The organism is Chryseobacterium electrogenes (genome assembly GCF_053553015.1).
This window is the reverse complement of sequence record NZ_JBNPPB010000002.1, coordinates 1,322,982-1,438,324: the sequence shown is the minus strand read 5'-3', so window position 1 is coordinate 1,438,324 and position 115,343 is coordinate 1,322,982. Positions and strand designations below refer to the sequence as shown.

General features: G+C 34.0%; 102 protein-coding genes, 2 tRNA genes, 4 pseudogenes and 1 riboswitch (1 of these 109 only partly in view). Of the genes and pseudogenes, 70 read left to right on the top strand and 38 right to left on the bottom strand.

Translation table 11 applies throughout. The annotated features are described in order from the left end of the window. From ACQQ6V_RS06640 to ACQQ6V_RS06630, 3 genes are all read left to right on the top strand, one after another. Positions 1-865 carry the 3' portion of an EamA family transporter gene (locus ACQQ6V_RS06640; protein ID WP_448844765.1) on the top strand. It extends 116 nt beyond the left edge of the window, so the window shows 865 of its 981 coding nt (coding positions 117-981); its start codon lies beyond the left edge, outside the window; the stop codon is at positions 863-865. A gap of 87 nt (positions 866-952) precedes the next feature. Next, positions 953-1,729 carry a T9SS type A sorting domain-containing protein gene (locus ACQQ6V_RS06635; RefSeq protein WP_448844764.1) on the top strand — a complete coding sequence of 259 codons (777 nt, stop codon included), beginning with the start codon at positions 953-955 and terminating at the stop codon, positions 1,727-1,729. An 8-nt stretch (positions 1,730-1,737) separates the two neighbouring features. After that, positions 1,738-2,502: a T9SS type A sorting domain-containing protein gene (locus ACQQ6V_RS06630; RefSeq protein WP_448844763.1), complete on the top strand. Its 765-nt coding sequence runs from the start codon at positions 1,738-1,740 to the stop codon at positions 2,500-2,502. Positions 2,503-2,590: 88 nt separating this feature from the next. On the opposite strand, the gene ACQQ6V_RS06625 is transcribed toward ACQQ6V_RS06630, so the two are convergent. Then, a complete protein-coding gene (locus tag ACQQ6V_RS06625; RefSeq protein WP_448844762.1) occupies positions 2,591-3,220 on the bottom strand; it encodes a porin family protein in 630 nt (209 codons plus the stop codon). A gap of 215 nt (positions 3,221-3,435) precedes the next feature. Further along, positions 3,436-4,482 (bottom strand): 3-dehydroquinate synthase, encoded by a 1,047-nt coding sequence (aroB, locus tag ACQQ6V_RS06620; protein WP_448844761.1) that lies wholly within the window; start codon positions 4,480-4,482, stop codon positions 3,436-3,438. A gap of 304 nt (positions 4,483-4,786) precedes the next feature. Here aroB and ACQQ6V_RS06615 point away from each other — a divergent pair, with 304 nt between their 5' ends. Both ACQQ6V_RS06615 and ACQQ6V_RS06610 read left to right on the top strand, forming a co-directional pair. Then, positions 4,787-5,956 carry a proline dehydrogenase family protein gene (locus ACQQ6V_RS06615; protein ID WP_448844760.1) on the top strand — a complete coding sequence of 390 codons (1,170 nt, stop codon included), beginning with the start codon at positions 4,787-4,789 and terminating at the stop codon, positions 5,954-5,956. Between the two features lie 308 nt (positions 5,957-6,264). Next, entirely contained in the window at positions 6,265-6,762 is a 498-nt protein-coding gene (locus ACQQ6V_RS06610) for a cupin domain-containing protein (protein ID WP_448844759.1), read from the top strand. Positions 6,763-6,909: 147 nt separating this feature from the next. On the opposite strand, the gene ACQQ6V_RS06605 is transcribed toward ACQQ6V_RS06610, so the two are convergent. Together ACQQ6V_RS06605 and ACQQ6V_RS06600 are read right to left on the bottom strand one after the other, a co-directional pair. Beyond that, positions 6,910-7,677, bottom strand: a complete 768-nt coding sequence (locus tag ACQQ6V_RS06605; protein WP_448844758.1) for an NAD(P)-binding domain-containing protein — start codon at positions 7,675-7,677, stop codon at positions 6,910-6,912. Positions 7,678-7,842: 165 nt separating this feature from the next. Next, positions 7,843-8,541, bottom strand: coding sequence for a DUF6261 family protein (locus ACQQ6V_RS06600; RefSeq protein WP_448844757.1), 699 nt, complete (start codon positions 8,539-8,541; stop codon positions 7,843-7,845). Between the two features lie 601 nt (positions 8,542-9,142). Between ACQQ6V_RS06600 and ACQQ6V_RS06595 the strand changes: the two genes are divergently transcribed. The 3 genes from ACQQ6V_RS06595 to ACQQ6V_RS06585 all read left to right on the top strand — a co-directional run bounded on the left by ACQQ6V_RS06595 (position 9,143) and on the right by ACQQ6V_RS06585 (position 10,368). Further along, the gene (locus tag ACQQ6V_RS06595; RefSeq protein ID WP_448844756.1) at positions 9,143-9,331 is read left to right on the top strand and encodes a hypothetical protein; all 189 of its coding nucleotides are present in this window, start codon (positions 9,143-9,145) and stop codon (positions 9,329-9,331) included. 26 nt (positions 9,332-9,357) lie between these two features. After that, entirely contained in the window at positions 9,358-9,636 is a 279-nt protein-coding gene (locus ACQQ6V_RS06590; RefSeq protein ID WP_448844755.1) for a hypothetical protein, read from the top strand. Positions 9,637-9,945: 309 nt separating this feature from the next. Then, complete coding sequence (locus ACQQ6V_RS06585; RefSeq protein ID WP_448844754.1) at positions 9,946-10,368, top strand: endonuclease domain-containing protein; 423 nt, start codon at positions 9,946-9,948, stop codon at positions 10,366-10,368. A gap of 144 nt (positions 10,369-10,512) precedes the next feature. Here ACQQ6V_RS06585 and hutU read toward each other — a convergent pair whose 3' ends face one another. Continuing rightward, positions 10,513-12,498: a urocanate hydratase gene (gene hutU, locus ACQQ6V_RS06580; protein WP_448844753.1), complete on the bottom strand. Its 1,986-nt coding sequence runs from the start codon at positions 12,496-12,498 to the stop codon at positions 10,513-10,515. A 382-nt stretch (positions 12,499-12,880) separates the two neighbouring features. Next, positions 12,881-12,970: riboswitch (adenosylcobalamin-variant (AdoCbl-variant) riboswitch) on the top strand. Positions 12,971-13,046: 76 nt separating this feature from the next. Between hutU and ACQQ6V_RS06575 the strand changes: the two genes are divergently transcribed. Further along, positions 13,047-13,436: an acyl-CoA thioesterase gene (locus ACQQ6V_RS06575; RefSeq protein ID WP_448844752.1), complete on the top strand. Its 390-nt coding sequence runs from the start codon at positions 13,047-13,049 to the stop codon at positions 13,434-13,436. 132 nt (positions 13,437-13,568) lie between these two features. Here ACQQ6V_RS06575 and ACQQ6V_RS06570 read toward each other — a convergent pair whose 3' ends face one another. Then, positions 13,569-14,729, bottom strand: a complete 1,161-nt coding sequence (locus tag ACQQ6V_RS06570; RefSeq protein ID WP_448844751.1) for an MFS transporter — start codon at positions 14,727-14,729, stop codon at positions 13,569-13,571. A gap of 537 nt (positions 14,730-15,266) precedes the next feature. On the opposite strand from ACQQ6V_RS06570, the gene ACQQ6V_RS06565 reads away from it, so the two are divergent. Further along, the gene (locus ACQQ6V_RS06565) at positions 15,267-16,133 is read left to right on the top strand and encodes a DUF808 domain-containing protein (RefSeq protein WP_448844750.1); all 867 of its coding nucleotides are present in this window, start codon (positions 15,267-15,269) and stop codon (positions 16,131-16,133) included. 169 nt (positions 16,134-16,302) lie between these two features. Here the strand turns inward: ACQQ6V_RS06565 and ACQQ6V_RS06560 are convergent, their stop codons facing one another. From ACQQ6V_RS06560 to ACQQ6V_RS06540, 5 genes are all read right to left on the bottom strand, one after another. Next, positions 16,303-17,847, bottom strand: a complete 1,545-nt coding sequence (locus ACQQ6V_RS06560) for a serine hydrolase (RefSeq protein ID WP_448844749.1) — start codon at positions 17,845-17,847, stop codon at positions 16,303-16,305. Between the two features lie 91 nt (positions 17,848-17,938). After that, positions 17,939-18,853: a ribonuclease Z gene (locus ACQQ6V_RS06555; RefSeq protein ID WP_448844748.1), complete on the bottom strand. Its 915-nt coding sequence runs from the start codon at positions 18,851-18,853 to the stop codon at positions 17,939-17,941. 18 nt (positions 18,854-18,871) lie between these two features. Continuing rightward, positions 18,872-19,450, bottom strand: coding sequence for an RdgB/HAM1 family non-canonical purine NTP pyrophosphatase (rdgB, locus tag ACQQ6V_RS06550; RefSeq protein ID WP_448844747.1), 579 nt, complete (start codon positions 19,448-19,450; stop codon positions 18,872-18,874). A 16-nt stretch (positions 19,451-19,466) separates the two neighbouring features. Beyond that, the gene (locus ACQQ6V_RS06545) at positions 19,467-20,288 is read right to left on the bottom strand and encodes a CPBP family intramembrane glutamic endopeptidase (protein ID WP_448844746.1); all 822 of its coding nucleotides are present in this window, start codon (positions 20,286-20,288) and stop codon (positions 19,467-19,469) included. After that, positions 20,288-21,334: an ABC transporter substrate-binding protein gene (locus tag ACQQ6V_RS06540; RefSeq protein ID WP_448844745.1), complete on the bottom strand. Its 1,047-nt coding sequence runs from the start codon at positions 21,332-21,334 to the stop codon at positions 20,288-20,290. The genes ACQQ6V_RS06545 and ACQQ6V_RS06540 overlap by 1 nt, the downstream gene beginning before the upstream one ends. 60 nt (positions 21,335-21,394) lie before the next feature. Here ACQQ6V_RS06540 and ACQQ6V_RS06535 point away from each other — a divergent pair. From ACQQ6V_RS06535 to ACQQ6V_RS06525, 3 genes are all read left to right on the top strand, one after another. Then, positions 21,395-21,468, top strand: a tRNA-Arg gene (locus tag ACQQ6V_RS06535). A gap of 115 nt (positions 21,469-21,583) precedes the next feature. Then, positions 21,584-22,060 (top strand): SixA phosphatase family protein, encoded by a 477-nt coding sequence (locus ACQQ6V_RS06530; RefSeq protein ID WP_448844744.1) that lies wholly within the window; start codon positions 21,584-21,586, stop codon positions 22,058-22,060. 231 nt (positions 22,061-22,291) lie between these two features. Further along, positions 22,292-23,875 carry a Na+/H+ antiporter gene (locus ACQQ6V_RS06525; protein WP_448844743.1) on the top strand — a complete coding sequence of 528 codons (1,584 nt, stop codon included), beginning with the start codon at positions 22,292-22,294 and terminating at the stop codon, positions 23,873-23,875. Between the two features lie 139 nt (positions 23,876-24,014). Here ACQQ6V_RS06525 and metQ read toward each other — a convergent pair whose 3' ends face one another. The 5 genes from metQ to ACQQ6V_RS06500 form a co-directional block, all read right to left on the bottom strand. Continuing rightward, positions 24,015-24,827: a methionine ABC transporter substrate-binding lipoprotein MetQ gene (gene metQ, locus ACQQ6V_RS06520; protein ID WP_448844742.1), complete on the bottom strand. Its 813-nt coding sequence runs from the start codon at positions 24,825-24,827 to the stop codon at positions 24,015-24,017. A gap of 12 nt (positions 24,828-24,839) precedes the next feature. After that, on the bottom strand, positions 24,840-25,496 hold the full coding sequence (locus ACQQ6V_RS06515; protein ID WP_448844741.1) for a methionine ABC transporter permease MetI: 657 nt from the start codon (positions 25,494-25,496) through the stop codon (positions 24,840-24,842). Then, on the bottom strand, positions 25,489-26,517 hold the full coding sequence (locus ACQQ6V_RS06510) for a methionine ABC transporter ATP-binding protein (RefSeq protein ID WP_448844740.1): 1,029 nt from the start codon (positions 26,515-26,517) through the stop codon (positions 25,489-25,491). Before ACQQ6V_RS06510 ends, ACQQ6V_RS06515 begins: the two co-directional genes overlap by 8 nt. Beyond that, positions 26,514-26,969: a DUF4395 domain-containing protein gene (locus ACQQ6V_RS06505; RefSeq protein WP_448844739.1), complete on the bottom strand. Its 456-nt coding sequence runs from the start codon at positions 26,967-26,969 to the stop codon at positions 26,514-26,516. Before ACQQ6V_RS06505 ends, ACQQ6V_RS06510 begins: the two co-directional genes overlap by 4 nt. Before the next feature lie 336 nt (positions 26,970-27,305). After that, positions 27,306-27,887, bottom strand: coding sequence for a thermonuclease family protein (locus ACQQ6V_RS06500; protein ID WP_448844738.1), 582 nt, complete (start codon positions 27,885-27,887; stop codon positions 27,306-27,308). A gap of 201 nt (positions 27,888-28,088) precedes the next feature. Here ACQQ6V_RS06500 and ACQQ6V_RS06495 point away from each other — a divergent pair, with 201 nt between their 5' ends. Further along, on the top strand, positions 28,089-30,200 hold the full coding sequence (locus tag ACQQ6V_RS06495; RefSeq protein WP_448844737.1) for a type IA DNA topoisomerase: 2,112 nt from the start codon (positions 28,089-28,091) through the stop codon (positions 30,198-30,200). 19 nt (positions 30,201-30,219) lie between these two features. Here ACQQ6V_RS06495 and ACQQ6V_RS06490 read toward each other — a convergent pair whose 3' ends face one another. From ACQQ6V_RS06490 to ACQQ6V_RS06475, 4 genes are all read right to left on the bottom strand, one after another. Continuing rightward, positions 30,220-31,683: a serine hydrolase domain-containing protein gene (locus ACQQ6V_RS06490; protein ID WP_448844736.1), complete on the bottom strand. Its 1,464-nt coding sequence runs from the start codon at positions 31,681-31,683 to the stop codon at positions 30,220-30,222. 86 nt (positions 31,684-31,769) lie between these two features. Then, complete coding sequence (relB, locus tag ACQQ6V_RS06485; protein ID WP_448844735.1) at positions 31,770-32,354, bottom strand: type II toxin-antitoxin system RelB family anti-toxin; 585 nt, start codon at positions 32,352-32,354, stop codon at positions 31,770-31,772. 33 nt (positions 32,355-32,387) lie between these two features. Continuing rightward, entirely contained in the window at positions 32,388-32,942 is a 555-nt protein-coding gene (cobC, locus tag ACQQ6V_RS06480) for an alpha-ribazole phosphatase family protein (RefSeq protein WP_448844734.1), read from the bottom strand. Positions 32,943-33,041: 99 nt separating this feature from the next. Continuing rightward, entirely contained in the window at positions 33,042-33,416 is a 375-nt protein-coding gene (locus ACQQ6V_RS06475; protein WP_448844733.1) for a RidA family protein, read from the bottom strand. Positions 33,417-33,587: 171 nt separating this feature from the next. Here ACQQ6V_RS06475 and ACQQ6V_RS06470 point away from each other — a divergent pair, with 171 nt between their 5' ends. From ACQQ6V_RS06470 to ACQQ6V_RS06450, 5 genes are all read left to right on the top strand, one after another. Next, positions 33,588-34,142 (top strand): NADPH-dependent FMN reductase, encoded by a 555-nt coding sequence (locus tag ACQQ6V_RS06470; protein WP_448844732.1) that lies wholly within the window; start codon positions 33,588-33,590, stop codon positions 34,140-34,142. 229 nt (positions 34,143-34,371) lie between these two features. After that, entirely contained in the window at positions 34,372-35,361 is a 990-nt protein-coding gene (gene purM, locus ACQQ6V_RS06465) for a phosphoribosylformylglycinamidine cyclo-ligase (RefSeq protein ID WP_448844731.1), read from the top strand. 71 nt (positions 35,362-35,432) lie between these two features. Further along, entirely contained in the window at positions 35,433-35,996 is a 564-nt protein-coding gene (gene purN / locus ACQQ6V_RS06460) for a phosphoribosylglycinamide formyltransferase (protein WP_448844730.1), read from the top strand. Positions 35,997-36,190: 194 nt separating this feature from the next. Beyond that, entirely contained in the window at positions 36,191-37,708 is a 1,518-nt protein-coding gene (gene purH / locus ACQQ6V_RS06455) for a bifunctional phosphoribosylaminoimidazolecarboxamide formyltransferase/IMP cyclohydrolase (protein ID WP_448844729.1), read from the top strand. Between the two features lie 239 nt (positions 37,709-37,947). After that, positions 37,948-38,478 (top strand): glutathione peroxidase, encoded by a 531-nt coding sequence (locus ACQQ6V_RS06450; RefSeq protein ID WP_448844728.1) that lies wholly within the window; start codon positions 37,948-37,950, stop codon positions 38,476-38,478. Positions 38,479-38,542: 64 nt separating this feature from the next. On the opposite strand, the gene ACQQ6V_RS06445 is transcribed toward ACQQ6V_RS06450, so the two are convergent. Next, positions 38,543-40,225 (bottom strand): APC family permease, encoded by a 1,683-nt coding sequence (locus ACQQ6V_RS06445; protein WP_448844727.1) that lies wholly within the window; start codon positions 40,223-40,225, stop codon positions 38,543-38,545. Between the two features lie 397 nt (positions 40,226-40,622). Here ACQQ6V_RS06445 and ACQQ6V_RS06440 point away from each other — a divergent pair, with 397 nt between their 5' ends. The 6 genes from ACQQ6V_RS06440 (at position 40,623) to ACQQ6V_RS06415 (ending at position 48,164) form a co-directional block, all read left to right on the top strand. Beyond that, positions 40,623-43,598: a tetratricopeptide repeat protein gene (locus ACQQ6V_RS06440; protein WP_448844726.1), complete on the top strand. Its 2,976-nt coding sequence runs from the start codon at positions 40,623-40,625 to the stop codon at positions 43,596-43,598. 4 nt (positions 43,599-43,602) lie between these two features. Continuing rightward, complete coding sequence (gene bla, locus ACQQ6V_RS06435; protein WP_448844725.1) at positions 43,603-44,484, top strand: class A beta-lactamase, subclass A2; 882 nt, start codon at positions 43,603-43,605, stop codon at positions 44,482-44,484. A gap of 86 nt (positions 44,485-44,570) precedes the next feature. Continuing rightward, positions 44,571-46,343 carry a TonB-dependent receptor gene (locus ACQQ6V_RS06430; protein WP_448844724.1) on the top strand — a complete coding sequence of 591 codons (1,773 nt, stop codon included), beginning with the start codon at positions 44,571-44,573 and terminating at the stop codon, positions 46,341-46,343. A 12-nt stretch (positions 46,344-46,355) separates the two neighbouring features. After that, positions 46,356-46,429: transfer RNA gene (locus tag ACQQ6V_RS06425), tRNA-Arg, on the top strand. 209 nt (positions 46,430-46,638) lie between these two features. Further along, entirely contained in the window at positions 46,639-47,220 is a 582-nt protein-coding gene (locus tag ACQQ6V_RS06420; protein WP_448844723.1) for a hypothetical protein, read from the top strand. A 455-nt stretch (positions 47,221-47,675) separates the two neighbouring features. Further along, positions 47,676-48,164 (top strand): hypothetical protein, encoded by a 489-nt coding sequence (locus ACQQ6V_RS06415; RefSeq protein ID WP_448844722.1) that lies wholly within the window; start codon positions 47,676-47,678, stop codon positions 48,162-48,164. A 163-nt stretch (positions 48,165-48,327) separates the two neighbouring features. Here the strand turns inward: ACQQ6V_RS06415 and ACQQ6V_RS06410 are convergent, their stop codons facing one another. The 3 genes from ACQQ6V_RS06410 to rsmA all read right to left on the bottom strand — a co-directional run bounded on the left by ACQQ6V_RS06410 (position 48,328) and on the right by rsmA (position 50,774). After that, a complete protein-coding gene (locus tag ACQQ6V_RS06410) occupies positions 48,328-48,981 on the bottom strand; it encodes an NAD(P)H-binding protein (protein WP_448844721.1) in 654 nt (217 codons plus the stop codon). Positions 48,982-48,984: 3 nt separating this feature from the next. Continuing rightward, a complete protein-coding gene (idi, locus tag ACQQ6V_RS06405; protein WP_448844720.1) occupies positions 48,985-49,500 on the bottom strand; it encodes an isopentenyl-diphosphate Delta-isomerase in 516 nt (171 codons plus the stop codon). A gap of 491 nt (positions 49,501-49,991) precedes the next feature. After that, a complete protein-coding gene (rsmA, locus tag ACQQ6V_RS06400) occupies positions 49,992-50,774 on the bottom strand; it encodes a 16S rRNA (adenine(1518)-N(6)/adenine(1519)-N(6))-dimethyltransferase RsmA (RefSeq protein ID WP_448844719.1) in 783 nt (260 codons plus the stop codon). 194 nt (positions 50,775-50,968) lie between these two features. Between rsmA and ACQQ6V_RS06395 the strand changes: the two genes are divergently transcribed. The 8 genes from ACQQ6V_RS06395 (at position 50,969) to ACQQ6V_RS06360 (ending at position 60,233) form a co-directional block, all read left to right on the top strand. Continuing rightward, entirely contained in the window at positions 50,969-51,994 is a 1,026-nt protein-coding gene (locus ACQQ6V_RS06395; protein WP_448844718.1) for a WD40/YVTN/BNR-like repeat-containing protein, read from the top strand. Positions 51,995-52,100: 106 nt separating this feature from the next. Beyond that, positions 52,101-53,459 (top strand): oxygen-independent coproporphyrinogen III oxidase, encoded by a 1,359-nt coding sequence (gene hemN / locus ACQQ6V_RS06390; protein WP_448844717.1) that lies wholly within the window; start codon positions 52,101-52,103, stop codon positions 53,457-53,459. A gap of 224 nt (positions 53,460-53,683) precedes the next feature. Continuing rightward, positions 53,684-56,596: a protein translocase subunit SecD gene (gene secD, locus ACQQ6V_RS06385; RefSeq protein WP_448844716.1), complete on the top strand. Its 2,913-nt coding sequence runs from the start codon at positions 53,684-53,686 to the stop codon at positions 56,594-56,596. A 213-nt stretch (positions 56,597-56,809) separates the two neighbouring features. Beyond that, positions 56,810-58,048, top strand: coding sequence for a TCR/Tet family MFS transporter (locus tag ACQQ6V_RS06380; RefSeq protein ID WP_448844715.1), 1,239 nt, complete (start codon positions 56,810-56,812; stop codon positions 58,046-58,048). A gap of 70 nt (positions 58,049-58,118) precedes the next feature. After that, on the top strand, positions 58,119-58,442 hold the full coding sequence (locus ACQQ6V_RS06375) for a Sec-independent protein translocase subunit TatA/TatB (protein WP_448844714.1): 324 nt from the start codon (positions 58,119-58,121) through the stop codon (positions 58,440-58,442). Positions 58,443-58,445: 3 nt separating this feature from the next. Continuing rightward, complete coding sequence (locus tag ACQQ6V_RS06370; RefSeq protein WP_448844713.1) at positions 58,446-59,015, top strand: phosphatase PAP2 family protein; 570 nt, start codon at positions 58,446-58,448, stop codon at positions 59,013-59,015. Positions 59,016-59,190: 175 nt separating this feature from the next. After that, positions 59,191-59,517: a PadR family transcriptional regulator gene (locus ACQQ6V_RS06365; protein ID WP_448844712.1), complete on the top strand. Its 327-nt coding sequence runs from the start codon at positions 59,191-59,193 to the stop codon at positions 59,515-59,517. Next, positions 59,514-60,233 carry a hypothetical protein gene (locus ACQQ6V_RS06360; RefSeq protein ID WP_448844711.1) on the top strand — a complete coding sequence of 240 codons (720 nt, stop codon included), beginning with the start codon at positions 59,514-59,516 and terminating at the stop codon, positions 60,231-60,233. Before ACQQ6V_RS06365 ends, ACQQ6V_RS06360 begins: the two co-directional genes overlap by 4 nt. A 1-nt stretch (position 60,234) precedes the next feature. Here the strand turns inward: ACQQ6V_RS06360 and ACQQ6V_RS06355 are convergent, their stop codons facing one another. Beyond that, positions 60,235-60,708, bottom strand: a complete 474-nt coding sequence (locus ACQQ6V_RS06355) for a 23S rRNA (pseudouridine(1915)-N(3))-methyltransferase RlmH (RefSeq protein ID WP_448844710.1) — start codon at positions 60,706-60,708, stop codon at positions 60,235-60,237. 29 nt (positions 60,709-60,737) lie between these two features. On the opposite strand from ACQQ6V_RS06355, the gene ACQQ6V_RS06350 reads away from it, so the two are divergent. Next, the gene (locus tag ACQQ6V_RS06350) at positions 60,738-61,700 is read left to right on the top strand and encodes a YihY/virulence factor BrkB family protein (RefSeq protein ID WP_448844709.1); all 963 of its coding nucleotides are present in this window, start codon (positions 60,738-60,740) and stop codon (positions 61,698-61,700) included. Here ACQQ6V_RS06350 and nhaA read toward each other — a convergent pair. The 6 genes from nhaA to ACQQ6V_RS06320 all read right to left on the bottom strand — a co-directional run bounded on the left by nhaA (position 61,697) and on the right by ACQQ6V_RS06320 (position 69,220). Continuing rightward, positions 61,697-62,869, bottom strand: a complete 1,173-nt coding sequence (nhaA, locus tag ACQQ6V_RS06345; RefSeq protein ID WP_448844708.1) for a Na+/H+ antiporter NhaA — start codon at positions 62,867-62,869, stop codon at positions 61,697-61,699. The two genes, ACQQ6V_RS06350 and nhaA, sit on opposite strands and share 4 nt — an antisense overlap. A gap of 165 nt (positions 62,870-63,034) precedes the next feature. After that, on the bottom strand, positions 63,035-65,242 hold the full coding sequence (locus ACQQ6V_RS06340) for a RelA/SpoT family protein (RefSeq protein ID WP_448844707.1): 2,208 nt from the start codon (positions 65,240-65,242) through the stop codon (positions 63,035-63,037). Between the two features lie 120 nt (positions 65,243-65,362). Then, positions 65,363-67,018, bottom strand: coding sequence for a gliding motility-associated ABC transporter substrate-binding protein GldG (gene gldG / locus ACQQ6V_RS06335; RefSeq protein ID WP_448844706.1), 1,656 nt, complete (start codon positions 67,016-67,018; stop codon positions 65,363-65,365). Between the two features lie 31 nt (positions 67,019-67,049). Then, entirely contained in the window at positions 67,050-67,778 is a 729-nt protein-coding gene (locus ACQQ6V_RS06330; RefSeq protein WP_448844705.1) for an ABC transporter permease subunit, read from the bottom strand. A gap of 15 nt (positions 67,779-67,793) precedes the next feature. Continuing rightward, the gene (locus ACQQ6V_RS06325) at positions 67,794-68,339 is read right to left on the bottom strand and encodes a CopD family protein (protein WP_448844704.1); all 546 of its coding nucleotides are present in this window, start codon (positions 68,337-68,339) and stop codon (positions 67,794-67,796) included. 59 nt (positions 68,340-68,398) lie between these two features. Continuing rightward, a complete protein-coding gene (locus ACQQ6V_RS06320) occupies positions 68,399-69,220 on the bottom strand; it encodes an SAM hydrolase/SAM-dependent halogenase family protein (protein ID WP_448844703.1) in 822 nt (273 codons plus the stop codon). A 105-nt stretch (positions 69,221-69,325) separates the two neighbouring features. Here ACQQ6V_RS06320 and ACQQ6V_RS06315 point away from each other — a divergent pair, with 105 nt between their 5' ends. From ACQQ6V_RS06315 to ACQQ6V_RS06305, 3 genes are all read left to right on the top strand, one after another. Next, positions 69,326-70,285, top strand: a complete 960-nt coding sequence (locus tag ACQQ6V_RS06315) for a PhoH family protein (protein ID WP_448844702.1) — start codon at positions 69,326-69,328, stop codon at positions 70,283-70,285. Between the two features lie 129 nt (positions 70,286-70,414). Further along, entirely contained in the window at positions 70,415-70,942 is a 528-nt protein-coding gene (locus ACQQ6V_RS06310; RefSeq protein ID WP_448844701.1) for a hypothetical protein, read from the top strand. 346 nt (positions 70,943-71,288) lie between these two features. Continuing rightward, positions 71,289-71,882 carry an outer membrane protein gene (locus ACQQ6V_RS06305; RefSeq protein WP_448844700.1) on the top strand — a complete coding sequence of 198 codons (594 nt, stop codon included), beginning with the start codon at positions 71,289-71,291 and terminating at the stop codon, positions 71,880-71,882. A gap of 121 nt (positions 71,883-72,003) precedes the next feature. On the opposite strand, the gene ACQQ6V_RS06300 is transcribed toward ACQQ6V_RS06305, so the two are convergent. From ACQQ6V_RS06300 to ACQQ6V_RS06290, 3 genes are all read right to left on the bottom strand, one after another. Continuing rightward, a complete protein-coding gene (locus ACQQ6V_RS06300; RefSeq protein ID WP_448844699.1) occupies positions 72,004-72,276 on the bottom strand; it encodes a TM2 domain-containing protein in 273 nt (90 codons plus the stop codon). A 34-nt stretch (positions 72,277-72,310) separates the two neighbouring features. After that, positions 72,311-73,675 (bottom strand): signal recognition particle protein, encoded by a 1,365-nt coding sequence (gene ffh / locus ACQQ6V_RS06295; protein ID WP_448844698.1) that lies wholly within the window; start codon positions 73,673-73,675, stop codon positions 72,311-72,313. A gap of 592 nt (positions 73,676-74,267) precedes the next feature. Continuing rightward, positions 74,268-76,538 (bottom strand): AAA family ATPase, encoded by a 2,271-nt coding sequence (locus ACQQ6V_RS06290; RefSeq protein ID WP_448844697.1) that lies wholly within the window; start codon positions 76,536-76,538, stop codon positions 74,268-74,270. A gap of 503 nt (positions 76,539-77,041) precedes the next feature. Between ACQQ6V_RS06290 and ACQQ6V_RS06285 the strand changes: the two genes are divergently transcribed. From ACQQ6V_RS06285 to ACQQ6V_RS06275, 3 genes and pseudogenes are all read left to right on the top strand, one after another. Next, the gene (locus tag ACQQ6V_RS06285) at positions 77,042-77,377 is read left to right on the top strand and encodes a HopJ type III effector protein (RefSeq protein ID WP_448844696.1); all 336 of its coding nucleotides are present in this window, start codon (positions 77,042-77,044) and stop codon (positions 77,375-77,377) included. A 64-nt stretch (positions 77,378-77,441) separates the two neighbouring features. Beyond that, a pseudogene (locus ACQQ6V_RS06280) lies at positions 77,442-78,455 on the top strand (helix-turn-helix transcriptional regulator). Between the two features lie 49 nt (positions 78,456-78,504). Then, positions 78,505-78,633 (top strand): hypothetical protein, encoded by a 129-nt coding sequence (locus ACQQ6V_RS06275; RefSeq protein WP_448844695.1) that lies wholly within the window; start codon positions 78,505-78,507, stop codon positions 78,631-78,633. A 51-nt stretch (positions 78,634-78,684) separates the two neighbouring features. On the opposite strand, the gene ACQQ6V_RS06270 is transcribed toward ACQQ6V_RS06275, so the two are convergent. After that, entirely contained in the window at positions 78,685-80,133 is a 1,449-nt protein-coding gene (locus ACQQ6V_RS06270) for an OmpP1/FadL family transporter (protein WP_448844694.1), read from the bottom strand. A 42-nt stretch (positions 80,134-80,175) separates the two neighbouring features. Next, positions 80,176-81,228 (bottom strand): prolyl-tRNA synthetase, encoded by a 1,053-nt coding sequence (locus ACQQ6V_RS06265; protein WP_448844693.1) that lies wholly within the window; start codon positions 81,226-81,228, stop codon positions 80,176-80,178. 143 nt (positions 81,229-81,371) lie between these two features. Between ACQQ6V_RS06265 and proS the strand changes: the two genes are divergently transcribed. From proS to ACQQ6V_RS06115, 30 genes and pseudogenes are all read left to right on the top strand, one after another. Next, a complete protein-coding gene (gene proS / locus ACQQ6V_RS06260; protein ID WP_448844692.1) occupies positions 81,372-82,847 on the top strand; it encodes a proline--tRNA ligase in 1,476 nt (491 codons plus the stop codon). A 104-nt stretch (positions 82,848-82,951) separates the two neighbouring features. Beyond that, positions 82,952-84,226: a DUF937 domain-containing protein gene (locus ACQQ6V_RS06255; protein ID WP_448844691.1), complete on the top strand. Its 1,275-nt coding sequence runs from the start codon at positions 82,952-82,954 to the stop codon at positions 84,224-84,226. Positions 84,227-84,324: 98 nt separating this feature from the next. Then, entirely contained in the window at positions 84,325-85,653 is a 1,329-nt protein-coding gene (locus ACQQ6V_RS06250; protein WP_448844690.1) for an Nramp family divalent metal transporter, read from the top strand. Between the two features lie 221 nt (positions 85,654-85,874). Further along, positions 85,875-87,260 (top strand): tRNA uridine-5-carboxymethylaminomethyl(34) synthesis GTPase MnmE, encoded by a 1,386-nt coding sequence (mnmE, locus tag ACQQ6V_RS06245; protein WP_448844689.1) that lies wholly within the window; start codon positions 85,875-85,877, stop codon positions 87,258-87,260. 161 nt (positions 87,261-87,421) lie between these two features. Further along, on the top strand, positions 87,422-88,573 hold the full coding sequence (locus tag ACQQ6V_RS06240; RefSeq protein ID WP_448844688.1) for a site-specific integrase: 1,152 nt from the start codon (positions 87,422-87,424) through the stop codon (positions 88,571-88,573). 53 nt (positions 88,574-88,626) lie between these two features. Then, entirely contained in the window at positions 88,627-88,764 is a 138-nt protein-coding gene (locus tag ACQQ6V_RS06235) for a hypothetical protein (RefSeq protein WP_448844687.1), read from the top strand. A gap of 949 nt (positions 88,765-89,713) precedes the next feature. Then, positions 89,714-90,088, top strand: a complete 375-nt coding sequence (locus ACQQ6V_RS06230) for a single-stranded DNA-binding protein (protein ID WP_448846178.1) — start codon at positions 89,714-89,716, stop codon at positions 90,086-90,088. A 47-nt stretch (positions 90,089-90,135) separates the two neighbouring features. After that, positions 90,136-91,122: pseudogene (locus ACQQ6V_RS06225) on the top strand (TIGR03299 family phage/plasmid-derived protein); the annotation flags it as partial. A 517-nt stretch (positions 91,123-91,639) separates the two neighbouring features. Next, on the top strand, positions 91,640-91,927 hold the full coding sequence (locus ACQQ6V_RS06220; protein ID WP_448844686.1) for a hypothetical protein: 288 nt from the start codon (positions 91,640-91,642) through the stop codon (positions 91,925-91,927). A gap of 314 nt (positions 91,928-92,241) precedes the next feature. Next, positions 92,242-92,685: a 3-hydroxyacyl-ACP dehydratase FabZ gene (fabZ, locus tag ACQQ6V_RS06215; protein ID WP_448844685.1), complete on the top strand. Its 444-nt coding sequence runs from the start codon at positions 92,242-92,244 to the stop codon at positions 92,683-92,685. 5 nt (positions 92,686-92,690) lie between these two features. After that, positions 92,691-93,791, top strand: a complete 1,101-nt coding sequence (locus ACQQ6V_RS06210) for a beta-ketoacyl synthase N-terminal-like domain-containing protein (RefSeq protein ID WP_448844684.1) — start codon at positions 92,691-92,693, stop codon at positions 93,789-93,791. A 25-nt stretch (positions 93,792-93,816) separates the two neighbouring features. Further along, positions 93,817-94,572 carry an SDR family NAD(P)-dependent oxidoreductase gene (locus ACQQ6V_RS06205; protein ID WP_448844683.1) on the top strand — a complete coding sequence of 252 codons (756 nt, stop codon included), beginning with the start codon at positions 93,817-93,819 and terminating at the stop codon, positions 94,570-94,572. A gap of 23 nt (positions 94,573-94,595) precedes the next feature. Beyond that, positions 94,596-94,862: an ApeE family acyl carrier protein gene (apeE, locus tag ACQQ6V_RS06200; RefSeq protein ID WP_448844682.1), complete on the top strand. Its 267-nt coding sequence runs from the start codon at positions 94,596-94,598 to the stop codon at positions 94,860-94,862. Between the two features lie 42 nt (positions 94,863-94,904). Beyond that, positions 94,905-95,264 (top strand): holo-ACP synthase, encoded by a 360-nt coding sequence (acpS, locus tag ACQQ6V_RS06195; RefSeq protein ID WP_448844681.1) that lies wholly within the window; start codon positions 94,905-94,907, stop codon positions 95,262-95,264. Between the two features lie 108 nt (positions 95,265-95,372). Beyond that, the gene (locus ACQQ6V_RS06190) at positions 95,373-96,959 is read left to right on the top strand and encodes a phytoene desaturase family protein (RefSeq protein WP_448844680.1); all 1,587 of its coding nucleotides are present in this window, start codon (positions 95,373-95,375) and stop codon (positions 96,957-96,959) included. A gap of 69 nt (positions 96,960-97,028) precedes the next feature. Next, the gene (locus ACQQ6V_RS06185; RefSeq protein WP_448844679.1) at positions 97,029-99,110 is read left to right on the top strand and encodes a TonB-dependent receptor; all 2,082 of its coding nucleotides are present in this window, start codon (positions 97,029-97,031) and stop codon (positions 99,108-99,110) included. Positions 99,111-99,121: 11 nt separating this feature from the next. Then, positions 99,122-99,760: a hypothetical protein gene (locus ACQQ6V_RS06180; RefSeq protein WP_448844678.1), complete on the top strand. Its 639-nt coding sequence runs from the start codon at positions 99,122-99,124 to the stop codon at positions 99,758-99,760. 12 nt (positions 99,761-99,772) lie between these two features. After that, positions 99,773-100,999, top strand: coding sequence for a beta-ketoacyl-[acyl-carrier-protein] synthase family protein (locus ACQQ6V_RS06175; RefSeq protein WP_448844677.1), 1,227 nt, complete (start codon positions 99,773-99,775; stop codon positions 100,997-100,999). Positions 101,000-101,013: 14 nt separating this feature from the next. Continuing rightward, the gene (locus tag ACQQ6V_RS06170; RefSeq protein WP_448844676.1) at positions 101,014-101,802 is read left to right on the top strand and encodes a PIG-L deacetylase family protein; all 789 of its coding nucleotides are present in this window, start codon (positions 101,014-101,016) and stop codon (positions 101,800-101,802) included. Further along, entirely contained in the window at positions 101,803-102,765 is a 963-nt protein-coding gene (locus ACQQ6V_RS06165; protein ID WP_448844675.1) for a glycosyltransferase family 2 protein, read from the top strand. After that, a complete protein-coding gene (locus ACQQ6V_RS06160) occupies positions 102,762-103,850 on the top strand; it encodes a DUF4872 domain-containing protein (protein WP_448844674.1) in 1,089 nt (362 codons plus the stop codon). The genes ACQQ6V_RS06165 and ACQQ6V_RS06160 overlap by 4 nt, the downstream gene beginning before the upstream one ends. 2 nt (positions 103,851-103,852) lie before the next feature. After that, positions 103,853-104,335 (top strand): acyl-CoA thioesterase family protein, encoded by a 483-nt coding sequence (locus tag ACQQ6V_RS06155; RefSeq protein WP_448844673.1) that lies wholly within the window; start codon positions 103,853-103,855, stop codon positions 104,333-104,335. Next, positions 104,316-105,299, top strand: a complete 984-nt coding sequence (locus tag ACQQ6V_RS06150; protein WP_448844672.1) for a hypothetical protein — start codon at positions 104,316-104,318, stop codon at positions 105,297-105,299. Before ACQQ6V_RS06155 ends, ACQQ6V_RS06150 begins: the two co-directional genes overlap by 20 nt. Continuing rightward, positions 105,300-106,346: a BtrH N-terminal domain-containing protein gene (locus ACQQ6V_RS06145; protein ID WP_448844671.1), complete on the top strand. Its 1,047-nt coding sequence runs from the start codon at positions 105,300-105,302 to the stop codon at positions 106,344-106,346. Continuing rightward, positions 106,347-107,285: an ABC transporter ATP-binding protein gene (locus ACQQ6V_RS06140; RefSeq protein WP_448844670.1), complete on the top strand. Its 939-nt coding sequence runs from the start codon at positions 106,347-106,349 to the stop codon at positions 107,283-107,285. Beyond that, the gene (locus ACQQ6V_RS06135; RefSeq protein WP_448844669.1) at positions 107,282-108,388 is read left to right on the top strand and encodes an ABC transporter permease; all 1,107 of its coding nucleotides are present in this window, start codon (positions 107,282-107,284) and stop codon (positions 108,386-108,388) included. The genes ACQQ6V_RS06140 and ACQQ6V_RS06135 overlap by 4 nt, the downstream gene beginning before the upstream one ends. 13 nt (positions 108,389-108,401) lie before the next feature. After that, positions 108,402-109,604 (top strand): ATP-grasp domain-containing protein, encoded by a 1,203-nt coding sequence (locus ACQQ6V_RS06130; RefSeq protein WP_448844668.1) that lies wholly within the window; start codon positions 108,402-108,404, stop codon positions 109,602-109,604. A gap of 37 nt (positions 109,605-109,641) precedes the next feature. Further along, positions 109,642-110,298, top strand: a complete 657-nt coding sequence (locus tag ACQQ6V_RS06125) for a hypothetical protein (protein WP_448844667.1) — start codon at positions 109,642-109,644, stop codon at positions 110,296-110,298. Between the two features lie 61 nt (positions 110,299-110,359). Continuing rightward, a complete protein-coding gene (locus tag ACQQ6V_RS06120; protein WP_448844666.1) occupies positions 110,360-112,006 on the top strand; it encodes an AMP-binding protein in 1,647 nt (548 codons plus the stop codon). A 286-nt stretch (positions 112,007-112,292) separates the two neighbouring features. Continuing rightward, positions 112,293-112,787 (top strand): hypothetical protein, encoded by a 495-nt coding sequence (locus tag ACQQ6V_RS06115; RefSeq protein ID WP_448844665.1) that lies wholly within the window; start codon positions 112,293-112,295, stop codon positions 112,785-112,787. A 244-nt stretch (positions 112,788-113,031) separates the two neighbouring features. Here the strand turns inward: ACQQ6V_RS06115 and ACQQ6V_RS06110 are convergent. Further along, positions 113,032-113,442 (bottom strand): annotated as a pseudogene (locus ACQQ6V_RS06110) (DNA polymerase III subunit alpha); the annotation flags it as partial. A gap of 79 nt (positions 113,443-113,521) precedes the next feature. Further along, positions 113,522-114,842, bottom strand: a pseudogene (locus tag ACQQ6V_RS06105) (IS3 family transposase). Between the last annotated feature and the right edge of the window lie 501 nt (positions 114,843-115,343).

The window sequence follows — 115,343 nt, the reverse complement described above, 5'->3', positions numbered from 1 at the left end:
GGTTACTGCAGCGCAATTTGTTTTAGGTATTATTGGGATGTTAATCCTTAATATTATTCAGTCAAAATTTACGACTTCAAAACATAAAGATATTACAAGTTTTGATAAAAGAAAATTGATGTTAGCAGGTACATCTATGGGATGTACAAGCTTATTCTATTATCTGTCAGTACAATACATTAATGTATCTGTGGCGATTGTATTATTGATGCAGTCTGTATGGATAAGTGTTGTTGTAGAGGCTGCTTTAAAAAAAGAATTTCCAAATCTAAGAAAGATAATATCTGTAGTTATTGTTTTGATAGGAACATTATTAGCAACAAATATCGTAAAGCAAGATATAGAATTGGATTGGAGAGGGATTATGTGGGGATTATTAGCGGCATCTTCGTTCTCGCTAACAATGTTTACAGCTAATAGTATTGCGAGTTATGCATCTCCACTTAAGAAGACATTATGGATGCTTTTAGGAGGTTCTGTTATTGTTGCTTTGTTTCTGTTTTTTGGTCAGATTGGACCATTGCATTCTGATGCTTTAAAATCTTTTTATCATATTTTTTCTGATAATGAAGCTAATATTAGACCTTTTGACCTTTCTATATTTTGGAAGTACGGTTTAATTTTGTCATTATTCGGGACGATTTTACCACCATTATTGTTTAATGCAGGATTTCCAAAAGCAGGCTTGGGATTGGGGAGTATTATCAGTTCTATAGAATTACCTGTTTCTGTAACAATGGCATTCTTATTATTACACGAAAAAGTTGAAGCAATCCAATGGTTTGGTATTGCTATGATTCTTTTTGCTGTTGTTTTGATGAATTTACCTAAAAAGAAAATGTATAGAGGAAAAGAAACTGAATAGTCGGTTTTATTGAATTATAAACAAAATATTTTTATTTATAAGATAAAATCATTAAACTTGCTTCCATTAATTATAATAAATAATATTATGAAGAGAATTTTATGTTCTTTAACGGTAGCAAGTTTAAGTTTTTTTTCTGCCCAAATTTCAGTCTCAGAAGCTTTCGAGACGACGCCAACTATTGATAAAGGTTTTATTGTAGATGGTTTTGCTAGTTCTGCAAATCCTGTTGGTTGTAGTGGCAGGGCATTATCTAAGAATTTTTGGTCTGCAAACACTAATGTAAAAAATACGATGGTGTACACCTCTGATAAATCTAACGGAGGAAAGCTTTCAATTTCGTTTAAGTATAAGCATCCTGGATTATCCAATTCTAACCCAAAAGTAGATGGAATTTTGAAGGTTGAGTATTCTGTCAATAATGGCGAGTATCAATTACTTAATTCTTATGATTTAAAAACACATCAACATGGATGTTTAAGTTATACTAAGGTTCTTGATGAAGGTACTATTCCTGCAGATAAAAATTTTAAACTAAAGATTAGCGGTACTTGGGTAAGCGGTGATTTTTATATAGCTATTGATGATTTTGCAATTACTCAAGATGCTCCAACTCTTTCTGTTGATTCGGTTTCTAATAAGCAAACTGCAATTTATCCCAATCCTGTGCAAAATGTTATCAACCTTACTGATCATAAGTCTGTGAAAAGACTAATCATTATCGACGCTTCTGGTAGAGTGGTAAGATCTATTGAACAACCTACACAGGCAACGGATATTTCTACTTTAAAATCGGGAAATTACATCGTTAGTTTAGTATCAAGCAACGGAACAACTACTTCTTACAAAATCATCAAAAAATAGTTTTAGTAATGAAAAAAATCTTAATTACGCTATCATTAGCGGTTTCTGCTGTGTCTTTTGCTCAGATTAACTATAACGAAAGTTTTGAAGTTAATAATGGAGGATTTTCTAATATAGGTTTTTTTAGAAGTAAAACCACTTCGGTATGTCAGGGAGATTATGCACTTATAAGAAATCTTTATCCATCGGTAACGACTGGGTCAACGACATATTCTTCGTCTAATTCTTCTGGTGCGGCAATAGGTGTTTCTTTCAGTTACAGAACTTTTAATTATGCTTTAGAATTAAACAAAAAAGTTTCTGGAGAAATGGTTGTAGAATATTCTAAAGATGATGGTGTTACTTATACGCAGGCTTCTAAGGTAGATTTGACCGAGATATTCGCTTGTAGAACTTACTCTATTAAAATCCCGGAAGGTGCTGTACCCAAAGGATCTAAATTTAAATTCAGAGTTACAGGAAATCAAAAAGCAGATGGTGATTTTTATTTGATTTTAGATGATTTTAAGTTTGCTCAAGCCACATTAGCGACTGCTGATATTGCTAAGTCAAAACTAAGTATTCATCCCAATCCGGTTAAAGATATTCTTTACATAGATCATGATCATTCTGTAGAGCAAGCTATTATTTCTGATTTGTCGGGACGTCAGATCAAAACTATAAAGCTATCAGAAAATAAAGTGGATGTTAGTGATTTGAAATCAGCTAACTATATCGTTACAATAATAGATAAAGAAGGGAAGCAACAATCTTCTAAGATTATTAAGAAATAGTCTGCTATAATCTAGAAAATCAAAAAGGCCGAGAAAACTAATTCTCGGCCTTTTCTTTGGGTTAAATAATATGATTATAAAAAATCAATTAGAATTTGTAACCTACTCCAACTTGGAAATTGTTGTTTCTGTTCTTGTTATCAGAGTTATTAAGTGATGTTTTACCATCTTTATTAATATCTGTAAAGCCAGCGATATATCTAGCGTTGATACCAAAGTTCTTAGTAATATCAAATCCTAAACCTAGTGCAGCTCCCATATTAAAATTATTGTATTGATCTTTTACATCTTCAGAACTGCTAGATAACGTAGTGTTATTCACCTTGAATTCTCCTTTTTGCTTAGCGCTCACGAGGAAACCAAATTCTGGTCCTGCTTCAATATAAAACTGTGGCGTAGCCTTAAATTGGAACATTACAGGTACAGTGATATAATCTAGATTTCTTTTACCATTAGAAGAAATTGTATTGCCTGCAAAATTATAAGACTCCTTAATATCAGCACCCATCTGGCTATATAAAACCTCTGGCTGGATACTAAATTGCTCTGACAATGGCGCATTCATAAAAAGACCACCATAAAAACCAACTTTTGATTTTGCATCATCGTATCCATCTTTAGAGATTGAAGAGATATTTGCTCCTGCCTTAATACCAAATTGTTGTGCAAATGACATTGATCCTACTACAACTGCTAATCCTACAAATAACTTTTTCATAATATTAAATTTTAAGTTTCAATTTTTTAATTTGTTTTACGCAGATGTTACTTTCAAATACTTTGCCAAAAAAATAAAAAAGCCTTATTTAGTTACGTAAATAAGGCTTTTTTTATGTTAAATTTTTTATTTTAAAATATTGAATATTAATATATTATAAGCTTTTTTACAATTTTGTAAAAAATATTTTTTTAATAGTAAAATTTGATTTGTTTTTATTGGTTTTTCAAGCTTCTATAGAAATCAAGTGTTAATATAATCTGCTCAATACTCACTTTTTGGTCGTATAGACAATGTCCAATATCGTCGATTAGAGAAAAGCTAATGTAGCCGTCCGTATTTTTTTTATCGTGATACATCATATTAATAATATCGTCATTGGTAAAATGGTCAATATTAATATAAGGGAAATATTTTCTAATCTGTTGGATAATCTCCGTTGTTTTGTCAATTGTTATAAGATGTGCTAGAAGTGCCAAATGCGTTTCGCAGATCATTCCTAGCGCAACCGCTTCACCATGCGGAATAAGATTGCCTTGTTGTAAGAAAAGACTTTCTACACCATGACCAATGGTATGACCAAAGTTCAGAGTTTTTCTAACATCCAACTCCCGGAAATCTTTTTCTACAACATCTTGTTTTATTTGCATACTATTAGCAATGTAAGGCGCTACACTTTCCGCTGTTAATTCTGCGATAGAAGTTAGGTCTTTCCAATGACTTTCGCTGGCAATAAGTGCGTGTTTTAGCATTTCTGCAAAGCCACTTCTCAGTTGGATGTAATCAAGAGTTTTAAGATAATTAGGATAGACAAAGATCTGCTCTGGCTCTGTAAAAGTCCCGATAATATTTTTGAGATAACTGTGATCTATACCTGTTTTTCCGCCAATAGAAGCATCGCACATTCCTAATAAAGAGGTTGGTACATTAATAAATTTGATACCACGCTTATAAGTAGAAGCTACAAAACCGCCCATATCAGTAATCACACCACCACCAACATTTATAAGAAGAGATTTTCTGTCAGCTTCCATTTCTGCGAGGATTTCCCATAGTTGTACTGCTGTTTCTATGGTTTTATTTTCTTCACCAGATTCTACTTCTATAATCTCAAAAGGAACATTTATTTCTAGATTCCCCAACAATATTGGAAGACAATGTTCGTGGGTATTCTCGTCCGCCAAAATATAAATTTTAGTGGGTTTGCAATCTTCGATATAAGCATTAATCGCTGTGAAATCCTGGTCCAGAAGCTTTATCATAACATAATTTTCAACAAAATTAGAGGATTTTAATTTAATTTCAATCTTTTTTATGGGGTAACCTTGTTATTCCCTCAGCTTTTCTTAGGCTATAACAAGGTCGGGCTTCTTCGGGCTACGCTTCGCTGCGGTCTGGCAACTGCGTTTTGCCAGACCAGCTCGTGCCTCGCTGCCCTGCATATCCCTTACCCAGAAGCGGTTACAATAGTCTACTGGTATCAATTGTAGAAAGATGAGAAAACTCAAGTCAAATCGTTTTGCATCTTCTCAAAAATGGTTAATTTTGAACACCTAAATTTTTGAAATGAGTATTTTTAATGATACAAAGTTAGCGTTCGCAGATAAGACCGATGCACAGCTAAGAAAAGCCTTTTGGATGTTCAAAGGAATAGAAAATCCTAGCCTAACTAAAGTGGGCGTTTCCATGCTTAATTTTACGGTTAAGCATAATTTTCCGTTTGTGGATAGCATTGTGAAGAAAACTTTGTTTGAGCAGTTTTGTGGAGGAGAGACCAGAGAAGAAAGTATGGCTGTTGTTAAGACACTTTTCAAACATAGAATAGGAAGTATTTTCGATTATTCCATAGAAGGTAAAAGCGAAGAATCTACTTTTGATGCACTTGCTAAAGAGATTAAAGATATTGTTAGATTTTCGGTTGGCAATCCAGCAATTCCGTTTGTCGTATTTAAGCCAACTGCTTTTGGTAGGATAGAGATCTATGAAGAAGTAGGAAAAGGTGTTGAATTAACCACAAGCCAAAAAGAAGAATGGGCGAGAGTAGTACAACGTTTTGATGAAGTTTGTAAACTATGTTACGAAAGTGACAAGAAAGTAATGGTAGACGCAGAGGAAACTTGGATGCAAGATGCTGCAGATCAACTTTGCGAGGAGATGATGGAGAAGTACAATCGTGAGAAACCTATCGTGTGGAACACCATCCAGATGTACAGAACTGGCCGACTAGAGTACATGGAGGCACATCTTACTCGTGCCAGAGAGAAAAATTATTTTATAGGTTATAAGATTGTAAGAGGTGCCTATATGGAGAAGGAGCGTGCTAGAGCATCAGAAAAGAACTATGCCGATCCAATCCAGCCTAACAAAGAAGCATCGGATGTTAATTATAATGCGGGGATAGATTTTGTGATGAATCATCTAGATAAAGTTTCTGCATTCTTCGGGACGCATAACGAAAAATCTACCGAGTTAATCATGGATAAGATGAAAGCTAATGGTCTAGAGCAAGATAACCGACACATTCATTTTGGACAATTGTACGGGATGAGTGATAATATTTCTTATTATTTAGCAGACAAAGGTTATAATGTTGCTAAGTATTTACCTTACGGACCACTAAAAGATGTTGTGCCTTATCTAACAAGAAGAGCGCAAGAAAATACTTCTGTTGCTGGACAAACAGGACGAGAGCTAGGTCTCATCGAAAAAGAACTTAAAAGAAGAAAACAAGCTTAAGTAAAGTTTTTTATACTACCTCACAGGCTATGTGGGCTAAAAAGTTATATTGAGAAATTTTGAAACCGTATAGGTAGAAAAGTCTTTCAGTGTAACTTTTTTATTATTTTTAGATATTATAGAGATTTAATAAATAAAATTTACTAAATAGCAAAGATTTTTCCAGTCGCCAATTTTGATGGTGTTTTTTTTATACTTTAAAAGGAATGGTAAATCTAACTAAAATAGAGGGTGAGGTGACCGGATTATGTCTTTCTCTTAAGTTTAATATAAAATTAATTTCAGCATAAAATAATAAATCACTTATAATGACAGATAAAAAAGAAATCTTCGATAAAATAGAAAAAACACTTGCAGAACAAGGTTTTACTATTGCAGTAAAAGATGACTCGAGGCCGTGGGGCGGTTTTTTTGTACTAGACGAAGATCAGGCACAGAAATTTGCAGATCAATACTTTGATGGACATGATGTAGAAAACCTAAGAATAGGAGGAAAGCTAAGTCCTAAAATTCTAATCGTTGCACCTAATACTAGATTAAGCTGGCAATACCATGATAGGAGAGCAGAGATATGGCAAGTTGTAGAAGGTATTGTTGGGGTAAAAAGAAGTAATACAGATGAAGAAGGCTTACTGAAAGAATATCAGCCAAATGATCAAATAAAGCTTAAGCAGGGAGAAAGACACCGCCTCATAGGATTGGATACTTGGGGAGTTGTGGCAGAAATATGGCAACATACTGATGCTAATTATCCTTCTGATGAGACTGATATTGTGAGAGTACAAGATGATTTCGGGAGAGATTAATAATCCGATTATTCGCTATAAAATATTCAAAAAAATAACATTTATTAAGATGCCGCCAATGGATTAATATCTCCAATGGGCGGCATTTTTTATTTAAAAACATTATTTTTAGTTCTGATTTTAAAATTAAAACTGAATTAAATTCTCCTAACTTTTATTAATATGAAAATAGCGTGGATCTGGATATTGAAATTCAAAATCTAAATCTTTGATTAATTTTTCTGGAGAAATAGTTCTGCCAACTAATGTTCTCGCAACAGTAAAAGGCAAATCTTTCTGTGCATTGATGACTTCCTCTTTGCTTGGATGTATTGGCGCCACAATATTATAAACTTTAGATTCAGAATGATTATTCAACATTTTTTCGATGACAGAACAGATATCCGCATAATGAATATGATTTACTAATTGATCAAGACCAGAGATATTATAATTCTTCAAAAGTCTCTGACCACCCATCAATCCTGCCAATCTTAAGATATTAGCTTGTGGGAATTTCTCCAAAATAAAATTTTCACTTTCTACACTTTCTTCTTTCTGATTTTCTTCCTTAAAATCCCTTTGAATATCAGGATAAACGCCGGTGGAGCTCATCAGAAAAATCTGTCCTTTATAATCGCCAAGAAAGTTCAATAGATTTTCACGTTTGTCTGTCATAGAAATCTGTGCACCTCGTATCCCCGAAAACGGAACACTGATGATGATTGCATCAAGTTGCGAAGCTACATCCCAAGCTTTCATATCACGATCTAGGGTTTCTGGGAAACTGACTAGAGTTGTGTGATAGCCTTTTGCACTCAAGTTTTCTACTTTACTTGGCGTTGTGGTCGTTACAAAAATCTCATATTGGTTTTGCAGGTGCTCTGCAATGTGAGTCCCGAGCCAGCCACAGCCTATTATTCCTAGTTTTTTCATTTTTAATATGTATTAATCGCTTTTAAAGCATGATATTTCTGAAATTCAAAAATATCATTTTATTTCTACACAGTTTGTCAATGACTTTGCCGAACATTTGATTTCCGGAGGAATCTTTTATGTTGTTTAGGTTCTTACAGAATGACAATATTGGGCTCTAATTCTCTATGCAGGTTTGTCTGTCTTAGGTTTGATTACTGAATTTTTTGCTGCTTTCACTAGCTCATTGGTGTCTTTGTATAATAGTTCCCAGCCGGAGATGTCTTTCATCGCTATCAGGAGGTTGAGATAGGTTTTCAGGTTTCTCTCCAGATCCTTGCGTATGGCAGTTGCGCTGGTCATGTTTCTAAGGTCGGCATTAGCTTCTGCCTGTGTGGCAAATAGGGTTTCGAAGGCGGTATGTTTCGCTTTCAGCTCTGCTACAGCGGCATCTAGGGAGAGGTTCGTTATTTTTTGTTTGTTAGCGGGTAAGTCTAGCTCCTCTATCAGCTTTTTCAGCTGTGCCGTTTGTGAGGAGTAGCTTAGACGGTCTATACCCAGTCCATAGGTCTTGAAAATCAGATACAGATCTGCCGCCGCCTGATGGTTGGGCGCAGATGATAGTTGACGATAGCCACTCAAGAAGTTTTTCAGGCTGGCATAGGCGAGATCCCGATCGCGGTCTGCTGTGGCAACATCTTCGCCTTTGCCGCTGTAGCTTTGCTTGGTGTAGACCTTGTCATACTCAGCGTAAGAATTTTGCAGTGCAGTGGTGAGCGGGTGGTTGGCAATTACGGGATATTTCCCAGATTGGATGTTGGCGATAATTCTCTGAGCCAAAGTTGCCAAATCTTTTGTACTAAGGCGTGCTAATGAAATTTTCATAATGTAAATGTGTTTTATTTATTAAATGTATATGAATCAATGAAAACAAATATAAATAATTCTGCATTTAGTTAAAAACATTTTGCGGGAAATAAAATACAACTGCAAAAGATCTCCCGCAACTTGTGGGAGACTTCCTGCAATTGCAGGACATTACAAACAAGCCTGTTTTAAATAAAATGCAGTTGCAGGAGGTTTGTTTTATAGGTGATTGCGATGTTTTGCAAGCGCAGATGGTTTGTTTTAAGGGTAGGAGAGATTTTCTAAAATAGTGTGGTTATGGAAAACCGTATTTTGTTACGAATAAGGTTTTTTATATTTGGAATTATTGTATTAACTCTCATACTAAATAATGGGTACGAGCAAGATGCTCGTACCAGCAGGGGAGTGAAGAATACGACTAACCTTTGTTTTCTAAATTGTATCAATGATAGATGGCTTATGTAATTTTGTCATTTAAATTATTTATAAAATGATTTTTTGTGAATAATATCGGTAGTAATGTCACAATTTTAAAATTAATTAGATAAAAACGAGAAAAGTTTATAAAAGGTATTGTAGTTGTGTTGATAACGTTTAATAACAACTAAATTTTATTAATATGCAAAAAGTAATTACAGTTACAACACACACGAACATCATCGATAAAGAAGCAAAATTTACTGAAAAAGAGTATCCACAATTAAATACTTATTTAGAAGATGGATATAAAGTAAAAGAGGTAGTGCCAATTACATTGGCATCATCTACTACATATATGTATTCATTAACTTTTATCTTAGAAAAGTAAAAAATACTAACTTTAATATTGAGAAAATGGAATTAGAATTTAAAAGAGTTGATGATTTTCGTTTGATGAACTTAAACTTACAAAATGGAGATTATCTGTATGAACACGATAAAGATTTATACCCATTGAATAATGAATTTGATCTTACAAATTTATATTTCGTGACAAAATCTTTACAAGAAAATTTAAAAGTATTTTCTATGGTAGGCGATAAGCAAAGAACATTAAATTTGGATAAATTAGATAATAACTGGTGGGTTATGAAATTACCACATTTTATTAGAGAAAAAATTGGATTAAATTAAAAATGAGAAAACCGAACCTTGTGAATTTTCTTATTTAGTAATTTATATTAAAAACGATTTCGCGGATTTGTAATTCGTGACATACAATATTAAGATACAATAAAAAGATAAAAACCTGCCTTACAGCAGGTTTTCTTATATCTAAAAAGATTCAATAGCACGTTTACAAGTAAGTCGAGATATCACGGCAAGGACTAGGATTCCCCTCCTTTGGAGGGGTGGCAAAAATTCAAGGAATTTTTGACGGGGTGGTCATTATACTTTTTCATTCCCATCAAAAATCTTAAATTAGTTTAAAACTACAGACCAATGTCAGAAAAACAGATGCTAACACAGATAGACGGGATTGTGATTTACCGCAATTTTGTTGAAAACCTTCCTTACAATCCTCATCTTAAAACTTTAGCAAAGGAAAAGCGGAAATTAGGAATTCTCTCAGAAGTCTTGTTTTGGAAACAGGTCAGAAGTCGAACTTTTCATAATATTGATTTTGACAGACAGAGAATTATCGGCAATTATATTGTTGATTTTTATGTGAAAACATTAGGTCTGGTTGTTGAAATTGATGGTGCAAGCCACGATTTTAAAAAGGATTATGATTTGGAAAGAACAAAGTATCTGGAAAGCCTGGGTCTAAAAGTTTTTAAAATTTCTGATTGGGATGTAAAACAGAATCTCTCTTTAGCAATGAAAGATTTAGAGAATTATATTATTCAACATTATAGTTCTTAGATAAAGATTTTTCTTTGAAACAGGATATAAGAATTACTTTAATTGAAATACGATTATAGATTGTAAACTACCCCATATTATCGATTGTAAACCACCCCGTCAAAATTTTATCAAATTTTGCCACCCCTCCAAAGGAGGGGAATTTTAAAACAAACTTTCATCCACAAAATTTGGCAAGGTTACTTTCAGGTTTGGTTCAGCTTCCATAGCGCGTTTGATGGCGAAAACAGCACCTTCATTTCTTGCCCAGCTTCTGCGGGATATGCCGTTGTTGACGTCCCAGAAGAGCATAGATTTCAGTCTTCTGTCGGCATCATCGCTGCCATCCAATAACATCCCGAAACCACCGTTGATGACTTCGCCCCAGCCAACGCCGCCACCATTGTGGATGCTCACCCAAGTTGCCCCACGGAAACTGTCGCCAATCACATTCTGGATTGCCATATCTGCCGTAAAGCGCGAGCCATCGTAGATATTGGAGGTCTCTCTGTATGGAGAATCCGTCCCCGAAACATCGTGATGATCTCTTCCCAAAACAACAGCACCAATCTCTCCATTTTTGATAGCTTTATTGAAGGCTTCAGCGATTTTCATTCGGCCTTCTGCATCGGCATATAGGATTCTGGCTTGTGAGCCTACGACCAATTTGTTCTTTTGCGCACCTTTAATCCACGTGATATTATCCTGCATCTGCTGTTGGATTTCTGATGGCGATTGGCTAATCATTTTTTCTAAAACTCGGCAAGCGATATCATCTGTTTTCTGTAAATCTTCTGGCTTTCCACTGGTGCAAACCCAACGGAACGGCCCGAAACCATAATCAAAACACATCGGCCCCATAATATCCTGCACATAAGAAGGAAATTTGAACTCTCTTCCCAAAGTCGGATTGCTAGACATGACATCCGCGCCAGCTCTGGATGCTTCCAACAAAAAGGCATTGCCATAATCGAAGAAATAGGTTCCTTTTTCGGTGTGCTTATTAATAGCAGCAGCGTGTCTTCGTAAAGTTTCCTGTACTTTTTCTTTGAATAATTCAGGATTTTCTGCCATCATGGTATTGGATTCTTCAAACGAAATCCCAACAGGATAATAACCGCCCGCCCAAGGATTATGAAGGGACGTCTGGTCTGATCCAATGTCTATTCTTAGGTTTTCTGAATCAAATTTCTCCCAAACATCCACGATATTTCCTAAGTAGGCGAGAGAAATGGTTTCTTTATTTTCTTGCGCATTTCTGACTCTTTGTACCAATTCATCAAGATTTTCGTGAATCTCATTCACCCATTTTTGATCGTGACGGATTTTGGTAATCTTGGGATTAACTTCTGCAATCACTGTCACGCAACCTGCAATATTACCCGCTTTTGGCTGCGCGCCCGACATTCCGCCCAATCCTGACGTGACAAATAATCTACCTTTGGGCTCTTTATTAATCTTTCTGAATGCATTCAAAACGGTAATAGTTGTTCCATGCACAATTCCCTGCGGACCGATGTACATATAGCTGCCTGCCGTCATCTGCCCATATTGCGTAACGCCCAACGCATTGAACTTCTCCCAATCATCAGGTTTGGAATAATTAGGGATCATCATTCCATTGGTCACTACAACTCTTGGCGCATCTTTGTGCGAAGGAAACAATCCCATCGGATGACCAGAATACATTGTCAACGTTTGCTCGTTCGTCATCTCAGACAGATATTTCATCGTTAGAAGATACTGCGCCCAATTGCTGAACACTGCACCGTTTCCACCGTAAGTAATGAGCTCATGCGGATGTTGAGCCACAGCATAATCTAGATTGTTCTGAATCATCAGCATAATGGCTTTTGCCTGCTCAGATTTTCCCGGATATTCTGCGATATCTCTCGCTTTCATTTCATAATCCGGACGAAAACGATACATGTATATTCTACCATATTTCTCTAATTCTTCCTTAAATTCCGGCAACAATTCTGCATGAAACTCAGGTTCGAAATAACGTAAAGCGTTTTTAAGAGCGAGTTTTTTCTCTTCATCCGTTAAGATTTCTTTGCGTTTTGGTGCGTGATTAATATTGATATCGTATGGTTTTGGCTGAGGTAATTCGGTGGGAATGCCTTGTTGTATTTGCTCTTGAAAAGTCATTTTATTATTTTGTTTTAATCCTTTGCTTAGGCTAAAGGACAAGATTTATATTAATGAATTTAATGCTTTAAAGATATTCAATTTTAAGAAATATAGCGTAGTGAAAGGGGATAAAATTCCCTCCATTGGAGATGTGGTCTTTGGAATTTATAATATTGAAATTCAGGATGGTTAATATTGATAATGAGAAATCACAAAATTTTATAAATCCTTCATGCTTATCGAAAGATTATGTTTAACATCAACATTGGTTATTCTGAAAACTTTTTTCCGCCATCCCATCAAGAGAGAAGAATAGGAGTGGTGATTGGGTTTAACTTTTCGAATATTAAATTCTGATCTACAAAAATTTTTGATTGATGTTTCTAAGATATATCTTTGCAGCATTAAAAAAAATGGGTGAATCGTGTGTAACTCACGAGCTGTCGCGCAACCGTTATGTTAATTGGCAAAGTCGGATCCCCAAAATCTTTCGCGATTTGAAGTAGAAAACGAAACGGATTTCTATTCATTTCAATCGTTTAACTGTTTAATTCTAAAAAAAGGAAATGAATTACGAAGACAAAATTAAAGAATCTCAAACCCACGTTTTTAAAGTGGTTTTTCCTAACACAACTAATCACCATAACACGATGTTTGGCGGTAAAGTAATGGAGATGATGGATGAAGTGGCTTTTATGACTGCGACTAGATTTGCGAGAAAATCATTTGTAACGGTGAGCTGTGATCGCATTGATTTTAAAAAACCAATCCCTGCAGATACTTTGGTAGAGCTTATTGGGAAAGTAAAGTATGTGGGCAACTCTAGCCTAAAGGTAAATGTAGAGATTTTTGTAGAAGAAATGTACGCCGAAACTAGAGAAAAAGCGGTGTCTGGAGATTTTACTCTGGTTGCCATAGATGAAGATAAAAAGCCACAGAAGATTTTTCAGAATTAATTGTACGGATTCTTGAGGTATAATTATAAGTACACTTTTAATATTTGAAAAGTATTAATCATAAAAAAATGGTTATCGATTATTCGGTAACCATTTTTGTTTTATTGTGATTGTTATTGACCTTTGTTGAGCTTATTTATTGTCTTTTTTAGCATATAAGTTAAAGTATTGTAAGGCAAATAATAATCCTAAAAATGTCATCCCAACACCTATTAATGAAGGGTAGGCGTAGGAGAGTCCGTAGATTAAAGGTATGCCTCCTAGTAAAGCTCCCAATGCATTGGCGATATTAAATCCAGCTTGCATAAAGGCTGCTGCCATCATTTCTGCTCCTGGAGCTGATTTCATAATCATAATATTGAGAGGTGCCGCTATAGACATTGACAATGCACCACACAAAAAGGTTAAAATCAAAGAAATAATAGTGTATTCTGCTAATAAGAAAACGGCTAATAATAACAGCATCATTGTAAATAATAAGATTATGGCTGTTTTTGGCGCACCCATTTTATCTGTAATGTATCCACCTGCTAGATTACCAACGACCATCCCAGCACCAGCAAGAATCATGATATAAGCCATGTTACTTTCTTGAATTCCGGAGACTTGTGTCATTAAAGGAGCAATATAGCTGAACCATGTGAATAGTCCTCCAAAGCCAATTGCAGTAATGGTTAGGACATACCATGATTCTTTATTTTTTAAAAATTTCAGTTCTGTTAAGAAATTTGTTTTGTTTTGATTTTCCAGATTAGGAAGCCACAGACGTATGGATAAAATCGTAATAATACCTATCACACCAACAATTGCAAAATACCAGCGCCAATGATAGATATGACCAATATAGGTAACCAATGGTACCATAGCGAGGTTAGCAATGGTAAGCCCAGTGAACATTAAGGATATATATAATGCCTTCTTGCTTGGAGGAGCTAATCGTGTTGCCACAACAGTACCTACCCCAAAAAAAGCACCATGTGGTAATCCCGATAAAAATCTAATGATTAACATAGAATTATAATCAGGAACAATCGCTGATAAAAAATTGAAAATTGTAAAAATAATCATCAAGATCATTAATACTTTTTTTGGAGGATGTTTTACAGAAGCTGCTATTAATAGAGGAGCTCCAATAACTACACCCATAGCGTAAGCGGAAATAAGATGTCCAGCTTCTGGGATAGTGATGTGGAGTGTTTTTGCCATATCGGGGAGTAATCCCATAATGGTGAATTCTGTAGTGCCTATTCCTAGTCCACCAATAGCTAAGGGTATGATTCTTTTATCTAACATATTTTTTAAAAGTAAAGAAGACGCTTCTTGTAAAGTTTTATCTTATTATAAATTATTTTTTAGGCTAAAGTAAGCGTATTGTATATAAGCAACCGATAAGTTTTGATTAAGGTTTTGTGATATATCATCAACTATTTTATCCAAAGTATATCGTAAGATTGCTGTTGATTAGTGAGGTTTTAATTGTGCACAAAGTTCTGAAATATAAATTCAGTATTGATTGTAATTACTATTTTTTTTTAGAATGAACGAAAATTGTGATTGCTTTTCTAGCATCATTAATTATTCTTATACTGTTATTAATGGCTTAGTGTTATCATAAATAGGCTGTAATAATGTGATATGTTAGACGTTTTATTTTGTAGATAATATTGTAAGGATTAGCTAATCAGTATATTCGGTTATTTAGGTATCATTGAGAATTAAAAAAAATAATATCAATGATTACAATGAGAATTTGATTGAAAATATTTTTCTTGTTTAGAATTTATATTTGTTGAAAATTAATACTTTTACACCTAAAAATAAAATAGATATATGGCATCTGGTATATTTGCAATTTTAGACGATATCGCTGCATTAATGGATGATGTAGCTGTTACAAGTAAAGTTGCAGCCTCTAAAACAGCTGGTATTTTGGGTGATGACTTAGCGGTTAATGCAGAAAAAGCAACAGGATTTTTATCTTCTCGTGAGCTACCTGTATTATGGGCAATTACCAAGGGATCTTTCATTAATAAACTGATAATTGTACCTATTGCGTTGTTGCTTAATGCATTTTTCCCGATTGCGATACAGTATATATTAATTTTGGGTGGATGCTACCTGGCTTATGAAGGCGTTGAAAAAATTATAGAATATATTTTTCATCGTCCGAAGAAAGGGCAAGAAGTTATCGAGGAGAGAACACAAAATGATAGTTCTGCAGAAAAACTTAAAGTAAGATCTGCTATAACAACAGATTTTATCTTGTCGATAGAAATCGTAATAATTGCGTTGGGAAGTGTTTTAGATCAGAGTTTGTTAATCCAAATCATAACCGTAGCAATTGTAGCTATTCTTGCAACAGTGGGCGTTTACGGTATAGTTGCATTAATTGTAAGGATGGATGATGCAGGATTTCATCTTATCAGAAAATCTAATGATAAAGGAGTGGTCTCTAAAGTGGGACATTTCTTAGTGCAATCTCTACCAGTTGTTATTAAGATATTAGGATTTGTAGGGACTATAGCTTTATTGCTGGTTTCTGGTGGTATTTTCATTCATAATATTCATTATTTTCATGAGATTCTACCTAATGTTCCGTTGCTTATAAAAGAATTTGGGTTGTCATTAATAGTTGGTATCGTAATCGTTTTTATGCTAAGTATCGCTAAGCTAATATTAAAAAAAGTAAAGGCTTAGAGACATTATATAATCAAGATTAGAGTCAGAATAGTGTAATTATTCTATCTAATAATACATTAAAGATGATTGTAAAAAAATAACACAAAGACAGGAAGTATTGTCAATTAAAACAATCCAGTGCCTTTGTGTTATGGTTTTATTTTAGACTAAAATTAATCTGAAACTATTATTTAACTTTCTGAAGATCTAAATCATCAAAATCAAAACTGAAATCTGTAACATTAGAAATAGCTTTCATTTTTGCAGAAAGGGCTTTTCCGTTTTCATCAAAAGTAAATGTTAAAAACGCATCAGCATCATAGCTTCTATCATCCCATTTTATCACAAATGTATTGTAATTATAAGGTAAGACTTCGCCTTTCAATCTTGGTGAATTTTTACAATAGATTCTAAAGATTTTTCCTTCTTGTTTAACTTCTACATCACCAAACCAAGCATCTTTATAAACGCCGACAAATTGCTCTGCTTTAGCTAAAGTATTAGAGCTTTTCTGAGCTTGCGCAACTTTATCATAAACTTCTTTTTTCTCTTTGTTAAAACGTTCTTCATTTTTAACATTTCTTTCGCCAAAAGTTTTCAACCAATTACGATCTTCAATCCCAAGATAGCTGTCTTTAACAGAATTGGTAATCGTAGTAAAAGCCATGCCACTTTGTTGATTAGTCAACACCACAATCCCTAACTTAAGATCCGGAATCAAAGTAAAATGCGTCACTGTGCCAATTAATCCACCGCTATGTTGGATCTGCTGATGACCTTTGACGTCGCTCACAAACCAACCTAGTCCATATCCGTAAAACTTAGTATCATAAGGATTTTTGATCGCTACTTTGTCAGGCATTTGTAATGACCAAAGCTCATGAGCATTTTTCTCAGAAACAAGGCGTTTTCCATCTTTGGTTACAAAACCATTCATCAGAAAATTAGCCCATGTTGTCATATCCGTAATATTGCTCATAATACCGCCCGCAGCGTTGGCAGTCTCGTTCCAATCATGTGGTACAGCAATCGCTTTGCCATCAACTGGAGCATGAGCATCAATAATATTATTAGAATTTTTAGCACGATTATAAGATCCAAAACTTGCTGTCATCCCAACAGGTTTCATAATACGTTGCTCGATAAAATCTGCCCAAGACAGTCCAGAAATACGATGGATGACTTCTCCAGCTACGATAAACATGATGTTATTATAGTCCAAATTAGTACGGAAAGGATTCTCCGGCTTAAGATATCTGACATTGTGTACAATATCATTAACGCTTAGACTTCCTCCTTCTGGGAAAAACATCAAGTCACCTTGTCCTAATCCTAATCCAGCACGATGCGTAATAAGATCTTTTACCGTCACTTCTTGAGAAACATAAGCGTCATACATCTGGAATTCTGGGATAAATTTTGAAACTTTATCATTCCAGTTTAATTTGCCTTCATCCGCTAATATTGCTAATGCAGTTGCCGTAAAGCCTTTAGAATTAGAAGCAATACCCACCAAGGTATTAGCATCCATGGATTGTTTATTTTTAAGAGATCTTACCCCAAATCCTTTAGAATAAATAACTTGTCCATCTTTTACAATGCCGACTGACATCCCAGGAACGTCAAAAGTTTTGATGGTATTCTGAATAAGGTCATCCAGCTTTTTTTCTGGAATCTGCGCAAAAACAGCAGTGGAAAAAGCCAGTAAAAGAACAGAAAATTGTGTCTTCATACTTCAATATATTATTTATTTCAAAGATATTGAATTGAAGTCGTCTGCTAAAATTAAAATTTAAAAAGAAGCGATTAGATGACCTAAAACCTTAAAGTTTTATGCATTCTATAGCTTTTGGCAAGAAAGAATTAGGGAAAACTTGACGTGCCTCGTCCGTCATCACTGTGAGATCATCATAGCGATTAGAAAAATGTCCTAATATTAATTTTTTAACGCCTGCTTTTTTCGCAATTGTAGCTGCTTCTTGCGCAGTAGTATGGCCGGTATAATCTGCCATTTCTTTCAATTCATGAAGAAAAGTAGATTCATGATACAAGACATCTACACCTTCTATGATTGGGATAATGTCTTCTTTATAACGTGTGTCACTACAAAAAGCGTAAGAAATAGACGGTTTAGGATCTGTTGTCAATTCTGAATTAGGGATAATATCACCGTTTTCACAGACAAAATCTTTTCCGTTTTTAAGATTCTGATAATCGCAAATTTCGATGTCTTTATATTTTGCAATTTCATCCATATTAAGAGGGCGCTCTTTTGGTTTTTCCTTAAAAAGATAACCATTGCAATAAATTCTGTGATCTAAAGGAATTGTATATACTTCAACTCTTTTATCATCGTATATTTTTTCAGAATATTTTTTGTCTAACTCATGATATACCAACTCAAATCCACGATGGGTTTCTGTAATCGTGAAAATAGTTTCTAGCATTTTTTTGATGCCTTTCGGGCCGTAGATATGCAAAGGTGTTGTACGCCCAAGCAATCTGAATGAGGCGATTAATCCTGGTAACCCGAAGCAGTGATCGCCGTGTAAATGGGAAATAAATATATGATTGAGCTTAGAAAATCTAGCCTTAGCTTTTCTTAGTTGTACCTGAGTTCCTTCGCCACAATCTATTAAGAAATGACGTTCTTCCATCTCCAAAAACTGAGCAGTTGGCGAAGAGTTAATCGTTGGTATTGCAGAATTAAAGCCTAATATGGTAAGATAAGTACTCAATATGAATGGTTTAGATATTTAAGATGGATTGTTTGATAAAAATTCTAGAAACAATTTGATAGCTGCATTACGGTGGCTGATTTTATTTTTATCTTCGGCGGACATTTCTGCAAAGGTCATATTATGGTCGTCTGGCATAAAGATGGGATCATAGCCAAAACCATGTTCTCCAAAAACCTCTTTTGTTAGATTGCCATAAGCACGTCCTTCAAAATAACGTATGCCACTGTCGTCGATATAGCATAAAACAGTGATGAAATAAGCTCTACGATTAACTTCATCGGTCATTTCTTCCAGAACTTTTTCTATATTTTTCTTGAAATTATGATCGCCAGCATATCTTGCTGAGAAAATCCCAGGTCTTCCGTCTAGAGCTTCTACAACCATACCGCTATCGTCACCCAGACTTGGTTTTCCTGTTTTCTCATAGCAATATTTAGCTTTAATCAAAGCATTAGCGGCAAAGGAGTTTCCATCTTCTATAATTTCGTCGTTCAGATCATAATCAGCCAGGCTCATTACGAAATAATCAGAACCTAAAATCTGCTGTATTTCCTCTTTCTTATGTAAGTTATGTGTTGCTACAAGAATATCCATTTAATATAAAAAATAATTATTCATCAAAGATAATAGCTTTTCTGCAAACCAACATATAAAATCCTCCTCCAAATAAAACTAAACCTAATAATAATGATAATCCATGACTCCAATTAAATAAAGATTCCAAGTTTTCTTCGCCTAAAAAAATAACCATCAAAGCAGAAATTAAATTATTGAAAGCATGTAAAAGAATAGGCATTAATAGAGATTTAGTCTTCTGATAAACCAATCCTAAAACTGTCCCGAGTAAAAATGCACCAACAAATTGCCACGGATAACCATGAACGGCTCCAAAAATAAAGGACGAAATTAAAATTGCATGCGAGGGCTTCAAGCCTTTTTTAACCAAAGATTTTTGTAAAATCCCACGGAAAACAATTTCCTCTAAAATGGGTGCGAAAATTACTACCGTTATAATCATGGAGACATTATCTGTCGCCATCATGCTCATTTGGTTTTCAAAAGATTGATAAATCTCACCAAAAACTGGTCCCGTTGTGGGAATTAAGGAGACGAAAAATTCTGAAATCAACATCATCCCAAACATCATCGGGAAAATAATCAAGTACACAGAAACAGGCATTGATCTAAAATTAAACTGTAGCCTTTTCCCAATCGGTTTTAGAATAAAAACCTCATAAAAGAAAATAGGCACAATCATCGACAATGCATATGCTGCCATATTAAACAATGGGGAAGCGGTATAATTAATATTGAAAATAGACTCGCAAATCACCGCAATAATCGCAACTGCTGTCTGTCCTGCTAATAATCCTAAAAATAGAATAAGTCCAGCTTTCCAATCAAAAGCCTGTATGCTTGTTTGTTTCTCCATTAATTTAAACTTTTCATATAATATAAACTTTCGCCAGCAAATAACTGCGGATGAAACATCTTGATATAATCCTTAAGCACCAAGTCGGCACGCACCACGCCACTTTGAAAATAATCATTCGCCATGCCTTTTTCTCGGTTATTAATCATGTATAATTTGCCGTTGTTGTAGACATTCATCTTAGAGTAGTTGGGGTTAATAGTCAATAATTCCTTTTTGGATTGATGCCCGCTAAGATTAACCCAAAACTGAGCTTCTTTGGCCTTAACAAAAACTTCTTCAAAGCTTAAAGCTTTAGATGAAATATCTGTATTATCAGCCAGAATATATTGTGCATGCGCATCTTTTATTAAAATTGACGTTGATGTTCTCCCACCTGGCAAAAACCATTGATTACCATACATCTCGTTGCACAAGATAATTGGTTTTTCTGTAGCTGTAGAAGCTTCTTTCTTGTACAATTGATAATTGTTATCTATAGCTTGATATCTTGCCTGGGCCAAATCTTCAACTCCAAATAATTTCCCAAACAACAATAGATATTTTGCCTTTTGCAAAGGATCTTGCTCCATATATTCATCTAGAAAAATAATCGTGATGCCACTTTTCTTCAAAATATCATAGGTATTCTCAAAACTCGGAATGTAATTGGTGAAAATCACATCAGGCTTAAGACTAATGATTTTTTCGAGGTCATATTTTTGGTCATTTCCTACATTTTGAATCGCGCCAGATTTTATTTGATTTAAAATTTTATCCGAAAAAATATACTCTGGACTAGAAACGCCGACGATTTTTGACTCCAAATTAAGCTCAGAAAGATAACCAAGTAAGCTGGCGTTCAAAAAAACAGCAGATTTATAAGGTAATTTTGATTTTTCTATAGAATAATTGAATTTTCCTGCTGTAAGCTTTATTACAGAATTATTGTCTTGATAACTAAGACGTTCTGAAATGATAGTGCTAGAATCTGTAATTATTTTAGCTTCCTTTTTGCATGAAAAAAGGATTAATGTGGAAAATAAAGTTAAAAAAAGTGCTTTCATATTTCAAAGTAAAGAAAATATTGCTATATTTGCAAACCCTTAAACAACAAGGTAACACAAGGCCTCGTGGCGCAACTGAATAGCGCATCTGATTACGGCTCAGAAGGTTACAGGTTTGAATCCTGTCGAGGTCACTAAAAAGAGAAAACATATTGTTTTCTCTTTTTTTATGTCTGACATTTCTCAATATCAATAAAATACTATTTTTCATTTATTTTTTTGTAATTTTATTTTTACAAAATATTTACTATGAAAACACTTTTATTGATAAGGCATGCAAAAAGTGACTGGCCAGAAAATGTTGAAGATTTCGATAGACCTTTGACTGAGCTTGGTAAGCATAATGCTCCTATAATGGCTCACTTCCTAAAAGGGAAAAATATTGATATTGATACCTTTATTACGAGTCCTGCTCTAAGAGCTTTGCAAACTTGTCAATTGTTTTCTGAGGTTTATAATAAGCCTTATTCTGAGGATAGATCGTTATATAATCCGCGTGAGGTTCATTTTGAAACACTTATATATGGTGTTGATAAAGAGGTTGATACTCTCGCTTTATTTTCTCATAATAATGGTATTTCTAACTTTGCTAATACATTAACGGATGAGATTGTAAATCTTCCGACTTGTGGTATTGCTGGCTATCAGATAGATTGTGATGATTGGTCTGATTTTGAAATGGCGAAAAAGACATTCCTTTATTTTTATTCGCCTAAACACGTATAAGTTTCTTAGGTATATTTCTCAAATTGCAATTGCTTGATTACACTAACTCTAAAGTATGATTATGCTTTTGTAGACTTGTGATATATAATGCTTACAAGTTGAATAATTGACAAGCATTAAATTTATTTTTGGACTTTTTTTGAAGTTAATTAATTGGGCGTAAGTAATGATATAGAAAGCATTAATTGTTCAATAAAATTTATATTTTAGTTTTGTTAAAAATATAAATAGATGCACACGTTATTACCTTTTTTTCTCGCGATGATAGCTGCTATTGTTTTGCTAAATATGTGGGCTACAAAACTTAAGATTGCATATCCAATTCTATTAGTTATAGCTGGGTTGTTGGTTAGTTTTATACCAGGATTGCCCACGATAAAGATAGATCCGGATCTTATTTTCTTTATATTTTTACCACCTTTATTATTTGGGGCTTGTTGGACAATATCATTTAAAGAAATGAAAAAATGGTGGCGTATTATCAGCAGTTTTGCATTTTTGGTGGTTTTCTTTACGGCGCTTTCTGTGGCTATTGCGGCTAATTATTTTATCCCAGGTTTTAGTATTGCTCTTGGTTTTTTATTAGGCGGAATAGTCTCACCTCCTGATGCGGTAAGTACTGGTGCAATTACAAAATTTGTAAAAATCCCCAAATCTACATCTGCTATCCTGGAAGGAGAAAGTTTATTGAATGATGCTTCTTCACTGATTATTCTACGCTTTGCATTAGTTGTAGTAGGGACGGGGCAGTTTATTTGGCAAGAAGCCGCTTTGAGCTTTATATGGATGCTAATTGGAGGTGTAAGTATTGGTCTATTGCTAGCATGGTTTTTTGTACAAGTACATAAAAGATTGCCAACTGATGCTCCTTCTGATATTGCGCTCACTCTTATAGAGCCTTATATCATGTATTGGGTTGCAGAGCAATTTCATAGTTCTGGTGTGCTTTCTGTTGTTGCAGGTGGATTGTATTTAGCATCTAAGAGATTGGTATTTTTAAACAGTTCTAGTCGTATTATGGGTTATAACGTTTGGGGAAGTTTTGTGTTTTTACTCAACGGTATTGTTTTTCTTATTATAGGATTAGAACTTCCTGAGATTGTTAAGGGTATCAGGGCTTCTGGTATACCACTAAGTACTGCAATTGGTTATGGGGTTTTGGTTACGGTTATCTTAATTGCTGCAAGGATGGTTTGTTCTTATGCTGCAATGATTTTTACTTTTATTTTTAGGCCAAAATTTGCTCCACGATCTTCCACAAGAAAAAGACAATGGATGCTGCCTCTTGTGTTAGGTTGGACAGGCATGCGCGGTGTAGTTTCGTTAGCATCGGCATTAGCAATACCTATTACTTTGGATAATGGTGAAGCTTTTCCGCATCGCAACTTGATTTTGTTTATCACTTTTGTTGCAATATTGCTAACGTTATTGGTGCAAGGGCTTACTTTACCATATCTTATTAAGAGTATGCGGATATATGAAGATTTTGTAAATGATGACGCCGAAGTGCTTACCAGAAAAAAAATGAAGAAAGACTTGAAACAACATGTCTATGAACATATTAAAAATAAATATGATCAAGAACTATATGATGATACAGTTTTTGATAAGTTTTTGAGACAATGGGAAGAAAGAGCAAAAGCTATAGACGATAGCTGGATGAATGAGAGAACAAAAGAATTTTTTTTAGAAATATTAGAAGTACAAAGGAAATATCTATCAGACCTTAATAGAAATACAGTCATTGATGAGGATATTATACGACAACAACTCTATCAAATTGACCTAGAAGAAGAGCGATTAAAGATTATTTAATAAAGTGAATTCAAGATTTAAATATTATGTTTTTGTTGATTGACCTTGAAAAAAATAAGGCTTAGATTAATCTAAGCCTTATTTTTTATGGATACACTTCGTAAGGATGTGTATTATTTTGTTGTATTTTTTCTGGTAATTACCAACCTTTTACCGCAGAACCTTTAAAAGCTTCTAGAGCAGCTTTTTCTACTGCATCTGATTGATAAGCTTTAACAAAGTTTTTTACCTTTTCTGAGTTTTTGTTGTCTTCTCTTGTCACAATAACATTCATATAAGGAGAGTCTTTATCCTCTTTTAGAATCCCTGATTTACTTTCGTCTAAGCCAGCTTGCGCAGCAAAATTATTATTGATAATAGCAATCACAACTTCTTTATCATCCAGAACTCTTGGGAGTTGAGGAGCTTCTATTTCTATGATTTTAAGCTGTTTTGGATTGTCTGCAATATCCGTCACTTTAGGAAGAAGACCAACGTTGTCTTTCAATTTTAATAATCCATTTTTCTGAAGTAGAAGTAGAGATCTCCCGCCATTAGTCGGGTCATTAGGAATGGCAATGGTACTTCCGTTTTGTAATTCTGAAATGTTTTTTATTTTTTTAGAATAAGCAACAATTGGATATACAAATGTATTGCCTACAACAGCTAGCTTATAACCACGTTGCTTAGATTGCTCCTCTAGGTAAGGAACATGTTGGAAAGCATTGGCGTCAATTTCTCCATTGTTAAGAGCTTCGTTAGGGATGACATAATCATTAAAAGCAACTAATTCTACATCTAGATTATACTTTTCTTTCGCCTCTTTCTTGGCAACTTCGGCAATTTGTTGTTCTAATCCTGCGGTGATACCAACTTTGATGTGATTGGGATTATCATTTTTAGTTTTTCCACAAGCATTTAATAATAAAAGGCTCACTGCTGCTAAGCTTAAGAATTTTAGTTTATGATTCATTTTTTTTATTTTTTAACGATGATTAAATTTTTTAGAAAGCCTATCGCCTGTAAACTGAATGGCAAATACCAATAGTATTAATAATATTAAAACACTATTCATGATTAAGGCATTGTAACCAACATAGCCATATTGATAACCTATTTGTCCTAAACCTCCTGCGCCAACGGCACCACCCATCGCAGAGTAGCCAACAAGCGTAATCAAGGTAATACTTGCATTGTTGATTAGAGAAGGAAGTGATTCTGGCAATAACACTTTTTTGATGATTTGCAAAGGGCTTGCTCCCAGTGCTCTTGCTGTTTCTATTAGCCCATTAGGTACTTCTAGCAAGCTATTCTCAACTAATCTGGCAATAAAAGGTGCTGCGCCAATACTTAGTGGTACCAATGCGGCGTTCATACCAATAGATGTTCCTGTAATGGATCTTGTGAAGGGTATAAGCCAAACAATTAATATGATAAAAGGAATAGATCGAAAAATATTAACCAGAATAGATAGAATTCGGTTATAATATTGATTTTCTAAAAGTTGACCTTTTTGAGTTAAAAATAAAATGATTCCAATTGGTAAGCCTAATAAAAAACCAAAGAAACCAGACAGAAAAGTCATGTAAATAGTTTCCCAAAGTCCTTTAGATAGTAATGAAATCGTTGTTTCGTCAAGCATATCCTCTTAATGTATTTATGATATTATTTTGATTGAAATATTGGATGGCTTTAGCATTCTCTTCTGTGTTACCTTGTAGGTGAAGTAAAAGCTTTCCGTAGTTGGCAGTGCCTAGATATTCTACATCAGCACTAATAAGTTGGTAAGGGATTTTATAATCGTTATTTATTATGGATAATAGTTTTTCGCATTGTATCTCGCCATTAAGTTCTAGTTCTACCAAAGGAAATAATCCTACCGTTGGCTGGTTCTCTAGCTTATCATATAGTGATTGCGGTATTTTCATGGGCTTAGAGGTGATAAATTGTTTGAGAACAGAATTGGTTCTGTCGGTAATAATATCCTCTAGCATACCCTTTATGACTAATTTCCCGTGATCTATAACTGCAACGTGATTACAGATAGATTTTATCACATCCATCTCATGGGTTATTAGAAGAATGGTGATGCCTAATCTATTATTAATGTCCTTAAGAAGTTGCAAGATAGATTGAGTTGTAGCTGGGTCTAGCGCGCTGGTTGCTTCATCGCATAGTAGTACGTAAGGATCATTAGCTAAGGCTCTTGCAATGGCAACTCTCTGCTTTTGTCCGCCAGAAAGGCTCTTGGGATACTCATTGGCTTTATCTTCTAGGCCAACAACCTTTAGAAGTTCGTTAACTTTTGTTTTGATTTCCGTTTTGTCAATGTTATCTAACTCTAGAGGTAGAGCAATATTATCAAAAACAGTTCTGGATGTTAATAAATTGAAATGCTGAAAAATCATTCCGATTTTTTTGCGCTCCTTGGCAAGTTCTCGATTGCTTAGTTGGGTTAAGTCTTTTCCGTTAACAATAATTTGACCCTGATCTGGCTTTTCTAAAAGATTGATAGTACGGATTAATGTACTTTTACCAGCGCCTGAGAATCCTATGATTCCGGTAATATCACCTTGTGCAATACTTAGGCTAACATCATCTAAAGCTTTGAGATGTTGCTTTTTTTGATGGAAGGTTTTAGATATATTTTTGATTTCGATCATCGAGTTTCAATTTTATTATTTCTTTTATTAATCATTGGAGCGATTACCCAATTGTAAACATAACATCCCATACATACTTTAAAAACCGATTCTAAGAATGCAAAAATAATTAATATCCCGCCAACAACATAAGCCGCGAAGAAATAATTGAAGTAAGCAAGAATAAAAATTATAAGCGTGAACAAAAATCCTATCGATGCGGCAAATTTCTTAGGTGCAGCAAGTACAGGTTTGGGTTTTAGTCCTAAGGAGCGCATAATTATTTTGGCTGATAATGCTAGGGGAGATGGGTAGTAAGAGAACGCTCTTATTGCGAAGTCTACCGTTAATATCAATAGAATAAACTCCCAACGGAAGATTAATGCCAAGCTTGTCCATATAATAACTTGTGCGGCTATTAATCGGGCTATATTTTCGTCAATATAATATTTGGAAATTTCTTTGTTGCTCATGGATGTTAATAGGATAAAGAAATAAGGTGATAACGCTGTTCTGCAGTAATGATTATTCTAATTGATTTTATGATTGTTTCTTTATTTAGTTTAAAAAGATCGACGTATTAATAACATAATTTCAATAGGATTATGTTAAGTATGTGGATTAATTAAAGCGGGATTTTTTTCAGTTAAGAGCCAAATATACGAAATGTACACGATTCTAACCCCGAAAATAATAAAGAACAGTAATATTAATCATGCTAGTATTAGCATGGTTGCTGTAGAGAATATTGATTACTAAGACATCAATATTAATGATAAAGACTAAGGTTTTTAGAGAGATAACGCTTGTTATTTTTTTCTCCAATCCCAAGGAGCAATAGGCTCTTTATCTTGCCAAAGCCCGATTTTATTTTTACGACTTTTAATTTCTAATTTAGAATAATCTTTGTCGTTAGAGTATTTTTTATAATGCCAAGCGAGACCGTTTTTTACTAATTCTTTATTAACATTAGTACCATCTTTTAAAATAACTTCGCCAAGAATTCTGTTGTATCTATCCGTTTTTCCATTGGTTTTGATCATTACCATTTTACCAAAGCAAATATCGGAGGCAAATAATTTAGCTTTATTCCCGAAAGCTTGTTTTTTTTCTGGGCAATCTATGTGCGCTAACCTAATTGTTTTTTCAGTTTTGTTAAAGAAAATCTTAAAGGTGTCACCATCCTTAATACCAGTTACTTTAGCTTCAAAAAATAGCGGAATGTCCGTTATTGATTTTTCTTTTCTTTGCTGGTAGAAGTTGAAGCTTGTTAATGAGAAAAGTAATAAAAATAAGCTAATGATTTTTAAGAAAACTTTCAATACTGTATAGTTTAGTTTGGGGTACAAAATCTTTTTAAAGGATGATTTTGCTTGGATTAAAGATGTCATTTTTGAAAACACAAATTTACAAAAAAAATAATCCCTTGTAATGACTAATCCTTTTAAATAGGGCGTTGTACGAATTTTTAATCTCTAATAATTAACCGCTAATCCGCTTATTTTTATTTTGCTCAAGTTTTTTTTAATTTAAAACGTATTACTAAAAAAAATCCCGAAATTTGTAGCCCTTCTAAAAATGCCGTTGTCCTTATGAAATTATGTATTGCCGAAAAACCGAGTGTTGCCAGAGATATTGCTAAAGTCTTAGGCGCCGATATGCCTAAGCAAGGCTATTTCGAAGGTAATGGTTATTGGGTGACATGGACGTTTGGACATCTTTGTACGCTCAAAGAACCGCACGATTATAGCGCACATTACAAATCTTGGGATTTAATTTTTCTTCCGATTATTCCTCAGAATTTTGGGATAAAACTAATCCCGAATAATGGCGTAGAAAAACAATTCAAAACCATAGAAAAATTAGTTGAAGATTGTGAAGAAGTCATTAATTGCGGGGATGCTGGGCAAGAAGGCGAAGTGATACAACGTTGGGTTTTACAAAAAGCAAAATGTAATAAACCAATGAAACGTCTTTGGATTTCGTCCTTGACGGAAGATGCAATTAAAGAAGGTTTTGCCAACTTAAAACCCGCCGAAGATTATAAAAATCTTTATTTAGCAGGAAATGCCCGCGCCATTGGCGATTGGTTGTTGGGGATTAATGCGACAAGATTATTTACTAAAAAATTTGGAGGAAACAAAGGCGTTTTGTCTATTGGACGCGTGCAGACGCCGACTTTAGCAATGTTGGTACAACGTCAAAAAGAAATAGATGCTTTCCAAACTGAAGAATATTGGGAGCTGAAAACTAAATATCGTGACGTTGTTTTCAATGCGGCGATTGATCGATTGAAATCTAAAGATAAAGCCGAAAAAGGCTTAGAATATCTCAAGCAACATTTATTCGAAATTGTATCTTTTGAGATTAAAGAAGGAAAGGAAAAGAATCCACGACTGTTTGATTTGACAGCACTTCAGGTAGAAGCCAACCGAAAATTTGGTTTCTCGGCAGAACATACATTAAAGTATATCCAGAGTCTTTACGAGAAAAAACATACAACTTATCCAAGAGTAGATACAACGTATTTATCAGAAAATCTTCACCCAAAGATTGATGGGATTTTGAGAACAATGACCATTTATTCGGAGTATACTTCCTTTTTGTTATCACAACCGATTCCTAAATCCAAAGCTGTTTTTGATGACACCAAAGTGACGGATCACCACGCGATTATTCCAACCGAAATTCCGCCATCTTCTAATCTTAGTAGAGAAGAGAAACAAATCTATGATCTTGTAGCAAGACGTTTTATCGCGGTTTTTTATCCCGAATGTAAAATTTCTAACACTTTGGTAGAAGGTCAGGTGGGAACAATTCCGTTCAAAGCTAATGGTCGTCAAATTCTAGAACCTGGTTGGCGAGAAGTCTATGCAAAGGACAAAAAAGACGATAGCGAAAAGAAAGATAAAGACGAAGAACAGACGATTCCTAATTTTGAAGCTGGAGAAAAAGGTGAGCATCAACCGTTGATCCATCAAGGGAAAACCAGTGCGCCCAAGGCTTACACAGAAGCGACGTTATTGCGTGCCATGGAAACTGCTGGGAAGCAAGTGGAAGATGAAGAATTGCGAGAAATGTTAAAGAATAACGGTATCGGAAGACCTTCTACGCGAGCTAACATTATCGAAACTTTGTTTAAACGAAAATATATTGAGCGCAAAAAGAAGAATCTTATTGCAACTTCAGTCGGCATAGAGTTGATTGATACTATTGAAGACGAATTGCTTAAAAGTCCAGAATTGACGGGTGAATGGGAGTTTAAACTTCGTAAAATTGAAAAAGGCGAATATGAAGCCAATCATTTCAAAGAAGAATTGATACAAATGGTGAGTGAGTTGACTAAAAAAGTTATCAATGAAAAGCCAAAAGTTTTCAAATTTGAGCAAGAAGAGCCAATCAAAGAAAAGAAAGAACGTGCGCCAAGAAAGGTGACCGCCATCGTTTGGGAAGAAACCTATTGTCCAAAATGTAAGGCTAACAAGCTAATGAAAGGTAAAACAGCGATTGGTTGTAGCGATTTCAAGCAATGTGGATTCAAGGTTCCATTTGTAGTTTTTGGTAAAAAGTTGACGGAGAAACAGATTCAGGATTTGGTGTTGAAAAGCAAAACTTCCAAACTAAAAGGTTTCACTGAGCATCCTGATAGCTTGGAAGAAGGTATTTTAAGTTTAAATCAAGATTTTAATGTATTGTTGAGTTAATCATCACATCAATAAATCATCATTTCATTTCTATATCGATGATTTTATTTCCAACATCGTCAAGATATTTTTTGATGAGAGGTTCGTATATTTTGTAGCCTTCATCGCTGTTGGTAAAGATGATGAGACCTTGTTTGGTTTTAGGTAATAGAAAAAATTGTGTTCTCACGCCATCGTCAGCACCGCCGTGAGATAAGGCGATTTCGTTATTTCCGAGGTCGTAAATTTCAAATCCAAGTCCAAAGTATTTTCCGTTTTTAATGGTAACTTGTTTGGTTTTCATTTCATTGAAAATTTTAGGAGATAACAAATTTCCATTTATAATATTGGCTAAAAATTGACCATAATCTTCAATCGTTGTTGCAAGATCATCTGCTGCATTGGCTGTTTTATTTTTAACAATGTCATAGGCTTTTCCGTTTTTGTCGTAGCCTATTACAATTTTACCGATATTTTTTTCGTTCCAGATATAGCTGGTTTCATTCATTTTTAAAGGTTTGAAAACTAATTCTTGTGCTAATTCTTCTAAACTTTTATGGAATTTATTTTCAACCGCTTTTCTTAGATATTCGAAACCTTCACCAGAATATTGATATTTGGTTCCTGGTTCAAAATCGAAACTTAATTTTCGATCTTTATTTTCCCATCTCCAATTCGGGAAGCCTGATTGGTGGCTCAATATCATTCTGATGGTTAATTTTTTATGACGCGGATCTTTTGCAATATCTGGATATGTCCAATAGTTGTAAAGCGGTTCGTCCAGACTCAATTTTCCTTCGCTGACCAATTTTAAAACCGTTATTGCAGTAACTGGTTTGGTAAGAGAAGCGACATTGAAAAGGCTGTTGTAAGACGCGTTTATTTTGCCGTCTAATGTGCCATAAACTTTTATTTGTGTCAATTTTCCATTTTCAATCACGCCTAATCCCAAAGTCGGAATTTGGTTATCCTTCAGCAATTGGTCTATTTCATCAGTGTTTTTCTGCTCGATAGAAGGTTTGTGGTCGTAACTTAAGACGTCACTCAATAGCCAAGAATCATTCTTTTTTAACCAAACCGTAGTGAATTTGGCATGACCATTTAAAACATCTTCTTTATTCTTTTCTCTGGTATAAAATTGATGATCTCCCGATTGTATAGCGCCGTACAAAACGCCATCATTGTACAATGGAAAAACTTGTAGGCTGCTTTCTATAACTTTGCGGATTGGCTTTTGATCTGAGTTAGAACAAACATTTTGTTTCATTCTTTCTAAGAAGATTTTTTTGTCTTGAAATCCTCCATTATCGTGATAAAATTTCAGTTGGTCGTCCACAGTTTTTTCTAAATAAACCAAATCACATTGATTGAAACCTCGCTCAAAAAATAAACTGTCTTGCTTTTTTAATTCTAGAAATAATGCTGAGTTTTTGTCAATTTGGGCATTTAAATTTCCAATAAAAACTAAGGAAATTAAAAGGCAAATACCGAATTGTTTTGTCATGATATAATTTTTGACAAAGATTCTTAATTAATAGCTTTTAGAAAGGAAAAGTCGCCCGACAATTACCCGACAATTGGATGTCGTGTTTATATGATGTTGAAATTCAGTTTGTAACGAAGTTTTTGAAATTTATCAATTTGGTAAGTATTTCTCAAAATGATATAAATATTAGCCAGCGTTAGAGCGATAATTGTGATTAATACAGATGATTGTCCAAGCTTAAGAAAAGCAACCAAAAGAAAAATTATAGGCGAAACAATTGCTAAAAATATTTGTAAAGTGATGATTTGTTTTACCAAGTCGGATTTTTGTTTCATGACCAGCATCAGAATTAATGGTGGTAAAAAATTGAGAACAGGGAACCAAGCGACAGGAAGCGAAGAAAGGTTGATGATTTTGATTAAAGTCCAGTTTTCTGTTTTTTTATTTTCATCGACTAATATCGGTTCTTTAATATCTGTTTTTTCTTCAAGTTGATTTTCGAGAATAATTGGAGTTAACAATTCATTTTCAGAAATGCTAAGACTTGTTGCCAGGGTTTTCAATGTATAACCTTTCGGGGCTGTCCCTGCTTCAATCCGCTGAATGGTTCTGACAGAAAGCCCAGATTTCTCTGCCAGTTCTTCCTGAGTTAGGTTTTGGGATTCTCGTATTTTTTTGAGTTGGGACATTTTAATTTTAAAATAAATCAAGCCAAATTTAAACTAAATATACCATTGATCCATTTGCGGATCATCATTTAATTCAAATCTATATACTTGATTATAGCCAATCTGTATTTGGAAAATTCTTTCTAAAGGAATGTGCATTAGAGAAGCGATGAGACATCTGATAATACCAGCGTGACAAACGACTACAATATCTTCGGACTCGTACATTCTTAATTTATTGAAAAATAAACTTGTTCTTTCGAAAAGGCTTAATAGATTTTCACCATTTTTAGGATGTTCGTGCACAATATTTTCGCTCCATTTTTTGAGTTCTTCGGTATTAATATCTTGCCATAATTGACCTTCCCAATCTCCATAATTAAGCTCTAGTAGAGCCTTGTCTACAGTGTGGTTTTTATCTAGATATTGTGCTAATTCTACGCAACGTGCACTAGGACTACTAAAAACTTTATCAAAAGAGTTAGGTAATAACTTTCTGATTTTAGCAAAATCTTTAAGATATGTTTTCTTTAATGGAACTTCTAATTGTCCGTAGCAGATGCCTTTTGGTAAATCTATATCGGTATGACGAATCAAGTAAATTGACATGTGTTTTTTAACTTAATCCACAAATTTACGCTTTATATGTTGGCTTTTGATAGCTTTTGTAATAAAAAATAAAGATCACCCGAGAGTGATCCTATTTTTTTATATTCTGACTGCTGTACACTCAATTTCGATAAGACAGCCACCATTGAGAGGGCCAATTGGGATGATGCAACGTGTAGGTTTGTGATTCCCGAAAAACTCTGCATAGATACGATTAACCTCTGCCCAATATGCAATATCAGTTATATATACACGCATCTGGATGATAGAAGTTTTATCTTGTCCAAAAGCTTTTAATACATTTTCTACATTGGATAATGCCAATTGAGTCTGTGCTTCTATACCTTCTGGCACTTCTTTAGTTTCTGGATGTTTTGGCAATTGTCCAGATAGGTAAAGTGTACCGTTATGTTCTATGGCTGGAGAAAAATGTCCTGCAGGTGATGGTAAAGATGGGCTGGTAAGAATTTTCATAATTTATTTTTTAGTTAAAATTTATTTCTAATGTAATTTTTAAAAATTGTTCTGATGAGTGATTGATATTCTTTTAAAATAAATAAACAAGATAAAAATCTTATTATACATCAATGTAATCATGATGCAAAGTCTTTATCTTTGTAGTACAAATTTATAATAAAACTTACAATGAAAATATTAGCGGTATCAGGTAGTAATTCAGAAACATCAATGAACAGCTTATTGGTAAAATATGCTTCAACTTTATTTGCGGGCGATAATCAGATAGATTTTGTTGATATGCAAGACGTAGAAATGCCTATTTACAAACATTCTTTAGAAGTTAATAATGGGATTCCTGCAGAGGCGACAACATTGGCGGCTAAGATTGATAATGCTGATGTTCTTTTGTTAGCGTTGCCAGAGCATAATGGGACTTACACAACAGCATTTAAGAATGTTTTTGATTGGGTTTCTAGGATTAAAGATAGAGCAGTTTTTAATGAAGTTCCTATGTTGTTAATGGCGACTTCTCCAGGTGCTAGAGGAGGAGCGGGAGTTATAGAAGCTGCTTCTAAGCGTTTTCCTTTCCATGGTGGTAATGTGGTAGATACCTTTCTATTGCCGTTTTACAGCGATAATTTAGACAAAGAAACAGGTAAGATTCTTAATGAAGAAAAGAACTTAGAACTAAAAGCTAAGATTGATAAAATTTCTCAATTAGAAGCTATTCTTCAAAAATAAAAGATAATTTTTTGGAAGTATAATCTTAAATGGTTTACTTTTGCACAAAAGAAAGACAGTGAAAATTCAGAACAATTTTAGAGAACAACATGACTATTCCAATATAGGGAAAATTATGGACTCTGAAATCCTGAACTAATATAACGGCCGATAATCTGAAAGATTGTCGGCTTTTTTATTGTAGTAAATCGAAGTGAAAAGTTTGAAATAAATTCTCAAAAAAGTAAAAATGAGCAACACGTACAAATCTGCAGGCGTAGACAAAGAAGAAGGTTACAAAACCGTCGATAAAATTAAAAAAGCAGTTGGAGAGACACATAACGCTAATGTCTTAAATCATTTGGGGAGTTTCGGTGCATTTTATGAGATAGGAGGTTATAAGAATCCTGTTTTGGTTTCTGGTACAGATGGTGTTGGGACGAAGCTAAAGGTTGCTTTAGATTCAAAAAGATACGATTCTATAGGTGTAGACTGTTTCGCAATGTGCGCAAACGATATACTTTGTCACGGTGCAAAACCATTGTTTTTCCTTGATTATTTGGCATGCGGAAAACTAGATTCTGAAATCGCTGCCGAAATCGTTTTAGGCATGGTAAAGGCTTGTAAAGATAATAACTGTGCATTGATCGGTGGAGAAACTGCTGAGATGCCAGGGATGTATCAGCCAGGAGATTACGATGTTGCAGGTTTTTGTGTAGGTATTGTGGAGAAAGATCAGATTATTGACGGATCTAAAATTAAAACTGGAGATAAAATCATCGCTTTGCCAAGTTCAGGTTTTCACTCTAATGGATTTTCTTTAGTGAGAAAAGTATTCTCTGATTTCAATGAAGAGTTTGAAGGAAAACCTTTATACGAAACACTTTTGGTGCCGACTAGGCTATATTTTCAAGATATTCATAAACTTCTTAGTGAGGTAGAATTGAGCGGAATTGCTCATATCACAGGCGGTGGTTTGTATGAGAACATTCCGAGAATTATTGCAGATGGCTTGTGCGCGGATATTGATGCAAGCAAGATTCAGATTCCGAGTATTATGTTAGAGTTGGAGAAGCGTGGTAATATTGCCAGAGAAGAGATGTACGGGACTTTCAACATGGGTGTTGGGATGATTGTTGTGGTAGATGCAGATCATGCAGATAAGGTGTTAGAATTAGTTTCTGACGCTTACGAAATCGGAGTAATCACAGAAGGAACTGAAAAGATTAAATTAAACTAAAAGACTAGATTCAGAATTTTGGTTTTTTTTAAAATCTAAAATCTAAAATCTAATGTCTAACATCTGATTAAATGAAAAATATTGTTGTACTTGTTTCGGGTTCTGGAACTAATCTTCAACGGATAATAGATTGTATTGCTACTGGCGAAATCAGAAATGCTAGAGTAAGTAAGGTTATTGCCGACAGAGATTGTTATGCGGTAGAAAGAGCAATTAATCATAATATTGATGCAGTGATGATTCCGAGAGGTAAGGACTTTGCTGGGCAATTAATGCAATCGATTTCTGATGATACAGATTTGATTGTTTTAGCAGGTTTTCTATCGATTCTAAAATCTGATTTTTGTGAACAATGGCAAGGTAAGGTTATTAATATTCATCCTTCTTTATTGCCTAAGTTTGGCGGAAAAGGGATGTGGGGACATCACGTTCATCAAGCCGTTATTAATGCACAAGAAACCGAAAGTGGAGCAACGGTTCATTATGTAACTTTTGGAATTGACGAAGGCGAAATAATTTTTCAAGGTAACGTTGCAGTTGATGAAGGAGAAACAGTAGAAACTTTAGCAAGTAAAATTCACAAAGTTGAACATGAAATTTTTCCAAAGGCAATTGAAAAAGTGCTGAATGGCTAGGTGTTTTACTTAAAGTTAAATTGATTTAAAGATTTTAATTAATTGAAAATCAGTTGTTAAAATGTATTTTTGTTAAATATTTACTTTAAGTAAAATTAAAAAAGAAATCTAAGTAAAAATAAATAAATCCGGAGGTGAAAGAACCGGTAAACTGCAGTTTTGAAATGGCTGTAAAAAGTAAATTGAAAGAAAAAATGAGTAAGAAAAGAGCATTAATTAGTGTTTCTGACAAGAGCGGATTAACAGATTTTGCGAAGTTTTTGGAGTTACAAGGTTATCAATTAATCTCAACTGGTGGTACTTATAAGCATTTGAAAGATGCTGGTTTGGCACCAATTCAGATTGATGAGGTAACAGATTTTCCAGAAATGTTGGATGGTAGAGTTAAGACTTTACATCCAAAAGTTCATGGTGGATTGTTGGCAGTGCGCGCCAATGAAGAACACATGAAAACGGTAAAAGAGCATGATATCGAGTTGATCGATATGGTCATTGTTAATCTTTATCCATTCTTCGAAAACGTTAACAAGGATATTTCTTTGGCGGAGAAAGTGGAGTTTATTGACATTGGCGGACCGTCTATGTTGAGGTCTGCGGCTAAGAATTTTGATTCGGTTACGGTAATTACTAACGTAGAAGATTATACGACTGTAAAGCTTGAAATGGAACAAAATGGCGACACTTACCTAGAGACGCGTAGGAAGTTAGCAGGTAAAGTTTTTAATCTGACTGCTGCGTATGATGCTGCCATAGCGAGTATGCTTTTGGACGAAGATTATCCACAATATCTTAACGCATCTTACAAAAAAGTTTATGATCTGAGATATGGAGAAAATCCACATCAGACGGCTGCTTATTACGCATCGACTTTTGAAAATGGTGCGATGAAAGACTTTGAGCAATTGGGTGGCAAGGAGTTATCTTTCAATAACTTGAGGGATATGGATCTTTGTTGGAAGGTTGTTAATGAGTTTAAAGAAGAGATGGCTTGTTGCGCAGTAAAGCACTCTACACCATGTGGGGTTGCGATTGGTAGTACAGCTTTAGAAACTTATCAGAAGACTTTTGAGTGTGATCCAATTTCTATTTTTGGAGGTATTATAGGGATGAATTATAAAGTTGATGCTGCAACAGCAGAAGAGCTTAATAAGACATTTTTAGAGATTGTAATGGCGCCAGATTTTGATGATGCTGCGATAGAAATCTTGAATAAAAAGAAAAACCTTAGAGTAATCAAAATTAAAAATCCTGTTTCTGATAAGAAAACATGGGTTAAGGTTGATGGTGGGATTTTGGTTCAGGATAATGATAACCAGTTTTCTACTGATATAAAAGTAGCGACCAAAGTTCAGCCTACAGAAGCACAAGAGAAGGCTTTATTGTTTTCTCAACGTGTGGTAAAGTATGTGAAATCTAATGCAATTGTTGTTTCTAATGGTGTGCAAGCCTTCGGGATTGGAGGTGGCCAGGTTAACAGAATTTGGGCCACACAACAAGCGATAGAACGTGCTAAGGAGAAGTTTTCTGGCGACCTAGTTTTGGCGTCAGATGCATTTTTCCCTTTCCGTGATGTAGTAGATTTCTGTGCAGAAAATGGTATTAAAGCGATTATCCAACCAGGAGGAAGCGTGAAAGACCAAGATAGCATAGATGCAGCAGATGAGCATAATATCCCGATGTTATTAACGGGAATGAGACATTTTTTACATTGATATAATGTTAATTTTTATAAAAGCGGATTTCCCATTTCGGGAGGTTCGCTTTTTTTTTTTGCTTGTCTGATGTTAGTGCATGATAACTTGTAGGAGCTATTTTCTAATATTTTGAAGTAATTAAAAAATGAAATTAAAGTAATTGGCTAAATTAATTTGGGGCTTTACTGATATCAATTTCTTACCTTTGGGAAACAAAATACCGCGTGAAGGCGAAGCGCACGCCAAAATTATTTATTATGAAATATCTATTAATTATGGTTTTAGCATTATTTGGATGCAAAAGCAATGGTCAAGCAAAATCCATTCATGAGTTTAAAGTAGAATCCTTAAGTGGTGATACGATTGATTTTTCTGATTTTAAAGGAAAGAAAATTTTGGTCGTTAACACGGCTTCTGAGTGTGGTTTTACACCGCAATATGAAGAGTTAGAAAAGTTATACCAAGCTTATAAGGATAAGTTGGTTATTGTAGGCTTTCCGGCCAATAATTTTGGAGGACAAGAACCAGGTAGTAATCACGAGATTGCAACCTTTTGTCAGAAGAATTATGGCGTGACATTTCCTATGGCAGCTAAGGTTTCTGTGAAGGGAGACGATATTGCGCCAATCTATAAATTCTTGACGGATAAGAAAGAAAATGGTGTAAAAAACACAACGATTCTTTGGAATTTTACCAAGATTTTATTGAACGAAAAAGGAGAGGTTATCGACAGCTTTGTGAGTACAACTAAGCCTATGAGCGACAGTATTACGAAACATTTGAAATAGAACAAACCTCAATTTTATAAACTAAAAAAGGACTTCGTATTGAAGTCCTTTTTTTTTTTTTGATTTATTTTGAATTGTTGTAAGCTTGATTTAATACACTGTTTTTTCTGCCGTAAGCGAAGTAGATAACCAGTCCTATCGCGAACCAAAGTCCAAACCAGAACCAATTATTATGTGTCATCCCTGTTAGTAGATAAAGACAAGAGCTCAGTCCAATTAATGGAATTAATGATAGATTTTTCATAAAAGCTAAAACTACCAAAACAAGATTAATTAAAATGAATATTGTTACAGAAAGTCGGAATTCTCCTTCTGCAGGATCGCTCCAGTTCAATAGATTTTGGAAAAATTCTGGTTGCCAATAGTAGAAGAATGCAAGACCTCCAATAAAAATTATCGGGAAAATGAATTTAGCATTAATATAAGGCATATGAAAACGACCTTTGATTTTTTCCTTTCTAGGAAGTAATAAAACCCCGCCACAGACTAACACAAAAGCGAATATTGTCCCAATACTTGTAAAGTCTAAAATAAAGCTTTTATCGGTAAACAAAATAGGAACTCCAACGACAATACCTGTCATAATGGTAGCATAAGAAGGCACTTTGTTTTTGCTATGCACTTCCTGAAATTTCTTTGGCAAAAGTCCATCACGGCTCATTGCCATCCAGATTCTTGGTTGCCCCATTTGGAAAACCAACAACACTGTCGTTATCGCGATGATTGCAACTAGAGCGATGACAAATTCCATCCAAGGGATATTGAGGTTATCTTTTTGGAAAACAAAGGCTAATGGATCTCCTACACCATCAAATTTTTTGTAATCAACCAAACCTGTCAATACTAATGTTAAAATAATATAGATTACAGTACAAAGTCCTAAAGAAATCAACATGCCTTTTGGTAAAGTTTTCTGTGGATCTTTAGTTTCTTCTGATAGAACACTAATGGCATCAAAACCAATATAGGCAAAGAAAACACCGCTTACTGCAGACATAACACCTGCAAAGCCATTAGGCATCATGCTTGGTATGTTTTCGGAGTTTGTTGGGAACCAATTTCCAGTATTAACATAACCAATACCAACAGCGATAACCAATAAGATTGCAAACAACTTAAGGATCACAAAGAAGTTATTGAAGTTTTTACTTTCCTTAATACCTTGGTAACAAAGCCAAGTGATTAATCCATTGATAACCAATGCGGGAATATCCAATATGATCCTTAGGTTACCAATCATTGGCGCTGTAGCCCAAGCGTTAATTAGCTCTTTGTTGGCAGATGCGTTAAGAACAGCTTTTTTTGCTTCCGTATAACTACAAGTAAAATAATCAGGAATATGTATGCCGATTCTTCCCATAAAACTGGTGAAATAATCAGACCAAGAAAAAGCGACGTAGATATTTCCAAAGCTGTATTCCATAATAAGTGCCCAGCCGATAATCCAAGCGATTAATTCTCCAAAACTAGCGTAAGCATAGGTATAGGCGCTACCTGCAGTGGGGATTCTGCTCGCAAATTCGGCATAGCAAATTGCGGTAAAAGCACAGGCAAATCCACAGATCAGATAAAGAACGATAACACCGGGACCTCCACGAAAAATTGCTTCTCCCAAGCTGCTAAAACTCCCTGCTCCAATAATAGCTGCAATACCGAAAAAGACGATGTCCCAAGTGCCCAACACACGATTCAGTTGTCCTTGATTAGGGTCAGATGAGTAGTGTTTTCTTCTAAAAAGTGAATTCATTGATGGTGGTTTATTTTGAATATAAAAACAAATGTAACATTTTTCTGATAAGATGTTATGTTTGTGTTAATAAACTTAAACTTTGTTAAACTCTATTTTTATTAAGAGATAAAGCTTTTAACTTCATTTTGATAAATTTTTAATTATAATCTCTGTTATTTTTTGCAAAACAGAAAATCTTAATCATTTATTTGTTAATTATAGATGAAGCTTCCTTTTTGGGTGATTGAGAAATCCTTAATTGCATTATTTTAAAGCTTGTTAGGTTTTTAGATTTGTTAAAAAATCTATAAAATATAGCTAGAAAAGCCTTTTAGGGGTTGGCTAGATAATAAGTTTTCTCTATTTTCGTTCCTTACTAATAACATCCGTTTCAGCAAAAAAGTTTTATACTTAGATGAATCCAAAAAAGATAATCCTTGCTTCATTGTTATCGCTTTATGGCGTGGCAGAAGCGCAACAATCTCAATATTTCAGCAATAAAGAAGCTTATCGTTTCAACTTGGCTGACAATCTTTATCAAACCAAAGTTTATAATGCGGCTCAGTACGAATATTCTCGGCAATATTTTTACAACCAAAGTCTTTCTCAATCTAAGAAAGAGGCAGCTTTGTTTTTCGGGCAAGTCATTGGACTGATTCTTCAGCAGCAACATTCTGAAGAAGGTTTTGAAGCTTTTATGAAAGAATATCCTAATTCTTCCTTTTTTGCGCAAGCTAACGGACCTTTGGCAGATTATTATTTGGCTAAAAAAGATTTTCCTAAAGCTTTAGAAACTTTACAGAAGATTAATCAATATCAGCTAAGTCAGCAAGAAAACACGCAATACATCATGAAGTTGGGGTACGCCAAATTTATGACAGGCGACTCTAACGGTGCTATAGAAGCTTTGGAAGAAGCGTCTAAAAATGCTACGAGTGACAACGACAAAGCAGGAATTGCTTATATGTTAGGACATCTTTATTACAGCGATAAACAGAATGATAAAGCATTTTCTTATTTCGATCAAGTGAAATTTAATGAGCAATATGCGGCGATGGTAAAGCCTTATTATGTGCAAATGTATTTCAATAATAAAGATTATGACAAAGCGATTTCTGAAGCACAAGATTTGTTAAACTCTGGCTCTTCGTCTAATTATCAAAACGAAATTCATAAGATTATTGGCGAAAGCTACTTTATGAAAGGCGATTATCAAGCGGCATATCCTCATCTTAAAAAATATCTGGAAAGCGTACAGAGTCCATCAGAAAGTGATCTTTATGAGATGGGATTTGTAGCGTCTCAGCTTAAGAAATCTGATGAAGCGGTTGGTTATTACAATCAGTTAATTAACTCCAATTCTCCATTGGCTCAGAATGCTTATTTCCAATTAGGAAATGCCTATTTGCAGACTGCTAAAAAGCAAGAAGCGCTCTCTGCTTACAGAAATGCCTCTCAGATGAACTACGATGCTAAAGTGCAGGAACTGGCGATGGAACAATATGCCAAGCTGAGTTACGACATCGGAAACCCTTTCGAAAGTGCGCCAAAAGTCTTACAACGTTATATTGATAAATATCCAAAGTCCGCGAAATCTACAGAAATGAAATCGCTTTTGGTTAAATCCTATCTCTATTCTGGCAATTATCAGGAAACCCTTAATGTCTTGAAAAAGTTAGATGCCAAAACTCCAGAAACTAACAAAATAGAGCAGGAGGTGGCTTATCTTTTGGGCAGTGAAGAATTTAACAAAGGCAATTATGATAAAGCCGAACAATATTTTAAGCAAAGTTTAGCCTTCAATCTTAATAAAGAATTTTATAAAAAAGCGCAATATTGGTTGGGACAGACGTATTATCAGAAAAATGATTACCGATCTGCCATTGCAACTTATCTTAAATTAGAAAACGAAACCGCAGAGAATTTCCCGGAGCGTGAGCAATTGGATTATGATTTGGGTTACGCATATTTTAAAAATAAAAACTTCGAGTCGGCGCAGGAACATTTTAAGGATTATTTGAGATTTCCGCGACCTGAGTTTAAAGCCGATGCAGAATTGCGCTTGGCAGACACCTATTACGCCGATAATAAACTGAACGAAGCTTTAGAAATTTATAATAAAACCGAAGGCGCTGCCGATTATGTTTTGTTCCAAAAAGCGATGGCTTTAGGTTTTAAAGGCGATACAGTTGCTAAAATTAATGAACTTAAAAAACTAATTTCGTCGTATTCTAACAGTGAATATAAGGACGATGCACAATACGAAATCGGGACGGCTTATGCGTCTAATGATGACTTTGTAAATTCCAACAATTATTTTGATCAGGTGATTAAAACAAGCCCTGATAAAGATTTAATTGCCAATGCTCAGATTTATCGTGCTCAGAATTATATCGATCAAAATCAAACGGACAAAGCATTAGCAGAATTAAAAATACTCGGAGATCAATACAAAAATTCGGCTTTTGCAGATAAAATTGTAGCAGCGTCCAAACCTGCTTTTGTGAAGAAAGGCGATATTTCTGGCTACGAAAGTTTTGCAAAAAGTCTTGGTGTTAATATTTCCAGCACAGAGAAAGATCAATTGAACTTAAGTCTTGCTCAAGAAAATTATGCTAAAAAAGATTACAGCAAAGCCATTGGTTTTTATGAAAAATATCTGAACCAAAACCCAACAGGTTCTCAATTTTACCAAGCGCAATACGAGCTTGGAGAAAGTTATTATCAGACAAAAAATACTGCGAAAGCTTTGTTAATCCTTCAGAATGTTGCAGATTTTCAAAATGATTATCAGCAAGATGCACAGGTAAGATTGGCGCAGATCTATCTTGGTCAAAATAAAACAGCAGATGCTAAAAAATATCTAGAATTGGTTGCCAACTCTACGGATGTTAGCATTAAGAATTTTGCAGCTTTAGAATTGATGAAAATCTACTCAGATGAGAAGAACTTTTCTAAGGCAGATCAATTTGCGGATGTTGTTCTTAAAAATACCAAAAACTCTGCAGCGGTTTTAGAACAAGCTAAAGTAATCAAAGCCAGAACGGCGATGCAAAACGGAAAAGATAAAGAGGCTCAGACGACTTTTGCTGGCCTTGAGAAATCTTCTAATCCACAAGTTGCTGCAGAAGCACTTTATGCTAAGGCTTATTATCAAAACAAAGGAAAAGCTTTTAAGAGCAGTAACGAAACGATTTTCAAACTTGCTAATAATTACGCATCAGAAGAATATTGGGGTGCAAAAGCTTTGGTGTTGATGGCGAAGAATTATTTGGCACTTAAAGACAATTATCAAGCATCTTATACTTGCGATCAGATTATTGCTAATTACGGTGATTTCCCAGATGTTGTTGCAGAAGCAAAAGAAGTAAAAGCTCAAATCAAAAAATAACGCCATGCAAATAGTCAAAATTTTAACCTTATCTGCCACTTTAGCAACAAGCTTGCTGTGGGCACAAAAAGATCTTAGAGAGTCTATTCAGAGTATTCTTAAAGATAAAAAAGCTAATGTTGGCGTTGCCGTTTGGCATTTAGAAAAACAAGATACAATTAGCGTTAATGGGCATCGTCATCTTCCTATGCAAAGTGTTTTTAAGTTTCCGATAGGATTAGCGGTTTTGGATTTGGTTGATAAAAATAAACTAAAAATAGACCAAAAAATAACATTCAGCAAAGAGGAATTGATGCAGAATACTTGGAGTCCGATAAGAGACAGATTCCCTAATGGCGGATCTTTGTCTTTGTCAGAGATGATAACTTATACGGTGGCGCAAAGCGATAATAGTGGTTGTGATATTTTATTAGATTTAATTGGTGGGACAGATGTTGTACAGAATTATATGGATAGAATTGGTATTAAAGATTTTCAGATTGTTGCCGGTGAGAGAATGATGCATGAGGTCACAGACATCCAATATCAAAATTACATTTCTGCCAATGCCGCTAATCTTTTGCTAGAGAAGTTATACAAAGAACCTATCCTGAAAAAGAATAGCAAGGCGCTTATGATAAAGATTCTGGAAGAAACAACTACCAAACCTAATCGTCTAAGAGGAGAACTTCCTAAAGAAACGATTGTAGCGCACAAAACAGGAACTTCCTTTACGGATGAGAAAGGTAAAACAGGGGCTACTAATGATATTGGTGTGATAACATTGCCTAACGGACAGCATATTATTGTCAGCGTTTTGGTGAGTGATTCTTACGAGAACGAAGATGCTAATGATAAGATTATCGCAGATGTTGCCAAGGCAAGCTTCGATTATTATTCGAAATAAAATAAAAAATTAAACAATTTAGATATCAAATAGACTTATTGAATTATTCTCCAGATTAGAATTTTTCAAACTCTAAATTAATTAAAATGAATAAACTAAAATACATAGCGGTTATCGCATTTTTGGGAATTTTTGGAACCGAATTTTCGCAGGCACAAATTAAAGATGAAAAATTAGTGCTGGACAGAAAACGCGAGCCAGAAGTGAAACGCATCGAAAAGAAAAAAACATCCGTACAACAAGAAAAAAATTATCCACCAGAAGAAAAATCTAAGGAAGTGGTTAATTATAATATCACAGATGTACCGCCAGTTTCGGATTTTAAAACGTCTCAGATCCAAGGAGAAGATATTTCGCCAAAGTTTAATGAAGAAAAACAAAGCAATTATTTTCAATTAGGTTACGGTAATTACGGTAAATTTTTAGCAGATGCCAATGTTTCTGGTAAGGTGAATGATAATGTAGAAGTTGGCGCAGATATTCATTATTTGTCCACTAACGGTCTGAAAAAAGTCTACGACTGGAATTCTAAGCAAAGTCAATTGTCAGCAGGTTTATTTCTTAACGCTTATACTGAGAAAGGGAAATTTAATATCGATGCTAATTTTGGCTTTGATAAATATAATTATTACGGGATTTATACCTTTTCGCCAGACTCTAATATTGACTTGGAACAAAAGGTAAATCGTTTTAAAATCAATGCTTATTACGATCATTACTCTAACGATATTCTTAATGATGTGAGGGTGAAATCGTCCATATTAAGCGATCATTTTGATACCAAAGAAACACAAGGAGAATTGCTCGTTAACTTATCAAAGCATGATCTAGACGTCTATACGGATGTGAAAATGAATGCGGATCTTGGTCTTGGATTAGAAACGGTTAATACAAAATTCGGGATTCTAGACAAGAATGAAAGTGATTTATTCAACGCTAATTTAGCTCCGAAAGTAACATTTTATAAAGGTAAATCTTACTTAATGTTAGGATCGGATTTTTCATTTTTTAGTCAGAAACATCAGAGTTCATTTTTAGATCAAGAAAAAAATAGCAAAGTCTATTGGTTCCCAAAAGCTGAAGTGCAGATTGCGGCTTTGGATCAATTCAAATTTTATGCGGGAGTAGATGGCGGATTAAAACTAAATTCTTACAATCAATTATTGGAAGAAAATCCTTACCTAGTCTCTGATTTATTCTTGAAACCAACTCAGACTAAATATCATTTTTATTTCGGGATTAAAGGCGATGTCGACCAAACTTTAAAATATGATATCAGCGCAGGTTATGGCAAGCAGAACGATATTTTGTTCTTTCAGAATAATCTAATTTCTGATGCAACGGTTACTAATAACAGAAAGCCGTATGATTTTGCCAACACTTTTGGTGCTATATATGACAACGGAACATTAAGTGAAGTTAAAGCCAGCGTGCAGGTATTTCCAATAGAGAATTTGGTTGTCGATGGTGAGCTTCATTTTATGAAATATAAGCTGGATAATATGGCAGAAGTATTCTATAAGCCACTGGTACAATCTACGATTGGTGCAAAATATGCGATGCTAGGCAAGAAGCTTAATTTAGGTTTTAAAGGTGTTTTTGTGACGGACAGAACAGGAAATAGTTTCGATATTAAAGAAAATACAACAGTTAATCCAAGTCTATATAATATCCAAGAAAATGGAAATCAGAAAGTTGGTGGTTATGTAGATCTTAATTTGTCTGCAGAATATAAGATTCACAAAAATTTCAGTATTTTTGCACTCGGAAATAATCTTCTGAACACCAAATACCAGAATTATTATGGTTATAAAGTGTTAGGCGCACAATTTTTGGGCGGCGTGAAGATTACCTTCTAATTTTTATGTAAAGGCTTCGTAGTTCAACTGGATAGAATATTGGATTTCGGCTCCAAGGGTTGGGGGTTCGAATCCCTTCGAGGTCACAAACCGTCTTATTTATAGGACGGTTTTTTTGTGAGAAAAAATTGAAATTATGGTTTGCCGTAAAAGAACAACTCAAACTTTAAGTAATTTGCGAACTTTAAAATTTAACAAGAATAAATACAATATCCAGACGAAACATTTGAAATCACTGATTTTAGAAAAATTCTTTTAGCGATTAAAGTTGAAACATTTATATAAAATAAAAACTATGAAAAAAATATTATTGGCTACAATCCTAATTTCGGGATTTGCTTTTGGACAAATTGAAAGAGTTGTAAGTGATTCTTTGACTAAAACACAAAATTACTCAAATGCTATTTCTTGGGCTTCTTTAAATAGTAAGGAATTGAGAGTAAAAAATATTGTTAATTCTGATCCAAATCTTGGAATGGTGTCAATGCGTATTAACGCCTCTTTACCAGGAGATGAAGGTCTTATTTATAATATAGAGTTTAATCTTAAAATAGAAGTTAAAGATAAAAAATATAAGGTATCATATTTGTCTCCGCTTTATCTAATTGATACGAAATATACAGAGCTAACTTATCTGCCTAATGCTACGTTAAATCTAATGAAATCAAACTTGGAAGCGATACAGTTAATAAGTGAAAAGCATTTCAATGATAAGCTAGAATGGGAGTATGACTCTGTTAAAGTACTAAGCGAAGACTCTACTTTAAATAGTCGAAAAAAAAACATGTTAATAAAATTGTTAAGTAGATTTGAAGAGCTTCAGATTTTACTAAATTCAAGTATTGATAAAACGATGACTAGCAACAATGAGTGGTAATCATAATTTGTCCTTCAGGAACTTGTTATGAAAGGTTTAAGAAACAATGATTTAAGTAATCATGCTATTTACATATTTAAAAAATGAATTTAGTTATAATTAACTGAAAGCTATTACTTGAAATAAGGTTGGGAACTACCCTGGAAAGGTAGTGTAGGGGTAACTTAGTTTTATCGAGGCTAATCCCTTCTGAGGTCACAAACCGTCTTATTTATAGGACGGTTTTTTTTGTTTGTGAAAATGCATTTAATAAAAATAAGTTTACTTATCAATAATTCAATAATAAGTAGATTAATCAACTAGAAGAATCGACAAAAAGTAAATAGTTCGGATAAACGAAATTTGTATATTTGACCGTTATATACAACATCAGGATTTGCTGTGGTATATACCTTTTGAAAAGACTAAAGGTGTAGTTTATGATTAATTAGTTTCAATGAGAATAGATTTAAAAGATGAATAATATTTTTAAAATTTTAGTAATGTCTAGTTTTGTAGCATTTCAGACGGTTAATGCACAGACTAAAACTGTAAAACAAGTTAACCCACTTGCGACTTTTATTGTTGGTACCTGGAAGGTGACTTCTGTAGATGGGCAAATGTTTATTAAGATGAATCCTAAATCTAATGCAGAAATGCCTGTACCTCTTGGGTTATGGGTGGGCAAAAATTTTGTTTTTTCTAAAGACAATCAACTAGTGATTAAAGATGCGGGCAAAACTTATTTTACGGGAGCTTATGTTCTTACTGATAATAAAATTAGCGTCCCAAAAACAGCCGGTAACTTCGAGATGATTATCGAAAAAGATGGCAGTAACTTAAAAATATCCCAGACGCCTAATACTTTCTATAGCCTATTAACAGAGCAGTCTAAACAATCTGTAGAACAGGTGAAAAAGATGTTTAGGATTCCGAAGAATATTGTATTCAACATGAGCAAATAATATGAAAATTATCAGATGCTGGCAAAGACTTTTCAAGAAGTTTTTGTTTAAGGTATAATTGTGATTCAGATTTTGTTTCAGGATTAGACAGCTTTTAGATATGAAAAAACTCCAACACGATACGGTTGGAGTTTTTTTATATAATGATAGCAATAATATTTATTTAGTTATGCCTCTTTGCAAAGCTTACAATATTTTGTCCTATTATTTCGCTGTAAGATTTAGATTTTATCTTAGATGCCACAATCATTGCTTGCGCTAATGTCTCTGTCGGCAATGGCTTTTGAGATCTTAATATGCCTAATTTATTTAGTGCTTTTATAAGCTTTAGTGCAATGTTTTCTGTTGCTCTGTTGCTATTGGGACGTTGTAGCATTCCGGGTTTGAAGATTGTTAATTTATCAAACTTAAGCTGTTTTATAGCTTCCTCTAATTCGCCTTTCATTCTAGAGTAGAAAATTTTAGAAGTAGAAGATGCGCCCTCAGAAGAAACGAGTATAAAATCTTCTACCATATTCTCTTTAGCAACTTTCGCAAAATTGAATTGGTAGTTATAATCTATCTTCCATTGTGCATTCTTACTGCCGGCATCTTTAAGTGTTGTGCCAAGGCAAGAAAAAGCAACGTCGCCTGATACAAGATGTTTCCAGTTATTTGGTTGGTCAAAATCTACTGTAATCGCTTTCACTTTAGGCTCATTAATAATAACATCACGTCTTACAAAAGCAATTATTTCTGAGATATTGGGATCATTAGATAATTGCGAGATAAGAGACTTTCCGGTGCTTCCTGTAGCACCAATAACCAAAGCTTTCATAATCTAGATTTTAAGATGATTGCGATATTCTGCCCAAATAATTTTAAACCATTCTGTATATCGCTCAGGATATTGCTGTATATCTGTGTTGAGGTCTGCAATGCTCATGTATTTTATCTCAGAAACTTCATCAGGATTTAGGTTAAAATCACCATTATAAATACCTGTGAAAACATGATCCAACTCATGCTCCCAAAGATCCTGTCCAACATCCGCTTTGTAGATAAAATGGAAACGCTCTGTAAGCTCACTTTCTATGCCTAATTCCTCATTAAGTCGGCGTTTTGCAGCATCTAGGTAAGATTCGTTCTCGCGAGGATGAGAGCAGCAAGCATTAGTCCATTGGTTAGGAGAGTGGTATTTTTCTGCGGCACGTTTTTGCAATAACATTTCTCCCTTTTCATTAAACAAAAACACCGAAAATGCTCTGTGTAATAATCCATTTTCGTGAGCTTGCAATTTTTCCATCAGTCCCAGCACTTCGTCTTGCGGGTCGACCAATACCACTAATTCTTTCATGACACAAATCTACTTATTTTTTCTCAAATGCTTTTAGGAGCTTATTCCCGCTATCCGCTATATCTTTACTTGGCTCACTCGGACGGCTCCGCTACGCTCCGCCGCCTCACTCGCCCAGCAAAGGATGCCGCTTCTATCGGGGCTATTGTAGACGTGAGAAAGGAGATGTGATTTCCACCAAAGTTTTATTTCATGTTTGTGATGGTTTGCATTTATAAAAGAGAGTGTAGTACTAATTATATAAGTTGTTGTTTACGCATAAAATATGCACCTCTGCAAGACCTTATTCTAGAGGGCTTACAACGGCAAGCTTGTTAAGAGGTCATGACAAGCTTGGCATCACTCAATAGCAAGCTTGTCGTTGGGTAATAGCAAGCTTGTTATTTTTATCAGCAAGGCTAGTAGGTCATAAAAAGATTAAACTAACTCTGACTTTCTACAAAAAAAGACTGCTAGAGGTAGTAGTCTTTTTGATTTTTATTGTGTTTATCTTAAGATTGTGACAGTTGAGCCTCTTTCCATTCTTTGGTAAAGTTGATGAAGTCAGCAACAGATAATTCTTCTGCACGGATATCTAAGAAAGGATGCGATTTTATAGCTTCAGGAATATTGAGAACCTTAAGCGCATTGCTCATCTTTTTTCTACGTTGGTTAAAGCCAGCTTTCACAATTTGTTTGAACAACGTTTCATTACCTTGTAAGCCTTCTTTAGGATTTCTAACGATGCGGATAACGCCAGACTTCACCTTCGGAGGTGGGTTGAAAACATTTTCATGAACTGTAAAAAGGTAATCTACATCATAATAAGCCTGTACCATGATAGACAAAATGCCATAATCTTTGGTACGTGGTTTGGCAGCCGTTCTCTCCGCAACTTCTTTTTGGAACATCCCAACCATCTCTGGTACTTGCTGATAGTTGTCGATAATCTTGAACAATATCTGAGAAGAGATATTATACGGGAAGTTACCAATAACTGCTACTTGATCTGTAAAGGTTGTAGGCAGGTCTATTTTTAGAAAATCACCAATAAAGTTTTGCTCTTCTAATTTAGAATAATGAAGCTTGAGGTAATCTATAGACTCTTGGTCTATTTCTGCTACAAAAGTTTCTGTAGGCTTGTCTAATAAGAATTTTGTCAATACGCCCATACCTGGACCAACTTCTAAGACTTGGTTGTAATCCTGATAAGATAATCCTTCTACAATATTTCTGGCAATGTTTTGATCCGTCAAGAAATGTTGACCGAGATGTTTTTTGGCACGTACGTTCATGTTGCAAAGATATTGTAATTATGGTGATCCTAAAAATGAATAAGAATGTTTTCTTCTTTTCCCTTTTATAAAGAAGAATCTACAGTTAATTAGTTTTTTCTTACAGAGACTATGATAATTCTCAAAATGTCTCAGCTCGCAATAGATTTGCTTAGATATTATTGTTAATTTGCTCTTTATAAATTTTAAGCATTATGAAGTCCGGTTTTCTGTATTTAGCTCTAATTATTACAAGTTTCTGTCAAGCGCAAAATATTAAAATAGACACTTTGTTAACCGATAAGATAAGCATTCGTACGATTCAGATTTGGGATGGTAAAGTATGGTATGCGGGGACAGATTCTAAATTTGGTTACATAGATTTAAAAAATAAATCCAATCAAAAACAAATAAAACTTGCTGAGAAAAATTTGCAGTTCAGAACTTTGGCTCAGAATAACAAGAATTTTTATGCTATTAATATAGAAAGTCCTGCTTTCTTTTTCGAGATTGATAAAAAATTGCTCGCTTCTAGAGTTGTCTTTACAGATTATGATAAAACTGCTTTCTATGACGCTTTTACCTTTGTAGATAATCAATACGGTATTGCATTTAGTGATCCGTCAGAATCCCAAAAACTCAATATTACTTTAACAAGAGATGCTGGACAGAGATGGATACATTGTAATGATTGTAAGGATTTTCCTGTATTAGATAAAGGCGAAGCCGCTTTTGCCGCAAGTAATACCAATATTGCATCAAGAGGTAAATATGTTTGGTTAGCCACTGGAGGTGCTACGTCTAGAATCTACCGAATGAAAAATAAAAGTTGTATTTGGCAAGTTTTCGAAACACCGATTATCCAAGGGACTTCATCACAAGGGATTTATTCTATAGATTTCGCTAATGAGAAATTCGGTATTGCGGTTGGTGGAGATTATACCAAACAATCCGAAAATATTAATAATATCGCAACCACTAACGATGGTGGAGAGACTTGGGAAATCCAAGCTTCTGGGCATAATGCGGGTTATATGACTTGTGTAAGGGTTAAGCCAAAATCTAAGGGCAAAGAGATGATTGCTGTAGGCGACCAACATATTAGTTATTCTTCAGACTTTGGGAAAACATGGACTAAGATTTCTGACGAAAAAGGCTTTTATACAGCAGATTGGATTGACGAAAATTCTGTCATTTTAGCAGGGAAAGATAAGATTGCAAGATTAACTTTTTTAAAATAGCTTTTTTAGATGACTTATAATAGAAGATAAGAATAACGATATATATAAAACTACGATTTCTAATTCGTAACTTTGCGGTTTATAAAATAATGTAGAAGTTTCTAAGATGAATTCATTAGTAGACAAATATAATATTCCAGGGCCACGTTATACCTCATATCCAACCGTTCCTTATTGGGACGATAGTACTTTTTCCACAGAAAAATGGAAACAAAGTGTTATCCAGACTTTTAATGAGAGTAATGCTTCAGAAGGGATTTCCATTTATATTCATTTGCCGTTTTGTGAGGCGCTTTGTACCTTTTGTGCGTGTCATAAAAGGATTACCAAACAACATTCTGTAGAAGTTCCTTATCTGGAAACTGTTTTGAAAGAATGGAAACTTTACCTCCAATTATTTAATGAAAAACCGAAACTTAAAGAATTACATTTAGGTGGCGGTACACCGACTTTTTTCTCACCAGAAAATCTTAAAGCCTTATTAGAAGGTATTTTTGAGAGCGTAGAGATTGCAGAACATCAGGAGTTTTCTTTTGAAGGACATCCTAATAATACGACCAAGGCGCATCTAGAAACTTTGTATCAATTAGGATTTAAAAGAGTGAGTTTTGGAGTGCAAGATTATGATCCTAAAGTTCAGAAGGCGATTAACAGAATCCAATCATTCGAGAATGTGAAGAATGTTACAGAGTGGGCTAGAGAGATTGGTTATACGAGTATTTCTCACGACTTAGTTTTCGGCTTGCCACATTCTACTTGGGAAACGACAGAGTATACTATCAGAAAAACTTTAGAATTAAAACCAGATCGATTAGCTTTTTACTCTTACGCACACGTACCTTGGGTTAAAGGTGTTGGGCAACGAGGCTTTGATGAAAAAGATTTGCCATCAGGAGAAGAAAAGCGTAAGCAATATGAAAATGGTAAAAATCTTTTAGAAAATCTTGGTTACATAGAAGTTGGGATGGATCATTTTTCTTTAGAGCATGATGATTTATATCAATCTTTAATTCAGAAGAAATTGCACCGTAATTTTATGGGCTACACATCTAGTAAGACTCAGTTGATGGTTGGCTTAGGGATGTCTTCTATCTCAGATTCTTGGTATGCATTTGCCCAAAACGAAAAATCAATTGAGGATTATCAGAGAATTGTTAATGATGGTGAGATCCCGGTTTTTAGAGGACATGTTTTAAGTAATGAAGATCTGCTTATGAGACAGCATATTCTTAATCTTATGTGTCAGTTAGAAACGACTTGGAATATAGAAACCAGATTTCAAGAATTAGAAAATGCTCTAGGAATGCTGAAAGAAATGGAAGCTGATGGATTGGTAGAGTTGTACGATAATCAAATAAAAATTACAGAAGAGGGAAGAGCTTACACGAGAAATGTCGCGATGGTTTTTGATCTCAGAATGATGAGAAATAAACCTGAAACAAGGATTTTTTCTATGACAATATAAATTTAAAAGAGGTGTTATTTTGCATCTCTTTTTTTGTAGAATACTTTTTCGTTTTGCAACTGTCGGTTTTTAGATTTTCTTAATTATTACGTCCAAGATTAAAATTAACTTAAAAAAAAGTTAAGGTTTTATCGTGATATTGTTAAAAATTACTCATTTTCAAATTCTTATTTCTACATAAAATCGTTATATTTGCCGACTAATTATAAATATATAGTAAGAAAATGCAAGGAAAAGGACTCGTTACATTAGTTGCTATCGTACTAGGACTCATCTGTCTTAACGAGCTTTTGCCCTCTTTCTATGCCAACAAAATAGAAAAAGAAGCGAAAGCAGTTGCCGGCGATAACCAACAAAAATACCTCGATGAGATTGCAAGACTTTCTAAGGATACGCTTAATCTAGGCTTTACTAAGCTTAATTATGCGGATGCTAAGCAGAAAGAAATGAAGTTAGGTCTCGATTTGAAAGGAGGTATCAACGTGCTTTTGGAAATCAACCAAAGAGATTTGGTTAACGATTTAACCAACTATTCTGCCAACCCGGTATTAATAGAAGCACTTAACAGAACTGAGAAAGCTCAGAGAAACTCGACTAAATCTTTTATCGAAGATTTCTTTACTCAGTTTGATCTTGTTAACAAAGAAAAAGGTACTAACCTAAAACTTGCAGATCCTGAGATCTTCGGTAATACTAATCTTACAGAGATTAAGTATAACACACCAGATGATCAAGTAAAAAGTATCGTAAGAAAAAAAATAGATCAATCGGTAGGGGCAGCTTATGAAGTAATCCGTACGCGTATCGATAAGATGGGTGTTACACAGCCTAATGTACAGCGTGTAGCTGGTACAGGACGTATCTTGGTAGAGATGCCAGGTATCAAAGATATCGATAGAGTAAAGAAAATGTTGGCAACTTCTGCCAAATTACAATTCTGGGAAGTACAACAAGTTCCTGAAGTTTATCCTTATTTCGAGCAAGTATCACAATTGGTTCGTGCAAAAGGTGATTCTATGGGCGTTTCTAAGAATGTTGATTTTTCAAAACTTCTTCAGATTAATTCGTTAAGATCTAACGGTGTTGCTAACGTTAAGTTATCAGATACTGCTGTTGTTAATAAAATCATCAATAGTACTGTTGCTATCAATGCTAGACCTTCTAACATTAAGTACACCCAATTTATGTGGGGTTATAAGACTGAGAAAGAAGATCCTAACAATCTTGTATTGTATGCTATTAGAGGTAACATCAGCCAAAAAGCGCCTGTAGATGGTGCGGTAGAAACTTCTAATGTAAGCTATGACCAGATTGGCCGTATCGTTGTAGATATGAAAATGGACTCTAAAGGTGCTAAAGAATGGAAAACCATGACGGAGAAAAACGTTGGTAAGCCAGTGGCCGTTACTTTGGACAACCGCGTGTATACCGCGCCTAATGTACAAGGTGTCATCCCTAACGGTAGCACTCAGATTTCTGGTAACTTTACACAACAAGAAGCTAAAGATCTTACTGACATTTTAGGTGCAGGTAAATTACCAGCAGGAGCTAAAATCGTTCAGGCAGATGTTGTAGGACCATCTTTGGGTGCAGAATCTATTGATGCTGGTGTTATATCATTCTTAATTGCTTTTGCTATTATTATTGTTTACATCATTTTCTACTACGGTGGTGCAGGTGTATATGCAGTAATTGCGATGGTGATTAACTTGTTCTACATCTTCGGGATTATGGATTCTATTGACGCTACTTTAACATTACCAGGTATTGCGGGTATCGTATTATCTATGGCAATGGCTGTAGATGCCAACGTAATTATTTATGAAAGAACCAAAGAAGAACTTTTCCGAGGGAAGAGTATCCTAGAAGCTTATAAAGACGGTTTCAAACATGCAATCTCTGCGATTATTGATGGTCACTTAACGACCTTAATTACGGCAGTTATCCTTTATGTTTTCGGGACTGGACCTATCCAGGGATTTGCGGTAACGTTAATTATTGGTTTGATTATGACATTGTTCACGTCAGTTCTTTTATCAAGATTGATGATCTTCAATAGATTAAACAAAGGTAAATCACTTTCTGTATGGACGCCATTAACTAAAAATCTATTCAGAAATACTTGGATTGATTTTATCGGAAAAAGAAGATATGCTTATATTTTCTCTGCGATATTAATGGTAATCAGTATTGCATCTATTGCAATTAATGGTTTTAAATTTGGTATCGACTTTACTGGTGGACGTAACTACGTAATCAGATTCGAAAAACCAGTTGATGCAGAAAAAATCGAAGCAGGTATTGCAAAATTAATGCAAACGGAAGATGGTAAAAACTCTGCAGTAGAAGCTAAAACTTTCGGTAATAGCAATCAGCTTAAGATCTCTACAGATTACCTTATTGATGACGAATCTCTAAAGGCAGATCAAACTGTAGAACAAAAAATCTTCGAAGGAATTAAAGCAGATCTTCCTGCTAATATGACTTTAGCAGACTTTAAGAGTGCTGACAAAGACCATGCAGGTATCGTATCATCTACTAAAGTAGGACCAACTGTTGCTGATGATATCACAACGCACGGTATCTTAGCAGTTGTTGCATCATTAATAGGTATTTTCATCTATATCTTGGTGAGATTTGACAAGTGGCAATTCTCATTAGGAGCGGTAGCAGGTTTATTCCATGATACTGTAGTAATTTTGGGTGTTTACTCATTATTCTATAGATATGCACCATTTAATATGGAAATTAATCAAGATTTTATTGCGGCTATATTAACGGTAATAGGATATTCTATTAACGATACCGTAATTATCTTTGACCGTATTAGAGAGTATATCCGTGAGAAAAAAGCGATCTCTTTGGCAGGATTATTTGATGATTCTATCTCTAGTACAATTGGTAGAACGTTCAATACCTCATTCACTACCTTGTTGGTAATCCTTGCGATTTTCATCTTTGGTGGCGATAACCTTAGAGGCTTTATGTTCTGTCTATTGGTAGGTATTGGTTTCGGTACATATTCATCAATCTTTATTGCGTCGGCTACGGCTTACGATTTCCTTAAAGGAAGAGGTAAAGACAAAGACGAAAAATTAAGCGGTAAGACATCTGTTGATGCTGTAATAGAAAAATAATTCTTAATTAAGATATATTTTAAAAGCCTTTCAATTCACTTTGAAAGGCTTTTTTATTTGGGCGCCATTTCCAGCTTTCGTTACTCGCTGTCTTGCTTTGCCATGGCTTTTTCTAGGCTACAGCAATACGAGCTCAGACATGCCACTCAATCTGGGGCGCGAGCGAGAACTTTTTAATTGAGGTTTGTGAGAAATTCATAACTTCGCAGTTGCATGAAAAAAAATCAAAAATCCGCAGCAATAGGCTTCATCTTTATTACCTTACTTATAGATATTACAGGTTGGGGTATCATTATTCCTGTTATTCCAAAATTAATTCAAGAGCTTATTCATGCCGATGTCAGTGAGGCTGCGCGTTATGGAGGCTGGTTAGGCACATTGTATGCAGTGATGCAGTTTTTATTTGCGGCTGTATTAGGAGGGCTGAGTGACAAATATGGACGGCGTCCTATTATCTTGGCATCATTATTAGGCTTTGCTATTAATTTTTATATTCAGGCAATTGCACCGACGATATTTTGGCTTTTCGTTGGCCGAATATTTTCTGGGATTACTGGTGCAAGTATTACCACCGCAAGTGCCTATATTGCTGATATATCTACCGATGAAGATCGAGCCAAAAACTTTGGACTCGTGGGCGCAGCCTTTGGAGTCGGTTTTATAATAGGGCCAGTTATTGGTGGGATTTTAGGGCAATATGGGGCAAGAGTTCCATTTTATGCCGCTTCGGGGTTATGTCTAGTCAATTTTCTGTACGGCCTTTTTGTATTGCCAGAAAGTCTTTCTAAGGAAAACCGAAGACCGTTTAATTGGAAACGCGCCAATCCAATAGGATCTTTATTGCAATTAAGAAAACATCCAGAATTGTTAGGATTAATTTCTGCATTGATATTGGTTTATATTGCAAGTCATGCCATGCAGAGTAATTGGACATTTTTTACGATGTACAAATTTGGTTGGTCAGAGCGATTAATTGGTATTTCTCTTGGGATTACAGGATTAATGGCGGCGCTAGTGCAAGGGGTGTTAATCCGTTATACGCAACCAAAATTAGGAAATGAAAGAAGTATTTATTACGGATTAATGCTATATTCTATAGGAATGTTGTTGTTGGCTTTTGCGAGCGAAAGTTGGATGCTTTTTGCATTTTTAGTTCCTTATGGCTTAGGTGGTATATGTGGCCCAGCATTACAATCTGTTATTTCTGCTCAGGTTCCTAATAACGAACAAGGTGAGCTGCAAGGAGCTTTGGCAAGTTTACTGAGCTTGACTTCTATTGTTGGGCCACCGCTTATGGCTAATATTTTTTATTATTTTACACATGATAATGCTCCGTTTAAGTTTGCGGGTGCACCATTTTTTTTAGGTTTTATATTAATGGGGATCAGCGCTTTTGTGGCATATTTTAGTTTTGCTAAAAATAAAAGGCTTAAAGATAAAAATACACCTTAGATTTAGGTTTTAAGAAATATTTAAGTCAATCGTTAATGTTGAAGTTCAATATGTTTTGTAAATTTGCACAATGGAATTAAGTTTAGGAGAAATGTTAGTGATTGCACTAGCTATCGTAGTTCTTTTTGGACCAGATAAGCTACCCGAAATTGCGCGTGGCTTAGGGCAGGGTGTACGCAAGATGCGTGGCGCCGTAGAAGATATTAAAACTGAAATCATGAAGGAAACAGATAATCCTGTTGCCGAAATTAAAAGAGAAATTGATAAAGTGAAACAATCTGCTCAAGATTTTAATCCACTTAATGACCTGAAAAAATCTGAATCCTTAGAGCCAGAAGAGCCTAAAGTGACTCCAGCAGAAGATGATACGCACGAAGGTCCAGTTAGCAGATAATTTATGCAAGAGTTTATCAATGGAGACAGAGAACTTTTATTATTTCTTAATGGATTAGGAAGTCCAACTTATGACCATATATGGTTGATGTTGACGGATAAATGGATTTGGGTTCCGTTGTACGTGATTCTTTTATATTTGATCTATAAGAGTTATAAACTTCGATCTTTTATTTTTATCATTATTTTTGTGGCGATTGGTATTGCAATTTCTGATCAGTTGGCTAATATTTTCAAAAACGGAATTGCCAGACTAAGACCTTGCCATGACGAAGAATTAATGTCAAAAATGAGATTAGTAATCTGCGGCGGAAAATATGGATTCTATTCTGCGCACGCTGCAACAAGTTTTTTTGTAGCTACATTAATGACAATTTTGTTAAAAGACCGTTACCGATTTTTCCCTTATTTTATTTTCCTGTGGGCGATATTGATCTCGTATAGTAGAATTTATTTAGGTGTTCATTTTCCTTTTGATGTAGGATTTGGTGCTCTTGTAGGGACATTATTGGGTGGTTTTATTGCAACATTAAGTCTTAATGTGATCGCTAAACAAAAACTCAATTCTATTTGATTTTAAGATATTTTTTCAATTTATATACAGACGATGCTCATAAAGTATCGTTTTTTTTTGTTAAATAATTGATGCATAAGAAAATTATGTATATATTTGATATGTGTAAGAAAGTTAGGTATTGATGGAATTATATCTTCAAAGTTTTGTTTAAATTTCTTCGCACAACATCATTATGAAAAAAAAGAATGCTTTATACAAAGGCACTTTACAAAATATAATTTTGAAGCTTTTGGCTTCTGAGACTAAAATGTATGGTTATCAATTAACGCAACGCGCCAAAGAATTAACCAAAGGAGAGTTAGAAATGACGGAAGGAGCCTTGTATCCTTTGTTGCATAAATTAGAACATGATGCAATGATTTTCTCTGAAATTCAAAATGTTGCTGGACGTGATCGCAAATATTATTTCCTCACCGAAAAAGGTAAAAAACAACAGCAAGTCCAAGAAGAAGAGATGAAGTCTTACCTCATTAACCTTAATACTATTTTTAATATATGATGACCGCAGACCAAAAGAATGAAGTTACAGAGTTCTTAGTTTCCAAGCAATTTTCCTTAGATATTTTGGTGGAAGTTAGAGATCATATGTTTGCCCAGATTGAAGATCTTCTGGATGAACAATTAGATTTTGAAACAGCGTTCAATATTGTTAAAACCTCATGGGAAAAGGATCTACGACTTGTGTATAGAATTAATATTCCGTTGAAGAAAATAAGTGTTTTTCAAAGAAATATAGAGCGAAAAGTTAATGGCAATATTATCAAAAGATCGGTACTTTATTTTTTGATGTTGCTTATTTTTTCTGTTGTTTTAACTTTGGTGGATAAGAAAGCCGGATCTCGATTTTTATTTCTTTTGGATAGTATTTTGTTGATTGTCAGTGTTTTTATGGCATTTAGGTATTTTAAGGTATGGAGGAGTGCAAGTAATCGAGATAAGCGGAAAATTAGCATTTATCAACGTGGTAGCATGATTCTTTTGCTTTCTGGATTTTATATTTTGATCTATAACTTTATCGGCTTTGATGATCGTTTCGATGCTTACTATCAAGGTTTGGTGCAATTGACTGGAGGTCAGTCTATTGAGTATAATAGTATTTGGAATTTTATCATGATCTATGTTTTTATCTTAACTTGGATGATTGGGGTTAATTATTTCCTCAACTACAAAAAATCGGTTAAAGATCTTACGTGTCAGATTGGGTTTAAGTTATAAATTAATCGTTATGATAAGGCTTTCCTTGTAAGATTGTGGACGCACGATAGATCTGTTCTACAAAAAATAATCTGATCATCTGATGCGTAAAAGTCATCTTGGATAATGATATTTTTTCGTTGGCAAGGGCATATATTTCATCAGAAAATCCATAGGCACCACCGACTAAGAAATTGATTTTTTTAACAGAACTTCCCATCCAGAAATCTATTTTTTGAGAAAACTCTCGGCTGGTAAATTGCTTTCCTTTTTCGTCTAAGAGAATGTTAATATCTGTATTGTCAATTTGGTTTTTGAACAATTTAGCTTCTTCTTTTTTTAAAGAATCAGGCGTTAGATTTTTAACATTCTTGATGTCTGGCAATTCTATCAGGTTGAAATTCCAGTGTTTTGGTAATCTCGGGATGTAATATTGTGTAAGATTGGTGATTTCTTTGTCATCGGTCTTCCCGATGCAGATTAAATTAATTCGCATTTGTTATCTTTGTTTCGCAAATGAATGTTATGACTAAAAAATTACCCAAATTTATCACAAAAATCCGAGATTTTCTAAACCAGATTATAATTCCGGGGTTGGGTATTTCTTTTTATCAGATGATGGCGGTTTATTTTGATGGTGTTTTCAACAAACCTTTGGGCAGGCAGGCGGCGAGTATATCGTGGAGTTTCTTCTTAAGTCTTTTTCCGTTCATTCTTTTTGTCTTGTCTATTTTACCTTATATGCCGCATTATGATAAGCTTCAATTTTATATTTTCGAAGTGTTGATGCACAACGTTTTCCCGTCGCATATGCAGGAGGATGTGAGCAATTATATACAAAAAAGTATTATTCCTAACATGAAAAGTATTAGTAATCTTACGATTGTTATGGTTTTTATTTTTGCGACTAATGGCGCTTATTCATTGATTAATGGTTTTAATCATAATACTGAACTTAAACGTGGTTTTTTCAAAGGTTATCTATTGGCAATGGGGATTACATTGTCTTTTATTGCGCTTATTATGTTTTCTTTGTTTGGGGTTTATTACAGCGAAGTAGTTCTGAAACTGTTTACGCCAGAATATAATATCAGTTGGTTGGTAGATAATTTGTCCAAAATTATCAGTTTTATTTCTTTCCCATTGCTTTATTTTATCCTTTTAACCTTATTCTACTGGGTAGGTTGTCTTAAGATTACTAAATTTCGAGAAGCTGTTCCTGGCGCTATTTTAACCACAACTTTATTTGTCGCCTTAACGTATTTTTTCGCCATTTATGTTGCTAATATTGCACGTTATAACGTATTGTATGGCTCAATTGGATCGATAATTTTGGTCATGGTTTGGGTTAATATTAATGTGATGTTAGTACTGTTGGGTAACGAACTTAATCTAGCCATTAAAAAAGTCAAACTTGATAAAATCATCCAGGAAGAAATGCATGTGCAACGTTATTCTGACGAATATTATTTAGAAAATCGAGATTAGATTATTGAGTTATTTTTTTTTGAGGTCAAATGTAAAATACTATATCCTAAAGCACCAGAAACCAAAGAAGCCAACAAAATTGAAATTTTTGCTTCATCCTGGATGTCAATCTGATTAGGGAATGATAACAACGATATAAAAATAGACATCGTAAATCCAATTCCAGCCAAAAATCCTACACCAATAATCTGTGACCACTGACTATTTTCGGGCAAAGTGCTTATCTTTAGTTTGATAGCGATATATGATAAAAGATTGATGCCTATAACTTTCCCAATGACTAATCCTCCAAAAATACCTAAGCTTAAAGGATTAATTAATGTTGAAAATATCTCTGGATTAATATGGATATTAGTATTTGCAAAAGCAAAAATCGGCATAATAATAAAACTGACTGGTATATGCAGGTTATGTTCTAATTTTTCTAAAGGTGAAATGTTGGTTTTTTCATTATTAATAGGAATACAAAATGCCAATATTACACCAGCAATCGTAGCATGGATCCCAGAATGATGCATAAAATACCATAATAAAATCCCTGGAATAATGTAGAAAACCAGCTTGGTAATTTTCAATCGGTTAAATAAAAATAGAAGAGCTATGATCCCTGCGCAAACTGCTAAATATAGCCAATTGATTTCGTTGGTATAAAAAATAGCAATTACTAATATCGCACCCAAGTCATCTACAATGGCTAATGCAGCTAAGAAAACCTTAAGTGCAGTCGGAACTTTTTTACCTAATAAAGATAAAATTGCTAAAGAAAATGCAATGTCCGTTGCCATAGGAATTCCCCAACCAGATTGATAGTCTGTCTGATAAGTAATCCCGAAATAGATGAGCGCCGGAATTGCCATTCCGCCAACAGCTGCAAAGATAGGCAACGATGCTTTTTTGATATCTGATAATTCGCCGCCGATGATTTCTCTTTTAATTTCTAAACCAACTAACAGAAAGAAAATGGTCATTAATCCATCATTAATCCAAGAACTGAAACTGTATTTTAAATGAAGACTTTCTATGCCAATTTCGGTATTTAATAAAGTAGATAATCCCTCTGCTAAAGGAGAATTAGCAATGATTAAGGATAAAACTACGCACAAAATTAATAAGATACCAGCGGACTGACTTGATGAAAATAGTTTTTTTAAATATTGAGATAGAATCATGTTTTATTTTATTATGATTTTCTATATACTGACTTATTAGAATAGGCTCACTCTGATAGTACTTACTAAAAAGAATCCTCAGAGCGTGCCTGTCAATATATTTATATAAGACCTAATAGACTTTATATTAAATTCTATTTAGGAATTATATGGATAATCAATAATTTATATTCGTTTTACTTTATTAACGCCGTTAATAGATTTTAGTTGACGGAAAGTTTCTTCTAACTGAGATTTATTTTTAACCTCAAGGTTGATGCTTCCAGTAAAAATACCGTCGTTAGAAGCAATGCTCATGCTCTTCATATCAATGGACATGGAGTTACTTATTACTGCTGTAATATCGTTAATCATACCCATTCTATCGAGACCTTCGATTTCGATTTTCACACGGTTTTTAAAGCTTTCTGCATTAACCCACTTGGCAACCATAACACGATAGTCATAATTTGCACGAAGATTAATTGCATTGGGGCAGTTATCGTTATGGACTTTAATTCCGTCAGAAATTGTAATAAATCCAAAAATCTTGTCGCCAGGAATTACCGAGCAACATTTAGCAAAAGAATAATTAAGTTTTTCTTCATCTTTACCAAAAACAATCATGTCTAGATCCGTTTCTGGCGTATCGGTAATGTGAACGTTCTTTTGATTAGGTGATTTACGAAAACGTTGCAGTAGATTATTTATTAATCCTCGACTGTCAGAGTAACGCTTAAGGTCGCTCATCTCATAAGTCCCATCTTGGAAACCAATAAAAAGATCTTGCGACGTTTTAAGATTAAAAAATTTCTGAATTTTGTTAATTTCATCATCATTAAAGTTAAGCTTAGCATGGCGCATCTTGCGTTGCAGGATTTCTTTACCTTCTGCGGTGATGTTATTTTTCTCAGAGTTGAGAATATTTTTAATCTTAGATTTAGCTTTCGAAGTGACTACAATATCTAACCAATCTGCCTTTGGTCTTTGATTTTGGGAAGATATGATATCAATCTGATCTCCGTTTTGTAGTTTATAACTTATTGGGACTAATTTGCCATTAACTTTTGCGCCCAGACATTTCATGCCGAGATCTGTGTGTACAGAAAATGCAAAGTCTAGTGCTGTAGCACCAACAGGAAGAATTTTTATCTCGCCCTTGGGGGTAAATACGAAAACTTCTTTGGAGTAAAGGTTAAGCTTTATATTATCCAAAAGTTCTGATGTAGAAAGGTCTTGTTGTTGCTCTAGGACAGCTCTTATTTCTGTAACCCAACGGTCAAAATTCTGCTCGTCAGAGTTTTTGTTAAAGCCTTCTTTATATTTGTAATGGGCAGCAACACCTTTTTCTGCGATTTCATTCATACGCTCACTACGGATCTGTACTTCTATCCAGCGCTTGTCTGGTCCCATAACAGTAAGATGGAGACTTTCATAACCTGTAGAACGTGGTTGAGAGATCCAATCACGCATTCTGGATGGATTACTCTGGTAAAGATCTGTTACTATAGAATATATTTTCCAAGCGAGAAATTTTTCATTTTTAATATCAGATTTATATATAATCCTAATGGCATAATTATCAAAAACTTCCTCAAAAGTTACATTTTGCTTAAGCATTTTTCTATAAATAGAACTAATGGCTTTGGCACGACCTTTTATGGTGAAATTAAGATTTTCTTCATTTAACTGTTCAGAAACTTCTTTTTTAAACTCTTCAACATACTTTTCTCTACCACCTTTAGCGGATTCTAATTTGTTAAGAATCTCATTATAGACTTCAGGATTATTATATTTTAAAGAAAGGTCTTCTAACTCAGATTTGATATTGTAAAGTCCGAGACGATGAGCCATTGGCGCATAGATGTAAGCAGTTTCTGAGGCGATTTTTTTCTGCTTATCAGGGCGCATACTCTCTAGAGTACGCATATTGTGAAGTCTGTCCGCAATCTTTATTAAAATCACTCGGAAATCCTCTGACAAGGTCAATAGTAATTTTCTGTAATTTTCTGATTGTACCGAAATATTCTGGCTATTCATAACCGATATTTTGGTGAGGCCGTTAACAATACCTGCGATCTTTTTGCCGAAGATTTTTTCTAAATCATCGTAAGTATATTCTGAGTCTTCTATAACATCATGAAGCAAGGCACAAGCAATACTTGTTGCACCAAGTCCAATCTCATTAGCCACAATTTTTGCTACTTCTATCGGATGATAAATGTAGGGTTCTCCGGTTTTTCTGCGCTGGTCTTTGTGAGCGTCTAAGGCAATGTCAAACGCTTTTCTTATGAGCTTATTTTGCTCTTCATCCAATGTTCTGTACGTATTGGCAATAAGATCCTTGTAACGTGCAAGAATCTCTTTATTTTCTTTTTCTAAATCGTAAACCATTTGTGTAATTGGGCTATTTATCAATAACGAATATAGTAAAAAAATAGAATTTAATCAACTGTTTTCAGTAATATAATAACAAAAAAATGTCTGCATATTTTTGCAGACATTAATTATTATTTAAGAAAATTTCTTTTGTCGAAGCCAATAAAATAATCCTGCCAAAATACTAATAATAGCCAATGGTAAAAGTAGATTAAGCCACTGCCATTGTTGACGTTCTTCATTAATACGTTGCTTATCTAAGAGGCGCATTTCTATATTTCTATTTCTGAGTTGCATGAGATTAGAATCGTCCAATAAATAGTCTAAAGCGTTTCTTAAAAATTGCTCATTACCATAACGTTGTTGCGTGAGAAAGTCAAATCCCAATGGCATCGCTTGTCCCTTCATTATCTGATTTTTGGCAATGTCACCATCTGCAATTACAATCATTTTATTATCTGGGCTTGATGTTTTAAAGCCGGGGAAATTATTTTTTTCGCTTCTTGTAGAGTAGGCAGAAGAGAATTTCCCTTGAAGTGATACTGCAAAAATTTTCGGAGTGGTTGGTTGCTCTCGCTCGCCTAGACTATCTACATTAACCATTTCTGATAATGCAACATAGTTGGGTACTGTCTTTGCTGTTGTGCGATCACTAGACTCAAAAAGTACATTAGTCTTTATATTTTTTCTTCCCAATGTATCAATAGAAGTTGGAAATTCTAATTTTACAGGATTAATATTCTTGGTAATAGGATTATTTTTATTGCTCATGCCTAACGGGAAATAAGGCCACATAAGGCTTGTGTATTGTGGGTTTCCTGCAACTTCACCAGTTACTAATCTTAGCAAAGCTGATTGTTTCATATCTTTTACCAGACCTGCATTAATCCTAATACCATAGTTAAACATAAAATCTGTTAAGTTAAGATCAACAGGATAAGCCATTATTTTTTTTGATCGGAATAATGTATCCATTTCTGCATTTACTGCATCTAACATCCAAAGTGTTTTTCCGCCATTCATGATGTATTGATCCAAAATTACCTTTTCGTTATCTGTAAAAGGTTTTCTTGGTTTTGCAATAACCAGTGCGTCCATCTGTTTCAGTTGCGGTAGGTCGTCTAATGATAATTCGGTTTTGTTTTTTGGGATAATTGGCCCGATATTATAATTTTCTAATGCCATATCTACGAAGCTGGTAAATTCATTTTTACCTAATTCGTCTTGATTAACGAGAAAGCCTATGTTTTTTTTGTGCTCTTCCGTCATTGCCTTGATGTTAGATGCAAAGTTATATTCTAGGTTTTCTATGGATTTATTAAGCTGTTCTGCTGCGTCAATCCCAGATTGTTGTATGATTAATGGTAAAGAAAACCCAAAGTCGTCATACTTTATTGCTGCATAAGGAAATAAGGTGATATTAGACACTTTACCATCTTTAATATCTGGCAAAACGGATGGTTCCATGCCCATGGCTTGCAGCGTGTCCATTGGGATTTTTTCTGCAATAGGATCTCGGAATTTATAATCAATTTTAGGATTTATCTTTCGGAATTCATCCAAAAGAAATTTGGTTTCATTCTGTAATTGTTTAAAAGAAGCCGGAAAATCACCATCGAGATAGACTTCTATCATCATAGGTTTGTTAACCGATTTTAAGGTTTTAACGGTAGCGTCAGAGAGTGTGTAACGTTTCTCTTTAGTCAGGTCAAAGCGTTTGTAAAATACTCCAGAAGCGCCTAATATTAATACTAAGGCGAGAATTATATATATGATTTTATTTTTGTTCATGAGGCTGATTTCAAATTGAAATAGTGAGTTGTTATTTTTTCTTCCAAACAAAATATTGTGCTAATCCTAGGCATATCCCAATGATTAGTAAGAAATAAAACACATCTCTTGTATCTATTAATCCTCTTGTAAAGGATGTGAAATGTTGGTAAAAACCGATATTTTGTAAGATGAAATCTGCACTGCCAAGAAGTTTGTAACTTGCCAATTGTTCTATCCCGAAATAAAATATAAAGCAAGCTAATACTCCTATCAAAAATGCCATAATTTGGTTAGAAGAGATAGAAGATGCTAAAATCCCAATGGCAGAAAATCCACCGATTAAAATAATGAGCCCAACATAACTTCCTATGGTCATGCCATTGTCTATATTGCCTTCTGGGATACCCAAAACAAAAATGGTATAATAATAGACAATAGATGGGATGAGGCAAAGAATGCCAATTATCCAGACCGACAAAAATTTACCAGCAATTATTTCTGATATTTTTATAGGTTGAGAAAATAGCCATGATAATGTACCAGATTGTTGCTCTTCTGCCAGAGATCTCATACTAATAGCAGGTATAATAAACATCAGCAACCAAGGTGCTAGTACAAAAAAGCTTTGTAATGATGCGCTTCCGATATCGAAAAAGTTATAATTATTCTCAAAAAAGAATAAAAATAAAGCCGAAATTAGACTGAAAGCCGCAATGATAACCCATGCACTCCAATTGCCAAAGTAGGTCCAAAGTTCTTTTTTTAATAATGCAAACATAGTATATGAGGGAGGTTATTTTTTATTTTTATTAACGAGTTTTACAGTGCTCATAATGAGTATTACCACAACGAAAAATCCTAGTAATAATTGCCACCAATAATCAATAACCCAAGATTTTAGTATCACAGTAAAAACAACGGCAAATAATATGAAAGTTGCGATTTCGTTAATCTGTCTTAGTTTGATATTAGGAATAGGGAAGGTCTTTCCTTGTAGGTTTTGCATTAACTTAAGTTTTTTCCAGCACCAAGTATGATAGGCTAGAAGCCCAATTAGGAAGGTTAACTTAAGATGAAACCATGGCATTTTCATTAATCCTGCGTTAAGAAAAATCATTAATAATCCTGCAGTTAGCATGATACTACCAGCGGGAACAATGATGATATTCCATAATCTTTTTGCCATAAAAGCATATTGCTCACGAAGGATAGATTGTTTTGTTGTTTCGAAATCATCCGTGTCTTTATAGTAGACAAATAATCTTGCCAAATAAAAAATCCCAGCAAAATAACTTACCATAAATATAATATGTAAGGCTTTGATAATCGTGTATAACATAAGTTATCGAAAATTTATGCAAATATAATTCTTATTAATGTAATCTTATGAAGTCTTGGTTACTCAAATTCTATATAGATCTTTTCACCTCTATTCATTCCTAATAAAGAGTAAGCGCCATTATGAAGGCTTCCCTTGTAGATGGTAACTTCCAAGAGATCATTTTCGTTAAAAATTACGGCTGACTTCCCGTGAGATTCATGCTCGTTCTCCCATTGCTTGACAATATCGGTATATTGATCGTAGATTTTGGTTAGACCTATATTTCGGAATTTAATCACATAGCTCTCTGCATTTTTAGCATGTTTATCAAAAAACTTACGGCTAATGTTAGAAACAACGTTACCGAAATTGTCAATATACATCACCTCACCTATAATCATTTTATCATTGTAGACGGCTCTTGGGAAAGAATGGGTTTTTACATCCTTGATAGGTCTGCCAATAATTTCGGGTAATCCTCCTTGGTATAGATGCAGTGCTGCTGGTACAAAAATGTCAGTTGAAGTAAAGCTAATCACATCATCAAATCTATTATTAAGTGTTAACTCAAAAATATATTCTGGTTTGATATCGAAAAAGATAAGACTCATTAATCCATTGTCAGCACAAATGAAATAATGACCATCAACCTTGTAGAGTAGGTTTTTTCTATCTTTATGATAAAAGCTATCAACGCTAAGGATATGTATGCTACCTGTAGGAAAGTTTTTAAAAGCTCCTCTTACAATATAAGCTGCTTGCAAAAGGTTATAAGCCGTAATACCGTGTGTAATATCAACGATTTTTGCATTCTCATTTTGAGTTAATATTTTTCCTTTTATGGCGGCAACACGGTGGTCTATCAATCCATAATCTGATGTAAGGGTTATTACAGGCATCTCGAAACTTCTATTTTCTACAAAATTAATATAAATGTATCGTTGAGCACAATTAATTCATGAATCAATTGCTATATTTGTTATATAAACACTTACGACTAATATATGTTTGAAATTAATTATGAACTTTCTGGTATTGATACCAAGATCTTTTATGGTGTACAAAATCAATATTTTAATCTTATAAAATCTACTTTTCCTACGCTCAAGATTACAGGTCGAGATAATTATATTTTTGCGATGGGTAATCAGGAGACCTTAGATTTATTACGCGAGAGATTGGACGATATTGTCTCTTTCATATCTAAGCATAACTCTATTGATCTTAAGAATGTTGAAGCAATACTACGCTTGAAAAATGATGTCGAAAAACAATTGGTTTTTGATCAAGATATCATTGTAAAAGGCGTTAACGGAAAGGTTATAAAAGCCAAAACAGCTAACCTGAAAAAATTAGTAAAAACGTCTGAGAAAAAAGATATGATTTTTGCAATTGGGCCAGCAGGTACAGGTAAGACTTACACAAGTGTCGCTCTGGCTGTAAGAGCATTACGAGATAAGGAAGTTAAGCGTATTGTGTTAACAAGACCAGCAGTAGAAGCGGGAGAAAGTCTAGGCTTCTTACCTGGAGATCTTAAGGAAAAGTTAGATCCATATTTGCAACCACTATATGATGCTTTGCGAGATATGATTCCGCATGAGAAGTTAGAAGGTTTTATGGAGAAAAAAGTAATAGAAGTGGCGCCTTTGGCTTTTATGAGAGGGAGAACACTCGATGATGCTTTTGTAATTTTGGACGAAGCACAAAACACCACGCATTCTCAGATGAAAATGTTTCTTACCAGAATGGGGATGAACGCAAAATTTATTATCACAGGAGATCCTAGCCAAGTAGATTTACCTAAAAATCAACAATCTGGATTGCGTGAGTCTATGAGAATTTTGAAAGATATAGAAGAAATAGGATTTGTACACCTGGACGAAAACGATGTTGTACGTCACCCTGTTGTCAAAAAAATTATCGTTGCTTACAATCATGAAGATAAAAAAAATAGACAAGATTAATTCTTGTTGTCTGACTGGTGTTTTTTATTCTATTATTTTGATTATTTTTAGTATAAATTAAATTTATTGAGTTATAATGATTGATAATTAACTAAAATTTATATATTTGTTGTATTAAAAATTCAATAAATGAAAAAATTATTATTAATTGGTGCTTTGGCATTTTTTGGAGTAGTTAATGCTCAGACAGATGGTGGTTTTAAATTAGGAGCTCATATTGGGCTTCCTGTAGGAGATGCGAGCGATGGCTTGGATTTTAATGCAGGTGCAGATGTTGCTTATACGTGGAGAATTGCAGAAAATTTTGATTTAGGGATAACTACAGGTTATTCTCATTATTTTGGAAAAGATATCAAGATGGATGCAATTGTTTTTAATGGACAGGTAATATTACCCGCGACAACATATAATGTAGGTGGTGGAATAATTCCATTAGCAGCAACGGGGCAATATGGTTTTGATAAGTTCTTTGTTGGAGCAGATATTGGTTATGCTTTTTCTACAGGAAAGAACTCAGATGGAGGAGCTTTTTATTACCAGCCAAAAGTTGGTTATTCCTTAGATGTTAAAAATGACCTTTATTTTTCTTATAAAGGTATGAGTAAGGATGGTAGTACTCTTTCCTCAATTAATGTGGGGTACGCATATAAGTTCTAGAATTTACATTTAAAATATAGAAAGCTGCCAGTTTTGGTAGCTTTTTTTGTTGGTGTAGGTTAATTTTAGTTAAATAATAAGCGGTGAAGTATGTCTTAATTCTGTAATTTTTGTTTTGTAATATATCGCGTATATGCTTTTATAATTGATTTTTTTATAATTAAAAATAAAAAAAAATACATAGAATTTGTATTTGATGTATAGATTTTAAAATGTATAAAATATGTAATTTTTTGGCCTTTTTTTTTAATATTCTGATACTTGTCATTTTTAGCATTTTGTATATATTAATATAATGTTAAATTAATCTTAATATTTAATTTTGCGGTTCAAAAATTATTTCATTATGAAAAAGTTATTATTAGTAGGTGCTTTAGCACTTTTCAGCGCAGTAAATGCACAAATTGGTGAAGGGACAATGTTTATTTCAGGTAACGTAGGTTACAACGGACAAAAAGACAATAATAGCAAAGTTGAAACTGATAAGTTCTCAGTAGTTCCAACTTTTGGTTACTTCGTAGCTCCTAACTTAGCAGTAGGTCTAGGTGTAGGTTACAATTATAACTCAAGTGAAAATACAGCAGCTTTAGTAAAAGCTAAAACTTCAGCGTCTGCATTTGTAGTAGAGCCTTTCGTAAGAAAATACTGGAATGCTAGCGAAAAATTCTTATTATTTGGTCAATTATCAGTGCCAATGGCATTTGGTCAAACTAAAGTTGAACTAGGTAATAGTACTGCTAAAAATGATTTCACTTCTTACGGTGTTGTTGTTAAGCCAGGTATCGATTATATCGTTGCTCCTAACTGGACTATCGAAGCTTCAGTTGGTGAATTCGGTTACAGATCTGACAAGTTAAAAAATGCTGAAAGAGTAGAAAACTACAAATTCGGTGTTGACTTCGGTGCTGTTAATTTTGGAGTTAAATATCTTTTTAAATAAGATTTTTTATCAAAACAATATTGAAGAGTCATCATTAAGATGGCTCTTTTTTTTGTGATTTTAAATAAAAAAACTCTCAGAAAATATCTGAGAGTTATAAGGGGATTGGTTTTGATTTAAATTAAAACCATTCTTTTTTATTCTTCACATATAAGTTGTCAAATTCTTCATCAGATTTGGTTAGGTAAAGAATTCCTTCTATTAGTCCAATAATACTTGTTAATCCGCAAGTTACGAAGGTAAGTATTAATTGTATTACTCCAGCTTTTGTGTATCCAAGGTAAAATTTGTGCACGCCAAATGCTCCTAATAAAATAGCTAAAATACCAGCAGCAACCTTTTTTTCAGACTTATATGGTATCTGGTTGTTAAAATTTTCGTTTGTGTTTTCCATAATGTGTTTATAATTAGTTGTTTGTTATAGGTTTTTACTTCCCAAAAAGATTGCCACCAGCGCCAGGCATATTAGGCATTTTGCTCATCATCTGCATCATCTGCTTACCTTGAGGTCCTTGCATCATCTTCATCATTTTTCCCATTTGTTCAAATTGTTTCATCAATTGATTAACTTCTTCTAATTTTCTACCCGCACCTTTAGCGATACGTTGTTTTCTTGGGACATTTATGATTGATGGTCTTCTTCTCTCATCTGGTGTCATACTGTGGATGATGGCTTCAATATGTTTGAAGGCGTCATCGCTAATATCCACATCTTTAATTGCTTTGCCAACACCTGGGATCATACCCATAAGGTCTTTCATGTTACCCATTTTTTTGATTTGATTAATTTGTTTTAAGAAATCATCAAAACCAAATTCGTTTTTGGCAATTTTTTTATGAAGTTTTTTAGCTTCTTCTTCGTCAAACTGTTCTTGTGCTCTTTCTACTAAAGACACAACATCTCCCATCCCTAGTATTCTGTCTGCCATCCTTTCTGGGTAGAAAAGATCTAAAGCTTCCATTTTTTCTCCCGTTGAGATAAATTTGATAGGCTTATTAACAATAGATCTAATTGTTAATGCAGCTCCACCTCGTGTATCACCGTCTAACTTGGTTAATACAACACCATTATAGTTAAGAACATCATTAAAGGCTTTTGCAGTGTTTACCGCATCTTGCCCTGTCATAGAGTCAACAACAAAAAGTGTTTCTGTAGGTTTTACAGCTTGATGAACGTTTCTTATCTCGTTCATCATTTCTTGATCTATCGCAAGTCGCCCTGCAGTATCTATGATAACAACATCGTGGTTGTTTTGTTTCGCAAATTGAATCGCATTTTCAGAAATGTTAACTGGGTTAAGATTTCCGTCTTCTGTATATACAGGGATACCAGTCTGTCCTCCAAGTACTTTTAGCTGATCTATTGCGGCAGGTCTGTAAACATCACAAGCAACCAAAAGTGGTTTTTTGCTTCTTTTTTGTTTAAGATAATTAGCTAATTTACCAGAAAAAGTTGTCTTACCAGATCCTTGTAGTCCAGCAATTAAGATAATAGTTGGTTTGTCAGAAAGATTAATGCCTTCTTGTGTACCACCCATTAAATCTACCAATTCGTCATGGACGATTTTGGTCATAAGTTGCCCTGGTGTAAGAGAAGTCAAAACGTTTTCGCCAATGGCTTTGTCTTGTACTCTTTTGGTAAGATCTTTCGCTACTTTATAGTTAACATCGGCATCTACCAAGGCACGTCGGATTTCTTTAACAGTTTCGGCAACGTTAATTTCTGTAATCTTGCCACGTCCGGCGATATTATGTAGTGCTTTATCTAACTTGTCTTGTAAACTATTGAACATCTTGTATATATTAAAGTTGCAAAAATAATGATTTTATCTTAATAGGCTTGTAGCCGTTTGAAGAAATGTAGAAAAAATACGCTGTTCAGTCATTTGATCGTCATGATTACATTAACTGAAATGTTATTAAATTGAATGTTGAATATCTTATTTGTTTGATTATTAGTTTTTTATATTGCTTGGTGGCACTTTTTATTTTATACGAAAATATTTTAAAATAATTAATGAAAAGTATTAATTTCTATTCGCTTTAATAAGTAAGCATTTTTCTCTAACTTTCTAATTTAGTGAACATCACGTTAATAACTTCTATAAATATAAATAATGATTTTTAATAAACAATTTGTAATATTGATTTTGTTAACTTAATTAGCTTTACGGATTATAATTCTGAACTAATGGTTGTATAATATTTCTCTAATTAAAACCAATGTTTTTGTAGCTTTTTCATAGTCAGGAAAGTCGGGTAGTGTTGATGTTGTATTGTCAATTCATATTTTGTGTTAAATAGTGTAAATAAAAAAACCTAGCGGGAGGCTAGGGGTGGGATTATTGAGGTGAAATGCGGATTTTATATCTATGCTATTGGTAGCTATAAATTCATCATTTTATCATAATGAGTTTTACCTCCTAAGTTTTCAAATAATAGCCTAAAGGTTTTTAATGCAAGTTCTTTAGATTCATTAGATATTCTAGAGAAGTAAATTTCATCATTTGTTGATACACGATGACTTCCATCCTGCATTTCAGAAATTAAGGCTGATATAATTAAATTTTCAGAACTCTCCTCAGGTATGTTTTCTCGTAAACTCCATAAATCCACACCGTCAATTAAACCCATGAAATTACCATAGCTCTCTATAATCCTACGCATATTATTCATAAGTGATATTGATATTTTTTCAGAATCATCTTTTTTTATTTCTTGCCATAATAATTGATAGTCATTAAAGGCTATGTTTTTAGATTCTGCAATTCTTTCTATATTAGAAATATTGTTATTTTTTTTCACATTAAAGTATGAAGTTGATTCACATATTCTTTTACCTGATAATAAGGCAATCTCTTTATAAAAAAATATGTTATGAGTTAGAATAAAAACTTGTTCTATATTATCATTTTTTAGTTGATGATTTAAATTATTCTTATGTTGATCTTTTCCCTTTCCCTTTTTAGTAATTAATCTCCTTATTAAAGTTGAAACAAAGAATAAAACTTGACTATCCATACTTGATACAGGGTCATCAATGATAATAATTTTCTTTTTTGTAGAGTTTTTTGTGTCATTAGTCCATAGGCAAAGGTGATAAAAATATAGGAATGCAATGAAATTTTTTTCTCCCTCACTTAATGTTTTGAATACGTGATTTTCTGAAGTTTCATTCTCTCTTAAAATATAATATTTATCAATCTTATTTTCTGTTTCTTTTTTTTCAATTTTAAATCCTGTAAAATTATTTTTTAAAAGTAAATCATTTATGTTATCAATAGCTTTTTGCGTATTAACTGTTTGACTCTGCCAATCTTGAATTTTATCTTTAGATTGAATTTTAGCATCTTTAGCAGCATTCATATCTGCAATTAATTTTTCGAGTTGCTTGGTCGCTTTAGTTTCAGCTACTTTAAAGGAATTGATTTTATCTTTTACCTGATGAGAAATGTATTTCCATATCTCATTCGTTAATTCTTGCTGGCTCTGTTTTATATTGTCAACTTCTTCATTATGAGTTCTAATTTTTTCATTTATTTTTTCAAGTTCGATTTTTAACGACTCAAGGCTTTCTAATTTTTTTTTCTCGTTAGGATTGTCAATTTTTGTTTGGATTTCTTTTTCATTTTTAGTAAAAATCTTTGATAATTTGTTTTGTATTTTCAAAATATCAAACTTTACTAATTCTTTGTCTGCTAAAGGTTTTAGGCTGGCTTCAAAAGCTGAGATTTTTAAAATATAATTAGAATATAAAGTTTGAAGATTTTTAATTTTTTCTTCTCGAGTAGTATCAAAATATTTTTCAAATTGATTTAATAAATCCTTATCTATTGTTTGTTGTTGACAGAAGGGACAATCTTGTACTTCTTTGTCCTTGTCTAAGAAATTAATTCCCTGCTGAACCCAAGAGCTATTATTCAATTGATTAATAATTGAGGCAATTGAAACGTCATTACTTCCTATAATGATGTCTTCTAAAGCAGTATTGAACTCTTTTTCAAAATCAAGAATTGTATCAAAATTATTAATGGAAATATTTGTTTCCAATTTGGAAAGTTCTTCTAAATAGTATTTTTTATATTTTTCTGAAATAAAGTTCAGATTTTTCGGAGAATATTCTGTCTTATTTATTGCATAAATATTTTCATAAAATGGATCCTTTCTTTTTCCCAGATTTATTTTATTGAAGTCTTTTTCAAACTGCTTATTATAAATCCAGCATTCTTCTAATATATTTTTATAAGATTGTTCTTTTAAATTTATAAGCTTTTGCTTTTCTTCATTCTTATCTGAAATTGATTTTTCAATTATAGATAAATTTTGATATTCGTTTTTTATTTTTTTGTCAATCTCTTCGTTTTTTTCATCTAGTGAAAAGATTCCAGATAATTCAGTATTCGAATAGAAATTATTTTGAACAAAGTCATAATCGAAAACAATTATTTCTTCTTTATTTTTATTAAAACCATCAATAGAACAATTATTGAATGGATATGATGGAATGTCATTTTGAGAATAGTTATAAAACAAACGAGCAATTGTTGATTTGCCACAGCCATTATTTCCAAAGAAGAAATTAACTTTTTTCAAATCACTTATTTCTACTAAATCTTTATAAGTTGCAACATTATTAAGCTGTAATCTTGTTATCATAATGTTTTTATAGTTACTAGGAGGTTCGTTTTTTTGTAAATATACTAACATACAATAATAAAAGATTACGGAAAACCGTAACCTTAAATATTATAATCAATCTGTCGAGATTCCTACGGAATGACAAAGTGGATAAAGATTTTGATAATAAGATTGTTATTGGAAAATCTAAGTTTTTTCCGCCTTCCGCTCCCAATCTTTTGTTCGTTCCTTACAAAAGGATTTCCGCTCAAATCGAAGCATGAGATTCATCGATTCAAAAAAAGAACAATAAATTTGAGATAAATCGGGCTGCTGCAATTGGACGTTTTTAATTATTTTGTCAGTTTGATGATGCAAAGTAATTACACAAGTGCGCAATCTTTTTGCGTACCAAAAAATATTTTATATTTTTATCGGAAATTATCAAAAGTACTTGTCATTCCAGAGGAATCTGTTGTGTCGAGATTCTTGCAGAATGACAAGTTAAACTTCTATTATAAAACTTAATAAAATATTTTCAAATGATTTTAGACCAATTAAAAAATGCTCCAGAAAGCATCAGTTTCACAGAAGTTATTGCTCATATCGATGAGAATTTCGACTTTACACCAACGAAATTCACCAACGGAGAAACAGTGAATGAAGCTAATCAAAATAACGGTTCTTGCAAGGTTTTTAGCTTTGCACAACTTCATCAATTATCCAAAGACGAAACTTTAGCTTTGTTCGGTGATTTTTACAGAACTGATGTTTTGCAAAATCCAAACGGCGACGATCATCAGAATATCCGAAACTTCATGAAGTTCGGCTGGGACGGAATTTCGTTTGAAGGAGAAGCGTTAATCAAAAGAGGTTAGAGATTAGATCATAGAAATTAGAAGGTCATTCAAAATTTATAATTTATAATCTAAAATTTCAAAAATGTCTTCCAATAAAAATGCCTTAATTCGCTACAAAATTTTGGACAAATGTCTGAAAAACAAATTCAAACAATATACTTTGGAGGATTTGATGGACGAATGTTCTGAGGCTTTATTTGAGTTTGAAGGAAAAGAATCTTTTGTAAGCAAACGTACTGTGCAATTGGATCTGCAGAATATGCGCAGTGAAAAATTCGGTTATGAGGCGCCAATCGAAGTCTATGGTCGGAAATATTACCGCTACAGCGATTCTGATTATAGCATTCATAATATTCAGGTGAACGAAAATGATCTTAAAGCGATGAATAACGCCATTCAGATTTTGAAGCAATTTAAGGATTTTTCTATGTTTAAAGAAATGAATGGCGTGATACAGAAATTGGAAGATTCTGTAAATTCTACCAATCAAAAATCCATTATTCACCTCGATAAAAATGAGCAATTAAAAGGCTTGGAGCATATCGATGTGTTATACAGCAATATTTTGAATAAGAAAGTTTTGAGGATTTTGTATAAAAGCTTTAAGGCTCGAGAAGCATAATACATGACGGTTCATCCCCAATTATTGAAAGAATATAACAACCGTTGGTTCTTAATTTGTTGGCATAAAAATAATATGATGAATCTCGCTTTAGACAGAATGGAGATAATTGAAGTGGACGAAAATTGTGTTTATATAGATAAAGATTTTGATGCAGATCGTTATTTTGGGGAAGTGATTGGTGCAACGGTTTCAGAAACACAACGACCGCAAAATGTTATTTTTAAGGTTGCTCACAAGCATGCACCTTATGTGAAAACTAAGCCTTTTCATCATTCGCAGGTTATTTTAAAAGAAGATCAAGAGTATACGACATTTAAAATTTGTGTTCAACTTAATTTTGAGTTAGAAAGAATGATTCTTGGGATGGGAGAGTTCTTAACAGTTTTGGCACCGAGAAAGTTAAAGAAACGGATTGTAAAAAGTATTAAGTTAGCTCACGAGAATTATAAAAGCTCTTTTGAGAGTGAGTAATATAATTTGGCTTAATAATTGTAAATTCTATTGAAATAAAATTAACGAAATGAAATCACGATTATTAAAAACCATCCTAACATTATTAGTACCAGTCGTTATTGATTATGTGGTGAAGAAAATTACTGAAAAGAAAAATCAACCAGCACTAGACAAGTCATTAACTAATAAAAATTAAAATAAGCTACTCCACGGAGTAGCTTATTTGTTAATAATTTGAGAAGAGATATTAGAACTTCCAACCTAAAGTTACAAAGAAATTGCTTTTTGTAGTTTTAACATTGGATACAATATTCGCGTCACTTATCACCTTTAAATTATTATAATAACCTGTAGATTCGAAATTAGGATTATTACTTTCGTCACCTTTAAAGAAAGGGTTATTGTATTTAGATGTTATGTTTTGATAAGAAGCATCGATGTAAAATGCTTTGAAATCATAACCTACGCCCAGACCATAAGTGTTACGAGCTCCTAATATTAGATTTTTGTAAGAGACATTGTTTTGCGCTCCATTATCGGAGAATGCAGGAACAGACATATTGTCAAAAGGGCTTGTTGCATAGGCATAACCTCCACGTAGTCTTAATCCTTCTAATCTATATTCTGCACCAACTCTTACTTCTGAAGTATTTTTATAAACATCCTTGAAGAGAGAATTTAGCTCAGTTTCTGCATCGCCATATACAGTATATTTTGGTTTTGATAATCCTTGGATATAATCTACGTTAATCGCAAAGCTTTTACTTGGTACAAAAGCAGCACTTAGAGTCGCTTTTGTAGGCGTACGCAATTTTCTGTCTTCTGTATAGGTGTCGCTGGCGATATTATTATCTTTGTTATGGTAGTATTCTGTAAAGACACGATCCATTCTCCACCAAGTCGGAGTTTCTATGGATGCTCCTAATCTTATTTCTTTACTGATTTTACCAATTATACCAATATTGGCAGAAAAACCAGATGCATTTTCCGAAAAAGGAGTATACTGCTTACTGTAATTATTAGTATTGGTAATACCTCCAGCCTCTAACTTTAATGATGCAGTATCATATTGTTCTATGTAAGCATCATGGAAATTAAGTCCAGCACCTATAAAAATCTTGTTATCATAATTAGCACCAACAGCTACATTGGTTTTGTTAATATCCCCATATCTCTCATAAGCATGTCCCATATAAGTTAGGTTGCCAACCAATGGATTATTATTGCTGTCTATAAGATCTATCTGACCTTTTATGTTTTGATTGCCTGGTGTAGCAATGGTATTATCAATTTTTTGAGAATTATAATTGATACCTAGATTGATGTATTTCCAATTAGAGTTAGCTTGCCTCAAATCAAATGCTAGTATTGCAGAAGCATTATTAAGTAAGGTTTTGTTGGTTTTATAGTCTCTGCTTGATCCAGCTAATGATGAGGCATTTTTATTAGAAAAAATACCTAGACCTACATTAACATCGCTAAGGATATTAACACCAAGACCAGCAGGGTTTGTATTAATAGAAGATACATCTCCGCCTAGAGCTCCCATAGATCCAGCCATAGCATTGTATTTTGCAGATCCATTAATCTCTCCGCCACCGTATACGTCAATGGTATTTCTGATAACTGATATGTCTTGAGCTTGCAAGTAAAAGGCAGCTGGAATGCAGACTGCCAATAATGATTTTTTTAACATTTTATATAAATGATTTTAAACTAAATATAAATAACTAATAGATTATCGGCCACCTCCAGAGCGGAAGCCACCGCCACCACCAGAAGAACCTCCACCAGAGCGGAAGCCACCACCACCAGAAGAAGAACCACCACCGAAGTTACCGCTACCACCAGAGCGGAAACCACCGTTGTTTTGAGGTATAGGATTACTTCTTACAGGATTGCTATTTTCATAAGTTCTTGGTGTAGATGTATTACGGAAGCCTCCATTGTTATTAGGGTAATTATTATTGTTTGGTCTAACATTGCTATTGTTCATAGAATTTGTATTTCTAAAACCACCATTGTTATTACCTGTATTTCTGAAACCGCCATTATTACCATTTGTCATATTACCATTATTACGGAATCCACTATTATTGGTATTATTAAAGGCATTATTTTGATTACGGAAAGTGTTCTCTCTCAACATCCCGTTTAGTCGAGAGTTATTAGGACCGCTTCTTCTGTAATCAGGTCTGTAATAATTATTATATCCATAATATCCACCATGACCATAGTAAGAAGGGTAGTAATAGTTCCCCCAATAGCTACCATAACCGCCACCCCAGAAAGGATCATAGAAAGAATTCCATCCCCAAGGATTCCAAGAAGATCCCCAGCCGAAGCTCATCCCGAATCCCCATCTTGATGGGTAGTATGAGTAGGGAGATCCCCATCCGTAATTCATCCCGAATCCGTAGCCCATTCCCATTCCGTAACCCATTCCATAGTTACCCCAGCTGCTATAGTTGGTTTGTGTGCCTGTGTAATTACCCCAGTCGGACTCATAGCTACCATAGCGGCTATTACTCATTTGTTGGTTACGTTGCGTTTTTTCTATAAGACTTATATCGTCATCGGTATAATTATAATAATTGTCAACTTGATTGCCATAGTTACCAGAATATCCTTGTGGGACGCTATCTCTATTAGGATCGTAATAAACACCATCTGTCTCAGAGTAGCCACCAGTCTGTATAATACAAGACGTTAGTAGCATACTGCTAGAAATCATTATCAAGATTTTTGACTTGAAAAGATCTGCTACTTTATAATTGTTAAAATTTTTCATTTTCAATGAAGATTTAAGTTTATTATATTTGCATTAATTTAATACCAAAATTATACCATTATTATTGGTAAATAGGTATGTAAAATTAACCTTTTTATTTTAGATTTAAAATAGTAACGAAAGTTAAAAGTAATTAAATATTTATGGCAAAATTAACATCAAGAGCGGAAGATTACAGCAAGTGGTATAACGAGTTGGTAATAAAAGCAGATTTAGCAGAAAACTCCAGTGTACGTGGTTGTATGGTGATAAAACCTTACGGCTATGCGATTTGGGAAAAAATGCGTGACGAAATGGACAAGAAATTTAAAGAAACAGGTCACGTTAATGCTTATTTCCCCTTGTTTGTCCCGAAAAGTTTATTTGAAGCAGAAGAAAAAAATGCAGAAGGTTTTGCCAAAGAATGTGCTGTTGTTACGCATTATAGATTAAAAACCGATCCTAATAATCCAAGCAAATTAATTGTTGATCCAGATGCCAAACTAGAGGAAGAACTTATCGTACGACCAACGTCTGAAGCGATTATATGGAGTACTTATAAAAATTGGATTCAGTCCTATAGAGATTTACCGATTTTAATTAACCAGTGGGCTAATGTTGTACGTTGGGAGATGAGAACAAGACTTTTCTTAAGAACTGCAGAATTCCTTTGGCAAGAAGGCCACACGGCTCATGCTACCAAAGATGAAGCAGTAGAGGAGACTGAAAAAATGAATCAAGTCTATGCTGATTTTGCTGAGAATTTTATGGCAATACCAGTAATTCAAGGATATAAAACGCCATCTGAAAGATTTGCAGGTGCAGACGAAACTTATTGTATAGAAGCATTAATGCAAGATGGAAAAGCATTACAAGCAGGAACTTCTCACTTTTTAGGTCAAAATTTTGCTAAAGCTTTTGATGTGAAATTTACTAATAAAGAAGGCAAGCAAGAATATGCTTGGGCAACTTCTTGGGGGACTTCTACAAGATTGATGGGCGCGTTAATCATGACGCATTCTGATGACCTTGGGTTAGTATTGCCTCCAAGTTTGGCACCAATCCAAGTAGTGATTGTGCCTATTTTTAAAGGAGAAGAGCAGTTGAATCAAATTAACGAAGTAGCTTTCGAGATTAAAGCAAAATTACACGCAAGAGGTATTTCTGTTAAATATGATAATGATACACAGAACAAACCAGGTTGGAAATTTGCAGAATATGAATTGAAAGGCGTACCTGTTAGAATGGCGATTGGCCCTAAAGATTTAGAGAATAAAACTGTAGAATTAGCTAGAAGAGATAATTTAACCAAAGAATCTGTTAGCATCGATAATATTGACAAGTACATTGATGATTTATTAAAAGTAATTCAGCAAGATATCTACAACAAAGCTAGAAATTATCGTGATTCTCATATCACGGAGGTTAATAGTTATGAAGAATTTAAGCAAGTTTTAGCAGAAAAAGGAGGTTTTATTTCTGCACATTGGGATGGTACGCCAGAAGAAGAAGAACGTATTAAAGAAGAAACTAAGGCAACAATCCGTTGTATTCCTTTAGATAGTAAGTTAGAAGAAGGAATTTCATTGCTATCAAAAAAACCTTCAAAACAAAGGGTTCTGTTTGCTAAAGCTTATTAAAAATTAAAAATTCGTTAATATTTTAGTTAATTATTGATGAAGAATTAAAAGCTGGACTGATTTTTGTTGTGTTGAATACTTATTAACACAAAAAATAAACTATTATGTCATTTAATTTAATTGATCTTGTTAAGAATCAGATTAGTCCAGCTTTAATTTCGCAAACGGCAAGCCAACTTGGAGAAAGCGAATCTGGAGTTTCCAAAGCTATAAGTGGACTACTACCTGCTGTAGTAGGAGGTCTTGCTAATAACGCTAGTAATCCTAGTGTTTTTGCTACTGTAAAAGAAGTTGTCTCTAGCGGTCTTGTTAACAATCTACTTGGTGGTAGCGGACAAAATAACAATCTTGTGTCTACAATTTTATCATTGATATTTGGTGATAAGACTAATTCCTTAACGAGTGCTGTTGCTAATTTTGCAGGCGTTAGTCAAGGGTCATCTAATTCTATTCTTAATCTTCTTACAGGTTCTACATTGGGGACTTTAGGAAAATATGTAAGCGATAATAATGTGGATCATTCTCAGTTTTCTAATCTTTTGTCTGATCAGAAAGGTGTTGTATCTTCATTGTTACCTGCAGGTCTTAGCTTAGCGACTTTAGGGTTGGGTAATTGGTTTGGTGATTCTTCTGCGGAGCATGTTAAGGTTCAGGATGTTGTTTCACCAGTAGAAACTAATATTGGGACTACGCGAGGAGGAGATACTTATACACCACCAACACCGTCTTCTAACAATAATGGAGGAGGTTCTATTTGGAAATGGCTTTTACCATTAATTTTGTTATTAGCTGCGGGTTGGTTTTTATGGAAGCAATGTGAGAAAAAAGCAGAACATATCCCAGTGAGTACTACGGATTCTCTTAATTTAAAATCTGATAGTGCAACAGCAAATGTTAATAACAATGCAACAGTCACTAGAGAATCATTAGTAGTAACATTGCCAAGTGGCAAAACAATTAATGCTTACAAAGGTGGTATCGAAGATCAGATTGTTACATTCCTTAAGTCTGATGAGTATAAAAATGATACTGAAGCTCAACTTAAAGAAAAGTGGTTTAATTTCGATAACTTAAATTTCGAATTTGGTAAAAAGACATTGACACCAGAATCACAAGTTCAATTAGATAATTTGAAAGCAATCTTAGCAGAATTTCCTGCTGCTAACGTAAAAATAGGAGCTTATACTGATAAAAAAGGTGATGCTGCTGTTAACTTAAAATTATCTCAAGATAGAGCAGATGTTGTAAAAGCAGCTTTAGCTTCTGCTCAAGTTAAAGAAGCAAAAGGTTATGGCTCAGAATTTGCAAAAGTTTCTGCTGATGCTTCTGACAAAGAAAGAGAGTCTGATAGAAAAACTGCAATTAGATTTGTAAAATAAGATCTTATATAAAATATTGAACTGCCTTCGGGCAGTTTTTTTTTGTTAATAACTTTTAATATTGTAGATTTGTTAGATTGTTCTAACAAATAGATTTGATGTTCAAAAATAATAAAAAAGCTTGGAGAAAAGACAAGCATCAACATTCTTTACAAGAAGTATATTCATCAATACGATTTCCTACAGATGCTGGGTTTTGGAAAAAATTATTAGCTTTCACAGGGCCAGGATTAATGATTGCTGTAGGTTATATGGATCCGGGTAATTGGGCGACCGATATAGAAGGTGGTGCTCGTTTTGGCTACACATTATTATCCGTTATATTAATTTCTAACTTGTTTGCGATTGTTTTACAACACTTATCCTTAAAGTTAGGCATTGTTGCAGAGCGTGATTTGGCGCAAGCCTGTAGAGATCATTTCTCGCCTGGTGTTAATTTTGTTTTATGGATTCTGTGTGAGATTGCGATTGCAGCCTGTGACTTGGCAGAAGTTATAGGGACTGCTATTGCACTAAATCTCCTTTTCGGGATTCCTCTAACCTGGGGCGTCGTCATAACAGTAATAGATGTTTTCGTTATCTTATTTTTACAAGCAAAAGGATTTAGGATTATAGAAAGTATTGTCGGAGGATTAATCTTTGTTATTTTAGCTTGTTTTGGTTATGAGCTAATTGTGAGCAAGCCAGAGTTATTTCCTATCTTAGAAGGTCTAGTACCTACAAAAGAAATCGTATTTAATCCATCTATGCTCTATATTGCTATTGGTATTTTGGGCGCCACGGTTATGCCACATAATTTGTATCTCCATAGTAGTATTGTCCAGACAAGAGATTATCCAAGGACTGAAGCAGGAAAAAAAGAAGCAATTAAATTTGCAACGATTGACAGTACATTTTCTTTAATGTTAGCATTCTTTATTAATGCTAGTATTTTGATATTATCCGCGGCGACATTCCATACTACGGGACATCATGAGATTGCAGATATTAATGACGCTTACGAATTATTAACGCCTATTCTGGGGACTACATTAGCTAGTATTTTCTTTGGAGTTGCCTTGTTGGCTTCGGGACAAAATTCTACTTTGACAGGGACTTTAGCTGGTCAAATTGTAATGGAAGGTTTTCTTAATATTAGATTGAAGCCTTGGGTGAGACGATTAATTACGAGATTAATTGCGGTAATTCCTGCTTTGATTGTAGCAATTTTGTATGGAGAAAAAGGTACGGCAGAACTCTTAGTTTTCAGCCAGGTTATCCTATCTATGCAGTTGAGTTTTGCGGTGATTCCGTTGGTGATGTTTACCAATTCTAAATTGAAAATGGGGACTTTCGCTAATAAACCTTGGCTTAAAATTTTAATTGTTTTTATAAGCTTTATTATCCTAACACTTAATATTTATCTTTTGATTAAAACAATTTTCTAAAAACTAAAAAATCTACTTTTGGTATTCTTATTTTTATATATTTCTACTAAATCTAAGTTGTGGAGCTTAACTTGATTATACTAACCAATCTCATAACCCTGATTGAACGGCATGTCTGAGCTCGTCCTAAAAGCAAGGTTGTGCAATGATTAGGACAGCGAGTAGTGAAAGCAGGTTCTCGGTTCCTGAAAAACATCAATAAAAATCTGTAAATTTGCGGGATGAATCAGGATACTATTTGTGCGCTTGCGACAGCTAATGGGATGGGCGCTATTGGGATTATTAGAGTTTCGGGCAATGAAGCTTTTGCTTTGGTGAGCAAGATTTTTGACGGTAAAAATTTGAATAATGTGACAACGCACACTGTTCATTATGGTTTTATAAAAGACGAAGCTGAGGTTATTGATGAGGTTATGGTTTCGGTTTTTCATGCGCCAAGAACTTTTACTACGGAGAATTCTGTGGAAATTTCGTTTCATGGTTCGCCGCATATCGGTGCTAAAATTCTAGAGGTTTTGATTAAAAATGGTGCTAGAATGGCGAAAGCAGGAGAGTTTACCATGCGCGCTTTTATGAACGGACGTATTGATCTATCTCAAGCCGAATCTATCGCTGATCTTATTGCTTCTGAAAATGAAGCGTCTCGAAAAGTAGCTCTTAACCAATTGAAAGGTGGTATTTCTCAGGAAATTTCTATTTTGAGAGGTGATTTATTGAATTTTACATCGCTGATAGAATTAGAATTAGATTTTGCTGAGGAAGATGTAGAGTTTGCGGACAGAACTGCTTTGGTAGGTCTTATTAAAAAGATTGAAATTAAATTAAAATCCTTGATTGATAGTTTCCAATACGGAAATGCCATTAAAAACGGAACTTCTGTTGCGATTATTGGTAAACCCAATGCGGGGAAATCTACTTTGCTTAATACTTTATTGAAAGAAGAGCGCGCTATTGTAAGTAATATTGCGGGTACAACGCGTGATACAATAGAGGAAATATTGCATATTAAAGGTCATGCTTTCCGATTAATTGATACGGCTGGACTTAGAGATACGGCTGATGAAATAGAAGCTATTGGAGTGCAAAAAGCCCGAGAAAAAGTGGGTCAAGCTAAGATATTGGTTTATCTTGTAGATGCAGCAACGGAAGATTTTTCTGAAGATCTAGAGATGATAAAGTCTTTGATTCGTGATGACTTAGAGCTTATTATTTGTCTTACAAAGATTGATGAGGTTGTGCCAACTGCCTTTGATTCTATTGAAGCTTTATTCCGAAAAAAACTGTCGGATCCGTTTGATTTTATTAAAATTTCTGCTCTGGAAAATCATAATATTCAGGACCTAAAGAATGAGTTGTCTTCTTATGTAGAATCTATGAAAAGTGAAGAAGGACATGTTGTAATTACCAACCAACGCCATTATGAAGCTTTGACTAAATCTTTGAGTTCTGTAAATAGTGTAGAAGAGGCAGTTGCTTCCCAAATAACGACTGAGCTTCTCGCTTATGAACTTCGCAATGCCCTAGAACAATTAGGTGAAATATCTGGTGAATTTACAAATGACGAAGTTCTCGGGAATATTTTTAGTAAGTTTTGTATCGGTAAATAAATTAGCTTTTTAATAGTTTTTAATGTTTTATATTTGTTGATTTACAGTTAGTTAGCTGTGTTTTGTTTTTCGTTTCTAATCTTTTATTTATATATTTGTACATCTTATGTACACCTCGATAGCTAAAAGGTGTACAAATGTACACCTCAAAAGATTATACTATGTTAATTACACTAAAACAAAAAAAACTTAAGGACGGAAGGATTAGTTTGTATATAGAATACTATAAAGGTTCAAATACCAACATAGAAGGTAAGCGTACTCATTTAAGAGAATTCGAATACCTTAAAATTTATTTATATGAATTTCCAATGTCTTCATCTGAAAAAAAAGAAAACAAAGAGAACTTTAAACTGGCTGAAGACATCTTAGCTATTCGAAAAACAGACTTTATACAAGGTAGATATAATATGAAAAGCACTACCAAATCAAAAGTAAGTTTTTTAAGTTTTTTCTTGGAATTAACTGAAGAAAAACAGCTTCAAGATTCTTCCAATAATTATGGTAATTGGTTCTCTACTTTACAACATCTTAAGAAAATTGTTTCTCCTTCAACGATTTTTAAGGATATCGATGAAAATTTTGTAAAGAGGGTGAGGAAATATTTTGAGCTGGATGCAAGAACTAAGAGCGACCTTCCACTTTCACAAAACTCAAAATACTCGTACTTTAATAAATTCAGAGCATCCTTGCGGCGTGCTTTTGATGAGGGATATCTTACTATTAATTACGCCACCAAAGTAAAGTCTTTTGAACAAGCCGAAAGCCAACGAGAATATTTGACATTTACGGAACTGGAATCCTTGGGGAAAGCTGAATGTAAGTATGATGTTCTTAAAAGAGCATTTTTATTTTCTTGTTTAAGTGGACTGAGATGGTCAGATATTAATAATTTAACTTGGTCCGAAGTTCGTGATGAAGGAGAATATAGTAGAGTCAATTACCGACAAGAAAAGACTGAGGGGGTCGAATATCTTTATATTTCTAAACAAGCGAGATCTTTACTAGGAGATAGAAAAGAAAATACGGAAAGAGTATTTCGTGGTTTAAAATATGGAATGACTTATAATACAGAATTGATACGTTGGTGCAATCGTGCAGGCGTTCCAAAACATATTACTTTTCATAGTGCAAGACATACTAATGCCGTTCTTTTATTAGAAAATGGCGCAGATATATATACTGTGTCTAAAAGGCTAGGGCATCGGGAAATTAGAACAACCGCTATTTATGCTAAAATCGTAGATACTAAGATGAAAGAAGCATCTGAACTTATTCCTGAACTTACAATTAATTTAAACAGTTCATTTTAGTAGATAATTTATTTTCTATCAGTAAGTATTTTTTTTATTTAAAGATCTTTATTATGAAAACCCAATTAATTTTAGAAAAACTCGCAAGAATTGAAAAATATCTTGTTGGAAATAAGGAAATTCTTAATGTTGAAGAACTAACTGATTATACAGGATTTAAAAAAATCCTACTTATATCAACTTGTTCATAATCAGGAAATTCCTTATTCTAAACCAAACGGTAAAATGCTGTTTTTTGAACGGAAAAAGATAGATCACTGGTTGCTATCCAATAATTGCAAATCAAATTTAGAAATTCATGAGGAAGCAATAGAAATTGTAGCAAAGCGAAAGTTAAGATTTTAATGGTTTTTATGTAATGTGAATTCTTCTATATTCTCAAATATTGGATTTGAATTATGGTACTGTTGCATACCCCGTTCAAAATAGTTTTGCTCTTTCTTTATAAAGAAATTATTTTCTATAAGGTATTTTTTCTTTCATTTAAGTAGTTTCTAATTTCTTCCTGCTTTTCGATTTCCTTTTGTTTAATGATAGCTGGTTCTTGTTTTACTTTCCAAAAGATTCACCTTTGAGATATTTATTAAGCATTTAAACTGGAATTTATTTAAACTAGATTTCATATAATGCTATTATCAACACTGGATTGTATTAGAAAATAGTCTTAATATAGTCATTGCTCTAGAAACAAAAACAACTTTTCACCATTCAATCCTTCCGCTCAAAGACGTTTTTGTTCTTAGATGCAATCAGAAATCTCAAAAAGAATTCTGACCTTATCTCAGCGTTTCATTTTCTGAGATCCCTGTTTTGATAGTCCTCTAGGCCTATCCATTAGCTCCCCAAAGTTTAAATTAAATTATTCCAAAATCAACCAGTAAAAAGGCAGCTAAATTATGGCGGTTATCCTAGCTTAATCCCAGCCAAAAGGAAACGGCATAAACGGTTTCCTCCCTAAAGGTACTCACCAATTATTCCGTTTCCTTTTGGCTTTTCCTTTTGACCGCCGTGATAGTCTGCTTTCTTTTTTCCGGTTTTCTTTTAGAAAAAATTACGCGAAGCGAAGCTGATTAAGATTGGAACCTGGATGCGAGAAATGTGAAAGTCACAAATTTTAAAACCATTAAAACAGGAACGGTTATGAACATCATTGGAAGACTGACTAAAGATGCGGAAGTACGCACAACGTCACAGAACAAACAAGTCGTAAATTTTTCGGTAGCAACCAACGATAGCTACAAAAACAAGCAGGGCGAACATATTGAACAAACTACCTATTTCGACTGCTCTTATTGGATTTCATTAAAGGTAGCCACACTACTCACAAAAGGTACTTTGGTAGAACTCACAGGACGAGTAAATACAAGAGCGTGGACGGGCCATGATGGAGCGCCTAAAGCAGGATTGAATTTCCATACCTCTAACATCAAATTGCATGGAAGTATTAAGAGAACCGAAAACACAACTCCTGAACAAATAGGGGAAAATGTGGCAGAGGATGACCTAGCATTTTAATAATGCTTATTCAATCATTTTTTTTCAATCATTAAAAATTTAGTATTATGGCACACAATATTAATTTCAACAAGAGAACAGGACGTTATTCATTTTTTAGCGTTAAACAGAAAGCATGGCACGGTTTGTGACAAATCATAGAGCAATATCCAACTAGCGAAGAAGCTATTAGACACGCAGGTTTAGATTACGAAGTTGTAAAATCACCACTTTTCACCAAAGGTTCGGATATTATAGAAACGGCTAACGGCATAGAGATAGGCAGTAGCGAACTCGAAGTACCTAATTATTTTGCTAATATTCGCACCGATAATAATGCCGTACTAGGTGTAGTAGGTAAAGATTATCACATTGTACAAAATAGGGAAGCCTTTAGTTTTTTTGATGCTATTGTAGGTGGTGGCGAAGGTATATTATATGAAACTGCAGGGGCATTAGGCAATGGAGAACGCATTTTTATCACAGCCAAACTACCAGACTATATTCGTGTAGGCAATGGCGACGATATAACGGAAAAGTACATTTTCCTTACCACTTCGCACGATGGTAGCGGAAGTATTACCGCTGCGTTTACACCAATTCGAATTGTATGCCAAAATACCCTGAATGCTTCTTTAAGTAATATGACGAATGTTTTGCGTATCAAACATACTTCAGGAGCAAAACAACGTATCGAAAATGCTCACAAGATTATGGGATTGGCTAACACATTGAGCAACAAGTTAGAAAGTGTTTTCAATGAATGGACTAAGGTAAAAGTATCAGACCAAGAGGTTAGAAAACTAATTCAATTAGCCCTATGTCCCAATAAAGAAACATTGGATTTACTTCATAAAGGCGCTGAAGACGAAGTTTCTACCGTGTTTAAGAATGTGGTTGATGATGCTTTTGCTTATGCGATGTTAAGCGATACCTAACAAATGGACACTACTAAAGGTACTTTGTTCGGAGCATACAATGCCGTAACTGGCTACTATCAGAACGTCAGAAATTACAAGAATGATGAAGCCAAATTACAAAGCATTGTGATGGGACCAAGACGAGCGTAACTTAAAACACTTTTATCGATGATTTGGTTAGATTAAGTCAACTTAAAGAGGAATTGCAAAGCTCATTTTTATCGGGTAAATTTCTTATTGGTTAAACTTCCTGTAATTTACTTTTAAACATTTTCAACAATCGTAATTGTCATAGTTTTGCTTTAGTTTACTTTGATTGCCTTACAGGTTTGAAAGGTGAGTTTACCAAGTGTTCTGTAGAATATTTAGTTTGAATGAGAATATAATTTACATGGAAATACATTTTGATAATGAAAAAACGAAGCCTTCTTTTATATGAAGATTTTTAATGTTTTTTTTAGAAGCTTTCTCGCAGCCAGAAGTTCAATTTGTAGATTTGTTAATGAAATTGTTTCCAGAGAAGAGAAAGATGAATTATGAAGCGAAAATTAAATTGTTTAATAATAATTCTCAACCAATCGATCTGTTCCATATATAATGGGTAGACTTTATAAAAATCGATACTTTATCGGCTTCAAAAAATGTTTTAGAATTGATGTCGGATGATAAAGAATTACGACATGCCGTGTACAAAATCAAGAATCCACTACAACCAGGAGAAAGTATGATTCTCAAAGTAAAAGCTAACAAACATTATATAGGATTTACAAATGATGATTTACATTTGGATTTAACATTTAATGTTTCATTCATGTCCGAGGATTTTTTACCATTTATCGGAGTTTATGATAGTAGGCGTGAGCTTGCGGATAACAAATACAGAAAACAATATGGACTATCTCCAATGGTATCTCATTACCAAAAAATGATAATAATATAGAATTGGATATTGTTAGAGGTAGCCTTGGAACGGTTTAATAGTTGGAAAATCCTTCAGCTTTTTTGGTCTTTGTAGAAAAGATACCATGTTATAAATTTTTTCTTTGGTTTTTAATAAGTCCTCGATGAATGTTAAGATTCCCTTTTAAATGTCTGAAAAAGACTTTATGGACAACTTAGCCTGAAAAAAGAGGCATTTTTTCCAGATTTCCCAATATTAATGCGTTTTAATAAAAAAATAATACTGGGTTTATATTAATTTTTCGGAATGTGTGTATTTTTAATAAAAAAATATTCATTAAAAACATATATAATATGAATAATGTATCAAGTATCGTGGAAACTGGTTATAAAAATGTTGCCGAAAGGATACCGCAGCGATATCCTTTTCTTTTCGTAGACAGAATTATTGAGGTAAGCAAAGATAAGGCCGTATGTATAAAAAATATAAGCCTTACTGATCCATACCTTGTTGGGCATTTTCCTGATGAACCCATCTTTCCAGGAGTATTATTGGTTGAAGCCTGTGCTCAGGTAGGAGGTATTATGATTACCGAACATGAAGAGTATAGCCAAAGAGGGTATATTGCAATGCTGGATAAATTCAAATTTATAGATTTTATCGTACCCGGTGATACTGTGTTTATAACCTGTCATTTAATCAGTCTTTTTGGAAAATTCGTGAAAACATCCGTTGAAGCCAGAGTTGATAACAGAATCGTTGGTAAAGGAATGATTACTTATAATTTTAAAAAATAGGAATCATGAACGGAAAATATAATAAAGTAGTTGTTACTGCTTTGGGAGTATGTTCTCCTTTGGGGCACTCTGTGGAAAGTTTTATAGAACGTTATAAAAAAACTCCTCAGGAAATCTCATCAAAGATTAATGATACTTTTTTAGAAGAAGAATTGTCAACTTTCAAAAAAGTAAATCAGAGAAGAATGGATCGGGTGACGAGGATAGCAATGTTAGCTGCTGTTGCTTGTTTAAGAGATTCCCGGTTAGAAATTAATGAATCTACAGTGAATGATGTTGGAGGTATTTTTTCAACAGAATATGGGCCTATTGCAAGCGCACGTGATTTTATTAATTCTGGTTTTGAACTCGGGCTCAATTCTGCCAGCCCCTTATTATTTCCTTATACGGTAGGTAATGCTGCACCTGGAGCAATAACCATATTGATGGGAGCCAGAGGATTCAATACGACACTTTCGGGACATAATCCTGTAGCCTATACCTACGATGTCATCTCAAGTGGTAAAGCTAAAGCTATTTTGGCAGGAGGTTTTGAAGAACTCGTTCCTGAGATAGAAGAATCTTATGCGAAAAGGACTATTTTGAAAAGAGGGCTCAAAGAATCAGCGCCGATTGGCATGCTTTCAGAAGGGAGCGCTATGTTGTTTATAGAGTCAGAGTCCTTTGCCAAATCAAGAAATGCGGATATTCTTTTTGAAGTATGCGGTTATGGTGTTAGTTCAAATTTGCAGAAAAACGAGGTTTCTCTTGATAATTTCGGATACCTGGCTCCTGATATAGTTGCCAATACTATGTCATCTGCTTTAAAAAGAAGCGGAATAAGTTCGGATCAGATATCATTGATTATCTCTCTCTCTCGTAATGATAGCGATCAGGTATTGTCTGAAGAAACTGCAATAAAGAGTATTTGGAATGAAGATGTACCTCACATTCATTATATTAAGCAAACTTTGGGGGAAACCTTTGGTTCTTCAGGCAGTTTTGCCGCAATAATCGGTTATCTGATCGGGCTTGATCTCAAAGACTCATCAGACTCAAAAAAATGGGTAATGATAAACAGTTATCACATTGGAGGCAACTGTATTAGTGTCATCATTGCTCTTTAACCCCTTCTATTCCTATTATAAAAAGATGGAAAATATTATCGATTTAAAAAATAAGGTCGTATTAGTAACAGAAGCTACAGGAGGCTTGGGCCAGAATATATGTATTAGTCTTGCTCAATGTGGTGCAATACCTATTATACACTATAATTCCAATTCGCAGGAAGCTGACAATCTGGTTGAAAAAATAAAAGCCTTTGGTATTGATACATTAAGTATTCAAGCTGATATACGTATTGAGAATGAGGTCAAAGTGTTGACGAAAACGATCGTGGAAAAATTTGGACGAATTGATTGTCTGGTTAATAATGCTGGTATTCTTTTGAGAGGATTCCTTGCGATGCAGTCTCTTGAAAAATATAAAGATGCTGTTGATATCAATTTGCTCGGAAATTTTTTAGTGAGCAAATATGTTACACAAGTAATGATCAACCAAAAATATGGTTCAATCGTTAATGTCAGTTCAGCTGCCGGTATGGGCGGATTAAAAGGGCAAGGGGTATATAGTTCCACAAAAGGAGCTCTAAATTCATTGACTGTTGTGATGGCGAAAGAAATGTCTGACTTCAATGTCAGGGTAAACGCTGTTGCTCCCGGATTTATTGCCTCCGGAATGTTGAAAAAAGCTACAAAACAAGATGAAAAATATAAGGAGATAATCCCTCTTAAAAGGTTTGGGGAAGCGGCAGAAGTTTCTTCAGTTGTTTTATTTCTATTATCTGATGCAGCCAGTTATATGACTGGTCAGGTTTTGGTTATAGATGGCGGTCTGTTAATATCATAAAAAAACATTTAAATATAATAAAAATGAACTCACAAGAAAGAAAGCAAGTTATTAAGGATTTAATTGTAAGTAGATTAAACCTAAAAATTACCGCATCAGAAATTAAGGATGATGCAATGTTATTTGTACCCGAAGAAGAAAATGGGATCGGACTGGATTCAGTTGATGCCCTAGAGATTGCGGTGTCAATCAATAATACCTTCGATATTACCATTAGTGATGATGATATATCTATTTTTAATTCTGTCAATTCAATAAATGATTTTGTTGAAAAACAATTACAGGTTTAGCTATAAGTGTAGTTATTATCAATATTTCCTACGAGTTAGAAAATGGTAATTGGCACAGACATCATTAAAATTTCCAGAATTAAAAAACTCATCGACAGGGAGAATGGAAATGCATTGGATTTTTTTCTCACTCCCGACGAAAGAGCAATGAAAAAGAGTACCTATTCTATAGCGGGAATCTTTGCTGCGAAAGAGGCTCTTCTCAAGGCTTTTGGAGTGGGGTTTTCCAGAGGACTTGGCCGTTTACTGGAAATTGAAGTGAAACATGATCGCTACGGTAAACCTTTTATTATTACATCGGGAATAGTAAAGGATATTCAAGATAATAAAGAAATCCGGAATATCGAACTGAGCATATCTCATGATGGAGATTACTGTGTGGCATTTGTAGTCTGCCTGTAAAAGGAAATTCACAATTAATAAAGTTGTTTAATTTTAATTGCCTGAGATAGATTTTACAGGGCAATAAAGTTAAACAGCTTTTATCAAGAAACAAACAAAGTTTTTTAAATGAGTACCAAATTAAATGTATATGATGTAATTATTATTGGTTCTGGATTGGGTTCCATTACCTGTGCAAGTTTTATTGCTCAGATGTATAAACTAAAAGTACTTGTTGTTGAGCAGAATAAGCAGGCGGGTGGATTGTCTCAGGCAATTGTGACTGATCAGGATGTTGAACTTGAAATTGGCATTCATCAAGTAGGCGAGCTGGAACCTGATTCCATGTTTTCAAAACTAATGTCCTATATAAGTGATGGTAAAAGTTGCTGGAGAAGGCTACCAGATACATTTATTAAATTCCATTTTCCGGATTTCGTGTATGAAGTAACTGCCGGAGAGGCTGATCAAATCTCTAAACTTTCTCGATTATTCCCTTCAGAAGAAGTAAATATTCATCAATATTACAGAGATATAGAGCAAATTACTAAATGGTACAGAAATTTTACAACGGAATCATTGAATAATGATAAGTCCAGAATGAGGAAGTTGTTTGATCTGGAACCCGGAAAAAAGGCAATGATGACTACCGAGGCATATTTGGATTATCGTTTTACTAATGAGAAATTAAAAAGTTTAATTGCTAGTCATTGGACAGATTATGGGCTTCCACCTCAAATGAGCGCATTTTTGAAGCATGCAATATTGGTGAATAATCATAAAAATGGAGTCTACTATCCGAATTTTGGATCGACTCAGCTTATTGAGTCCATTGTAGACACAATAATAAAAAATGGTGGGGAATTAGTTTTTAACTCTCGGGTAGAAGAAATTAAATATGAGGGTAAAACAGCTCATTCTGTTACAATTATAAACGAAAAAACCAACGAAAAAACCGTTTTAGGAGCCAATATTATTATTTCGGGAATAGGACTATACAATACGTATGGGAAGTTATTAAATGAAAAATTAGCCCCGGAAAAGCTTAATGCTCTTAATAGATTAAAAAAACAAGGGGTTAGCTTCGTCAAATTATTTGCAACATTAAAATCTAACCCCGAATCTGTAGGGGCTGATCAATCTCTTTCCTGGGTATATCCTGGATATGATCATTACCAGAATTTTAAAGGAAGAAAAACGCTTTCCAAAGAACTTATTTCTCAATTTTCAATATCATTTCCTTCTCTAAAAAAAGAAGGAACCACAAAGCATAGTATGAAGATCAATACATTAGTTGATTACGATACATTTATGGAATGGCTAGGCAATGGGGAACCCGAAGAGGAGTATGAAAGGATAAAACAAGAAATAGGTGAATCTCTGTTGAATGAAGCAGAAAAACTTTATCCAGGGTTAACAGAACTGATAGATAATTGGGATCTGTATACCCCAATGTCTGCAAAACGTGATACGAAACATTATAAAGGTAATATTTTCGGAATACCTGATACACCGGAGCGATATATGAATCTGGATTTTAATTGTTTTACTCCTTTGGAAAACGTCTATGTTACCGGTTCAGATATCACTACTTCTGGTGTTTATGGTACAATTTTAAGTGGTGCGTTGACGGCATCTGCTGCCTTTAAAGATAAACAGTTATTTTTAAAGGTTATTCAGAAAGTATCCTTGGACAAAATAAAAAATAAAATATAAATGAGGCTATTTTCATGCATATTCTTACTCTGTATATCTATATCTGCATCTCTGCATGCACAGATAACCGTGGCAGGGAAAGTAGTAGATAAGGATGGTAATCCGATTTCTTCGGCTGGTATATATATCAAAGACAGTTATGATGGGACAAGCTCATTAGCTGACGGAACATTTAGTTTTAAAACTAGCCTTGAAGGAAAGCAGGTTATTACTATAGAATTGAATGATTTTAAATTAATAGAAGAACCCATAGAACTGACCGGAGACGTCTTGGATATGAAATATGTTTTATATAAAGAAGAAAAAATAAAAACCATAGAAGCTGTTTCAATTGTAGTCGGTTCTTTTGATGCCAGTGATCCAAAAAAATCTATTGCTTTGAAGCCTATGGACATTGTTACAACTCCAAGTGCAGCAGGGGATATTTATGGAGCTTTGTCTACTTTGCCGGGAACACAAACTGTAGGTGAAACAGGTAAATTATTTGTTCGTGGAGGAGATGATTATGAGGCAAGAACATTTATTGACGGACTTCAGTTAGAATCTCCTTATCAGCAAAGACCTGGAGGAATTCCCACAAAAGGCAGGTTTTCTCCTTTATTATTTTCCGGAACGCTTTTCAGTACAGGAGGATACTCGGCTGAATACGGACAGGCTCTTTCATCAGTGGTTTTATTAAAGACGGATGCTGCACCTGCAAATGATAAACTTAATATCAATCTGTATTCCATTGGTCTTGGAGTAGCAGGAACAAAAAAGATGGAAAAGTCGGCGTATATAGCAGCCTTTGATTATACTGATTTGGGACCTTACTTTAACCTGGTTCCACAAACTACAGATTGGGAAAAAGCTCCAAAAACAATTACAGGCTCATTGAATATAATTAACAATACAGGAAATAGCGGAGTGAGTAAAACACTGATTTCTTACAATGATGATCGGTCATCTTTATATTATCCTTATTATGGGTACAATAAACCAAACGTATTATTATCCCTTAATAATAAAAATATTTTTATTAAAAATTCATTCCGAACTCGTTTGAACGAAAATACGATACTGAACACGGGAATAGGATTTGGGATGGATAAAAATGACCTGAGACTAGACAGTTTGACCATTAAAGACGAGCTTTTTTCAGGACAGATTAAAGTGACACTGGCTCATACTATTTCAGAAAAAGTGAAACTAAGCTATGGTGGCGATTTTTTTGTAAAAAGCTTTACTGAACGTATTAAAATTGATGAATCGCAACAAAATTTAAAATTTAATGATTTGCAGACTGCCTTTTTTACTGAAACAGAATATAATGTTTCTCCAAAAATAGCTTTTAAATTAGGACTGAGAGCAGAAAATACGAGACTTGGAGAAGATTTTAGACTAATGCCCAGAGCTTCTGTTGCTTATCGCTTATCAGAATATAGCCTGCTTTCTGCGGCTTACGGAATATTTTATCAAAACCCTCAATTTCAATATCTTAAATTTACTGATAAACTTACTCCTGAAAAAGCTTCACATTTTATTTTAAATTATCAATACAAGAATAAAGGCAGGCTTTTAAGGCTGGAAGCTTTCTATAAAGAATATAAAAATCTGATTACTTATAGGGTTGAAAATTTTCCCGACACTTCTAACTATGATAATAACGGATATGGCTATGCAAAAGGGCTTGATTTTTTTTATCGCGACAACGAATCTATTAAAAATGGAGATTTTTGGGTTAGCTATTCCTATCTAGATACCAAAAAACTATATCGTGATTATTTGCTGTATTCGACACCTATATTTTTTTCAAAACACAATTTTAGTTTTGTTTATAAACAATGGATTTCGTCTATAAAAAGTTTTATAGGTATGTCATATACCTATGCAAGCGGGCGACCTTATTATGATCCTAACAAACCCGCAGATCTTTTTCTGTCTGACAAAACTAAACCCTATCATAATTTAAGTGTCAACTATTCATATGACTTATCGGGTATCACAAAAATTCCCGTTACACTTTATGCTTCGGTAGGTAATATTTTTGGAAGCCACAATATTTTTGGATACAATAATGCATTTAATTCGGCGACAAAAAAGTATGATTTAATTCCCATTGTGCCGCAGGCAAACATATTCTATCTCTTAGCTCTATTCATAAATTTATAAATTTTTATCCCATGAAAAAAAGAACTTTCTTATTTGTATTGGTTTTTCTCTTCGTCTCATTTGGCTTTAAAGCTCAAACCAGATATGAGAAAGAAATGACAACAGCACTGGATACATTATATAAGGCTAATGATCTTTCTACTTATAAAGCACTTGCTAATAAGTTTGATGCTATTTCCAGAGTGGAAAAAGACAATTGGCTTCCTAAGTACTATCTAAGCTATATCTATACAGTATTAGCACATTTTGAGAAGGAAACTGATAATAAAGATAAAGCCCTTGAAATGGCTCAAAATTATTTTAATAAATCTAAAGCCCAGTCCGGAAACAAAGAGGAACTTGCTATTCTGCAAGCTTATATTCACCAGTCAACATTTTTTGTCTCACCTATGACACGACTGAACGACTTTGGGACAAATAGCACTGAAATTGAAGGACTGCTAAAATCCTATCCCAACAACCCCCGCATCAATTTACTTCAGGGAATACAGTTGTTTCATAAACCAGGGTTCCTTGGAGGAGGAGCTGCAAAAGCAAAACCTTTTTTTCAGAAAGCAGAATCTATCTATAATAAATCCCAGAATTTAAATTCTTTAAATCCCAATTGGGGAAAAACTCTGAATACTATTTATTTAAAAAAAAGTGAATAAAATACATTTGAAATGAAAGAGAAAATTGTAATATCCGGTTTGGGCGTTTACTGCTCGATCGGCAAAAACATTGATGAACTGGTTGAATCACTGGCAGAATCAAAACTTGGATTTGATTATGTTGATGAATTTCATACTGAGGGATATAGAAATACAAACGCTGGAGTAATAAAGGATATTGAAAATATTAACTCTCTCACCGGCCTTCGTTCTTCGCTTATCCTGAAGCCTTCCGTATACCAGGCAATTGAAGATTCCGGTATATTTGATACAGAAGTAGACCGCTCCAGAATATCCATTTCAGTTGGAACCTCTCTCACAGGATACGGAGGTTTTGTAACATGTTTATTTGAACGCCATTATCAGGAAAAAAATGAGAAATATCAATCTTCATTAAATGAACATATGAAGATTGACTACCTGGAATCAATCAATAATATCCCCGGGACACTGCTTGCTACAGAAATAGCTATGGAATACGATATATCCGGAGTATTATCATCTTCTATAACCGCATGCAGTGCGAGTGGGAATGCTATGGCAATAGCAGTAGATACCATCAGAAACGGATTAGCTGATGTTGTTATTGTAAGCGCTGTTGATCCACTGTCTGAATTAACCTATATGGGATTCCATACTTTAAGAGCAATGTCTCTAGGTCAGCCGAAGCCACTGGATAAAAATAGAGAAGGGTTGTTGATTGGTGAAGGATCTGGGTGTATCATTATTGAAAGTGAGTCACATGCTAAAGCGCGTAGTGCGAAAATATATGCAGAAATAGCTGGTTATGGATTAAGCAATGATGCCTATCACGCAACCCAGCCCCACCCGGAAGGAGAGGGAGGAGTATTGGCTATGAAGATTGCCTTGAATGAGGCAGATCTTAGCTCCGACGAAATTCAGTACATCAACATGCATGGAACAGGAACCAAACATAATGATCAGGCTGAATTAAAAGCAGTTGAACGTGTTTTTGGAGAAAGACTAAAACATATACCAATAAGCTCATCAAAATCAATGATTGGACATACGCTGGGTGCTGCAGGCTGTATTGAAGCAGTAATCTGTATCCTTTCGTTACATCATAATTTTCTCCCCCCGAGTTTAAATTTTGAAACCCCTATTGCAGAGTTTGATTATCAGGTGGTGACTGCAACAAAAAGTCAGGAGCTTAATGTTGTCATGAACAATTCATTTGGCTTTGGAGGAAACGGGGCGTCATTTATTTTTAGAAAATAATTCGCCCAATTGTTATGGATACAAAAGCATTTAGAACAAAATTATTAATTGAAAAGCTGTCTAAAATATATCCGGATAATTTTTCTCAGAGTTTGATTGATATTACATCAGCAGAATATCAAAAAATATTGATAATAGCACCCCACGCTGATGATGAAGTTATTGGATGTGGTGCTGCAATTGAACATTTTGCTAGAAAAGGAGCTCATATAACAGTCCTGATTGTTACCCAAGAAAGCAGCAGATCTATCGCCAAATCTTATGATTATGTACCCCAACAGAGAGTTGAGGAAAGCTATGAAGCTCAGTCTGTTTTGGGGTATGATGAATTGATTTATTTCAATTTTCCGGAGCTTATGCTTAGACGTGATGGTCATTTGCAGAAGTGCTTTTGTCTGGAGTTGGTTGAATTGATATTAAAATATCAGCCAGATTCTATTTTTATTCCAAATAAGGCAGAAATGCATCCGGATCATCAGATTATTGGGAAACTTGCGGAGGAGGTCATATCGGAAGGGCTGAACAATAGGAGTTTTCAGCAACTTGAGGCAACAGTTGTTTATGAAATCTGGGGACCGGTTATGATGAATTCTTTTCTAGAAATTACTGATACTGCATATACTAAAAAAATAACAGGGATTCAATGTTATAAATCTCAACTCTCATCAGTTGATTACGAAAAGATTATTGAATTTATAGGGGTATCCAGAGGTAAAGATCTTATGAATGTCCGGTCTCATGAAAGCGACCCTAAATTTACTATAGCAGAAGGCTACAGACTGTTTAATTATAAAGAAAATTAAATGTTGGAAACCATGTTTAGTGTTATTATATGCAGCTTCAATAAATCATACTTATTAGCTGCTGTGTTAACTAATATAAATAGGTTAGTTAAAGAGAATAATGAATATTCCTTCGAAGTTGTTGTTGTAGTTGATGGCTCAACAGATGATACATTAGAAGTGATCAAGGTACTTTCTATACAATATCCGATTCGGGTATTTTATATTGAAAATTCCGGTTTGTCCAACGCCAGAAATTTTGGAATATTGCAGAGCCTTGGTCGTTATGTAATTTTTTGTGATGATGATGTTATATTCCATCCTGATTATTTTAGCAATCTCGAAGCTGCAGTTCAGCAGTATCCTGACCATGTTCATATTGGAAACCTGACAAACATTGACAAAGAATATTCACCTGAAATTGTTGATAAGCTCTTAAACAAAGAAGACATTGATTATGATAAGCTAGAAGAAAAGCAAAACTATCATATCTTTTTTGAAGCTGCAAAACAACTGTTCTTTTACCAGGATAGGCATAATGATTTTACAACCGCTATATGGTGGGCGGTAGTGACAGGAGGAAATTTATGCATCCCTAAGCACTATTTTGAGATCTGCGGCAAGTTCGATGATAATATAAAAGGGTGGGGGCCTGAAGATGCAGATCTTTGTTACCGGCTCTTTCTTAAGGGGGCAAAAGCCACTTATAACAGTCGTTGTCTACTGTATCATTTGGATCATCAAAGAGACTTAAAAGCTATAAATGATACGATGATGAAGAATGCGGTCTATTTTATAAAAAAATATCAAAAGCCTAAAGAGTTATATGGTTATTTAAATTTTACTAATGGTAAACTCTCTTTGTCTGATTTTAATGATATGTGCTGTGATTTATATGGAATCGGAAAAGTGAACATTCCATCATTTTCAATGAGTATGAAAGATTACTCGGGTAGATATCAATTTTTAAAACAAGAATCATGACTTTAACAGAATTATATAAACGAAACTATTTGCCTGGGTTTGATTGCAGAATGGCAACATTTAGGAATAACCTGGCTTACTATGGTTATAATTTATCAAATAGTATGATGCTCGGACTTTCAGGGTGCTTATCTCTTATTTATTCTAAACCTGAAGGAAACAGAATTCCTTATTATACTATTTTAGGAATCACAGACCAAACCCTGGAAGGGCTATCATCTGTTTTTGATAGTTATTTTATTTATGGATACTGCTCTTTTAATAGATCAGATGTATTGACTTTGTTAAAAAAAAACCTTGATAAAAATATATTAATTAATGCTGCAATCAATCGTCCTTTGCTCAACCACATAAGTAAGGGAAATAATTTGGAGGATTTTGTTTTGAATTCCAGTTACACAGGGTTTCATTTTGTAACGATAACCGAGTTAAAAGACGACAAGATTACATTTTTTGAAACAGATTATTCCCAACCATTAGAATATGATGTAGAGACATTTATCAATTTATGGTTTTATGATACGATATACAATAGAAAGCTACATCATTCCGGTCAAGCTTGTAATGGGAAGTATTATATGATTCATCCTCCAAAATTTGAACCTCATAAAAATAAAAATGCATTACTATTTCTAATTGAAAAGGTAACCAACAATTTTTTTACAGAAGGAAAATACTATCATAATGGTGTACTGGCATTGCATGACTTTTTTGAAGATATTAAAACATGGAAATACAATGTTGATAAAAATTGCGCCGTAAATAGCATCTTCTATATAAAAATTCTAGAAATGAACTTAAGTGGTGGTGGATTTGGACGAAGATTGTACAGCTCATTTCTGGCAGAAGTTGCAGAGATAATGGATGATAATACATTGAAGTCCATCGCAAGAGAGTTTAAAGAAACTTCCAAATTATGGACAAGCTTTATTAATACTATTTCATCTCCGGAAACAATCAAAAGCCTTATGTCGGATGAATTTGATCTGCTCGAGTCATTGGCAGAGGCGCATTCAACCGCTATCATTACTGCAGAAACCACTCAGTTTAATCATTTAAATAACTGGATAAAATTTAAAAATTAGTTATGATTATCTCTAAAACACTTGAATTGAACGAAATTTTAATTAAACCTAGATTTTGTGAAATAGATTCTCTTTTAATTGTTCATCATTCCAGATTTATACCTTGGGTTGAGGAGGCTAATTTTAATTTTGTAGAGCAGGTATTGGAGATCTCCCGTAAGCAATTATTTGAAATTGATCTGTATAATCCTATCCATAAGCTAGTGTTTTTGTATAAAAACAATGTAAAATGGGATGATGAGCTTATCGTCAGCACAGTAATGGAATACAATCAATTTGCTTTATTTACAATGCACAATACGATCAGTTGCAGGAAAAACCCATCGAAAATTTTTGCTACAGCAAAAATTTCCCTTCTGATTGCAAACAAAGAACTAAAACTAAAACTGTTGATGCCTAATTTTTATCTTTCCAAAATTAAACAGGCAGAAAAAGTATATCCCCAATATTTTATAAAATCTGATCATGTACAACAGTCAAAATGATATAGGATATTGTATCTCAACAGTTTTAAAGGATTATTCTGTAGAGATGGATGCAGACATTTGTCTGATACTTTGCAGCCCTTTGTGGTTAGGCTTGAATATTTCGGAAAAACAGAATTATTTTCCCATTAAAAGGAACGAAATTTCGTATTTGAACCCTTTGTATCTTGAGAATTTCTCTGTTAATACCAATTTTTTATTTATACCAAGCAGAGCCAATTCTAAAGATAGTTTCGACTATCTTAAGTACAGGCATGGCAATCGAAAAAAGACCTTAGTTAAAGTCGCTGAGAGCATTTTATCAAATACAAATAATAGCGCAGTTAATGACCTGTATGAAGTGGCTCATCAGCCTGTATTAGCCATAATTGATAAAATTTCAAATGATGATAACGAGACCGATAGTATAAAGATATCTCTGGTTTTCTCAGAAGAAAATCAAATAACGATTCCGAAAAGACATTTTATGGATCATTGGTACAGTGAAACCGGTAATATAAATACGGATTTGTTTAGGATCATTCCCTCAAAAAATACCTTTTCAGAAGAGCTTATCAAAATAAAAATCAAATCAGCCCTTGATAAACAAAATTTAAATTTAAGGTCAAATAATAAATCATTACTTACCGGAAATACTGTATTGGAGTTTTTAAAAAATGGTATAGAAAAAAAGATTGAAGGATATGAATTACCTGTACAACATCAGTACTTATGGCGAAATAAAGAAGGAATAATTAAACTTAAGCAGGATTATACTAAAGCTCTTGATAAATTAAATTTTATGGATGAATGGGATTATATCCGGGCTATAAAAGAAAGTTTATTAAAAGGAATAGAGGTTTGGAAATTATTTTTTAAAATCATAAATGATGATTCACTTTCAGGAGAGATGCTTTTACAATGTTATGAAGCGCTTATTGAAGTCGAAAGTGAAAGTATTGACAATTTTAATACAATGGTATAAATGGAACATACCCCAGTAATAATAAACGATTATAAGCATAAGCCAGGCGGGTCCTGTATAGTAACTGCATTAAGCGGAATGTATAGACATAATGGATTGAATTTTGGTCCTGAACAGATTATAGGTCTTGGATCAGGGCTTCAATTTGCCTATGGCTACAACCCCTTTGAAAAGAACTACAGAATTGAATTTATTTCTTCACAGCTTTTCTATTCTCTATTGTCAAATACAGGTACATATGGTGAAGAATTTGAGTTTTCGGATCAGGAGAAATCACTGCACAGAGTATTCGAATTGATTGACAGCAATATGCCTGTTCCGGTAATGATGGATCCTTTGTATTGTGAAGGGTTAATGAAACGTACCTCGAAGGAATTCATTAAGTATATTCCATCACATATGATGGTAGTATATGGTTATGATTTGTCGAGTGGTCAGATATTCCTTTATGACAGTCCGCAGTTTAACCCTGTAAGCATGAAAATAGATGATTTTGTAAAAGCCAGATGCTCTGGGCCTACTTTGCCGGCAAACAAGCATATGGAGTTTTATTTTCCGGAGACTATATTTCCGTACCATATGTCCGTCAAGCTTGCGATCCGTAAAGTCATCAGTGTGTATAAGTATTCAGAAAAACATCTTGCTCACAAGTCTGGATTTCAAGCAATTGACAGATTTACAGGTAATGTAAAGAACTGGAGAGAGATATTCACTGATACTGAAATAATAGATAATGCAAGACTGTTTATGATGGGAGTAACCAATGGCCATGCTACCAAAGGGGCATTCAGAACACAGTATTCTATTTTTCTAAATGAAGCGTCTGAAAGAATGGAGCGTAATGGTTTTTATCAATCATCACAAATCTATTACGATCTGGGTAGATTATGGATAGAGTTTCAAAAGTGTCTGAACATACTGATTAAAGATCCGGGAACCCATGAAATATGGAAAGAGAAATCTTATTTTTACCAATTGCTGGATGAGATCAATGAGAAAGAAAAATTAGCGATTAATGTTTTAGAAAAAGAACTAATAAGTAATTAAATGGAAAAACCTATTGTTATACAAGTTACAAACCTAAGTAAGAGTTACAATGGCATCCAAATTCTGGATGATATTTCATTTAACATATACAAAGGCGAAGTAGTAGGTCTTGCCGGGATTAATGGAGCTGGTAAAAGTACCCTAATTGAAAGTATTGAAGGGTTGAGAAAAATAGAAATCGGCTCAATCAATGTACTGGGCAAATCAATAGATAAACATTATAAAAGCGTTCAGCAGGAAATCGGAATTCAATTACAGAGGACAAGTCTTATAGGTAGTATAACATTAGATGAAACCCTTACCCTTTTTAAAACCCTCTATAATGTCAAAACTAATAATTCCGCACTCTTGGAAAGGGTGAGTCTTGCTGATGCGATACACAAAAAAGTAAAACATTTATCAGGAGGACAATACCAGAGATTTAATTTGTGTCTTGCAATACTCAATGATCCCAAGATTCTTTTTTTGGATGAACCTACTACAGGATTGGACCCCATTGCAAGAAGAGAGTTATGGACAATAATTAACGATTTGAAAAAGCTAGGGGTTACGATTTTGGTTACTACTCATTATTTGGATGAAGCACAGGAAATCTGTGACAGGATATTAATTCTTGGCAACAAGAAAATTGTGGCTTATGATACGCCATACAATCTGATAAAAAAGCTTGAAAATGAGAAAACAATCTTAGTGAGCGGAATTGAAATGCTTAGCCAGACAGATTTAGAGGAACTGTGTAACAGATTTAAAGTAAAATATACAGAAGAAAAAATATTTATTTACACCTATGACATAGGAAAGACTCTAAATGAATTTTTTGAGTGGACTAAGCTTAATCATAAGAGCATAAGTGATGTCAGTGTGAGGTCTTCAAATCTGGAAGATGTTTTTATGATGTATACAGCATCTATGGTGAATAAAAAAAATGAAATCTTATGAGAAATATTATCGTAGTATCCAGAATATTTATTGTTATTTTTCTCAGAGATAAACTCAATCTTTTCTTCAGTTTTTTCTTTAATGCCTTCTTAATGGTTATGCTTGGCTTTTATGTTAGTAACCGTTTTGATGTTAGTACAATAGGTGTTTATGATAATTTAAAGTCCAACTTTTCAAATCAGTTTATAAAAACTCTTGATAATGATCTTGCTATAAAAGTTAAAAAGTTTAATGATACAACTGCTCTTTTTAAGGCTGTTGAAAAGGGTGAAATCATTGCAGGAATAAAAATTAATCAGCCTTTTGAAGCTCTGAAAGATTCTGTAACTGACACCATATCTAAACATAAACAATTACAAATATATGGGAGTTCAGAAAACATGATGTGGGTAAAAATGATTGAACCGGGTATTAAGATCGCTATACTTAATACAAATAATACTTCCAAAAAAATTATTTCACAAATTAGCCTGAAAACACAAACTGTAAAATCCAAAAACATAAACTATTTTAAGTCTATTTTTCCAGGGGTGCTTGTTTTTTCTGTGATGGGCTTATCATTTACTGGAGCAATGTCTCTACTGTATTTCCGAAAGTCTGATGTTTTAAAACGCCTGAAGATTACCCCCCTTAAAAAGTATGAATTTCTGATTGGCTTTATCACCAGCTATTTTATATTATTATTGTTGCAGGCCATTTTATATATTTTTATCGCCTGGTTAGTTTTTGGCTATGTATTCACGGGTAACTATTTTCAAATTAGTTTATTAATAGTGAGTTGTGGGTTTTTATTTATATTGCTGGGGATTACAATTGCCAATATTGTTCCCAGTGTAGACTCCGGAAATAATATTATCAGGTTTTTAAATTTTCCGGCCTCTTTTTTATGCGGGGTATTCATACCTATTGAAACATTACCTAAAATATTGCAGTATATATCAGTTTTCCATCCGCTTACTTATTTTACAAATGCCATGCGTAATGCAGTTAATTACAATGCTACTTTTAGTGGTAACAGCTCAAATTATGTTATCATTTTTACATTAATTATTGTTTTCAGTATTATTTCTATAAAAACTTTTAAATGGGAAGCTCAATCTTAAAAATTAAATAGACATGAAAAAACTACTTATAATTGAAACAGATGGAATTTCTGAAATAAAAAATGAGTGTGAGCTGTTGGGATGGCATCCTATTTTTGTGAAGACACATAATTATACAGACTGGCTCCCTCTTGAAAACCTAAATGAAGAATTTGATATTCGGTCAGTAAACAATTTATCTTATTTTGAGATCATTAAGATTGCGTTAGAAGAAAATGTCAGCGGAATCTTACCTATATCTCTTTTAGAACCGGAAGGAGTTAGGGATAGCTTAGTAAAAGATTATATTATCAATCACAAAATTCTTGTCAATATTGTAGCTAATTCACCTGCTACAATGGAAAGTACATTTGATAAATGGTTAACAAAATTTATTCTCAGTCATTTTAATATTCCCGTTACGCCAGGTAAATCCATTAATAATCTTGAAGATATTAATGATATTGTAAAAGAATATAGCTTTCCAATAATTATTAAAGAGCGCAAAAGCTACACAGGCATGGGCGTGAGAATAATAAATACCGAAGAGGAACTGGTTAAATATGTCACTAAAAATATTAAAAAAGGATTGTTTGCCGAACCCTTTCTTTCCGGTTCAGAAATTAGCGTGGAAGTAATTGCCTGGAATGATGAAATGTTTTTTCAACCATTGGTATACAAAGGAGAAACAAGATTAAACATCATTGAACATCCTGCATATAGACCTAGAATTTCACCTTACAAATCGGGATCCGCCATTGAAAGTAAAATAATTAATATTGTGTATGAGGTAGTTATGCAGCTTCAGCTAAAGGGAGCCGCTGAATTTGAATTTCTGATTATTAACGGAGAGCCTCTTATTATGGAGATCAATCCAAGAATATCAGGAGTAACAAGATTATGCAATGCCGCCGGAGGAGTAGATGTATATAAAGAACTTACTCATATCTGTATCAATAATGCTATCCGGAAAGATTTGGTTATAAAGGAGCATAAATATGCGATTCAATTTCCACTGAACATTCTTCCGGAAGGAGATCTTTTAGAAGAACTTCAGAAGAATCCACATATAAGTTATATTAAACCGATTACTTGGATGCCGATTCTACCTATCAGAAGTAGCATTATTATGAGCCATAACACTTCTGATGAACTATTGCAGGGTATTAAAGCCCTTGAAAATTTTACGGATCCACGGTATATTACAGAAGCATTAAAATCATTTGATTATTTTTAGTAGTTATAGCTTTTATTATTTAATTAGCATTTTGACAATGAAAGATTACTCATTTTTACATCAGGCGAATGTTATTATACATGTTTTTGCAGGATCGATAGCTCTTATAGCAGGATTAGTTTCTATTTTAACAAAAAAAGGAAAAAAAAATCATCGTAAGGCCGGGCTTATTTTTCTTTCTTTTCTTGCCGTTGTTGTCCTTACCGGGCTGGTTGGGGTTTTTGTGTTTGGAAGAAATATATTTCTTTTGGTTATTACTATGTTAAGCGCATATCTGGGTTTTTCCGGTTATCGGGTATTAAAATCTAAATCAAATAAGCCATATCTGCTGGATATTATGGTTGCTCTGGCTACATTAATAACCATGGGCTATTTTATGTATTATCTAAAATCAATTGGTTTTATCTGGTCTCCAGCAATCATCTATAGTACCGTGGGCTACTTATTATTAATGGTTGCCTATGATTTTATTCGTTATCTGATTCCAGCAGACAGATATGGGAATTTGTGGATATATGAACACATACTAAAAATGACAAGTGCTTTTAGTGGTATATTGTCAGCATTTACAGGGACGGTTCTTCCACAATATCACCCCTTCAGTCAGTTTTTACCTTCCGTATTGGGAACTATAGTTTCCATAGGTTTTATCATATATGTTTACAACAAAAACAAGGTTAATACATTTACCTGAAAATACTGTCCTTATACTTTGTCTGTTTTTAGGTTTTACCAAATAATAATGATTTTAATATATGAAGCAACAAGAAATAGCCCCAAATATTAATTTGATATCTGTAAAAAAAGATCTTAGTAATTATAATAACACATTTAGTGATTTTCCTGATCAATATACTTTATCAGATCTGTTTTTTGAGCAGGTAAAATCTGTTCCACAGAATATTGCAATTGTAGAAAAAGATAAACAATATACCTATTTAGAATTAGGGGCAGAGGTCGATCGACTAACAGAGGTGCTGCGAGATTACCAACTTGAGAAAGGGACCGCTATTGTTATTTTATTGGAGCCGGGATTTCAACTACTGGCAGCTATGCTGGCCGTACAAAGATCAGGACACTATTATATCCCCATTGACATAAGATCAGCAGTTTCCCACGTTCATTATATGGTTTCAGATAGCAATCCCGGTTTGATTCTTACGAGTAATGCAGTATATGTGAATTACTCTTTTAATCGCAGAGTCCTTGTTTGTCTTGTTGATGTATCGTTACTGACAAATGGGAAGAACAAAAGTGGGGAAATAAAAGATCAGATCAATGTAGAAAGTACGGCATACGTTATGTATACTTCGGGAACTTCAGGCAGACCAAAACGTGTTGCCATATCTCACAGATCATTGGTCAATTACTGCTTTTGGGCCATGAATAAATATTGCAACGGGGTTGCCTGTACTTTTCCCCTGATAACCTCTGTTTCTTTCGATCTTACTATCACTTCTCTTTTTGTTCCGTTAGTGAGTGGCGGATCAATTGTTGTATATACAGGTGATGAAGAAGAAACACCCGTTTTGCAGGCTATTAAAGAAAATAAAGTAGATATCATCAAATTAACTCCCTCACAATTACTTTCCGTTGCAACATCTGCGGTTTCTCAACAGCAGCATTTTAATAGCAGTGTAAGAGCTTTTATTGTAGGAGGAGAGGATTTAAGCGCAAAATTATGCCATAAAATTATTCAGTTATTTGGTGAAAAAATAAAAATATATAATGAGTATGGTCCTACCGAAGCTACTGTAGGCTGTATGATCTATGAATTTGATAAAAATAATAATATGACAGGATTGATCCCTGTCGGTAAACCTATTAGTAATTCACACATATATTTGTTAAGCAGTTTGTTAATTCCGGTTGATGGAGATGAGGTTGGAGAAATTTATATTGCAGGAAATGGCCTTGCAAAGGAGTATATGGACAACCCGAATATGAATATCGAAAGATTTGTTCCCGATGCCTTTTTTGAAAGAAAACGGATGTATAAATCCGGAGATTTAGGACGTTGGAACAGCCGGGGGGAATTGGAATGTCTGGGACGTTTGGAAAGGAAGCTTGTAGTAGGAGAGGGTATCATTTTATTGACCGACATAGAAAATAATATTGCTATTCATAACGAGGTCCTTTCATCATTTGTAACTATTCAAAAAAAGGCAAATGATACCCATGTACTCAATATTTACATCGTTCCTGTCGATGAGACTTATTTAATAAACCAGGATAAAACTGATCAGCTGAAGAAAGAACTTTTACTATTATTAAATGATCTGTTATCTGCTGTTTATATAAAATTTGAGTTTATTTTTATTAAAAATTTCCCATTGAATTTAAATGGTAAAATAGCAGTGGACAGACTTCCTGCTATTTCTGAAATCAATAGTGAAATCTAATCAATTTTGAATTTTATATCTATTTTTGGAATTCCTATAAAAAAGTAGACAGATTTTCTTAACCTATTCTAGAAATATCAGTTGTATTGGCTATGTAGCTTCAGTTTAAATTGAACACCTAAAATTTAGAACAATTATCTAAACCTTTATCTCTACGAAATGGGGAATACCAAGCATAGGGTCCTTTTCATACACTTCGGAATATGATACATTAATAATTCATAAATTAGATATTAAAATTTAGAGTCTTTATCGTATTGGTCAATTATTTTAGTAATTTCTCAAATTGATTTTTAAAAGTAATATAAAATCAATTTTAGTGGGTGATCCAAGGCAAGTAACGTATCTGACGCATAACGAACGGAAAAATAGTAAATATAAGGATGGTAATATCAAGCAATTTATCATAGATAACTGTAGTAAATATTGTAAAATTGATGAAACATCACTTCGTTTTTATCATAGAAACAACGTAGAAATTTGTAATTTTTCATCTAAACTTTTCCCGGAATTGGAAAAAAGTTATCCTTGTCAGTGTGTAGAATGTAGAAGCTATGTTGATGAGCATTCATGGATTTTTATTATAAAAAGTGATCATGTCGAAAAATATCAATCACTTTATAAGCCAGTTATATTGAGGCATCAGTTGGCAATTCCACCGGAATGGAATTTTGGTAATTGCAAAGGATTAGGATTTAATAGAGTTTTAATTTATCCTACAAAACCTATTATTCAATATTTAAGAACAAGATTGATAAAAAAAATACCAAAGAAAAGGTGACCGGTAAAATTACAAAGAAGGATGCTTTAGACAGGGCAAAATTATATGTAGCTTTGACAAGGGCAAGATATAGTGTCACTTTTGTTTATGATTATGCTGATGATAGTTTTATAGAGGGAGTTACTAAATTCCAGTTTGGTAATTAAGTGGCAAGATTGAGTTGATTATATTTGGAAATAGTATTACAATGACATTACTGCTAAATTTGGAGAGAATTAGTTCTCCATTCCTTTTTTGAAAATAGTTAACTCATCTTGCCTCTGGGTAAACCAATTTCATGTTGCTGAGGATATGGACTACGATGAGTCATACTCACATCCTCCCGAAGACTTCTTTGAATTTCCTGAGATTTGTCTTTATCCATTGAATATCGAGGATCAGGAATAAGTGGCATTTTAGCCATCTTTATTATAGTAATAGTAGGGAAGTAATAATCCACTTCGACTGTACCTAGCAAAAGATAGATTCCTCCTTCTTTACAAGGAAATTTTCTAAGGCTGTCCGGAAAATGAGCCGTATCAAAACACTGTCCTTCTGCATCAATCCAGGTTCCAAAGTACATATCATCTTTTTGCTCAGGATAATTTTTCTTTTTGATGGGGACGTGTTTCCTTGAGATAAGATAGGCCAGCATTTTGACTTGTTTCTTATGGTGTACGTCTTCAAAAGAAAGTATACCACATGAAGTGGAGTGTTTAGGTTTTCAAATATAGTTAGAAAAAACATAATTTGGATCAAGTTGCTGCAAAATTCAATTTATTTTGTTGATAAAGTTGTTCTCTCCGTTGCCAAGTTTCTTGTTTAATTTGTTGTCTAATTTTTAATATTTCGTCTTTTCTTCCTTAGTAAACATCAGCTGGAGTGAGGTTTTGAAGAGATTCGTGGTAACGTTCATTGTTGTATTTGTTAACAAATTCTTCTAATGCTTTTTCTAGCTCTTCCGGACTGTAATAATGGTGTAATTTCACTATGTTTTTCATGGTTCTGTGGTAGCGTTCAATTTTTCCCTGTGTTTGTGGGTGAGCTAGTTTGCCATGAATTTATTTCATTTCGTATTCGTCTTGCAAATAGTTTTTTACTTCTTGAGCGACATAGCAAGACCCGTTGTCTGATAAGAGCTTTGGCATTTGACCATTTTTTAGATTGGCTTTTTTAACTGCTTTGTCCACCGTTCTTTTTACATCTGCTATTTTCATATGTTTGCAAAGCTCCCAATGGACGATATAGCGACTAAAATCGTCAATCACAGTACTGAGATAATACTAACCCCAACCGATAATTTTAAAGTACGTAAAATCCGTCTGCCACATTTCGTGTACAAAGTTTGTTTTGTCTTTAAATTCATTCGCTGCTGCAATCAAAATATGAGAGGGAGCGGTAATGAACCCACTTTTCTTGAGTATTCTATAAACACTGGATTCTGAAATAAAAACACCCTGCTCATCGGTGATTTTATGTGCTAACTCTCTGCTGGAAAGCTCAGGGGCTTCTAAAGCGACTTCTACTACGAGTTTTCTTTCATCTTCAGGAATTGTATTCCATTGTTTGCGCATAAAAGTAGGGGAAAAAGAATAAAATGCCGATTCACTTTCTTTCAAATACCGATTGTACCATTTGTAGAACGTGCTTTTATGGATTCCTAGTTCTCGAAGTGTTCGATTAACACCAACTTCACTTATCGTCACCATACGGATGATTTCTAGCTTTTCTTCTGCTGATAATCTAATATACTTCTTGTATTTGTAAACTATCTCAGAATTTCCAAACTTTTTTTATAATATCATACCGAATGACCAAATCGGCAACGGATTCTTTCAAACGGCAGTTTTATTCTCGCAATTGGGCAACTTCGTCTGAAGTCGCTTCTCGCGTGGTGTCACTGGAGAGTTGCTTCTTATCCGCTTCGATAAATTCTTTGTTCCATTTGTAGAAAGTAGATTCCTGGATCCCATGTTTACGACAGAGTTCGGCAATAGAAGTCTCGGCTCGAAGGGCTTCCATAACTACTAAAATCTTCTGTTCGGCAGTAAAAATACGACGCGTTTTTCTGCGAATGTCTTTGAGGTAAGTCTCTGGTGTTTACTTTTTTAGTGTTCTCATAATAATCAAATTTAATAATTAATTCTTTTGAAAATACTCCACTAATTTTTACTACTTTTAGTCCACTTTATGCTGACGATTTACAGTATTGTTGTCTTAAGAAAAAGACAAACAATACTTTTTTTTAAAATGAGATTACGGAAACAATATCATTTTTTAGGAAAGAGAGAATCCCTAAAATAGAAGAAATGATACCGATGATTGTCCAAAAATCCATAATCCAAAGATAGTAAATCGAAGATAAAATCCAACGCATATTTTACAAAAGAGATAGCAGAAAAAAAAACGAGTTCCGAAGTTTTTTCCCCTTTTTGCAAAAAAGACACTCTTGCTGTTCAAATCGGTGTTGTTTTTTAGAGGTCTGAAAAATCGGGCATCAAAATGTAAATATTTTATAATCGATTGAAAATCAATATACATTTTTTGTAAATATACTTTTTAGAGGTCTAAAATCAG

Excerpts from the sequence above, each read along its gene's own strand:
- ACQQ6V_RS06135 (WP_448844669.1), top strand. The coding sequence starts at position 107,282 with ATGAGAAATATTATCGTAGTATCCAGAATATTTATTGTTATTTTTCTC.
- ACQQ6V_RS06470 (WP_448844732.1), top strand. The coding sequence starts at position 33,588 with ATGAAAATATTAGCGGTATCAGGTAGTAATTCAGAAACATCAATGAAC.
- proS (WP_448844692.1), top strand. The coding sequence starts at position 81,372 with ATGGCAAAATTAACATCAAGAGCGGAAGATTACAGCAAGTGGTATAAC.
- ACQQ6V_RS06380 (WP_448844715.1), top strand. The coding sequence starts at position 56,810 with ATGAAAAAAAATCAAAAATCCGCAGCAATAGGCTTCATCTTTATTACC.
- rdgB (WP_448844747.1), bottom strand. The coding sequence starts at position 19,450 with ATGGATATTCTTGTAGCAACACATAACTTACATAAGAAAGAGGAAATA.
- ACQQ6V_RS06180 (WP_448844678.1), top strand. The coding sequence starts at position 99,122 with ATGAAAAAAAGAACTTTCTTATTTGTATTGGTTTTTCTCTTCGTCTCA.
- ACQQ6V_RS06525 (WP_448844743.1), top strand. The coding sequence starts at position 22,292 with ATGCACACGTTATTACCTTTTTTTCTCGCGATGATAGCTGCTATTGTT.
- ACQQ6V_RS06560 (WP_448844749.1), bottom strand. The coding sequence starts at position 17,847 with ATGAAGACACAATTTTCTGTTCTTTTACTGGCTTTTTCCACTGCTGTT.
- ACQQ6V_RS06500 (WP_448844738.1), bottom strand. The coding sequence starts at position 27,887 with ATGACATCTTTAATCCAAGCAAAATCATCCTTTAAAAAGATTTTGTAC.
- ACQQ6V_RS06450 (WP_448844728.1), top strand. The coding sequence starts at position 37,948 with ATGAAATATCTATTAATTATGGTTTTAGCATTATTTGGATGCAAAAGC.
- ACQQ6V_RS06130 (WP_448844668.1), top strand. The coding sequence starts at position 108,402 with ATGAAAAAACTACTTATAATTGAAACAGATGGAATTTCTGAAATAAAA.
- ACQQ6V_RS06565 (WP_448844750.1), top strand. The coding sequence starts at position 15,267 with ATGGCATCTGGTATATTTGCAATTTTAGACGATATCGCTGCATTAATG.
- ACQQ6V_RS06545 (WP_448844746.1), bottom strand. The coding sequence starts at position 20,288 with ATGGAGAAACAAACAAGCATACAGGCTTTTGATTGGAAAGCTGGACTT.
- ACQQ6V_RS06540 (WP_448844745.1), bottom strand. The coding sequence starts at position 21,334 with ATGAAAGCACTTTTTTTAACTTTATTTTCCACATTAATCCTTTTTTCA.
- ACQQ6V_RS06120 (WP_448844666.1), top strand. The coding sequence starts at position 110,360 with ATGAAGCAACAAGAAATAGCCCCAAATATTAATTTGATATCTGTAAAA.
- ACQQ6V_RS06155 (WP_448844673.1), top strand. The coding sequence starts at position 103,853 with ATGATTATCTCTAAAACACTTGAATTGAACGAAATTTTAATTAAACCT.
- hutU (WP_448844753.1), bottom strand. The coding sequence starts at position 12,498 with ATGACTTTTCAAGAGCAAATACAACAAGGCATTCCCACCGAATTACCT.
- ACQQ6V_RS06285 (WP_448844696.1), top strand. The coding sequence starts at position 77,042 with ATGATTTTAGACCAATTAAAAAATGCTCCAGAAAGCATCAGTTTCACA.
- metQ (WP_448844742.1), bottom strand. The coding sequence starts at position 24,827 with ATGAATCATAAACTAAAATTCTTAAGCTTAGCAGCAGTGAGCCTTTTA.
- ACQQ6V_RS06275 (WP_448844695.1), top strand. The coding sequence starts at position 78,505 with ATGAAATCACGATTATTAAAAACCATCCTAACATTATTAGTACCAGTC.
- ACQQ6V_RS06320 (WP_448844703.1), bottom strand. The coding sequence starts at position 69,220 with ATGCCTGTAATAACCCTTACATCAGATTATGGATTGATAGACCACCGT.
- ACQQ6V_RS06290 (WP_448844697.1), bottom strand. The coding sequence starts at position 76,538 with ATGATAACAAGATTACAGCTTAATAATGTTGCAACTTATAAAGATTTA.
- ACQQ6V_RS06255 (WP_448844691.1), top strand. The coding sequence starts at position 82,952 with ATGTCATTTAATTTAATTGATCTTGTTAAGAATCAGATTAGTCCAGCT.
- ACQQ6V_RS06600 (WP_448844757.1), bottom strand. The coding sequence starts at position 8,541 with ATGAAAATTTCATTAGCACGCCTTAGTACAAAAGATTTGGCAACTTTG.
- ACQQ6V_RS06235 (WP_448844687.1), top strand. The coding sequence starts at position 88,627 with ATGAAAACCCAATTAATTTTAGAAAAACTCGCAAGAATTGAAAAATAT.
- ACQQ6V_RS06510 (WP_448844740.1), bottom strand. The coding sequence starts at position 26,517 with ATGATCGAAATCAAAAATATATCTAAAACCTTCCATCAAAAAAAGCAA.
- ACQQ6V_RS06495 (WP_448844737.1), top strand. The coding sequence starts at position 28,089 with ATGAAATTATGTATTGCCGAAAAACCGAGTGTTGCCAGAGATATTGCT.
- ACQQ6V_RS06410 (WP_448844721.1), bottom strand. The coding sequence starts at position 48,981 with ATGAAAGCTTTGGTTATTGGTGCTACAGGAAGCACCGGAAAGTCTCTT.
- ACQQ6V_RS06310 (WP_448844701.1), top strand. The coding sequence starts at position 70,415 with ATGAAAAAATTATTATTAATTGGTGCTTTGGCATTTTTTGGAGTAGTT.
- ACQQ6V_RS06505 (WP_448844739.1), bottom strand. The coding sequence starts at position 26,969 with ATGAGCAACAAAGAAATTTCCAAATATTATATTGACGAAAATATAGCC.
- ACQQ6V_RS06300 (WP_448844699.1), bottom strand. The coding sequence starts at position 72,276 with ATGGAAAACACAAACGAAAATTTTAACAACCAGATACCATATAAGTCT.
- ACQQ6V_RS06145 (WP_448844671.1), top strand. The coding sequence starts at position 105,300 with ATGGAACATACCCCAGTAATAATAAACGATTATAAGCATAAGCCAGGC.
- ACQQ6V_RS06140 (WP_448844670.1), top strand. The coding sequence starts at position 106,347 with ATGGAAAAACCTATTGTTATACAAGTTACAAACCTAAGTAAGAGTTAC.
- ACQQ6V_RS06160 (WP_448844674.1), top strand. The coding sequence starts at position 102,762 with ATGACTTTAACAGAATTATATAAACGAAACTATTTGCCTGGGTTTGAT.
- ACQQ6V_RS06205 (WP_448844683.1), top strand. The coding sequence starts at position 93,817 with ATGGAAAATATTATCGATTTAAAAAATAAGGTCGTATTAGTAACAGAA.
- rsmA (WP_448844719.1), bottom strand. The coding sequence starts at position 50,774 with ATGAACGTACGTGCCAAAAAACATCTCGGTCAACATTTCTTGACGGAT.
- ACQQ6V_RS06590 (WP_448844755.1), top strand. The coding sequence starts at position 9,358 with ATGGAATTAGAATTTAAAAGAGTTGATGATTTTCGTTTGATGAACTTA.
- ACQQ6V_RS06175 (WP_448844677.1), top strand. The coding sequence starts at position 99,773 with ATGAAAGAGAAAATTGTAATATCCGGTTTGGGCGTTTACTGCTCGATC.
- ACQQ6V_RS06615 (WP_448844760.1), top strand. The coding sequence starts at position 4,787 with ATGAGTATTTTTAATGATACAAAGTTAGCGTTCGCAGATAAGACCGAT.
- relB (WP_448844735.1), bottom strand. The coding sequence starts at position 32,354 with ATGTCCCAACTCAAAAAAATACGAGAATCCCAAAACCTAACTCAGGAA.
- ACQQ6V_RS06490 (WP_448844736.1), bottom strand. The coding sequence starts at position 31,683 with ATGACAAAACAATTCGGTATTTGCCTTTTAATTTCCTTAGTTTTTATT.
- ACQQ6V_RS06475 (WP_448844733.1), bottom strand. The coding sequence starts at position 33,416 with ATGAAAATTCTTACCAGCCCATCTTTACCATCACCTGCAGGACATTTT.
- ACQQ6V_RS06240 (WP_448844688.1), top strand. The coding sequence starts at position 87,422 with ATGTTAATTACACTAAAACAAAAAAAACTTAAGGACGGAAGGATTAGT.
- ffh (WP_448844698.1), bottom strand. The coding sequence starts at position 73,675 with ATGTTCAATAGTTTACAAGACAAGTTAGATAAAGCACTACATAATATC.
- ACQQ6V_RS06230 (WP_448846178.1), top strand. The coding sequence starts at position 89,714 with ATGAACATCATTGGAAGACTGACTAAAGATGCGGAAGTACGCACAACG.
- ACQQ6V_RS06125 (WP_448844667.1), top strand. The coding sequence starts at position 109,642 with ATGAAAGATTACTCATTTTTACATCAGGCGAATGTTATTATACATGTT.
- acpS (WP_448844681.1), top strand. The coding sequence starts at position 94,905 with ATGGTAATTGGCACAGACATCATTAAAATTTCCAGAATTAAAAAACTC.
- gldG (WP_448844706.1), bottom strand. The coding sequence starts at position 67,018 with ATGAACAAAAATAAAATCATATATATAATTCTCGCCTTAGTATTAATA.
- aroB (WP_448844761.1), bottom strand. The coding sequence starts at position 4,482 with ATGATAAAGCTTCTGGACCAGGATTTCACAGCGATTAATGCTTATATC.
- ACQQ6V_RS06305 (WP_448844700.1), top strand. The coding sequence starts at position 71,289 with ATGAAAAAGTTATTATTAGTAGGTGCTTTAGCACTTTTCAGCGCAGTA.
- ACQQ6V_RS06360 (WP_448844711.1), top strand. The coding sequence starts at position 59,514 with ATGATGACCGCAGACCAAAAGAATGAAGTTACAGAGTTCTTAGTTTCC.
- ACQQ6V_RS06325 (WP_448844704.1), bottom strand. The coding sequence starts at position 68,339 with ATGTTATACACGATTATCAAAGCCTTACATATTATATTTATGGTAAGT.
- ACQQ6V_RS06575 (WP_448844752.1), top strand. The coding sequence starts at position 13,047 with ATGAATTACGAAGACAAAATTAAAGAATCTCAAACCCACGTTTTTAAA.
- purM (WP_448844731.1), top strand. The coding sequence starts at position 34,372 with ATGAGCAACACGTACAAATCTGCAGGCGTAGACAAAGAAGAAGGTTAC.
- fabZ (WP_448844685.1), top strand. The coding sequence starts at position 92,242 with ATGAATAATGTATCAAGTATCGTGGAAACTGGTTATAAAAATGTTGCC.
- ACQQ6V_RS06340 (WP_448844707.1), bottom strand. The coding sequence starts at position 65,242 with ATGGTTTACGATTTAGAAAAAGAAAATAAAGAGATTCTTGCACGTTAC.
- ACQQ6V_RS06445 (WP_448844727.1), bottom strand. The coding sequence starts at position 40,225 with ATGAATTCACTTTTTAGAAGAAAACACTACTCATCTGACCCTAATCAA.
- ACQQ6V_RS06570 (WP_448844751.1), bottom strand. The coding sequence starts at position 14,729 with ATGTTAGATAAAAGAATCATACCCTTAGCTATTGGTGGACTAGGAATA.
- secD (WP_448844716.1), top strand. The coding sequence starts at position 53,684 with ATGCAAGGAAAAGGACTCGTTACATTAGTTGCTATCGTACTAGGACTC.
- bla (WP_448844725.1), top strand. The coding sequence starts at position 43,603 with ATGCAAATAGTCAAAATTTTAACCTTATCTGCCACTTTAGCAACAAGC.
- ACQQ6V_RS06635 (WP_448844764.1), top strand. The coding sequence starts at position 953 with ATGAAGAGAATTTTATGTTCTTTAACGGTAGCAAGTTTAAGTTTTTTT.
- ACQQ6V_RS06395 (WP_448844718.1), top strand. The coding sequence starts at position 50,969 with ATGAAGTCCGGTTTTCTGTATTTAGCTCTAATTATTACAAGTTTCTGT.
- apeE (WP_448844682.1), top strand. The coding sequence starts at position 94,596 with ATGAACTCACAAGAAAGAAAGCAAGTTATTAAGGATTTAATTGTAAGT.
- ACQQ6V_RS06420 (WP_448844723.1), top strand. The coding sequence starts at position 46,639 with ATGAAAAAAATATTATTGGCTACAATCCTAATTTCGGGATTTGCTTTT.
- ACQQ6V_RS06375 (WP_448844714.1), top strand. The coding sequence starts at position 58,119 with ATGGAATTAAGTTTAGGAGAAATGTTAGTGATTGCACTAGCTATCGTA.
- ACQQ6V_RS06415 (WP_448844722.1), top strand. The coding sequence starts at position 47,676 with ATGAATAATATTTTTAAAATTTTAGTAATGTCTAGTTTTGTAGCATTT.
- ACQQ6V_RS06350 (WP_448844709.1), top strand. The coding sequence starts at position 60,738 with ATGACTAAAAAATTACCCAAATTTATCACAAAAATCCGAGATTTTCTA.
- ACQQ6V_RS06265 (WP_448844693.1), bottom strand. The coding sequence starts at position 81,228 with ATGAAAAATTTTAACAATTATAAAGTAGCAGATCTTTTCAAGTCAAAA.
- ACQQ6V_RS06270 (WP_448844694.1), bottom strand. The coding sequence starts at position 80,133 with ATGTTAAAAAAATCATTATTGGCAGTCTGCATTCCAGCTGCCTTTTAC.
- ACQQ6V_RS06370 (WP_448844713.1), top strand. The coding sequence starts at position 58,446 with ATGCAAGAGTTTATCAATGGAGACAGAGAACTTTTATTATTTCTTAAT.
- purH (WP_448844729.1), top strand. The coding sequence starts at position 36,191 with ATGAGTAAGAAAAGAGCATTAATTAGTGTTTCTGACAAGAGCGGATTA.
- purN (WP_448844730.1), top strand. The coding sequence starts at position 35,433 with ATGAAAAATATTGTTGTACTTGTTTCGGGTTCTGGAACTAATCTTCAA.
- nhaA (WP_448844708.1), bottom strand. The coding sequence starts at position 62,869 with ATGATTCTATCTCAATATTTAAAAAAACTATTTTCATCAAGTCAGTCC.
- ACQQ6V_RS06630 (WP_448844763.1), top strand. The coding sequence starts at position 1,738 with ATGAAAAAAATCTTAATTACGCTATCATTAGCGGTTTCTGCTGTGTCT.
- ACQQ6V_RS06625 (WP_448844762.1), bottom strand. The coding sequence starts at position 3,220 with ATGAAAAAGTTATTTGTAGGATTAGCAGTTGTAGTAGGATCAATGTCA.
- ACQQ6V_RS06430 (WP_448844724.1), top strand. The coding sequence starts at position 44,571 with ATGAATAAACTAAAATACATAGCGGTTATCGCATTTTTGGGAATTTTT.
- ACQQ6V_RS06515 (WP_448844741.1), bottom strand. The coding sequence starts at position 25,496 with ATGCTTGACGAAACAACGATTTCATTACTATCTAAAGGACTTTGGGAA.
- ACQQ6V_RS06210 (WP_448844684.1), top strand. The coding sequence starts at position 92,691 with ATGAACGGAAAATATAATAAAGTAGTTGTTACTGCTTTGGGAGTATGT.
- ACQQ6V_RS06330 (WP_448844705.1), bottom strand. The coding sequence starts at position 67,778 with ATGTTTGCATTATTAAAAAAAGAACTTTGGACCTACTTTGGCAATTGG.
- ACQQ6V_RS06190 (WP_448844680.1), top strand. The coding sequence starts at position 95,373 with ATGAGTACCAAATTAAATGTATATGATGTAATTATTATTGGTTCTGGA.
- ACQQ6V_RS06355 (WP_448844710.1), bottom strand. The coding sequence starts at position 60,708 with ATGCGAATTAATTTAATCTGCATCGGGAAGACCGATGACAAAGAAATC.
- idi (WP_448844720.1), bottom strand. The coding sequence starts at position 49,500 with ATGAAAGAATTAGTGGTATTGGTCGACCCGCAAGACGAAGTGCTGGGA.
- cobC (WP_448844734.1), bottom strand. The coding sequence starts at position 32,942 with ATGTCAATTTACTTGATTCGTCATACCGATATAGATTTACCAAAAGGC.
- ACQQ6V_RS06170 (WP_448844676.1), top strand. The coding sequence starts at position 101,014 with ATGGATACAAAAGCATTTAGAACAAAATTATTAATTGAAAAGCTGTCT.
- ACQQ6V_RS06595 (WP_448844756.1), top strand. The coding sequence starts at position 9,143 with ATGCAAAAAGTAATTACAGTTACAACACACACGAACATCATCGATAAA.
- ACQQ6V_RS06250 (WP_448844690.1), top strand. The coding sequence starts at position 84,325 with ATGTTCAAAAATAATAAAAAAGCTTGGAGAAAAGACAAGCATCAACAT.
- ACQQ6V_RS06440 (WP_448844726.1), top strand. The coding sequence starts at position 40,623 with ATGAATCCAAAAAAGATAATCCTTGCTTCATTGTTATCGCTTTATGGC.
- ACQQ6V_RS06165 (WP_448844675.1), top strand. The coding sequence starts at position 101,803 with ATGTTGGAAACCATGTTTAGTGTTATTATATGCAGCTTCAATAAATCA.
- hemN (WP_448844717.1), top strand. The coding sequence starts at position 52,101 with ATGAATTCATTAGTAGACAAATATAATATTCCAGGGCCACGTTATACC.
- ACQQ6V_RS06150 (WP_448844672.1), top strand. The coding sequence starts at position 104,316 with ATGTACAACAGTCAAAATGATATAGGATATTGTATCTCAACAGTTTTA.
- ACQQ6V_RS06365 (WP_448844712.1), top strand. The coding sequence starts at position 59,191 with ATGAAAAAAAAGAATGCTTTATACAAAGGCACTTTACAAAATATAATT.
- ACQQ6V_RS06610 (WP_448844759.1), top strand. The coding sequence starts at position 6,265 with ATGACAGATAAAAAAGAAATCTTCGATAAAATAGAAAAAACACTTGCA.
- ACQQ6V_RS06315 (WP_448844702.1), top strand. The coding sequence starts at position 69,326 with ATGTTTGAAATTAATTATGAACTTTCTGGTATTGATACCAAGATCTTT.
- ACQQ6V_RS06585 (WP_448844754.1), top strand. The coding sequence starts at position 9,946 with ATGTCAGAAAAACAGATGCTAACACAGATAGACGGGATTGTGATTTAC.
- ACQQ6V_RS06605 (WP_448844758.1), bottom strand. The coding sequence starts at position 7,677 with ATGAAAAAACTAGGAATAATAGGCTGTGGCTGGCTCGGGACTCACATT.
- ACQQ6V_RS06530 (WP_448844744.1), top strand. The coding sequence starts at position 21,584 with ATGAAAACACTTTTATTGATAAGGCATGCAAAAAGTGACTGGCCAGAA.
- mnmE (WP_448844689.1), top strand. The coding sequence starts at position 85,875 with ATGAATCAGGATACTATTTGTGCGCTTGCGACAGCTAATGGGATGGGC.